Source organism: Flavobacterium xizangense (genome assembly GCF_054075145.1).
In genome coordinates, this window is record NZ_JBSIPG010000001.1 from 547,823 (window position 1) to 663,165 (window position 115,343).

The 115,343-nt window shown below is 33.3% G+C and carries 97 protein-coding genes and 1 tRNA gene (1 of these 98 cut by a window edge); 51 read left to right on the forward strand and 47 right to left on the reverse strand.

Annotated features, from left to right (window positions below):
* From ACWA1B_RS02295 to ACWA1B_RS02320, 6 genes are all read right to left on the reverse strand, one after another.
* Positions 1–7,752 (reverse strand): beta strand repeat-containing protein (locus ACWA1B_RS02295; RefSeq protein WP_456904290.1); only part of this gene is annotated, 7,752 nt, incomplete at its 3' end.
* Between the two features lie 129 nt (positions 7,753–7,881).
* Positions 7,882–12,528 (reverse strand): PorP/SprF family type IX secretion system membrane protein, encoded by a 4,647-nt coding sequence (locus tag ACWA1B_RS02300; protein ID WP_456904291.1) that lies wholly within the window; start codon positions 12,526–12,528, stop codon positions 7,882–7,884.
* A gap of 1 nt (position 12,529) precedes the next feature.
* Complete coding sequence (gene sprC, locus ACWA1B_RS02305; protein ID WP_456904292.1) at positions 12,530–13,993, reverse strand: gliding motility protein SprC; 1,464 nt, start codon at positions 13,991–13,993, stop codon at positions 12,530–12,532.
* On the reverse strand, positions 13,990–14,403 hold the full coding sequence (locus ACWA1B_RS02310) for a hypothetical protein (protein WP_456904293.1): 414 nt from the start codon (positions 14,401–14,403) through the stop codon (positions 13,990–13,992). Before ACWA1B_RS02310 ends, sprC begins: the two co-directional genes overlap by 4 nt.
* Before the next feature lie 98 nt (positions 14,404–14,501).
* On the reverse strand, positions 14,502–15,791 hold the full coding sequence (locus tag ACWA1B_RS02315; RefSeq protein WP_456904294.1) for a hypothetical protein: 1,290 nt from the start codon (positions 15,789–15,791) through the stop codon (positions 14,502–14,504).
* 188 nt (positions 15,792–15,979) lie between these two features.
* Positions 15,980–16,432, reverse strand: a complete 453-nt coding sequence (locus ACWA1B_RS02320; protein WP_026727351.1) for a hypothetical protein — start codon at positions 16,430–16,432, stop codon at positions 15,980–15,982.
* A 435-nt stretch (positions 16,433–16,867) separates the two neighbouring features.
* On the opposite strand from ACWA1B_RS02320, the gene ACWA1B_RS02325 reads away from it, so the two are divergent.
* The 4 genes from ACWA1B_RS02325 to recA all read left to right on the forward strand — a co-directional run bounded on the left by ACWA1B_RS02325 (position 16,868) and on the right by recA (position 20,122).
* Entirely contained in the window at positions 16,868–18,016 is a 1,149-nt protein-coding gene (locus ACWA1B_RS02325; RefSeq protein ID WP_456904295.1) for a DNA polymerase III subunit, read from the forward strand.
* 7 nt (positions 18,017–18,023) lie between these two features.
* Positions 18,024–18,407, forward strand: coding sequence for a DoxX family protein (locus ACWA1B_RS02330; protein ID WP_456904296.1), 384 nt, complete (start codon positions 18,024–18,026; stop codon positions 18,405–18,407).
* 34 nt (positions 18,408–18,441) lie between these two features.
* On the forward strand, positions 18,442–18,954 hold the full coding sequence (locus ACWA1B_RS02335; protein ID WP_035646756.1) for an acyl-CoA thioesterase: 513 nt from the start codon (positions 18,442–18,444) through the stop codon (positions 18,952–18,954).
* Between the two features lie 160 nt (positions 18,955–19,114).
* The gene (gene recA, locus ACWA1B_RS02340) at positions 19,115–20,122 is read left to right on the forward strand and encodes a recombinase RecA (protein ID WP_456904297.1); all 1,008 of its coding nucleotides are present in this window, start codon (positions 19,115–19,117) and stop codon (positions 20,120–20,122) included.
* Positions 20,123–20,683: 561 nt separating this feature from the next.
* Here the strand turns inward: recA and ACWA1B_RS02345 are convergent.
* Positions 20,684–21,439: a lysophospholipid acyltransferase family protein gene (locus ACWA1B_RS02345; protein WP_456904298.1), complete on the reverse strand. Its 756-nt coding sequence runs from the start codon at positions 21,437–21,439 to the stop codon at positions 20,684–20,686.
* A gap of 222 nt (positions 21,440–21,661) precedes the next feature.
* Between ACWA1B_RS02345 and trpS the strand changes: the two genes are divergently transcribed.
* The gene (trpS, locus tag ACWA1B_RS02350; protein WP_035646749.1) at positions 21,662–22,636 is read left to right on the forward strand and encodes a tryptophan--tRNA ligase; all 975 of its coding nucleotides are present in this window, start codon (positions 21,662–21,664) and stop codon (positions 22,634–22,636) included.
* Between the two features lie 68 nt (positions 22,637–22,704).
* Here trpS and ACWA1B_RS02355 read toward each other — a convergent pair whose 3' ends face one another.
* The 6 genes from ACWA1B_RS02355 to ACWA1B_RS02380 form a co-directional block, all read right to left on the reverse strand.
* Positions 22,705–23,562 (reverse strand): hypothetical protein, encoded by an 858-nt coding sequence (locus ACWA1B_RS02355; protein WP_456904299.1) that lies wholly within the window; start codon positions 23,560–23,562, stop codon positions 22,705–22,707.
* Positions 23,563–23,636: 74 nt separating this feature from the next.
* Entirely contained in the window at positions 23,637–24,737 is a 1,101-nt protein-coding gene (gene dprA / locus ACWA1B_RS02360; protein ID WP_456904300.1) for a DNA-processing protein DprA, read from the reverse strand.
* A gap of 282 nt (positions 24,738–25,019) precedes the next feature.
* Positions 25,020–25,655, reverse strand: coding sequence for a hypothetical protein (locus ACWA1B_RS02365; RefSeq protein ID WP_456904301.1), 636 nt, complete (start codon positions 25,653–25,655; stop codon positions 25,020–25,022).
* A gap of 224 nt (positions 25,656–25,879) precedes the next feature.
* The gene (locus tag ACWA1B_RS02370; RefSeq protein WP_456904302.1) at positions 25,880–26,491 is read right to left on the reverse strand and encodes a response regulator transcription factor; all 612 of its coding nucleotides are present in this window, start codon (positions 26,489–26,491) and stop codon (positions 25,880–25,882) included.
* Positions 26,488–28,248, reverse strand: a complete 1,761-nt coding sequence (locus ACWA1B_RS02375; protein WP_456904303.1) for a sensor histidine kinase — start codon at positions 28,246–28,248, stop codon at positions 26,488–26,490. The genes ACWA1B_RS02370 and ACWA1B_RS02375 overlap by 4 nt, the downstream gene beginning before the upstream one ends.
* A 25-nt stretch (positions 28,249–28,273) precedes the next feature.
* Positions 28,274–28,672: a hypothetical protein gene (locus ACWA1B_RS02380; RefSeq protein ID WP_456904304.1), complete on the reverse strand. Its 399-nt coding sequence runs from the start codon at positions 28,670–28,672 to the stop codon at positions 28,274–28,276.
* Positions 28,673–29,109: 437 nt separating this feature from the next.
* On the opposite strand from ACWA1B_RS02380, the gene ACWA1B_RS02385 reads away from it, so the two are divergent.
* On the forward strand, positions 29,110–30,075 hold the full coding sequence (locus tag ACWA1B_RS02385; protein ID WP_456904305.1) for an HU domain-containing protein: 966 nt from the start codon (positions 29,110–29,112) through the stop codon (positions 30,073–30,075).
* Positions 30,076–30,200: 125 nt separating this feature from the next.
* Positions 30,201–30,644: a hypothetical protein gene (locus tag ACWA1B_RS02390; protein WP_456904306.1), complete on the forward strand. Its 444-nt coding sequence runs from the start codon at positions 30,201–30,203 to the stop codon at positions 30,642–30,644.
* Between the two features lie 35 nt (positions 30,645–30,679).
* On the opposite strand, the gene ACWA1B_RS02395 is transcribed toward ACWA1B_RS02390, so the two are convergent.
* The 7 genes from ACWA1B_RS02395 to ACWA1B_RS02425 form a co-directional block, all read right to left on the reverse strand.
* The gene (locus ACWA1B_RS02395; RefSeq protein WP_456904307.1) at positions 30,680–31,441 is read right to left on the reverse strand and encodes a hypothetical protein; all 762 of its coding nucleotides are present in this window, start codon (positions 31,439–31,441) and stop codon (positions 30,680–30,682) included.
* Between the two features lie 207 nt (positions 31,442–31,648).
* Complete coding sequence (locus ACWA1B_RS02400) at positions 31,649–33,928, reverse strand: helix-turn-helix domain-containing protein (RefSeq protein WP_456904308.1); 2,280 nt, start codon at positions 33,926–33,928, stop codon at positions 31,649–31,651.
* A gap of 103 nt (positions 33,929–34,031) precedes the next feature.
* Positions 34,032–34,613: an OmpH/Skp family outer membrane protein gene (locus tag ACWA1B_RS02405; protein ID WP_035646720.1), complete on the reverse strand. Its 582-nt coding sequence runs from the start codon at positions 34,611–34,613 to the stop codon at positions 34,032–34,034.
* Between the two features lie 655 nt (positions 34,614–35,268).
* Positions 35,269–36,117 carry a class I SAM-dependent methyltransferase gene (locus ACWA1B_RS02410; protein ID WP_456904309.1) on the reverse strand — a complete coding sequence of 283 codons (849 nt, stop codon included), beginning with the start codon at positions 36,115–36,117 and terminating at the stop codon, positions 35,269–35,271.
* A gap of 294 nt (positions 36,118–36,411) precedes the next feature.
* A complete protein-coding gene (gene mnmG / locus ACWA1B_RS02415; RefSeq protein ID WP_456904310.1) occupies positions 36,412–38,283 on the reverse strand; it encodes a tRNA uridine-5-carboxymethylaminomethyl(34) synthesis enzyme MnmG in 1,872 nt (623 codons plus the stop codon).
* A 414-nt stretch (positions 38,284–38,697) separates the two neighbouring features.
* The gene (gene ybeY / locus ACWA1B_RS02420) at positions 38,698–39,117 is read right to left on the reverse strand and encodes an rRNA maturation RNase YbeY (protein ID WP_155104097.1); all 420 of its coding nucleotides are present in this window, start codon (positions 39,115–39,117) and stop codon (positions 38,698–38,700) included.
* The gene (locus ACWA1B_RS02425) at positions 39,114–42,449 is read right to left on the reverse strand and encodes a coiled-coil domain-containing protein (RefSeq protein ID WP_456904311.1); all 3,336 of its coding nucleotides are present in this window, start codon (positions 42,447–42,449) and stop codon (positions 39,114–39,116) included. Before ACWA1B_RS02425 ends, ybeY begins: the two co-directional genes overlap by 4 nt.
* Positions 42,450–42,668: 219 nt before the next feature.
* On the opposite strand from ACWA1B_RS02425, the gene gltX reads away from it, so the two are divergent.
* Complete coding sequence (gltX, locus tag ACWA1B_RS02430; RefSeq protein ID WP_456904312.1) at positions 42,669–44,174, forward strand: glutamate--tRNA ligase; 1,506 nt, start codon at positions 42,669–42,671, stop codon at positions 44,172–44,174.
* Between the two features lie 255 nt (positions 44,175–44,429).
* Complete coding sequence (locus ACWA1B_RS02435; RefSeq protein WP_456904313.1) at positions 44,430–45,416, forward strand: SPFH domain-containing protein; 987 nt, start codon at positions 44,430–44,432, stop codon at positions 45,414–45,416.
* A 25-nt stretch (positions 45,417–45,441) separates the two neighbouring features.
* Here the strand turns inward: ACWA1B_RS02435 and ACWA1B_RS02440 are convergent, their stop codons facing one another.
* The 5 genes from ACWA1B_RS02440 to ACWA1B_RS02460 form a co-directional block, all read right to left on the reverse strand.
* A complete protein-coding gene (locus tag ACWA1B_RS02440) occupies positions 45,442–45,696 on the reverse strand; it encodes a DUF6327 family protein (protein WP_456904314.1) in 255 nt (84 codons plus the stop codon).
* A 5-nt stretch (positions 45,697–45,701) separates the two neighbouring features.
* Positions 45,702–46,052 (reverse strand): competence protein, encoded by a 351-nt coding sequence (locus ACWA1B_RS02445; protein WP_456904315.1) that lies wholly within the window; start codon positions 46,050–46,052, stop codon positions 45,702–45,704.
* Between the two features lie 73 nt (positions 46,053–46,125).
* On the reverse strand, positions 46,126–46,452 hold the full coding sequence (locus tag ACWA1B_RS02450) for a YtxH domain-containing protein (protein WP_456904316.1): 327 nt from the start codon (positions 46,450–46,452) through the stop codon (positions 46,126–46,128).
* Between the two features lie 90 nt (positions 46,453–46,542).
* On the reverse strand, positions 46,543–47,022 hold the full coding sequence (locus ACWA1B_RS02455; RefSeq protein WP_456904317.1) for a hypothetical protein: 480 nt from the start codon (positions 47,020–47,022) through the stop codon (positions 46,543–46,545).
* A gap of 829 nt (positions 47,023–47,851) precedes the next feature.
* Positions 47,852–49,969, reverse strand: a complete 2,118-nt coding sequence (locus ACWA1B_RS02460) for a glutamine--tRNA ligase/YqeY domain fusion protein (RefSeq protein WP_456904318.1) — start codon at positions 49,967–49,969, stop codon at positions 47,852–47,854.
* Between the two features lie 107 nt (positions 49,970–50,076).
* Here ACWA1B_RS02460 and folB point away from each other — a divergent pair, with 107 nt between their 5' ends.
* Positions 50,077–50,436, forward strand: coding sequence for a dihydroneopterin aldolase (gene folB / locus ACWA1B_RS02465; protein WP_456904319.1), 360 nt, complete (start codon positions 50,077–50,079; stop codon positions 50,434–50,436).
* Between the two features lie 94 nt (positions 50,437–50,530).
* A tRNA-Cys gene (locus tag ACWA1B_RS02470) sits at positions 50,531–50,601 on the forward strand.
* A gap of 552 nt (positions 50,602–51,153) precedes the next feature.
* Here the strand turns inward: ACWA1B_RS02470 and ACWA1B_RS02475 are convergent.
* From ACWA1B_RS02475 to rnr, 3 genes are read right to left on the reverse strand one after another with little or no spacing between them, the layout of a single operon-like run.
* Complete coding sequence (locus ACWA1B_RS02475; protein WP_456904320.1) at positions 51,154–51,834, reverse strand: LysE family translocator; 681 nt, start codon at positions 51,832–51,834, stop codon at positions 51,154–51,156.
* A 6-nt stretch (positions 51,835–51,840) separates the two neighbouring features.
* On the reverse strand, positions 51,841–52,509 hold the full coding sequence (locus ACWA1B_RS02480) for a head GIN domain-containing protein (RefSeq protein ID WP_456904321.1): 669 nt from the start codon (positions 52,507–52,509) through the stop codon (positions 51,841–51,843).
* Positions 52,510–52,532: 23 nt separating this feature from the next.
* Entirely contained in the window at positions 52,533–54,713 is a 2,181-nt protein-coding gene (gene rnr, locus ACWA1B_RS02485) for a ribonuclease R (protein ID WP_456904322.1), read from the reverse strand.
* A gap of 109 nt (positions 54,714–54,822) precedes the next feature.
* Here rnr and ACWA1B_RS02490 point away from each other — a divergent pair, with 109 nt between their 5' ends.
* Together ACWA1B_RS02490 and rpiB are read left to right on the forward strand one after the other, a co-directional pair.
* A complete protein-coding gene (locus ACWA1B_RS02490) occupies positions 54,823–55,056 on the forward strand; it encodes a putative signal transducing protein (protein ID WP_026727317.1) in 234 nt (77 codons plus the stop codon).
* An 822-nt stretch (positions 55,057–55,878) separates the two neighbouring features.
* On the forward strand, positions 55,879–56,310 hold the full coding sequence (rpiB, locus tag ACWA1B_RS02495; RefSeq protein ID WP_456904323.1) for a ribose 5-phosphate isomerase B: 432 nt from the start codon (positions 55,879–55,881) through the stop codon (positions 56,308–56,310).
* Between the two features lie 152 nt (positions 56,311–56,462).
* Here rpiB and ACWA1B_RS02500 read toward each other — a convergent pair whose 3' ends face one another.
* Positions 56,463–56,738: a DUF1294 domain-containing protein gene (locus ACWA1B_RS02500; RefSeq protein ID WP_456904324.1), complete on the reverse strand. Its 276-nt coding sequence runs from the start codon at positions 56,736–56,738 to the stop codon at positions 56,463–56,465.
* Between the two features lie 110 nt (positions 56,739–56,848).
* On the opposite strand from ACWA1B_RS02500, the gene ACWA1B_RS02505 reads away from it, so the two are divergent.
* Positions 56,849–58,972 carry a Tex family protein gene (locus tag ACWA1B_RS02505; RefSeq protein WP_456904325.1) on the forward strand — a complete coding sequence of 708 codons (2,124 nt, stop codon included), beginning with the start codon at positions 56,849–56,851 and terminating at the stop codon, positions 58,970–58,972.
* Positions 58,973–59,056: 84 nt separating this feature from the next.
* Here ACWA1B_RS02505 and ACWA1B_RS02510 read toward each other — a convergent pair whose 3' ends face one another.
* The gene (locus ACWA1B_RS02510) at positions 59,057–59,233 is read right to left on the reverse strand and encodes a Sec-independent protein translocase subunit TatA/TatB (protein ID WP_456904326.1); all 177 of its coding nucleotides are present in this window, start codon (positions 59,231–59,233) and stop codon (positions 59,057–59,059) included.
* Between the two features lie 209 nt (positions 59,234–59,442).
* Between ACWA1B_RS02510 and ACWA1B_RS02515 the strand changes: the two genes are divergently transcribed.
* The 9 genes from ACWA1B_RS02515 (at position 59,443) to ACWA1B_RS02555 (ending at position 69,479) form a co-directional block, all read left to right on the forward strand.
* Positions 59,443–59,943: a peptidase gene (locus tag ACWA1B_RS02515; RefSeq protein WP_456904327.1), complete on the forward strand. Its 501-nt coding sequence runs from the start codon at positions 59,443–59,445 to the stop codon at positions 59,941–59,943.
* Between the two features lie 11 nt (positions 59,944–59,954).
* The gene (locus ACWA1B_RS02520; protein ID WP_456904328.1) at positions 59,955–61,439 is read left to right on the forward strand and encodes a GH3 auxin-responsive promoter family protein; all 1,485 of its coding nucleotides are present in this window, start codon (positions 59,955–59,957) and stop codon (positions 61,437–61,439) included.
* Between the two features lie 69 nt (positions 61,440–61,508).
* Positions 61,509–61,706 carry a hypothetical protein gene (locus ACWA1B_RS02525; RefSeq protein WP_456904329.1) on the forward strand — a complete coding sequence of 66 codons (198 nt, stop codon included), beginning with the start codon at positions 61,509–61,511 and terminating at the stop codon, positions 61,704–61,706.
* Between the two features lie 419 nt (positions 61,707–62,125).
* Positions 62,126–63,805 carry a DUF6909 family protein gene (locus ACWA1B_RS02530; RefSeq protein ID WP_456904330.1) on the forward strand — a complete coding sequence of 560 codons (1,680 nt, stop codon included), beginning with the start codon at positions 62,126–62,128 and terminating at the stop codon, positions 63,803–63,805.
* An 8-nt stretch (positions 63,806–63,813) separates the two neighbouring features.
* On the forward strand, positions 63,814–64,788 hold the full coding sequence (locus ACWA1B_RS02535; RefSeq protein ID WP_456904331.1) for a hypothetical protein: 975 nt from the start codon (positions 63,814–63,816) through the stop codon (positions 64,786–64,788).
* 5 nt (positions 64,789–64,793) lie between these two features.
* Complete coding sequence (locus ACWA1B_RS02540; RefSeq protein WP_456904332.1) at positions 64,794–66,098, forward strand: oligosaccharide flippase family protein; 1,305 nt, start codon at positions 64,794–64,796, stop codon at positions 66,096–66,098.
* 11 nt (positions 66,099–66,109) lie between these two features.
* Positions 66,110–67,129 (forward strand): glycosyltransferase family 2 protein, encoded by a 1,020-nt coding sequence (locus ACWA1B_RS02545; protein WP_456904333.1) that lies wholly within the window; start codon positions 66,110–66,112, stop codon positions 67,127–67,129.
* A gap of 9 nt (positions 67,130–67,138) precedes the next feature.
* Entirely contained in the window at positions 67,139–68,203 is a 1,065-nt protein-coding gene (locus ACWA1B_RS02550; protein WP_456904334.1) for a hypothetical protein, read from the forward strand.
* Between the two features lie 139 nt (positions 68,204–68,342).
* Positions 68,343–69,479, forward strand: a complete 1,137-nt coding sequence (locus ACWA1B_RS02555) for an O-antigen ligase family protein (protein ID WP_456904335.1) — start codon at positions 68,343–68,345, stop codon at positions 69,477–69,479.
* On the opposite strand, the gene ACWA1B_RS02560 is transcribed toward ACWA1B_RS02555, so the two are convergent.
* The gene (locus ACWA1B_RS02560; protein WP_456904336.1) at positions 69,448–70,524 is read right to left on the reverse strand and encodes a glycosyltransferase; all 1,077 of its coding nucleotides are present in this window, start codon (positions 70,522–70,524) and stop codon (positions 69,448–69,450) included. The genes ACWA1B_RS02555 and ACWA1B_RS02560 overlap by 32 nt on opposite strands.
* A 184-nt stretch (positions 70,525–70,708) precedes the next feature.
* Here ACWA1B_RS02560 and ACWA1B_RS02565 point away from each other — a divergent pair, with 184 nt between their 5' ends.
* Together ACWA1B_RS02565 and ACWA1B_RS02570 are read left to right on the forward strand one after the other, a co-directional pair.
* Complete coding sequence (locus ACWA1B_RS02565; protein ID WP_456904337.1) at positions 70,709–71,692, forward strand: UDP-glucuronic acid decarboxylase family protein; 984 nt, start codon at positions 70,709–70,711, stop codon at positions 71,690–71,692.
* A gap of 71 nt (positions 71,693–71,763) precedes the next feature.
* Complete coding sequence (locus tag ACWA1B_RS02570; protein ID WP_456904338.1) at positions 71,764–72,531, forward strand: glycosyltransferase family 2 protein; 768 nt, start codon at positions 71,764–71,766, stop codon at positions 72,529–72,531.
* Here the strand turns inward: ACWA1B_RS02570 and ACWA1B_RS02575 are convergent.
* The 3 genes from ACWA1B_RS02575 to ACWA1B_RS02585 are packed head-to-tail and all read right to left on the reverse strand — an operon-like array spanning position 72,528 to position 74,118.
* On the reverse strand, positions 72,528–72,596 hold the full coding sequence (locus ACWA1B_RS02575; RefSeq protein ID WP_456904854.1) for an ORF6N domain-containing protein: 69 nt from the start codon (positions 72,594–72,596) through the stop codon (positions 72,528–72,530). The two genes, ACWA1B_RS02570 and ACWA1B_RS02575, sit on opposite strands and share 4 nt — an antisense overlap.
* A gap of 4 nt (positions 72,597–72,600) precedes the next feature.
* Positions 72,601–72,765 (reverse strand): ORF6N domain-containing protein, encoded by a 165-nt coding sequence (locus tag ACWA1B_RS02580; protein ID WP_456904339.1) that lies wholly within the window; start codon positions 72,763–72,765, stop codon positions 72,601–72,603.
* Positions 72,766–72,807: 42 nt separating this feature from the next.
* The gene (locus ACWA1B_RS02585) at positions 72,808–74,118 is read right to left on the reverse strand and encodes a phenylacetate--CoA ligase family protein (RefSeq protein ID WP_456904340.1); all 1,311 of its coding nucleotides are present in this window, start codon (positions 74,116–74,118) and stop codon (positions 72,808–72,810) included.
* Between the two features lie 135 nt (positions 74,119–74,253).
* Between ACWA1B_RS02585 and purD the strand changes: the two genes are divergently transcribed.
* Complete coding sequence (gene purD, locus ACWA1B_RS02590) at positions 74,254–75,528, forward strand: phosphoribosylamine--glycine ligase (protein ID WP_456904341.1); 1,275 nt, start codon at positions 74,254–74,256, stop codon at positions 75,526–75,528.
* Between the two features lie 43 nt (positions 75,529–75,571).
* Here the strand turns inward: purD and ACWA1B_RS02595 are convergent, their stop codons facing one another.
* Positions 75,572–75,802, reverse strand: coding sequence for a DUF6341 family protein (locus ACWA1B_RS02595; RefSeq protein WP_031453858.1), 231 nt, complete (start codon positions 75,800–75,802; stop codon positions 75,572–75,574).
* A gap of 142 nt (positions 75,803–75,944) precedes the next feature.
* Here ACWA1B_RS02595 and ACWA1B_RS02600 point away from each other — a divergent pair, with 142 nt between their 5' ends.
* Entirely contained in the window at positions 75,945–76,874 is a 930-nt protein-coding gene (locus tag ACWA1B_RS02600; RefSeq protein WP_456904342.1) for a DUF6427 family protein, read from the forward strand.
* Here the strand turns inward: ACWA1B_RS02600 and upp are convergent.
* Complete coding sequence (upp, locus tag ACWA1B_RS02605) at positions 76,848–77,522, reverse strand: uracil phosphoribosyltransferase (RefSeq protein ID WP_456904343.1); 675 nt, start codon at positions 77,520–77,522, stop codon at positions 76,848–76,850. The two genes, ACWA1B_RS02600 and upp, sit on opposite strands and share 27 nt — an antisense overlap.
* 111 nt (positions 77,523–77,633) lie before the next feature.
* On the opposite strand from upp, the gene ACWA1B_RS02610 reads away from it, so the two are divergent.
* Together ACWA1B_RS02610 and ACWA1B_RS02615 are read left to right on the forward strand one after the other, a co-directional pair.
* Complete coding sequence (locus tag ACWA1B_RS02610) at positions 77,634–78,239, forward strand: DUF4254 domain-containing protein (RefSeq protein WP_456904344.1); 606 nt, start codon at positions 77,634–77,636, stop codon at positions 78,237–78,239.
* Between the two features lie 40 nt (positions 78,240–78,279).
* The gene (locus tag ACWA1B_RS02615; protein ID WP_456904345.1) at positions 78,280–79,287 is read left to right on the forward strand and encodes a glycosyltransferase family 9 protein; all 1,008 of its coding nucleotides are present in this window, start codon (positions 78,280–78,282) and stop codon (positions 79,285–79,287) included.
* Between the two features lie 86 nt (positions 79,288–79,373).
* Here the strand turns inward: ACWA1B_RS02615 and ACWA1B_RS02620 are convergent, their stop codons facing one another.
* Both ACWA1B_RS02620 and ACWA1B_RS02625 read right to left on the reverse strand, forming a co-directional pair.
* The gene (locus ACWA1B_RS02620) at positions 79,374–79,769 is read right to left on the reverse strand and encodes a hypothetical protein (RefSeq protein WP_456904346.1); all 396 of its coding nucleotides are present in this window, start codon (positions 79,767–79,769) and stop codon (positions 79,374–79,376) included.
* A gap of 289 nt (positions 79,770–80,058) precedes the next feature.
* Positions 80,059–81,111 carry a 2Fe-2S iron-sulfur cluster-binding protein gene (locus ACWA1B_RS02625; RefSeq protein WP_456904347.1) on the reverse strand — a complete coding sequence of 351 codons (1,053 nt, stop codon included), beginning with the start codon at positions 81,109–81,111 and terminating at the stop codon, positions 80,059–80,061.
* 126 nt (positions 81,112–81,237) lie between these two features.
* Between ACWA1B_RS02625 and ACWA1B_RS02630 the strand changes: the two genes are divergently transcribed.
* The 19 genes from ACWA1B_RS02630 (at position 81,238) to ACWA1B_RS02720 (ending at position 99,996) form a co-directional block, all read left to right on the forward strand.
* Positions 81,238–82,698 (forward strand): DUF5687 family protein, encoded by a 1,461-nt coding sequence (locus ACWA1B_RS02630; RefSeq protein ID WP_456904348.1) that lies wholly within the window; start codon positions 81,238–81,240, stop codon positions 82,696–82,698.
* Positions 82,699–82,753: 55 nt separating this feature from the next.
* Positions 82,754–83,449 carry an ABC transporter ATP-binding protein gene (locus ACWA1B_RS02635; protein WP_456904349.1) on the forward strand — a complete coding sequence of 232 codons (696 nt, stop codon included), beginning with the start codon at positions 82,754–82,756 and terminating at the stop codon, positions 83,447–83,449.
* A gap of 87 nt (positions 83,450–83,536) precedes the next feature.
* Entirely contained in the window at positions 83,537–86,146 is a 2,610-nt protein-coding gene (gene porW, locus ACWA1B_RS02640; protein WP_456904350.1) for a type IX secretion system periplasmic lipoprotein PorW/SprE, read from the forward strand.
* 4 nt (positions 86,147–86,150) lie between these two features.
* Positions 86,151–86,546, forward strand: a complete 396-nt coding sequence (locus ACWA1B_RS02645; RefSeq protein ID WP_035646629.1) for a bactofilin family protein — start codon at positions 86,151–86,153, stop codon at positions 86,544–86,546.
* Positions 86,527–86,748 carry an AtpZ/AtpI family protein gene (locus ACWA1B_RS02650; RefSeq protein WP_035646626.1) on the forward strand — a complete coding sequence of 74 codons (222 nt, stop codon included), beginning with the start codon at positions 86,527–86,529 and terminating at the stop codon, positions 86,746–86,748. The genes ACWA1B_RS02645 and ACWA1B_RS02650 overlap by 20 nt, the downstream gene beginning before the upstream one ends.
* Before the next feature lie 63 nt (positions 86,749–86,811).
* Positions 86,812–87,204, forward strand: coding sequence for a hypothetical protein (locus ACWA1B_RS02655; RefSeq protein ID WP_142449906.1), 393 nt, complete (start codon positions 86,812–86,814; stop codon positions 87,202–87,204).
* 118 nt (positions 87,205–87,322) lie between these two features.
* Positions 87,323–88,501 (forward strand): F0F1 ATP synthase subunit A, encoded by a 1,179-nt coding sequence (gene atpB, locus ACWA1B_RS02660; protein ID WP_426483406.1) that lies wholly within the window; start codon positions 87,323–87,325, stop codon positions 88,499–88,501.
* A gap of 33 nt (positions 88,502–88,534) precedes the next feature.
* Positions 88,535–88,735 (forward strand): ATP synthase F0 subunit C, encoded by a 201-nt coding sequence (atpE, locus tag ACWA1B_RS02665; protein WP_026727281.1) that lies wholly within the window; start codon positions 88,535–88,537, stop codon positions 88,733–88,735.
* Between the two features lie 88 nt (positions 88,736–88,823).
* Positions 88,824–89,324, forward strand: coding sequence for a F0F1 ATP synthase subunit B (locus ACWA1B_RS02670; RefSeq protein ID WP_026727280.1), 501 nt, complete (start codon positions 88,824–88,826; stop codon positions 89,322–89,324).
* A 4-nt stretch (positions 89,325–89,328) separates the two neighbouring features.
* On the forward strand, positions 89,329–89,862 hold the full coding sequence (gene atpH / locus ACWA1B_RS02675) for an ATP synthase F1 subunit delta (protein WP_426483405.1): 534 nt from the start codon (positions 89,329–89,331) through the stop codon (positions 89,860–89,862).
* A gap of 38 nt (positions 89,863–89,900) precedes the next feature.
* Positions 89,901–91,478, forward strand: coding sequence for a F0F1 ATP synthase subunit alpha (gene atpA, locus ACWA1B_RS02680; protein ID WP_035646617.1), 1,578 nt, complete (start codon positions 89,901–89,903; stop codon positions 91,476–91,478).
* Between the two features lie 83 nt (positions 91,479–91,561).
* Complete coding sequence (atpG, locus tag ACWA1B_RS02685; protein ID WP_035646614.1) at positions 91,562–92,422, forward strand: ATP synthase F1 subunit gamma; 861 nt, start codon at positions 91,562–91,564, stop codon at positions 92,420–92,422.
* 535 nt (positions 92,423–92,957) lie between these two features.
* Positions 92,958–93,404: a GNAT family N-acetyltransferase gene (locus tag ACWA1B_RS02690; RefSeq protein WP_456904351.1), complete on the forward strand. Its 447-nt coding sequence runs from the start codon at positions 92,958–92,960 to the stop codon at positions 93,402–93,404.
* 94 nt (positions 93,405–93,498) lie between these two features.
* On the forward strand, positions 93,499–94,959 hold the full coding sequence (locus ACWA1B_RS02695) for a lipopolysaccharide biosynthesis protein (RefSeq protein WP_456904856.1): 1,461 nt from the start codon (positions 93,499–93,501) through the stop codon (positions 94,957–94,959).
* A gap of 25 nt (positions 94,960–94,984) precedes the next feature.
* Positions 94,985–95,419: a dUTP diphosphatase gene (gene dut / locus ACWA1B_RS02700; protein WP_035646609.1), complete on the forward strand. Its 435-nt coding sequence runs from the start codon at positions 94,985–94,987 to the stop codon at positions 95,417–95,419.
* A gap of 93 nt (positions 95,420–95,512) precedes the next feature.
* Entirely contained in the window at positions 95,513–96,529 is a 1,017-nt protein-coding gene (locus ACWA1B_RS02705; protein ID WP_456904352.1) for a sugar nucleotidyltransferase, read from the forward strand.
* Positions 96,530–96,580: 51 nt separating this feature from the next.
* Complete coding sequence (locus tag ACWA1B_RS02710; RefSeq protein WP_456904353.1) at positions 96,581–97,930, forward strand: tetratricopeptide repeat protein; 1,350 nt, start codon at positions 96,581–96,583, stop codon at positions 97,928–97,930.
* 6 nt (positions 97,931–97,936) lie between these two features.
* Entirely contained in the window at positions 97,937–98,719 is a 783-nt protein-coding gene (locus ACWA1B_RS02715; RefSeq protein WP_456904354.1) for a lipoprotein insertase outer membrane protein LolB1, read from the forward strand.
* Positions 98,720–98,742: 23 nt separating this feature from the next.
* Complete coding sequence (locus tag ACWA1B_RS02720; RefSeq protein ID WP_456904355.1) at positions 98,743–99,996, forward strand: murein hydrolase activator EnvC family protein; 1,254 nt, start codon at positions 98,743–98,745, stop codon at positions 99,994–99,996.
* A gap of 46 nt (positions 99,997–100,042) precedes the next feature.
* Here ACWA1B_RS02720 and ACWA1B_RS02725 read toward each other — a convergent pair whose 3' ends face one another.
* Positions 100,043–100,462 carry a CBS domain-containing protein gene (locus ACWA1B_RS02725; RefSeq protein WP_456904356.1) on the reverse strand — a complete coding sequence of 140 codons (420 nt, stop codon included), beginning with the start codon at positions 100,460–100,462 and terminating at the stop codon, positions 100,043–100,045.
* Between the two features lie 229 nt (positions 100,463–100,691).
* Between ACWA1B_RS02725 and rbfA the strand changes: the two genes are divergently transcribed.
* The 3 genes from rbfA to ACWA1B_RS02740 all read left to right on the forward strand — a co-directional run bounded on the left by rbfA (position 100,692) and on the right by ACWA1B_RS02740 (position 103,881).
* Positions 100,692–101,084, forward strand: coding sequence for a 30S ribosome-binding factor RbfA (gene rbfA, locus ACWA1B_RS02730; RefSeq protein WP_035646598.1), 393 nt, complete (start codon positions 100,692–100,694; stop codon positions 101,082–101,084).
* A gap of 1 nt (position 101,085) precedes the next feature.
* On the forward strand, positions 101,086–102,285 hold the full coding sequence (locus tag ACWA1B_RS02735; RefSeq protein ID WP_456904357.1) for an ABC transporter permease: 1,200 nt from the start codon (positions 101,086–101,088) through the stop codon (positions 102,283–102,285).
* A gap of 168 nt (positions 102,286–102,453) precedes the next feature.
* On the forward strand, positions 102,454–103,881 hold the full coding sequence (locus ACWA1B_RS02740; RefSeq protein ID WP_456904358.1) for an MATE family efflux transporter: 1,428 nt from the start codon (positions 102,454–102,456) through the stop codon (positions 103,879–103,881).
* A 43-nt stretch (positions 103,882–103,924) separates the two neighbouring features.
* On the opposite strand, the gene dusB is transcribed toward ACWA1B_RS02740, so the two are convergent.
* The 8 genes from dusB to ACWA1B_RS02780 all read right to left on the reverse strand — a co-directional run.
* Positions 103,925–104,917 (reverse strand): tRNA dihydrouridine synthase DusB, encoded by a 993-nt coding sequence (gene dusB / locus ACWA1B_RS02745; protein ID WP_035646589.1) that lies wholly within the window; start codon positions 104,915–104,917, stop codon positions 103,925–103,927.
* A gap of 148 nt (positions 104,918–105,065) precedes the next feature.
* Positions 105,066–106,355 (reverse strand): flexirubin biosynthesis putative acyl-CoA ligase FlxY, encoded by a 1,290-nt coding sequence (locus ACWA1B_RS02750; RefSeq protein WP_456904359.1) that lies wholly within the window; start codon positions 106,353–106,355, stop codon positions 105,066–105,068.
* The gene (locus tag ACWA1B_RS02755) at positions 106,352–108,019 is read right to left on the reverse strand and encodes a C45 family autoproteolytic acyltransferase/hydolase (RefSeq protein ID WP_456904360.1); all 1,668 of its coding nucleotides are present in this window, start codon (positions 108,017–108,019) and stop codon (positions 106,352–106,354) included. The genes ACWA1B_RS02750 and ACWA1B_RS02755 overlap by 4 nt, the downstream gene beginning before the upstream one ends.
* A gap of 7 nt (positions 108,020–108,026) precedes the next feature.
* The gene (locus ACWA1B_RS02760) at positions 108,027–109,541 is read right to left on the reverse strand and encodes a phytoene desaturase family protein (RefSeq protein ID WP_456904361.1); all 1,515 of its coding nucleotides are present in this window, start codon (positions 109,539–109,541) and stop codon (positions 108,027–108,029) included.
* A gap of 1 nt (position 109,542) precedes the next feature.
* Positions 109,543–113,223 (reverse strand): 1-acyl-sn-glycerol-3-phosphate acyltransferase, encoded by a 3,681-nt coding sequence (locus tag ACWA1B_RS02765; RefSeq protein WP_456904362.1) that lies wholly within the window; start codon positions 113,221–113,223, stop codon positions 109,543–109,545.
* Positions 113,224–113,387: 164 nt separating this feature from the next.
* Positions 113,388–114,566: a DUF2062 domain-containing protein gene (locus tag ACWA1B_RS02770; RefSeq protein WP_456904363.1), complete on the reverse strand. Its 1,179-nt coding sequence runs from the start codon at positions 114,564–114,566 to the stop codon at positions 113,388–113,390.
* Positions 114,567–114,584: 18 nt separating this feature from the next.
* Positions 114,585–115,070, reverse strand: a complete 486-nt coding sequence (locus ACWA1B_RS02775; RefSeq protein WP_456904364.1) for a hypothetical protein — start codon at positions 115,068–115,070, stop codon at positions 114,585–114,587.
* A gap of 2 nt (positions 115,071–115,072) precedes the next feature.
* Positions 115,073–115,343: the 3' portion of a 3-hydroxyacyl-ACP dehydratase gene (locus ACWA1B_RS02780; RefSeq protein ID WP_456904365.1), read on the reverse strand. Its footprint extends 101 nt past the window's final position; only the last 271 of its 372 coding nucleotides appear in the window; its start codon lies beyond the right edge, outside the window — the gene reads right to left on this strand; the stop codon is at positions 115,073–115,075.

A 115,343-nucleotide genomic window follows, 5' to 3' on the forward strand; every position in this document is an offset into this window, starting at 1 on the left:
GCTGTATTGGTATGGCGCTGTGCCGACACCAGGAAGCGGCGTATTGATCGTCACCGAACCTGCGACTTTTGCATTGGTAGTGCTGCACGTGAAACCAACCGTAGAAGCCGAAATCGTCAATGCATTTGGCTCTAAAATAGTAACAGCAACACTTCCTACACATCCTTTAGAATCTTTTACATAGAAAGTATGAGACCCTTTTGTCAATCCAGTGAAAGTTGCTGTAGCTGAATAAACTCCAGCTAAAGCGTTGCTGTAAGTATAGCTTCCAGATCCGCCTGCGCCTGTCAATACAACTGATCCGTTGTTTGCTCCGAAACAAGTAATATTTACCTGCGACGCAGTAACCGTAGGGTTTGTGATCGGTGCTACTGTAGCAGAAACGATAACCTTACATGCTGTAGGGTTGTTTGAATCCGTAATTTCGAAATTATAAGTTCCCGCAGTCGAAGCTCCAGTAAACACAAACTGTGTTCCTGTAACCGGAATGCTTGACCCGTAGGTTCCTGTCCCTGGATCAACTTTATATGTATATGTAGATTTTCCGCCAGTAATGTCAACTGTAATCGCAGCATTTGGCGTAGCAGTACAATCTAATTGTTTGGTAACATTGGCAACTGCAGTCAATTGTGGATTAACGGTAATAGGCGCAGCCGAAGCCGTACATCCGTTTGCATCTTTAACCCAAACTGTATAAGTTCCCGCTGGAACATTGAAAACATTGTTTGTGCTGAAGCTGCCGTTTATGCCATTGATGCCGTAAACCAAACTTGCTGAAAGCGCCGGACTAGTCGAACTGCCTGTAGCTGTAATAGTGAAATTGCTTCCTGTTCCTGTACATTGGTTGCTCAATACCGCCGTAACTGACGGTGTAGGGTCTGTCGATAACGAAATCGGGAATGAATCCGTACAGCCGTTAGCATCTTTTACATAAACAGTCCAGCTCATGTTCGCCCCGCTGTTCGTATCAACCGTAAGCACATTGTTTGCTCCATAGTCAGCCGCAAGAGCAGCCGCAGCTCCCTGCTTAACCGCATAGCTGTAATTTGTCGTTCCGCCAGTTGCCGTTGCTGTAATAACTGCATTGTCATTATTACAGTTGATCTTTGTCGCCACCGCAGTAACATCCAATGCATTTGTCGGCTCATTTATTGTTATGCTTTCTGAACTTGTACAGTTTGTAGCATTGTCCTTTACCTCTACAGTATAAGTTCCCGCCGCAACATTGCTCAAGGTCAATGTATTTCCAGATTTTGTCAAAGTACCTGTACCAAGCACTCCTGCTGTCAATGTATAAGTATAATCTGTAGCAACTGCGTAACCAGAAACTGTAAATGTTCCGTTCCCTGTCGAAGTGCCCTTGCATTTTGCATCATTATTTTTTGTTCCAATAATTCCTATCGGAGTAACCGGATTTACCGTAACCGATTTGGTATCGTAGCATCCGTTTGCATCGGTAACCCTGAATGTATATGGAGTCGCGCTTGGTGCCAAGCCTGTAAAAATACCATTAGAGGCTCCCGTAGTATTGCTCGTTGCAGAAGCTGGAGCAATGATAGAATACGTCAGCGTTCCCACTCCTGTACCTGCAACTGTAGTCACCGTAACTGTGCTGGTACCTACCGTACAAGTTACAGCCGATGCCGCTGCAGTATTGATTTTCGGAGAATTCAGTTTATTCAATGTAACAGATCCATTTGCGATACAGCCATTTGCGTCTTTCACAGAATAGTTGATCGTCTGGTCGCTTCCGTTATCATTTACAGTCAAAGTCTGAACCGAACCGTAAGCCCCTCCGTTGAAGCTGTATTGGTATGGCGCTGTGCCGACACCAGGAAGCGGCGTATTGATCGTCACCGAACCTGCGACTTTTGCATTGGTAGTGCTGCACGTGAAACCAACCGTAGAAGCCGAAATCGTCAACGCATTTGGCTCTAAAATAGTAACAGCAACACTTCCTACACATCCTTTAGAATCTTTTACATAGAAAGTATAATTTCCAGCACCTAAACCTGTAAAGGTAGCGCTTGGTCCGAATCCTGTTGTAGCGTTATTGCTATAGCTAAATCCTCCTGAACCTCCATTACCTTTTATAGTAACTGATCCGTCAAGTTTTCCGTTACAGCTTACATTACTTTGTGTAACAATTGAAGCTGTTGGATTAGAAATTGATTGTATGGTTTCTGTTACTACAAACGTACATAAATTAGCATCGGTTACTTTGATATTGAATGTTCCAGCAACTGAAGTTGTGTAAACATTTGAAGCCATTGCAGTGTAGCTAGTTCCTCCGTTAGTCGAAACTGAATAAGTATATCCAGGTTTTCCTCCATTTGGAGAAACTGTAATTGTAGCATTCGGTGTAGCAGAACAATCCAATTCTTTGACAGCAGTTGTTGCTGTTAATTGTGGGTAAACTGTAATTGGAGTTGCTGAAGCTGTACATCCGTTTGCATCTTTAACCCAAACAGTATATGGAGTTGCACTTGCAACAACATCAAAGAAATTATCTGGTCCAAAAGAACCTGTAGGTCCATTGATTCCATAAGTCAAAGGAGTTATTAAATTCGTTCCACCTGGTGTTGCAGTAATTCTGAATTTATTTCCAGAACCTGTACATTGATTGTCTAAAGTTGCAGTAACCGTCGGAACAGCATCCATTAAAATAGATACATTTACCGTGTCAGGACATCCATTCACATCTTTTATATAAACTGTCCAATTACGATCATTGCCGTTGTTTGTATCAACAGTCATTGTTGGGCTTGATCCATAAGCACCAGCAGCTGGAGCCGTAGCTCCTTGTTTTACAACTGCATAAGAATAGTTTGGTGTTCCACCAGATCCTACTGCCGTAATTACAGATGTAAATTTGCTACAAGTGATGTTAGCTGCTGTTGCAGTTACATCAATTGCACTATTTGGCTGTGTTAAAGTTACTGTATAAGTAGCCTGACATTTTGTTGTTCTGTCTGTAGCAGTAATTGTATAAGAACCTGCTGGTAAAGCTGAACCTACTGCAATAGTTGTATTAGAAGCACCAACTAGATTATTAGCGCTTTGAATAGTATTACCTAAACCATCTGTAATAACATAATCAAATCTGCTTTTTACACCAGTAACCGTAAATTGAATTGTTCCTGTTCCTCCAAAACATTTAATAGTTGACATAACTGAACCACCAGCTACGATATCTGGTACACCTTTAACTGTATAAGATTTAGTAAATGAACAACCCGTTTTAATATCCGTAGCTTGGAAAACATAATTTCCTGGAGTTAATCCTTTAAATTCACCGTCAGAATTTGTTGCTGTATCATATCCGGCTGGACCAGAAATAATTTGATAACGAATAGGTGCTGATACACCGCCTTTTACTGCAGCGATATTAACGTGACCTCCTGCTGGTGTTGTAGAACAATCATAACCGTTATCTGTTATAGTAATATCTGTAATTTGGTCAAATGCTCCGATAGTAATACTTAAAGGACCAATTTGACAATTATTGCTGTCTTTAATATAAGCTGTTACTGTAGTACCTGGAGTCGTAGTTGAAAAGGTATTAGTAGTTGTAAAGCTTGTTGCATTATTAAAACTGTATTGATAAGTAGGTCCTGTTCCGCCAGATGCAGTTACAGTAACTACAGCAGGAACAGTTCCTGTTGAGCTACATTTAATATCTGTTGCAGAAATACTTCCAGTAAGAGCTGAACTTGGCTGATTAATAGTAACTGACCCACTCGCAAAACAGTCATTGCTGTCTTTTACCTGATAAGGATAAGTCCCAGCTGTAAGACCTGTATAAGTTGCAGTAGTACTAAAAGGCAAACCATTAAAACTATATTGGTACGAATTAGTTCCGCCTGAAGCTGATAATGTAACCGAACCAGTGTTTCCACCATAACATAAAACATGAACCGGTGCTGCAGCTGGTGTTATTGGCACTAGCGCATCTACCGTTCCGTCTTTTGTAGCAATACAGCCATTATCATCTTTTATATCAAATGTATAAGTTCCAGCATTAGGAGTATTGTAATTAAATACTGATGTAGTTATCGAACCGCTAGTAAATAAAAGTTGTCCTGTAGTTTTATTTGTTACTGTATAAGTAAATGGTGCAGTACCTCCGTTTATAGTTACCTCTATAGTGGCATCTTTTACAGTTTTACAACTTAAAGCAGTTCTAACAGCGGTTGTCGCAGAGATCTTAGGATCAACTTTCTGGCTTGCAGTTATTACACTACAACCATTTTTATCAATAATATTAAATGTATAGGTTCCAGTTGCAGTTGCAGTATAACTCAATGTACTTCCTGAAAATGGTTGTGCACCACTAAAGCTTCCTGTTTCGTAAGCAACTTGATATTGATACTCTCCTGTTCCTCCACTAACTTCAACTGTAATTGTAGAAGATGTATCAAAACACAAAGCTGCGGTTTTGACAATTTTTGCTGATATTTGTGGTGCAGCACCAATAACTATCTCTTGACTAATTGTATAAGGACATCCATTAAAATCATTTCCTGAAACAATATAGGTTCCTTCTGTTACATTTAAAGTTCCTCCATTTACAGGGAAATTTCTTACCGTACCATCCTCTTTTTTAGTAAGGATAAGTGTATAAGGTTGTGTTCCCCCAGTAGGAGTGACTGTAATCGTTGCAGGATTATTAACATCACAAGTAGCTGGTGTAGAACTAGCTACTAAATTAAATGCCACTGGCGAACCAACTGTAGGGCTAAGGCTCTTAGTACAAGCTTCACCCGTTTTTCTACGAACTTGAAGATCATACGTTTTTGCTACTAAACCACTAATTGTAAGTTCAGAAACACTAGAAGGAATCCAAGGTCCAGCTGCACCATTTAATGAATATTCATATTCAGTACCAAAGTTTTTAACTAATAATGTTATTGTTCCATCATTAGATCCTGGGCATTTTTCTTGTACAGTTCCTTTAATTTCAGCAGTAAATGCTTGATCATCAAAAACATCAAATTCTCTGAAAACATTATCATTACAAGATCTAGGTATTTGATAAACTGAAATATCATCTAAAGTTAAATCGTTACCTCCTGTAGCAATACTATATGATCTTACAACAAAATCCAAAGTAGTATAACCTCCTGGATTCAAGCTCATATTATAGTTTTCCCACTTGTTTGATTTTGGCACAATACCCGTTGCCTGAGATGCAACTAGTTTTTGTGTTGGCAATCCAAAATCAGCAATTAACTCGATGGTAATATCTGGATCGACATCTGGATAATTTTTACCTCCCTCAATTAAGTTTTCAACCCAAAATGAGACTTTCACGTCTTGATCTGGTATAACATCATAAATTGGCTTTCTATAAATAATTCCACCAACACCTGCTACACCACCAATATTGATAGCCAAAAATCTTCCTTGAGAATCAACCGGACCAGCCGCACTCGTATGATCTCTAATATCCAGCCAAGTTCCAAATCGTGGATTAATTCTGTTTGTTACAGCATACTCACCGTCATTAATATACTGATCCTTATTACAAGGGTAACTTGCTGGGTGCGTATTGGTTTGATCTTCAAAACAATAAGCCGTATTGATACCTGGAGAAGTTGTTGGGGTACCTCTTCCAAAATCTTCCGTTAATAAATTACTATAAGTTGATACCTGAGCTAAATTATATACTACTTCAATTTTATGGTGCCCCTTTTGAATGTTTGGAAAAACATTACGAGGGATATTAGTATTTTCAACACCATCAATTAGATAGGTAAAATTATAATTAGCACTTTGAGGACTCGTTGCTGTTGCTGTAACCGATGCTACACCATTACAATCATATACCGGATCTGGAATAGAAATTGTTGGCAAAGCTGGCTTTGGATCAATCGTTATGTTTGACATTGTATACGTACAATTTTTCGAATCTTTTATCGTCAAAGTATACGTTCCCGGTGCTCTCCACTGCTCATTTAACGAACCATAAAGATCTGTAGCCTGAGTTCCAAACCTATAAGTATACGGTGGCGTACCTCCTGTTGGATTTGTAATTCTTAATAGACCATAATTTTGGTTTGGCGCAGGACCACAACCTGATAATGCCGCAACCCCCGCAGAGGCACGCAATTGATCAGCAGCAGGCAAAATTGTAACCACATTGCTGTCTGTACACCAAGATGCTCTATTATTAAGTCTATAACTAACAGTAACCGTATGCGTTCCTGCAGAAAGACCGCTCCATGTTTTCGTACTTCCAGCCGTGCCTCCATCTATAGTATACTGAATTGTATAACCATTAGCATTAACAAGATTTACTGTAATGCTACCTGTTGTAGTAACACAATCAGGGTTTGTAGATGAAATTGTATAATTTGGTTTTGTAGTGGCACTTTTTGTAACCGAAGCATTAGCTGTACAACCATTATAATCTTCTACACGAATTGTATAAGTTCCCGGATTTGTGACTACAACAACATCAGAAGTATTAACAACATAATTAACCCCATTATCTGTACTTACATAATATTTGTAAGGTGCCGTACCGTTTGTTACATTTATTTTAATATTTGCTGTACTACATCCTGATGCAACAGTATCATCTGATAATGATACTGATAATGCTGCTGGTGGTGCAGTTATGGTTTGATTTGGTGAAGTTCTTAAAACCGTACAAGGAATACCGCTACCATCTTTACCATTGCCATCAAGCGCAACTCGAACTCTATAATCTGTCGCAGGATCCAAACCTGTAAAAGTATATTCCGGAGCCTCAATTGGTATAGTTGTAGTGATTACTGTATTCCCTTTTAAAAGTGTATAGATATATTTTAATCCAATATTTCCGGTACTAATTTTTATGCTTCCTTTGTCTCCTGAACATTTTGGGTTTGTTACTAATGGAGTATTACTGATAGCAACGGTTTTAATCGCAATTTTTCTAACATTAAAAACACATGTTCCTGTAACACCTCTTAATCTAATAAAAACATCATAATTACCAGCTGTGGTAATATTATCAAAAATACTACTATTCTGCCATCCTGACGTTGGTGTAGGAGTTGGGGTTGATGTTGTAGATGAAGTTGCAATTGCATATTCATAGTTAGAGTTAAAACCTCCGACAATTATTTTTCCTGCCATTGTACAGCTATTTCCTGTATAAATGTCGGCTTTTTTAATTCCGGTTGGATCTAAATCATTTGTATAAACATTGAAATAAAAAGTTGAAGTCGAAAGATCTGGATATGTTATTACCAATCTAAATTCTCCCGCAGTACCCGCTAAATAATCAGCTCCTGTTGCAACTTGCGTCCATCCACAAGAAGCAGTTTCATTCGCACAGTTCACATTTGCAAAAGCAGGACAACTAGCAGTAACATTAAGTTTTTGCCATGAAATACTTTTAACGGTTGACATATCAATACCGGTCTGAATATTTCTGGCATCATTAGAACCACAAATAAATAATTTTGGAAGTTCTTTACCATCATTAGGACAAATTGAAATTGTTCCCGCATATTGCCCTGACGCATATTTAAGCACAGGATTCGTAGTAATAGGGGCCGCTAATTTCTCAGTTTGCTTATCAGTGTTTAATTCAAAACTACTGTTATTTCCAAACTGATTATATGCCTTTAAGAAAATGTTCTCATGTGAATTTCCATAAGACTTTGAATTAAATGCTATTGAATTTTGCGCATTGATTGCAAAATTGAATAACATGGCCAAAACAAAAACTAGCGTTCTTAAAATAGTAGGTTTTCTCATAATCATTCTTTTGTTTCACTTTCATTTTATTTTCCAAGGGGCATCAGAAAATAAAATAATTAGTATTCTAAAACATTTTATTTTTAGTTGTAAGCCCTTAATCAATAGCTTACTTTATCCTTATTTCTATTAATTCTCCACTTTTACGATGGCCATTTTACCATTGTAAGGTTTATTCCCTTTTGCTTCTAATGCCTTAGTTGCTTCTTGTAAACCTTCATATTTCTCGTAATAAATGTAATATTTACTTGTTGCTATATTATAGAAGAAATTAATGTCTGAACGTCCCGCAGCAACTGCTTTGGTCAAGAATTCATCTCTCTTTTCAACACTGCTATGAACTGCAACAATCATATAATAACCACTGTCAGAATTTTTAATATTCTTGATGATCTGCATATTTGATTGGTCTTCACCAAAATCAAAATCACTTGCTGTTAAAGGCGTACTGCTAACTTTAGTAGTTTCCTTGATACGTTTAAGAGCTGCCAGATCCTGATTATATCTTCCTTGATCGTTTTCATAAGCTGCACGCTTAATTCTACGTTTTTTCTCGATTTCAGTTTCTGCTTTAATACGCTCTAAATTCGCAAGTAAAGCTGCACTATCCTCTTCCATTTTTAATTGCGCTGCTTTCAACTGATTTATCTTTTCTAGATAAGCTCTATTTAAAGCATCATTTTTATTCGGAACTTTTTTAAGTCTTTCGTTATATAAATTCGTCAATTTAGCAATCTCATCTTTTTGAATTCTGTTTGCCTCAGCAATATTTGTTTTCAAAGCTTCTAACTGACTGTTCTCTGCTGCAACACTCTTGAATGGTTTCGGTTCTTTGTAAATTCCTTTTTCACTTAAGTCATTTTCCTCTCTTAAATCATTCAGGTCTTTTTGTTTGTTTGCAACCGTAGCATTGAACTGAGCTAATAAATCACTTTGATTTTTACCAGAGGCATCTAGAGATTGCGTTAAATTATCAATAGCTTTTGCTGTTTCATCTTTTTGAGCTTCTGCCGCTTTTGCTGCTGCATCCGCCGCTTGTTTAGCTCTTAATTCTGCTTCCTCAGCTTGTTTTGCCTGTAACGCTTCTGCATCCGCTTTAGCTTTGGCATCAGCAGCAAGTTTAGCTTGTAATGCTTCTGCATCCGCTTTGGCTTTGGCATCAGCAGCAAGTTTAGCTTGTAATGCTTCTGCATCTGCTTTGGCTTTGGCATCGGCAGCAAGTTTTGCTTGTAATGCTTCTGCGTCGGCTTTTGCTTTAGCATCTGCAGCAAGTTTTAGTTTTAATGCTTCTGCATCAGCTTTTGCTTTTGCGTCAGCAGCTAATTTTGCCTGACGAGCTTCTTCATCTGCTTTAGCTTTTGCCTCAGCTGCTTGTTTTGCTTGTAATGCTTCTGCGTCAGCTTTTGCTTTTGCATCGGCAGCAAGTTTTATTTTTAATGCTTCTGCATCGGCTTTTGCTTTCGCATCTGCAGCTAATTTTGCCTGACGAGCTTCTTCATCTGCTTTAGCTTTTGCATCAGCTACTTGTTTTGCTTGTAAAGCTTCAGCATCGGCTTTTGCTTTCGCATCTGCAGCAAGTTTTGCCTGAAGTGCTTCCGCATCGGCTTTGGCTTTTGCATCGGCAGCTAATTTCGCTTGTAATGCCTCTGCGTCAGCTTTTGCTTTTGCATCAGCAGCTAGTTTTGCTTGTAAAGCTTCAGCATCGGCTTTTGCTTTTGCATCAGCAGCTAGTTTTACTTTCAATGCTTCAGCATCAGCTTTGGCTTTATTATCTGCTTCTAATTTTGCCAAACGAGCTTCTTCCGCTTCTTGTAATTTTTTTGCTTCTGCTTCCGCTTTTGCTTTTGCAGTTGCTTCAGCATCAGCTTTTACTTTTGCATCAGCAATCAATTTTGCTTGTAATGCTTCCATATCGGCTTTTGCTTTAGCATCAGCAGCAAGTTTCGCTTGTAATGCTTCTGCATCCGCTTTTGCTTTTGCATCAGCGGCTAATTTTGCCTGACGAGCTTCTTCTTCAACTTTTGCTTTCTCTTCAGCAGCTTGTTTTATCTTAAGTGCTTCAGCATCGGCTTTTGCTTTTGCATCGGCAACCAATTTAGCTTGTAATGCTTCTGCGTCAGCTTTTGCTTTTGCATCAGCAGCTAATTTTGCTTGACGAGCTTCTTCATCAGCTTTGGCTTTTGCATCTGCTTCTTGTTTCGCTTTAAGAGCTTCAGCATCCGCTTTTGCTTTCGCATCAGCAGCTAATTTCGCCTGACGAGCTTCTTCTGCTTCTTGTAATTTTTTTGCTTCAGCATCAGCTATTGCTTTTGCAGTAGCTTCTGCATCCGCTTTAACTCTTGCATCAGCAATTAATTTTGCTTGTAAAGCTTCCATATCTGCTTTCGCTTTTGCGTCAGCTTCAAGTTTTGCCTGAAGTGCTTCCGCATCTGCTTTTGCTTTCACATCGGCAGCAAGTTTTGCCTGAAGTGCTTCCGCATCGGCTTTTGCTTTTGCATCAGCAGCTAATTTTGCTTGTAATGCCTCTGCGTCAGCTTTTGCTTTCGCATCGGCAGCAAGTTTTGCCTGAAGTGCTTCCGCATCGGCTTTTGCTTTTGCATCGGCAGCTAATTTTGCTTGTAATGCCTCTGCGTCAGCTTTTGCTTTCGCATCGGCAGCTAATTTCGCTTGTCTTGCTTCCTCTTCTACTTTCGCTTTAGCATCAGCAGCTTGTTTTATTTTCAATGCTTCAGCATCGGCTTTCGCTTTTGCTTCTGCAGCAATTAATGCTTGTCTTGCCTCTGCATCTGCTTTTGCTTTTGCGTCAGCAGCTAATTTTTCTTTTAAGGCAGCATCTGCGGCGGCTTTTTCTTTCAATGCTGCGGCAGCTTTCGCTTTGTTTGCAGCATCAATTGCAGCTTTCGTTTTAGCTTCAGAAGCTGCTTTAGCTTTTGCTTCAGCCGCTAATCTAGCCTGATAAGCATCTGAATCTGCTTTTGCTTTTGCATCGGCAGCTAAAATTGATTGTAAATCTGCAGCTTCAGCTTTTGCTTTTGCATCTGCTTTTCTCTTCGCTTCAGCAGCATCCGCTTTTGCTTTTGCATCTGCAGCTAATTTAACTTTCAACGCTTCCGCATCTGCTTTTGCTTTTGCATCAGCTGCTAATTTTGCTTTTGCAGCAGTTTCAGCATCAGCTTTTGCTTTGTCCGCAGCTAATTCTGCTTGTGTTTTTTGAGGTGCTCCAGTTGCTTTAGCTTTTGCAGCTTCAGCATCCGCTTTGGCTTTCGCATCGGCAGCTAGTTTTAATTTCATTGCCTCTGCATCAGCTTTCGCTTTATCAGCAGCTAACTGTGCCGGTGTTTTTGCTGCTACTGCTGCTGGTTTGTTTGCAGCAGCTTGAGCTCTTGCTGCAGCGGCAGCATCTACTCTGGCTTTATTATCTGCAACCAATTTCAATCTACGTTCCTCTGCATCTGCTCTGGCTTTATCTGCTGCCAGTTGCGCTTGTGTTTTTTGTGTTGTAGCAACCGCTCTGTTTGCAGTTGCAGTTTGTGCTCTTGTTGCAGCTGCAGCATCCGCTTTAGCTTTTGCATCTGCAGCAAGTTTTATTTTCAATGCTTCTGCATCGGCTTTTGCTTTATTATCTGCTTCTAATTTTGCTTTAGCTGCAGCTTCGGCGTCAGCCTTCACTTTTTCAGCAGCAGCAAGTCTTGCTTGTTTCGCTTCTGCATCAGCAATTGCTTTTGCTTCAGCAGCTAATCTTGCTTTTTCAGCACCATCTACTCTTGTAACCGGAGCCGATGTTGTTTTTTTAGCCATTACCGGTTTTGGTTTTGAAGGATCAATAAGTGAACCTTCATCATCATCACCGTAATAGTAATTTCTGCTTTTGAATTTATAGGCAATTGCAAATTCGTGAGAACCTCCCAAATTTGTAAAATTGCCAAAACCTCTTTCATAATTGTATTCTATCGCAATACTAGGCGAAATATTTACACCTAAACCTGCCGAAACACCATATAAAGTATTGTATCCTGCTTGAGCCCAAACTCCTTGTGGAATCGTTAGCATGGCAAGTCCAGATAAAACTGTTTTATCTTTTTTAATCTCTGTCTTTACTATTCCAGAAAATCTACTTCTGTCGAAAAATCCGTAGCTGTCAATGTAACCTGTGTACATTGCATGCAATTCGATTGCTCTTTCCGGATCATCCTTTACCATTCCTGAACCAAAATTGTAAAGAACCAAATTGTTGATCGATAACCCAAAATCAAGAAATGCAGTACCATAATTAATACCCGGATTTACAGTAAGCAATGTATTTGACTGAATGTTATCAATTGGAAGATTTGGATCATTTGTAATAATTTTACCTTTGTTTAAACCACTTTGGTAAGCACCTACATTAAGTCCAAATGTCAAATTGCTATCTTCTTGCAAAACGATATTATGAGCAAAGTTGGCTACTCCTCCAAAGACTGTAAAAACACCATAATTTTGTTGAAATAATCCAAAAGCAAAAGCTTCATTCTCTCTAAAACGGCCAGAATAACCAAATAAATAAGTATTTGGTGCATCATCAAATGAAACCCATTGTCTTTTATTATAAAAGCTTACATAAGGATTTGATTCGCGTACAAAACTGAACGTTGGATTAATTATATATCTATTAAACTTTAAAGAATTTCTGATAGGTAAAGAAAACGAAACAACTCCATCCTCAGATTTGGTATCTTGAGCATAGAGTACATTTGATAAACCGTAAAATAAAGTTATGAATAGTAGGATTTTCTTCATCTTATTTTATCAGGGTTATTGATCCTTTTCTTTCACCTGTCGAAGATTGAATGACATAGTAATATACTGGATTTACATTTTTAATATCAATTGATCCAGACGGGGGCCAATCGCCTTGATAGTTGACAACATCAAGAACCATGTCTCCGTTTGAACTAATTATTTTAACACTAGTTTCTGGGTTTTTGTATTCACTAGGAATATCCCATACATCATACGGATAACTGCTCAAACTAATAATATTTGCAATTTTTTCTACGGTAGCACCCACATTACCATCGTAGGTAACCGTGAAAGGCAATTCTTGCTCAACGGTACATCCAGTTGCCTGGCTAACTTTTACTTTGTAATTCCCACGCGCTGTAACCAAATAAGTATTTGTATTAGCACCAGCAATAACATTATTTCCAAGGTACCATTGAAAAGTTGGATTAACAGCATTCGTAGTCACCGTAACGCTTAAAGTTTCGTTAGGGGCAATAACGTTCGTTGCCGGCACATTTAACGCCGCTGTAAAGCCATTTCCTTTTAAATCTATTGTTCCTGTAGCAGTACATCCACCAAAATCAACATCAACAGTATAAACTGCTGCTTCATTTGTAGTATAACTGCGATTTGTGGCTCCGGTAATTACGGTTCCGTTTTTTTTCCATTGGTACTTATTACCAGCTGTTGCTGTTAAAGTTGTACCTGTTCCGCTTGAGCAAAATGGATTACCTAAACTTGAGGCGATTGCTACTGAAGAACCTGAAGAGGAAGAGGTAACAATTACGTGATTAGAGCTAATATTTGTTTCACTACACAATCCGTAATCAATTTCACTGTAATATTCTCCAATTGAATTTACAACTAACGTGCTAGAGCTTTGTCCTGCAATAACCACATTATCCTTATACCATTTGTATTTCAAATTTGGATTTAGGACAGGTGAAGAACCCAGAACATCAGGAGTATCATTATCAACAGTTAATGTTATTGAACCACCTGAACAAATTACAGCAGAAGTACTCTTTTTATTGATTGAATATACAGATTGATAGCTTTTATAATATGCTGCAAAAGCTGTTTTGTCAAGTGAATTTTTAAATCTTGTACTGACTGCACCTGTAGAACTTTTCACTCTTATGCTGTAAACATCAGAGCCTTCAAGATTAGTAGGAACACCAAACTTAATAGTTTGTTGTGTTGCAGATATATTACTAACCTGAAGTAAAATGGTCGGTGTTGGAACTGAAAAACTGCCTGTTTTATCCGAAAGCTCTACCACAAACGTAGCGTCAGCAGGAAAATCAACATAAGTAAATGTTGCATAAAATTCGTTAAAATTTGGACCTGCACAAAGTTTTTCCAAGCCATCTAGTGGCTGAGGCACTATTGTCTGGGCATAGCTATTTGTTTTAGTACATAAAAAAATACTAAAAAAAAGAATAAATCGGATTACAGATAGCGTAGTTTTCTGAATCATATAGTTCTAGTTCTTGCTAAGTCTATATTTTCAAAAAACAAAATATCTATGAATGTTTCAGAAAAATCATATTTGTAGTTCTCAATAATGTCCTTCGCAAGAACAGAATAAGAAGCTGTAATTGATGTGTTTTCTTGGCATTCTGAAGTTTTCTGATTATTACAATCAGTAGCTATAGCAAAGCTATCCTTGGGGATGGATAGCTCCACTGCTAACTGATTAGAATTATCTAATTTGCTGATCACTGATGTATCAGCTTTTACTGTTTTTTGGTTGTTGTTACACGCCGCTACTATGCATTTAGCCTCATTAGAAATAGTGTTTTCTAACTTACTTTGTGCATTTATTGCTACTGCAGGCGAAACCAAAAATATAATATAAATAAAATATTTTTTTATAGATGGGGCCATTATGTTCTGATCTTTATTTGGTCACGAGACTGACAAAAATTGTGTCTGGGGACTTAATTAATAAAATTTACGCTCTTGAAATAAAAATCGAAACTTATCTATTTTCCGCTAGATGCTGTAATTTTTCCTAATTGCAATCTGAAATCCGGTTTTTTAGCATTGAAAATATCAATAAATGTTTCTTTGTTGTCGCTTTGTGAGTAAACATTAAAGAAGACACTGTTACCGTACCAGCTCTCTAAATCTTCGTTGTTAGAATTGTATTCTGTAAAGATGTTTCCGTTACATAAGTTGAAATACATTTCTTCAAATTTGATTTTTTTAAGGCTAGCCTCATTAATCTCAGTTTTGCTGTCTATTAGAACGGCCGGGTTAAATCCAGAGATCACACTACGCTTCATTTCAAGAGAAGCAGTTTCAGCAACATAAATTGCTTCTTTTACTAAACCTGCCTGAATATCAGCTTTAATGTTATCACTATCATTTAACATTGTAATATTTGTTGCAACAACAAGTGTTTGTTTTTTAGTAAAATCTGTTTCGCTTTTCTTTTCGAAAGATTTTACTTCCATACAACGAGATCCATCTTTGTTACTTGATAAATAAGATGATCTAACTGCCAATGAGTTAAATAAACGGCATTGAACACCTTGAGTAAATTTATAGTCGTCGTTGATTGATTTGTAAGAAACTAATTTAGTAGCGTTAACATCTCCTCCAAAGAAAGCAAATGAATCACCTCCCGAGTAGCTTACCATTACATTATCTAGTATTGTTTTAGCACCAACACCAGCAACAGTCAAACCATTGAAAGTATCTGCACCTTTAACTTTTTTTCCAGCAAATTCGATTCTAACAAATCTTAAAATACCTGAATTTCCGTTTACGTTGTCACCACCGTAAGTAGTAAGCGTAGGATCAAGATCTAAGTTATAAGAACCAACACCTCCAAATTTGTTGATTGGAGCATCACCAAGAATTACAATTCCACCCCAGTCTCCAGCTTTTTTCTGGCTGCGGTTTGAAGTAAACACGATTGGATCAGTCTCTAAACCATCTGCAACAAGTTGTGCACCTTTTGTAACTACCAATGTTCCTTTAGTTTCGAAATCACCAATAATTAAAGTTCCTGGTTCGATTGTTAATACTGCATTGTTCGTAACATAAACGTTGCCTTGCAAAACATATACATTCCTCTTCAGCAATTTAGTATTAACAGAAATGTTTCCTGCTAAAATTTGGTTTGCTTCTCCATACTCTACTTTGTTAGGCTTAAATTCGGTCCAGTTATTCAACCAATTGTTGTAGCCCATAATTCCTTTCTCTTGCTGAGCACTCATACTAGTAACTGTCAAAAGAACGCAGATCATTTGAGTAATTTTTTTCATGATAAGGGGGTATTAGGGTTAATAATAAATTTGGGTATGCGTAAATGAAAAAACTCATCTCGATTTTTCCGAAATAATCAGAACACATCGAGAACGAGTTATTTTTTATCGCTCTTTTAAAATGTTTTTCGAAAATCTAAATCATCTACGTAAACAAGTTAAAAAAGGTTTTAAAAATATTTTATTTATTACATTTCGTTCAAATCGTTGAACTCGTGTAATGATTTCAATGTGCTTTCGTAAAATAAAATTGCCGCAATCAAGTTTCCTTTATCTGAATAAGGCATCATTTTTCTTTGAAAATCTACTGTAGTATCCAAGAAAGTTGTAGTACCAACAGCTTGATTGTCTAATACTTTTTTGTGTTCACTATCGTCTGGAATACCTAAGTCAGCCATAGTAACACCTGGTTTAGTAACCAAAGCAATGTAAGGGAGAGTTTTCACTAAAACTTTAATACGCTCAATGTATAATTCCAAAAGTTCTCCTTTTTGCATACCACTCAATTCTTTTTGATCATGGTATTTTCTGATAAGAGCTGTTGTACTAATGATACTTCTTGGAGCATTTTTTGCCTGCGCTGAAACAGCTGCAGTTGTCAAGAAAAAAAGTGTACTTAATAAAATAATTTTCCCTTTCATAGATTCTATTTATAAATGGTTGTTGATGCAAACAAAAATATATAATTTAACTTAAATTGCAACTTTATTGATTTCTTTTTTCAAAAAAAATCCTTAAAAAAAACTTAAAAAGCAGCCGTATGTCGAGAAAATCTGCGTTTTAACGAGGGTTTTGTTAAAATTGTTAAAACCAAAACCGTAAGACATTACCTATAAAAAAACATTCGGTATTACCAATAAATAGCTAAAATTTTCGTACGTTTATCGTTTTAAACAAAAAAATATTAACAAAAAAGTCTTCATATCTACTCGCATGAAGTAATTTATTAACAAAATTAAGCTTATACATCTCCATTTTTTTTCAAAAAAAATATTCCGATTTTTTCAATTTTAAGACAACCCATAATCTTTTAATCTAAAGTTTTTGACTCCACCATTTTCTTCTATCTTTGCTTCATGCAATTTTCTCAAATTTTAGGTCAGGATTATATCAAAAGTCACTTGATAAAAAGTGCATCTTCAGGACGAATTCCGCATGCGCAATTGTTTATTGGGCCCGAAGGAAGCGGCACATTATCAACTGCTATAGCCTATGCGCAATATATTTTGTGCAACAATACAGGCAATGAAAATGAAAACGGAAACGAGTCCTGCAATTTAAAATTTCAAAATATCTCGCATCCCGATCTACATTTTATCTACCCAACTGTAACCACAGAAGATGTCAAAACCAAACCAAAAAGTTTAGACTTCATTCAGGATTGGAGAACATTTATTCAAGAAATGCCTTACGGAGGATTATTTGACTGGTATAAAATCTTGGGCGTTCAAAACAAACAAGGAGAAATCAGGGTTGAAGATGCACAGGAAGTTTTAAAATCGCTTTCGCTAAAATCCTACGAAGGCGGCTATAAAATCATGATTATCTGGATGGCCGATAAAATGAATATCGCAGCTTCGAATAAACTTTTAAAACTTCTGGAAGAACCTTCAGATAAAACCATTTTTATTCTGATTTCTGAAAATGAAGAAGATATTATTCAAACCATTCGCTCTCGTTGTCAGGTAATTCACTTTAATGGTCTTCCTGAAAAAATAATCGCCGACGCTTTAGTTTCCCGTGAAAATATTGATCAAAATTTAGCTAAAAAAATTGCGCATCAGGCACAGGGAAATTTCAACAAAGCGATGCATTTGCTAAAAGAAGATGATTCTGAATATCCATTCGAACAATGGTTTGTAAACTGGGTTCGTGCTGCATTTAGAGCCAAAGGAAATGCTGCAGCCATTCAGGATTTAATTTCCTGGAGTGAAGAAATTGCTGGACTTGGACGCGAAAGCCAGAAAAAATTCATTCAGTTTTGCATCGAAATGTTTCGTCAGGCATTAATGCTTAATTATCAGGCGCCAAGTTTAGTTTACATTGAACCGAAAGTCGACAAATTCAAACTCGAAAATTTTGCGCCATTTGTAAACGGAAATAACATTCATGAAATTTTCAAAGAGCTTTCAGATGCTATGTATCACATTGAAAGAAACGGAAATGCTAAAATAATTTTAACCGATTTATCAATCAAACTTACTCGTTTAATTCATAAAAAATAGTTTCAAAATGAATAATCCTGCCTCTATCTTAATTCTGGCTTTTTTAGCTTTAACATTCTTACAATCAGGATATGAAAAAATATTTTATTGGAAAAATAATGTAGAATGGCTCAAAGGCCATTTTGCCAACACACCGTTAAAAAATCAAGTGCCTCTTGCATTATTACATCTTTTAATTTTAGAACTAATTTCTGGAATTTTATCAGTCGTTGGAGCAATTCAGCTCTTATTAAACAGTGGCAGAGAATTTGGTTTTTACGGTGCAATTTTTTCTTGCATCAGTTTATTAATGATGCTTTTCGGGCAAAGATTAGCAAAAGATTACGATGGCGCGAGAACCATAGTAATCTATTTTATCCCAGCTGTAATGGCGGTTTACTGGCTGAACTAATCAGCTTTTTATTTATAATTTTTACAATAAAAAAATGAATCCAAAACACCCTTCAGAATCCATAACTATTTTAACCGATTTAGTTTTACCGAGCGAAACAAATCCTTTAAACAATCTTTTTGGCGGCGAATTATTAGCCCGAATGGACCGTGCCGCAAGTATTGCCGCACGCAGACATTCTCGCCGAATCGTGGTTACGGCTTCTGTAAATCACGTGGCATTCAACAGAGCTATCTCACTAGGAAGTGTTGTTACTGTTGAAGCAAAAGTTTCAAGATCTTTCAAAAGTTCAATGGAGGTTTTCATTGACGTTTGGGTAGAGGATCGCGAATCTGGAAGCAGAACAAAAGCCAATGAAGCAATTTACACTTTTGTTGCTGTTGATGACACCGGAAGACCTGTTGAAGTTCCTGCAATTATTCCGGAAACCGAACTTGAAATCCAACGTTTTGATGCTGCTCTACGTCGTAAACAGCTGAGTTTAGTGCTTGCAGGTAAAATGAAACCTTCTGATGCAACCGAATTAAAGGCATTATTTATAGAGTAAAATTGTAGCAATTTGTAACAATTTGTGGCAACCAAACTCCAAAAAAAAGAACTAGTTTTGCAATTTACAAGTCAGGCAAACAACAACAAGAAAGTTATTTCTTACTTTTGGTTTGTGTTTTAAATGCTAAAAAAATAACAATTAAGATAATTTAAAAGATATGAGTTCAGACAAAGAAGCCAAATTAAAAGCGTTACAATTAACGCTTGATAAACTTGACAAAACTTACGGAAAAGGAACCGTAATGAAAATGGGCGACAGAGCCATTGTGGAGGTAGAAACGATTTCTTCTGGCTCACTTGGAGTTGATTTAGCTCTTGGGGTAAATGGATACCCTAAAGGAAGAATCATTGAAATTTACGGACCAGAATCATCTGGTAAGACCACATTAACTTTACATGCAATTGCCGAAGCTCAAAAAGCTGGAGGAATTGCTGCTTTTATAGATGCTGAGCATGCTTTTGATAGAAATTATGCTGAGAAATTAGGAGTTGATATCGAAAATTTAATCATTTCGCAACCAGACAATGGGGAACAAGCTTTAGAAATTGCTGAAAACCTAATTCGTTCTGGAGCTATAGACATTGTTGTAATTGACTCTGTTGCTGCTTTGACTCCAAAAAGCGAAATTGAAGGTGAAATGGGAGATTCAAAAATGGGTCTTCATGCACGTTTGATGTCACAGGCTTTAAGAAAATTAACAGGAACAATTAGCAAAACAAATTGTACTGTTTTCTTTATCAACCAGCTGAGAGAGAAAATCGGTGTAATGTTTGGAAATCCAGAAACTACAACTGGTGGTAACGCATTAAAATTTTATGCTTCAGTACGTTTAGATATACGTCGTTCTTCACAAATTAAAGATGGAGAAAATGTAATTGGTAACAGAACTAAAGTTAAAATTGTTAAAAACAAAGTGGCTCCGCCATTTAAAACTGCCGAATTCGACATTATGTATGGAGAAGGAGTTTCAAAAACCGGAGAAATTCTTGATCTTGCAGTTGAATTTGATATTGTTAAAAAAGCGGGATCTTGGTTTAGCTATGGTGACACAAAATTAGGCCAGGGACGTGATGCGGTTAAAGCTTTAATTAAAGATAATCCAGAATTAGCTGATGAATTAGAAGCTAAAATTAAAGAACATATGAAAGAATTAGCAAACGCTTAAACCTTTCAAAATCTGTAAATTGCAGGTTTATATATTATAACCCAACAAGACAAAATCTTGTTGGGTTTTTTATTTTAAAAAAAAATCAAAAATCAACGCAACCATTTCGAAATTATATCATCTAGTAAATAGATATAAAATTTTAATTGGCATCGCCATAAGTGCCTTTTAAAAAATTTTAGAACGAATTTGGTTGATTTGTTTTTAATAAAAATCCGTCGGTTGGTTTGGTACTGGCGGGTTTTTATTCCTTTTACGAGAAAAATTTTCATATCTCACGCAACCTTTTTCATTTTTTGCTCTCTATAGTAATGTGACGTTAACTTGAGTTTTAACCAAACTCTTTATTATCAATCCTTAATGTTTTTAAATTATGAAAGAGAAAATAGAAGTGTTGTACAATAAAAACCGAAGAAAAACCAAATTGAAGTTTAAAAAAGTATTGCGATTTATTTCTGAAAAAATCATTCACAGATAAGATTTTGAATATAAATAAGGGGTTATTTTAGTTCAAAATAAAACCCGACATTCCTGATGCTTAAGGAATGTCGGGTTCTGTTTTTATCTTTTCGAATCCTTCTCTTTAAATGCTATTAATTCATTGTAAATCATCTGTCTTACTTTATCTCTGAGTTCTTTTCTATGCTCGCCTGTTACGCCTTTTGTTTCAACAAATGGAAGAATTTTTGCTCGCATTTTTCCTGGACTCCCGCTTAAAAAAGTATACGAGAAACGCTCTTTATTATCAGCAAAAACAATCGGTACGATTGGAATTTGATGCTCTATTGCCAATCGGAAAGCGCCGTCTTTAAATTCATCCAACAAAATACTTTCATCATCTGGAACACCACCTTCGGGAAAAATACAAATACTAAGTCCTTGATTAAGCCTGTTTTGAGCTCTTTTAAAAACCTCATTTTTACTTTTTGAAGAATTTCTGTCTACAAGAATGCAAGTTCTTTTATAGAAAAATCCAAACAACGGGATTTTTACCAACTCTTTCTTTCCCACAAAAACAAAAGGATTTTTAATAATCGCCAACATCAGCATGATATCTGTCATTGAGGTATGATTTGCGACAATCATATAGCTGGTATGTTTGATAAGTTTTTGCTCGCGTTTTACTTTGTAATAAAAACCCATCCCGAAAAGGATAAATTTAGCCCAAATGCGGGCCATTTTAAAAAAATAGGGGTAACCACGTTCTGAGATAATAGAAATCAGCAAAAACGGCAACATAATCAATATCGGAATGGCCATTAAAACATAAAACCAAATGCGCCAAAGAATCCAAAAAGTAATTTTTAATATTTTCATAACTTCAAAAGTAAGAAAACAGAAATGAATTATATAGAGATTTTTTACTATAACCTTTGCTTCCTTTTAACGCAAAGAGCGCAGACTTTTTTCGCAGAGAAAAACTCTGCGCTCTTTGCGTTAAAAAACACACAACAAACATTTAAAACGCTTCGTTAAATTCTTATCAACTTTGCCATTAGAAAAAACATCACGACATTTGCAATTCAGAAAAAATTGAGAATGGCAAAAATACTTACTGGTGTTCAGAGTACAGGAACACCGCATTTAGGAAACTTACTGGGAGCAATTATTCCGGCAATTGAATTATCGAATAATCCTGCAAATGAATCTTATTTGTTTATCGCTGATTTACATTCGATTACACAAATTAAAGACGGCAAAACATTAAGAGAAAATACATATAGCACAGCCGCAGCATGGCTTGCTTGCGGGCTTAATCCAGATAAGGTGACTTTTTACAGACAATCAGATGTGACTCAAACTGCTGAATTGACATGGTATTTAAGCTGTTTTTTTCCGTTTCAAAGATTGACTTTAGCACATTCTTTCAAAGATAAATCAGATCGTTTGGATGATGTAAATGCCGGATTATTTACTTATCCGATGTTGATGGCGGCTGATATTTTGTTATATGATGCTGAGTTCGTTCCGGTTGGAAAAGATCAACTTCAGCATTTAGAAATTACGCGTGATGTTGCATCGCGATTTAATCATCAAATGGGCGAAACTTTTGTAATTCCGGAAGCTAAAATTCAAGAAGACAGCATGTTGATTCCGGGAACAAACGGAGGAAAAATGAGTAAATCTGCTAATAACATTATCAATATTTTCCTGGATGATAAAACGCTTCGCAAACAAGTAATGAGCATCGAAACCGATAGCACACCTCTTGAAGCACCAAAAAATCCTGATACCTGCAATGCTTTTGCGATTTACTCTTTATTAGCAAATGAAACTCAGATTGCCGAAATGAGAGCCAATTATTTAGGCGGAAATTACGGTTACGGACACGCAAAACAAGCTCTTTTTGAATTGATTACCGAAAAATTTAAAACAGAAAGAGAAAAATATAATTATTACATCAACAATCTTGAAGAAGTTGATGCACTTCTTAAAAAAGGCGCTGCAAAAGCTTCGGTAGTTGCAGATGGCGTTTTAGAAAAAGTTCGCAACGTTTTGGGATTTGAAAAATAAAGCCAAAATTAAAAAGCCTAATAGATTTAGTTTCTATTAGGCTTTTTTTCTTATTAATATTATGTTTATTAAGCTCTTCCAAGTCTAGCTATCAACAGAATTACTCTAATAATTACAATTACAATCACGACAATTGACCAACCAGAAAAGCCTGATGAACTGCTGGCATTGTCTACTCTTTCCTGTGCTGCATCAAGCTGATTTTTGTTTTTTCTGAATAAATTATTCAGATCAGAATCAACCGCATTATAGTTTATTAAAGAAGAAATCATTGGGTTTAACAATTCATGTCTAACAACTGAATTACTGTGCAAATTGTAGACTTTGTTATAAACCGCTCTGATTTTTTCATCTTTTTCAGCAGATCTGAAATGAGAGACCAAAACATAAAAACTTCGATATTTTAAAAACTCAACTGTCTCACTTATAGCAGCTGGCTGTAAATTTCCATTAACAGTTTGAATTGCATAATCTAGTTTTTCAGATACTTTATTGCTTAATTTATCAAGCGAACTTTCAGGCAAATATTCCTTAACTTCAAATAAATCATCAATATTATCAAATCTGTTATTTGATATATAATACTCTAAAATCGCATCTAGATCTTTAGATAAAAATTTATCGATAAAAACTCTAACATCCTCTTTACTAGAAGAAATCGGGTGATCTGTAATAAAGCGGTTTCGCGAATAATTCTTTTTAGAAAAAAAGTTATATAATATTCTGTTATTGCTAATAAACAACAACTGATTGGCATAATTCTCAACTGCTAAAACCAAATTGCTACCTAAATCAGGCTGCACATTTGTATTTCCAGATCGCTCAATTTCAAACTGTCTTCTCGCTTTTTCAATATCTTCAGCGCTGAAAGATTGGATGTTTGCTTTGTAAATTCCTGCATTTTCAAATAATTCAATTATGTTCATTTTAACTTTAGTTTTTTGGTTAAACAAATATATTCTTTATATCATTTAATCCAAGTTTCTGTGTTAAAAAACTCTTAAATTGCTTCGAACATTTTGCCGGGCAAAGGTCTAATTAGCCCTTTAAGTTCCATGTTTAAAAGAATTCCAGATATTTTGAAAATTGGAAAATCGCATTCTAGAGCAATGATATCTAATAACTCTTTTCCGTTTTTAATCAAGAAATTATAGATGCATTCTTCATCTGGATTTAACTCCACAAAAAGCTGTCTTTGAATGGTTTTGGGCTTATTTTCAAGATCCCAGTTTAGTACGTAAATCAAATCGGCTGCACTGGTTAAAACATTTGCTTTTTGCGTTTTAATAAGATTATTGCAACCTTGGCTATATCGGTCTGTAACACGGCCTGGAACGGCAAAAACTTCCCGATTATAATCATTAGCTAAATTGGCTGTAATTAATGAGCCTCCTTTATCTGCCGATTCAATCACGATCGTAGCTTCGGTCATACCTGCAACAATACGATTTCTACGTACAAATTTCTCTTTATCAGGATTAGAAGAACTCCAGAATTCAGTAATAAATCCACCATTTTCTTCCATTTTAGCAATGTATTTTTTGTGCGTTTTTGGATAAATCTGATTCAAACCGTGGGCTAAAACTCCAATAGTCTGCAAATTATTTTCCATTGCCAATTGATGTGAGACAATATCTACACCATACGCAAATCCGCTAACAATCACGGGATCAAGCGGAACAAGGTCTTCAATTAATTTTTTACAAAAATCAATTCCGTATGATGTTACTTGCCTGGTTCCCACGATACTGATTACTTTTTTATTTTTCAAATCTATATTGCCAGAAGTAAAAAGCAAGACTGGAGAATCGATACAATGTTTTAGGCGATCTGGATAATTTTCATCTTGAAAATAAGAGACATTTATTTGGTCTGCGTGAATAAATTCAAGTTCCTTGCTCGCCTTTTCAAAAATCGATTTATCCTTCAAGTTTTTAAGCAGGATAGAACCTACTCCGTCTATAGCAGCAATTTGTATGGCTTTTGTTTTAAAAACAGCTTCGGCACTACCGCAATGCGTCAACAACTTCTTAGCCATAATATCACCAACTCCATCAACTTTAAGTAACGCTAATAAATAAAATAAATCTTGATCTGACATGGATATTGAATGCATTAAATGGCGGTGAAAACATAGGTTTTTAAAACAAATCTTGGATTTATTTCAAAAGTTGCAAAGATACAAAATATAAGTAAATTCATTCAAAAATATATTCGTGATGATTCTATTTAGCTTTCAAATACTTGATAAAAAACAATTTAAGTACCAATTTTTAAGAATTGTAATCTATATATTTGCTTTGCGTAGTAAGCAAAGAAAAAACGGATTTCAAATAATTGAATCCGTTTTTCTACCAAAAGTCTCACATGTAATTAATTTATTCTAAAATGTTGCACACACTTCGTGATTTGCACTTAAAACTCCATAATAAGCCATTCCTCTCGCACAAACTTTATTAACTGCTACTAAATTTATAACAATAACAACTTGAAATGGCCCAATATAGCTATTAAAAACTTCAATACTACCCCCTTCAACAATTGTCACTTTTACAGGGATATTTTCAGTTATTTTGATCCCAAAAATTTCAGCTTTTATTTGAACTATTCCCTTAAAAACACCTTTTGAATAATTACAATCTTTTAGTTTTAAAGAAAATGAAAAGCTTTTGTCAGTATCATTACTAATTTCAGAAATTGAAATAGGGCTAATTTGCAGGTCTAACGTTGAAAAATCTTTTTCTACTTTCCACATTAAAATAGAGGAGCTATCTTCAAATCCACAATCATCTGACTTTTCCCCTTTCCCAGGCAGAAGAAGAAATTTTGGTTTATCTAATTTCATACAAGTACCAATTGTTTTTAACCCAACTATTTTTACAAGTGATAATCCGTCTCCAAATTGCTTTAAGGATGGCAAATTTTCTTTTTCTAAATTTAGGTTATGAACAGAATATGGTTCTCCAAATACTTTTACTGTGAAATTCTCTTTAATTTGTTCAATAATAAATTTTTCCATTTGTTTAATTATTTAATGTTTCCTACTCCTATGGCTTTTCGGTATCGCCCCGTTTATTTGAGTGGTTTCTAGCCTCCACTTTTATTTTCTATAACTTTAACTGGTTGATTATTAAACCAAAATTCTAAATTATAAGACAAAAAAAAATCCCTACAAATAGGGATTTTTTGATTAAAATTTATTTCAATTAATTTATATCAGGCATTAAGTCTGCTATGAGGAAATTAAAAATCGTATTTCCGTTCTACAGCAAAACGAATTAAATCGGTTTTGCCATAGATATTCATTTTTTTGAGGATATTTTTACGGTGGGTATCTACGGTGCTTTTACTTATAAAAAGTTCTTCAGCGATTTCGTTGGATGTTTTTCCTTCTCCAATAAGTCTTAAAATCGCCTTCTCTCTAGCGCTTAAAAGAATGTTTTCTTTCGTTAATTCATCTTTTACAATAATTGCGTCGTCAAAAAAAGTTTCGTTGCTTACAACGGCTCTAATCGCTTGGATTAATTTTTTAAGTGGGGAATTTTTCATAATATATCCTGAGGCTCCTGCTTCTTTCATTTGCTGAACAGCTTCGGACTGATCAAACATGCTAAAAGCAATAATTTTGATCTCAGGAAATTCACGCTTAATTATTCTAGTAGCACTAATTCCGTCACATTTTGGCATTCGGATATCTGTAATTACAATCTGAGGTCTTTTATTTCGAACCAATTGTATTAATTCATCTCCATCATTGGCTTCACCAACAACGGTAATATCCTCTTCAAATTCTAAAGAAAGTTTAATACCGTCTATAAGCGACTGATGGTCTTCGGAAATAATTATTGTGATCATAATGGCAAATCTATAATGATGGAAGTTCCTTTAGTTAAAATTGAATCGATTGTAAATGTTCCGCCCATCTGTTCTACTTTTTTCTCCATGTTTTTAAGGCCTATACCGGATTTCCCGACAATCGTTTTCGGATTGAAACCTTTGCCATTATCTTCAATAATGACATTAATTTCCTTTGCTGATCCTTGTGTTAGATAAATATTTACTTCTGTTGCTTCAGAATGTTTTATAATGTTTGTACACAGTTCCTGAATCATTCGAAATAAGGCAACTTCTATCGTATTTTCTAATCTTTCTGTAAGTTCAAACGGAATAACATTAATAGTTAAGTGTTCTAAGACACTCATTTTCTCAGCCATTTTATTAACTGCAACCAATAATCCTTCACTGCCTATAACTCCCAGATTTTTGAGATGTGCAATATTTCGAACCTTTTGATAAGCCTCTTCTAATAACACATCGGTTTTGTCATAAAGTTTATTTTCCTGTAGGTTTTCAACTTCACTTTGACGCTTCAGATTTTGGAAATTTAACTTTAATGTAGTCAGGATACTGCCCAAATCATCATGCAATTCGTTGGCTATATTTTGACGTTCTTTTTCCTGACTTTCGAGCATTAAATCAATATCATTAAGCTCTTGGTCTCTGAGTATTTTTTCGGTTTTTTGTATTTCAATTAGTTTCTCTTGTTCTGCAATTTTTTTCTTTTTAGTGATGTTTTTATATCCTAAAATACTAATTAACAAAACAATAATTAAAATACTCGCTATCAGATATAAAATTACATTGTTTACTCTAATGTCTGTTTTTAACTGAAGATTTTCAAGTTCTTTTTCCTTGGTTTTGTATTTGGTATCAAAATTATTAATGGCAATATTTTGCTGCTCTGTATTTAAAGAATCATGATATTTATTTGAGATTTCTAAGTGATATAATGCTTTATTAAGATCATTGGCGTCTTTGTAATTCAAATAAAGAAATTTATTAATGTTTTCCTTGTTAACTTTAACATATTCAATCAGCTTTATTTTATCTGCCTGATGTAATAAATCAATTGCTTTTTGGTACTGACGAAGCTGAGAATAATTTGATGCCTGATTCATCAAGTTATAACAAATGTAGTTGGGATTTGGTCTTTTTTCCTGATGCAAAAGCAAATTATCTTTGCGCAGATAATACAAACTGGAATCTGGTTTGTATAAAACATCACTAAAAAGCACAGCCAGATTATTATATATTTTACTCTCAAGCTTTTTGTCCTTTACTTTTTTGTTTAAACTTATTGCTTTTCTAAAGTAAGACAGGCTCTCCTGGGCTTCTTTGCTGTTTATTTTTAAAGAGGCTAATTGAACATAGCCTTTTAGAATTTTAGAATCATCTTTGGTCGAAAAAGCATAATCCATATATTCTTTGAGATAGAATTGATGTTTTTGAGTATTATCTTTGTAACTAACTAGCAATGAGGCAATGTTGAGATTTATTTCCATAGCTTTCTCGACACTATTTGCGTTCAAATATTGTTTTTTCGCCATTAGATAATTTTCAATGGCTTTTACATCGTTGTTTTGTTTACTATAACTTTTCGCTGTCAAAAAATAATAATATCCTAAATCTTCTGGTAAAAAAGCTGCGGTATTTATCACCAAAAGTTCCTTTAATGCTTCTTTTGAATTCCCTTTTTCAATAGATTTTTCGATGGAACTCAAAACTTTATTTTGCCCCATACAAATGTTCACTGTACAAAGTAAAGTGAGCATAAAGCAAAAAGTTATGTATAATCGATTATTCACTATCTTCTTCACCTTCACGGATTGTACCCCTTCCTGTTGAATCTGGAGTAACTATAGGGTCTTTAAATACATCTTCAAATATTTTTTCAGGCGTTTTTCTCAATTCATCATTTTCATGATGAAAAGCAACTTTAATTTTTTTAGAAAAATCCAACGATAAAAAATCATTAGAATTTAAATCAATAACAAACGCTTCAAAATTTCCATTTGCTACTAATTTTACCCCAAATGAATCTTTAAAATGAATTACAATTCTGTTTTCATGCGGACTTGAAATATTGTAAGTTTTATGTATAAAATAAACATTGTCTTTTTGAGGTTTAGGGATTGCTACAGCTATAACTGCTTTCTTACCTTCAAATATAGTACCTCGTACATCGTAATCTTTCATGGTTTATGTTTTTAAGTTTATAATAATCAAATCTATAGTAATTATAAAAGAAAAAAAATACCTATAAATAGGTATTTATAAAATGATCCAAAACCTAAAATCGCTTTAATTTTAAGATAATCAATTGGTTAATTTTTGCATCTTTTAGATTCCTAACTTCATCTACCTTCTTTAAAGCTAATAAATAAAACATGTTTACAATTTGGTATTGTCCAAAAAATATTATGTAAAATAGAAACAAAAATTAAAAGAATTCTAGGCTAAAAAAAGCGTAATTTCTTAATAAAAATCAAAAATTAAGCATCAACGAAAATACAAATTTTAATAAGATTTTAATTAAAAATCTGAAAATCAAATGTCTAAAAAAAAATCAAAATTGTTAATAAAAATTGTGAATAAAATTTTGATAACTATATTCGTTCCATAACTTTGTTACTATGAAAATCGAAACTTACATAGGACAGTTATTGTATCGTTATCAGTGTGTAACGGTTCCAGGATTTGGTGCTTTTTTAACCGAAATTCAATCAGCACAGCTGAATGAAAACACGAATTCGTTTTATCCTCCTAAGAAATTGATCTCTTTTAACAGTCATTTGAAAAACAATGACGGTTTGCTTGCAAATCATATTGCAAATGCTGAAAAAACATCTTATGGTTTTGCCGTAAGCGCAATAGCATTTGAAGTTTTGAACTGGAAAAAAACGCTTGAAGAAGATGGCACAATTAGCTTAAAAAACATTGGTGAAATTCGTTTGAATTCTGAGAAAAACATTATTTTCACTCCAAATGACCAAACCAACTATTTAGCAAGTTCTTTTGGATTAAGCCCTTTTGTTTCTCCTCTAATTAAAAAAGAAGTTTTAGAAAGAAAAATAGACGAAGTTTCACAAAAAGAAACCATAGCTCTTTATGAGGATGAAGAAACTAGATCTTCAAATCCTTTCTTGAAATATGCTGCTATTTTTGTATTGGGACTAGGAATTACAGGAAGCATTGGATATCCCTTATACCAAAATCAAATTGACTCAAAGACTTTAGTGGTTGAAAGCGCTGTTCAGAAAAAAGTTGAAAACAAAATTCAGGAGGCTACATTCTTCATTCAGAATCCATTGCCAGCAGTGACACTTTCTGTTGACTCAGCAAAGGTTGAATCTCCAGAAACTAAATTAATGCCTTATCACATTATGGCAGGAGCATTCAGAAGTGAAGCAAATGCTAAAAAAGCTTATGATCAATTAATAAAAGATGGTTATCAGGCGCGTATGCTCGGCGAAAACAAACATGGCCTATTCCCTGTTTTATATGGAAGTTACGCCACTATGGCCGAAGCTACCAAAGCACAAAAAGAAATTCAAAAAGGCGAAAATCCAGATGCCTGGATATTAGTCGAAAACTTATAAAACTTAAAAATCCGATTCAATTGAATCGGATTTTTTTTGGCTTATTCTGTTGTTTTAAAACTCTCAGCCGATAGTCCGTCTTTTTTTCATCTCATAATTTAGCTTGTCACTAAATTTAGAAAAAGATGAAAAAATTTAAACTCATAGCATTTACAATTCTTCTGATGAACAGCTCTTATTTCTTTGCACAAGAGACGAATATGTATGAAAAAACACAGGAAGTAGAGCAACGAAAATTTGAAAACGATTTTAGAAATACTTGCTCTCAAAATCACAAAGCACTAGATGAAAAAATTACAGAATTAAAAAGCAAATTAAAAGAGGTTGAGTTAAAAAAGAAAAATCTGGTTAAATCTGAAGATAATTTGAAATCAACAACAGTAAAAATCGAAAAACTTCAAGAAGCAAATCGAAAATTAGAAAGTAAAATTACCACCAACAACATCTCTGAAGAAGAAACGCAGAAAATGCGCATCAAAACAAAAGAAAACGAGGTTACTATTCAAAAACTAAAATTAACGCAAATAACACAGCAAAAAGAGCTCGAAAAAGCCATACTGGCATTATAAACAAAAAGCCTATTCACTTTGAATAGGCTTTTTGTTTATCGTGAAACAATTTTAGCATCTTGAAGAAGTATTTTTTTGCTGCCTTGATATATCGTAAATCGGGCCGGAGGCGAATTTTTTTCGCCCAAAATTATAATTGCACATTCGTAAGTATACTTGTCATTTGCAAATTCATATTGATGATTGCCACCAATACCTTCGACAATAAGTTTACCCTTATAAAGAATCATATCAGGCTTTTCGCTCATCTTTTTTCCAATTGCCCATGATGCAAAACGATAGTTATTTTTACCCAGATCATCAATTCTGATGATAAATTTAGCCGTTTCTAAAATGCATATTGGAGTCTGGAAATAAGCAATACTTGTATCTAAATCACTTTTCTGCTCGGCAATAAGTTTTTTTCTGAGATCAATTTCAAATTTCGACAAATAATTAACTGCTGCCAGACGTCCGTCTACATCGAGCCAAATACTTCCCTTATCAAGCATTATGCCGCGCAAACCCATATCGTACCAATTTTTTTCAGGATTCGATTTTATGATTTCATTTTTAAAATTAGCATCAAAAACTTCATCATATCGCTTTATAAAATCTGTTTTATCGATTATATCCGGTATTGGATATTCCCTGTTCAATGGGTAAACAACTTGATCCGCCAATGCTTCTTTTTTGTTGTCTTTTATGTTTTCAATAAAACGCTGTGCAAATATCTGGTACTCTGAACTTGCTTTTTGGGCAGATGCATAATTACAGATTAGAATCGATAGAATTACAAATAAATAGCTTCTTTTCATCTTAAAAAAAAATTTAATTAAAAACTAACTATCACAAAAACAATCAAATATAATCAAATTAAATTTAGTTCTTATTGAGGTTTAAAACCATTGCTAATTTGTTTATCGTGGAACACTTCTCTAGGTGTAAATCTTAAGAATTGCTTTTATTTTAAATTCTATTTTACATAATGTTTTTTGTGGAAATTCAAAATTTCTCTATTGAAATCAGTTTATACTGGCTTTGAACATTTTAAGTTCATCCCAAGTAAATTCATCACCATATTTTTCTTTTAGCGGCGCTAAAGATTCTTCCTGATAAAACTCAAAAGCATCCCTAAGCGCCAAAATTTTATCATCTGGAAGAACATCAACAATATCAACTTTTTTCGCCTGAATCAGTTTTATCAAATGGGTTTCGACCGTTTGTACTGTCAATTTTCTGATGCGTGCAATATCTTCTACAGATTTTTTCTCAATCCAGAGCTCGTACGTTTCTTCAACGGTTGTCTTTTTTACAACTTTTTCAGTTGATTTATCTGCTTTTTTATAAGAATAACGTGTAACGGGCTCATCAACCTGAAACATGTCTGTATTTGCTATTTTAAAATCTTCTCTGATTTTCGAAATTTTATCCGTTTTATAATTCTTAATCACCGGAGAAGTCAAACTTTCTTTGCTGATTGTTTCACGGGAAACCACAATTTCAAGAAGCAATTTTGCTTTCATTAAACGCAAAACCGCTTTAGTTTGTAAATCGTCCAAAACAGACAATTCTTCATAAAATTCCTTTACTTTTTTAAATTTCTGAATTTCGGCCATTTTACTCAAAAGATCCGTAACCAATTTATCCATCGGTTTAAAAAAGTAATTGTATGCCGCTTCTACTCTTTCTTTCACAAAAACTAAATCAACAGTTTCGCTACTGAAAATTTTATTAAGTTGATTAATGAATTTCTGCGAAGGATCGATAAGCGCTTCGATCGAATCCAAACGCTTATGCGCCCATACCGAATGCTTCGATTTTTCTGATCCTGTCGAATTTTCATTATAACTGAAACGATGATTACGCCATTCTTGCGCCAAATCTGTCCAGTTAAAACTGTTAATCAAATAGTTATGAATAAAATTTTTGGTTTCAAAATGCAGTGAATTTTTCAAATCATCTTCAGTCGCTTTGTTTAAAGCATAATCCATAACATCCTGATCGTTCGAAAGACCATTCATCTGCATCGGCGAAAGCAGAATAAGCCCGTTTAAGGAAGTTAAACGCGAAAGTGCAACATATGCCTGTCCAGGCAGGAAAACTTGCGATACATCAAGCGCAGCCTTCTCAAAAGTTAATCCCTGACTTTTGTGAACCGTAATTGCCCAAGCTAATTTTAACGGATAATGCGCAAACGTTCCTAAAACCTCTTCTTCGATCTCTTTGGTGAGTTCATTTACTTTGTAACGAATGTTTTTCCACTCGTATTTTTCGACTTCAATTGTTTTGTTTTCTTCTGGAAAATGAACAAAAATTTCTTCTGGAGAAAGCGATTTTATTACGCCCATTTTTCCGTTGAAATATCGCTTTTCAAAAGATAAATCATTCTTTACGAACATAACCTGAGCGCCTACCTTCAACTTCAAATTTTCTTCAACAGGGAAAATTTTTTCTGGAAAATCGTGAACTACAAATGGCTGATACGAAAATTCATTTCCAGGCAAATCATTGATTGCCTGTTCATTGATTGCATCAGCTTTTGCATTATGTGTGGTTAAAGTTATATAACCCGGATTCATTTTTAAATCGAAATCGGGTTTGACATATTGATTTAAAACCTCAATATCTTCTTTTGTAATTTGATTGTTTCTAAGATTATTCAAAACCGAAATAAAAACATCGTCACTCTGACGGTAAATCTTAGATAATTCAATATATATCGGCGGATTCTGCTGAATTACATGCGAATGAAAAAAGAATTTTCCCTTATAATAATTACGCAATGTACGCCATTCTTCATCCCGAATTACGGGCGGAAGTTGTAATAAATCTCCAATAAAAAGCACTTGAACACCGCCAAAAGCGCGCGTATTTTTTCGAACTGTCTGCATCATAAAATCGATAGCATCTAGCAAATCAGCGCGAAGCATACTGACTTCATCAATAATCAGCAACTCCATATTTCGGATCACATTACGCTTGACATTGTTCATTTTGAAATGTCTTCGCAACGATTCTTTATTCTCAAATTTCACTGTTTCTGTAAACTGAGAACTCTCCTCATAAGTCGGAATAAAAGCAGAAAAAGGCAGTTGAAACATCGAATGAATCGTAACGCCACCTGCATTTAAAGCTGCGATACCTGTTGGTGCTACAACTACAGTATTTTTATGAGTTGTGGCAATGATTTCACGCAATAAAGTAGTTTTTCCTGTACCAGCTTTACCAGTAAGAAATATTGATTTTTGCGTTTGATTTATGAATTGTAAGGTGTAAGCTGCGGCTTCTGAAACATTTTGCATTAAGCGGGTATTAAACGTCAAAAATATCGCATTTTTATAAAAGAAAAAAACCTAAATCAATTACTGATTTAGGTTTTTCATAAAATTTAGTTAGTTTGGTAGTTTATTTTTTTGCCTCTTCACCATCTTTTGCAGCAGCTTTTCCATCTGTTTTTGGAGTCGCTTTGTACTTCTCATTCAATTCTTTAATGATATCTTTTGTAATATCAAATTTATCTTCTGCATATAAAATTGATGCAGCATCACCTGTACCATAAATGTATGCGTAACCGTTCTTTTTACCGTAATCTTTGATGAATTTTTTAACACCGCTGATTAAAGAATCCATTTCTACACCGCTTTCTTGCTGTAATTGCTGTGATAAAGCTTGTTGAGCATAACCCAATTGTTGCTCTCTTTTTTGCAATTCAGCTCCTCTTTGTTGTGCCCATTGCTGGCCATTTGCCTGCGCCTGACTTTGAAAATTAGCAGCGTCTTGTTTAAAACGAGTAATTTCAGCCTGTAGTTGTCTCCCTTTTTCTTCTGCCTGAGCTTTGTATTTAGCTTCCAGGTCTTTTGCTTCAGTGTATTCTTTCATTAAAACTGAAGTATCTACGTAAGCTGTTTTTACTTCCTTAACTTCCGCTGTTTTATTACAAGAAACAGCCAAAATTGAAAGTCCGATAATTACTAATGCTTTTTTCATTTCTAAATTTCTATTTTTTTTATTGGTATGAAAGACAAAAATATAAAAAAATAAATAGCACCAACATAAAGTTTAAAAAATGCTAAAAATTTATGATATTAGTTTTCTTTATGGCATAAAAGGGTTTCATAAAATATCATTATTAAAAGTGACTTCCATAACTTTTATTTAAGATACACTCTCAAAAAAGACAGTGCAAGCATCAATTTACCTATAAAAACGCCTTAAATACGCTTATTTTAAGTTTTGCTTCTTTTTTAAGCGTATAATCGATCTCTAAACTTTTTCTAATTCTCTGTTTCTAAAAATTGATGAAAAAATGTTTATTTTAAAATTTTGTTTTTTAAAAAAATTGCAACGAATTTTTTTTGAAACTTTTTTTGATTTTCATTTTTTTTTAAAATCCGAAAGCAAAAAAATATTCGAAATTTTTGCCTGATTAAATCCAAAATTTGAAATCGAAAAAAACAAGAAAAAATTCCAAAAACTGGAGTGATTTTAAGGTATTAGTTTTCTTTATGGACAAAAAAAAAGCTATAAAATATCACTATTAAAAGTGACTTTCATAGCTTTTATTAGAGCTGTTTTCTCAAAAAAGACGACACAAACCCTCGTCTATATCAAGAAAATGTCTTAAACGCGCTTATTTGTCGTTTTAGCTGTTTTTTAGGATGTAAATGTGCGATGAATACTCTTTTGTTGAAGATGCTTTTAAATTTGATCGCAAACCGACAAAAAATGCTTTTATAAAATTCATTTTTCCGGTTTTGTATTTTTCAGAAAGAAGACTCACATAAAATGAATCAAATTTCATTGGAAGTACTTTTTCTAATTTCATGTCGACTTTTTCAAAAAGCATTTTGATCGCTTTTTTAGAAAAATGCCAAAAGTGAATTGGTACATCAAAAGCTGCCCAAAATTCTCCGTAATGTTTTGCGTCGAATGATTTGAAATTTGGAACCGCAACAATTAATGTTCCAGTTGGTTTTAATAAACGTTTCAATTCCTGAATTTGAAGTTCTAAATTTGGAACGTGTTCCAAAACGTGCCACATGGTAATTACATCAAAAGAATTATTTTCTAATTCGCTCATTTCTTCAACAAACGAAATTCCTTTTTGCTTCGCAATATTTTTTGCACGATCGCTCGGTTCAACTCCAATTACATTCCAACCGTCATTTTTTGCTGTCAATAAAAAATCTCCTGTTCCGGCTCCAATGTCTAAAATTTTTCCTTTTTGAGATTGTTCTGAATTAATCAAATTTAGTTTATTTTTTAAAGCGATGCTTTTTACAAAATGATATGCTTTTTCAAAAACAGAACGTTTGTTATCTGTATGTGAAATATAATCTTCGCTTTCGTAATATCTTCCTAAATTTTCTAAATCTGGTTGCGGAAATGTAATCAGCATATCCAAATTTTCATCATGATACAATTCGAAAATTTCTTTTGAAACAGAATGGTCTTTTACTGTGAGAAAATGTTTTTTATTTAAAACGTCCATTTTAAGTTAATAGTTTTTTTTAATAGAATTCGGGTTTGGATTTATGTTAAGTTGAACCAAAGTTCATCTAAACATAAATTTTGTTTTTTATTTAAAAATCGTAAAAATTCATTATTATTCATTTTTACGATTATTACTATTTTTATTTTATTTGAAAACAATTCAACGTTATACTTTTTAAAAAGTTTCACGTGGAACAATTTTCAGTTAGCAGTCACAGTTTTCAGTCACAGTTTTCAGTCGCAGTTTTCAGTTAGCAGTTTCTGAAAACTGAAAACTGCGACTGAAAACTTTCTATCTTCCCATATAAATCAAAAGCACGGAAATATCACTTGGTGAAACTCCACTGATTCTTGAAGCTTGAGAAATTGTCACAGGACGAATTTTGCTCAATTTTTGTTTCGCCTCAATCGACATGGATTTGATTTTGTTGTAATCGAAATTCTCCGGAATTTTTACTTCTTCTAAACGATTTAGTTTATCAGCATTATTTCTTTCCTTTTCAATGTAACCAGAATATTTAACTTGGATTACTGCTTGTTCAACAATTTCTTGATCTAAATCATTTTCTTTTATATATCTATCCACTTTTTCAAATTTCAACATATCCTCCAATTCGATTTGCGGACGAGAAAAAACTTTAAACATTTTATCTCCTTGAGAAATTGGTGCCGATTCCTTCGCTTCCAAAATTGGATTTGTCTCAGCAACCGTTACACTAGTTTCTCTAAAAAAGGAAACCATCTTTTCAGACTCATTCAATTTGTGTTCCATTCTTCGCATTCTTGCTTCTGATGCCAAACCAATTTCGAATGACATTGGCGTCAATCTGAAATCGGCATTATCTTGTCGCAACAATGTTCTATATTCTGCTCTTGATGTAAACATACGATATGGTTCTTCCGTTCCTTTAGTAATCAAGTCGTCGATTAAAACTCCAATATACGCTTCATCACGTTTCAAAATTAACGGTGCTTTTTCATGCACTTTTAAATGCGCATTTATTCCAGCCATCAAACCTTGCGAAGCTGCTTCTTCATATCCTGTCGTTCCATTAATTTGTCCAGCAAAATACAAACCTTCAACTAACTTTGTTTCCAAAGTATGTTTCAATTGTGTCGGCGGGAAATAATCATATTCGATTGCGTAACCTGGCCGAAAAAATTTTACATTCTCAAAACCGGCAACTGTACGCAAAGCTTTAAATTGAATATCTTCTGGAAGCGAAGTTGAAAATCCGTTAACGTAAACTTCACAAGTATTCCATCCTTCTGGTTCGACAAAAAGTTGGTGGCGTTCTTTATCTGCAAAACGATTAATCTTGTCTTCGATCGACGGACAATATCTTGGACCTATACTTTTTATTCTTCCGTTGAACATTGGCGAACGATCAAAACCAGATCTCAAAATATCATGAACATCCAATGACGTGTATGTCATATGACAAGATCTTTGATGCGTTAACGGAACCGTCAAATCCGAATAAGAAAACTTATCTGGTTTTGCATCTCCTTTTTCTTCGTTCATTTTCGAATAATCCAAAGAACGTCCATCAACTCGTGGTGGCGTTCCTGTTTTCATTCTTCCTGCTTCAAATCCAGCTTTCACTAAATCTTCAGTAATTCCGGTTGCGGCACTTTCACCTGCTCTTCCTCCACCGAATTGTTTTTCTCCGATATGAATCAATCCATTCAAAAAAGTTCCGTTTGTCAAGACAACCGATTTGGAACGAATTTCAATTCCAAGCGAAGTTCTAATTCCCTTTATCTTTCCATTCTCGATAATCAGACCTTTTACCATTTCTTGGTAAAAATCCAAATTTGGAGTTCCCTCCAACATCATCCTCCATTCTTCTGCAAAACGCATTCTGTCACTTTGAACTCTCGGCGACCACATTGCAGGCCCTTTCGATTTATTCAACATCTTAAACTGAATTGCAGTTCGATCTGAAACGATTCCGGAGTAACCTCCAAGTGCATCGATCTCACGAACAATTTGTCCTTTTGCAATTCCTCCCATCGCAGGATTGCAAGACATCTGAGCTATGTTCTGCAAACTCATTGTAACCAATAAGGTTTTGGATCCTAAATTTGCGGCCGCTGCCGCGGCTTCAGATCCTGCATGACCAGCACCAACTACAATAACATCGTATTCTTCTAAAAACATTTTGTTTTATTATTCTCTGGAAACCGTCTAAGGCGGTTCTCAGAATTAACTTTATTTATCTTTTGTTCCACGTGGAACGGTTTTGTTTTGGTTCCAGATTTCACGTTTCACGTTTCACGTTTTAAAACAAACTTAAAAGTTCCACGTGGAACACTTGCTGATTTATTTTCAAAACCTTAAAACCAAATACACAATGTTTCACGTGAAACATTTTAATTATTCTATCTTTTTAAGATTCAACTTCATGTGTTCCACGTGAAACAACTTACTAAATTTAAATCCTTCGTTGCGTTCCAAGTGAAACGACATCTTGGAATAAAAACTAAAAAAATGTTTCACGTGGAACATAAAATCTTTACTCAAAAAAAACATGTTCCACGTGAAACACGTTTAAATATTTATTTAGATGTTTAATTACTGTTCCACGTGAAACATCGCAATCTTCTCATCTTCTTTTGAACGCATCAACTCTGCATCTGCATCGCTTTTGTCTTTGTATCCACAGTAGTGTAATATACCGTGAGCAAGTACACGTTTCAATTCTTCTTCGAAAGAAACATTAAAATCTTTTGCGTTGTCTTCTACTCTTTCTACAGAAACAAAAATATCTCCGTTCAATTCGTTGCCAACAGTATAATCAAAACTGATAATATCTGTTAGTGTATCGTGGTTTAAATACTCTACATTTATTTTATGCAAGTATTCATCATCACAAAAAATATAATTTATTTCTCCCTCATTCTTCTTTTCAGAAACAATAACTGCGCTCAACCAATCTGTAAAAGCTTGTTCGTTATCTAAAGAAAATTCGGTTTCGTAATTAAAGTTTATCATTTTGTATTAAAATATTCTTGAACCTTTTGATTAAAATTCGAGCGCAAAGGTAGCGATTGTCTATTTAAAATTTCTACACTATTTAAATAATCAATTAATGAGCTTGGTAAAGCATTTGAACGATTAAGAAATTCTGTCTTATTTGTTTCAGATTGACGCTTCGTATCTTGACCTTGTTGCTGAACTGCATTGTTTAATTTTAGCAATTCTTGCTGAATGTTTAAAATTCTTTGCAGGTTTTCATTCTTGAATCCTTTATTTAAAATTTGTTTTTCTGAAGCTTTCATTTGTTCGATTGCAGATCTTCCTTGTGCGTCTAAACCTTTTTTAGCTAATTCATTTTGCAATGCTTCACGCAGTTTAACTTGTTCTTTATAAATCTCCATTATCTTTTCAGCATCACCTTCTCCATCTTCGCCTTCATTTCCATCTTTTCCTTTTCCTCCTTCTTTCCCGCCTTGACCATTTTTACCCTGTCCATTCTTTCCGTCTTTTCCGTTTCCATCTTTCCCTTGCTGACCATCTTGACTTGGCTTGCTTTCTCCACTTTTTCCTTGTTGGCCACTTCCTTGCTTATCACCGGGCTTCATTCCCTCCTTCATTTTATCAGCCAGACCTTTTTGTTTTTGAATAATATCTGGTAATTGCATTCCTTGTCCATCACCTGGTTTTGGTTTTCCTGCTCCAGGATTCGCCATTGACATTTGCATATTATTTAAAAGATCACTTAAAAAGTCAGCCAATTTGTTTGCAGATGAAACAGCGTATTGCTGATGTGAAACTCCTTTTGGGATTTGAACATCGGTTAAAACTTCAATCGCTTTATCCATATTATATTGTACGTTTCCAATTTCTTTAGTTACATCTTCTGCAATTTTTGGATTTCTAAGAGACATTGCAAACAAACTATCATCGACATGACGGAACTGTTGTTTTAAATTCTGCTGAATTTTTATGTTCTTCGTATACGCAGAAGAACCTAATTTCATCGATTTAAATTGTTTCATCACATCTTCCTGAGATAATGAAAAAGCTAAAAGGTTATCCAGAATCTGACGAAGCATTGCAACATCTTCTTGCAATTGTTCCTGATCGCCGGCTTCCATATTAGATTCCATTTGTTGTGCCATGCTCTTCATTTTCTTAGAAGCACTTTTTTGTTTTGGCTTAGCCGAAGAAGTATTCTTTTTACTCAATTCTTCAGAAGCTTTATTCAAATCATTCTCAACATCTTTTTCTTTTGAAGCATCTTTCGGAATATCCAAAGGAGATTTTAAAGTGTTGTTTTCCTCTTTTAAATCTTTAAGATCTTCCTGAATTTTATCAAATGTTTTATTGATTTCGTCTTGCTTCTCTTTTGTATTTTCTTTGTCTTTATCTGATAACTGTTCTTGTTGTTCTGACAGTTTGTTTAATTTTTCAGCAACTTGACCTGCTTTCTTTTCTACATAAAAACGTTTCGTTAATTCAACTAATTGTTCTAAATTACGAGATTGGTTTTTACTGATTTGTTTGAATTTTTCCATCTTATCAAACAACTCATCGCTGTTTAATTTATCATTTAAATTCTTTAATTCATCTAATAACTTCTGATTCTTTTCTAAATCCTTTTCTGCATTGTCTAAACGCTTTTGCAAATCTTCGGCAGTTTTATCCTTTTTCTCAGCGCTATATTTATCTAAATTCTTATTCATTTTTTCAGTAAACTGTTTCATCAATTCGTCTTGTTGTTTCTGACGTTTGATAAAATCATTTACTTTTTGCTGGTCTTTAAATTCTAAATTGTCTTTTTCTTTTCCGGTATTTTTCAATTTATCTATTTCAGAAAATTGCTTTTCCTGATTCTTTAATGACTTTGACAAACTATTAATATTCGCATTTTGCTGTTGCAATTCTGCATCATGAATTTCATCTGTTGTAGCAACTCGATCTGAAAATGTAGAAGACTTAGTACTCTTAAATCCGTGTGGTGCATCGTTATCAAAAACCTCAAAATAATATTCATACGATACTCCTTCTTCTACCGGAAGATTACTCGGAAAGTTAAAAACAAACTGATCGAATACTGCTTGCTTAACAGGAATCGTTCCGCGCTTTACAGTTTGTATTTTGTTTTTTTCATAATAAACAACTTGTAATTTTGATAAACCGTAATCATCTCCTAACCTTCCAAGAACATAATTCTTATCTAATTTCAAACTATCCGGAGCAGGCGAAACTGATATTGTTGGATGCTGATCTTTGATAACCGACAGTTGATAATCTAATTTTTCGTAGTTCTTAACTTTATTATTTGAAGTTAAAATTTGGTATTCTGTATTTTGATTAATGCTTTTTGATAACTTAAATTCATCTTCTATTTTATTAAATTTAGATGCTGAGTTCTCATCTTTCCAAACAATTTCCTGAGTTGACTTTGTAGACATTTTCCATGTTACAGATGTACCTTCAGGCACGATTGCATTTCCTGTTCCCTGAATAGTTTCTGATTTCTTTTTTAAGTAAGATGGAAAATTCAAAACCATTTCGAAGTTGGCAATTGATGGAACTGTAATAACTTTTAATTCATATTCGTTTGATGAAACTGAATTTCCTTCGAAAGAAAACTGAACATCTGAAGTTGGTTTTTCAATCTTGAATTCGAACTTTCCCGTTTGAGAAGATTCCATAAAATAGCTTTCGTTACCAATATGTATCATCACATTTTCTGGAACAACCTTCCCTTCAGTTTCAACTTTTACAATAAAATCTTTGTTTTGTTCTGTCTGTAAATTGTCATTTAAAACCACAAATTTGAAAGGTGCCGGTGGTAAAAACGAAGCATTAAAATGCACTACTCTATTAAAACTTTGAGAAATAATATTGCTGTTTCCAGAAACAAAAAAGACTGCAAACAATAAAACCGGAATCAAAGCTAATGGCAAATACTTTTTATTTGATTTATAATTGATGGCATTTCCAAACGGAATTGGTTGCAATGAATTTGCTTTTTGTTCGATTGAAGCCAACATTAATTCTGAACTTTCAGCCGAATTTTCGTTTGAAGAAAGCTGCAAAAAGTTCGTTAGCTTATCACTTACTTCTGTAAAATGATTTCCAATGATAGCCGAAGCCTGATTATAATCTATTCCTTTTTGAAGTTTGAACAACTTGAAAATTGGAAATAAGATAAAACGAAACAACAGAAAAACTTCCACTGCAATAAATAACCAAAATAAAAGTGTTCTTCCTAATGGTTTCAGCCAAAGAAAATATTCAACAAAAAGGGTAAAAAGGAAATACAAAAGTCCTAAACCAATAAAAAGAAGCCCTCCTTTTATCAATTCATTCATATAATATTTCTTTATAAATCCCTCTAACTTCTGATATATTGCAGATGATGTTTTCAAAATAAAATCTCTTTTAATTATAACCTATAAAAGTAGTAATTTTAATTAGATAATGATCAATGAGAAAATTAGTCAATTAAGCTACAAACAAGACATTATCTAATTAAACTCATTTTCTAATTCTCTAATTAGAATCGTATCTTTGCACAAAATTATAAACAAATGTCAAAGCAAGTTCGAGTGCGTTTTGCACCAAGTCCAACTGGACCATTACATATTGGCGGAGTTCGTACTGCCCTATTTAATTATTTATTTGCAAAAAAACATAACGGTGTTTTTTATCTGAGAATTGAGGATACAGATCAGACTCGTTTTGTTCCAGGTGCCGAAGCTTATATTATGGAAGCGCTTGAATGGTTAGGCATTTCTCCTGAAGAAACGGTTGGAAAAAATGAAAAATTTGGTCCGTACAGACAAAGTGATCGCAAAGATTTATACCAAAAATATGCAGATCAACTGATCAATTCGGGCTGGGCTTATTATGCTTTTGATACTCCGGAAGCTCTTGATGCTTTAAGAAAAGAACAAGAAGCGGAAGGAAAAACATTTATTTACAATCATACTATTCGTGAAAAACTAGATACATCTTTAGTAATTTCTGCTGATGAAGTTTCAAAAAGAATTGCAAATGGAGAGCATTATGTGATTCGTTTTAAAACTCCGGTTGATGAAACTTTACATTTAAAAGATATCATTCGTGGTGATGTTAAGTTTGAAACTAGTTTACTTGATGACAAAGTTCTTTTCAAAAGTGACGGAATGCCAACGTATCATTTAGCCAATATTGTTGATGATCATTTGATGGAAACTTCACACGTAATTCGTGGTGAAGAATGGTTACCATCGATGCCACTACACGTTTTATTATACAGAGCTTTTGGTTGGGATGCTCCAGAATTTGCACATTTACCTTTGATTTTGAAACCAATTGGAAACGGAAAATTATCTAAAAGAGATGGTGATAAATTAGGATTTCCAGTGTTTCCTCTTGAATGGAAAACTGAAGAAGGCATTTCATCTGGTTACAGAGAGAAAGGATTTTTCCCGGAAGCGGTTGTAAACTTCCTTGCTCTTTTAGGTTGGAATGATGGAACAGACAAAGAATTATTTTCTTTAGAAGAATTAGTAGAAGCTTTTGACTTAAACCGAGTTCATAAAGCCGGAGCAAAATTTGATCCGGAGAAAAACAAATGGTTCAATCACCAATATTTAATCAAACAAAATGATGCTGATCTAGCGAACGACTTCTCTCCTATTTTGGTTGAAAAAGGTGTAGATGTTTCTAAATATGACGTTACGAGAATCGTTTCATTGATTAAAGAAAGAGCAAATTTCGTTTCAGATTTCTGGGATTTAACTGATTTCTTTTTCCAGGCACCAACATCTTATGATGAAAAAGCAAGCAAAAACTGGAAGGAAGAAACTCCATCTTTAATGCAGGAATTGATTTCAACTCTTGAATATATTGATGGTTTTGATTCTGCAAATATCGAAGCAATCGTAAAAGATTGGTTAACAAAAAACGAAATTGGAATGGGTAAAGTCATGCAGCCTTTCCGTTTGAGTTTGGTTGGAGCTCTTAAAGGTCCTCACCTATTTGACATAGTTGAAATCATCGGGAAAGAAGAAACTATTTCGAGAATTCAGAAAGCAATAGCAACTTTATAAAAAAATTACCATTAAGATATTAAGTTAATTAAGCTTTACTTAATGGAAAAAAATATAATATTTTAAGTTCATAAAGCCAAATTTAATTCGCTTGACAAAGCTTGAACTTAATTAACTTAATATCTCAATAGTAAAAAAAGCAAACGCTAAGAAACATCTAATAAATGTTCTTAGCGTTTTTTTAATGTTTTAAAATTTTCTTTTAGAAGAATTTTCGTAATTTACCAAGATCAAAAATCTAAATTAATTATCACCATGGGTACAGCATTTATTATTTTAATAGTCTTCGGAGTATTTATTTTCTTATCATCTTTCTTCACTGTAAAACAACAAACTAGTGTTATCGTAGAACGCTTTGGAAAATTTACAAGTGTTAGAAATTCGGGTTTACAATTAAAAATTCCAATAATTGATAGAATTGCAGGTCGCGTAAATCTGAAAATTCAACAATTAGATGTTCTTATTGAAACACAAACTAAAGACAATGTCTTTATCAAAATGAAAGTTTCTGTTCAATTTAAAGTAATACAGGAACATGTATATGAAGCTTTTTACAAACTAGAATATCCTCATGATCAAATTACTGCTTATGTATTTGACGTTGTTCGTGCCGAAGTTCCTAAATTAATTCTGGACGATGTGTTTGTTCGTAAAGATGATATTGCAATTGCAGTAAAACGAGAATTGAATGAAGCGATGACAACTTACGGTTATGACATCATCAATACACTTGTAACAGATATTGATCCTGATATCCAGGTAAAAAATGCAATGAACAGAATCAATGCGGCCGAAAGAGAAAAAACAGCAGCAATGTTTGAATCTGAAGCACAGCGAATTAGAATTGTAGCCAAAGCAAAAGCTGAAGCCGAAAGCAAAAAACTTCAAGGTCAAGGTATTGCCGATCAGCGTAGAGAAATTGCACGTGGATTAGTAGAAAGTGTTGAAGTTTTAAACAATGTTGGAATCAATTCACAGGAAGCATCTGCATTGATCGTAATTACACAACATTATGACACTCTACAAGCTATTGGAGCTGATACCAACTCTAATTTGATATTATTACCAAACTCTCCACAAGCAGCAAGTGATATGTTAAATAGTATGGTAACTAGTTTTTCAGCTTCAAATATAATTGGAGAAGAAATGAAAAGACAACCGAGAAAAGTTAAAAAAACAAACAACTCTGATATAAACTATAATCCGTCAGATACTTCAGAGCCAACAGAAACAGCTCAATAAATAATATTAAAATAAAAAAAGAGGCTTAATTGCCTCTTTTTTTATTCATAAACCAATTGATAACAAAAGGTATAATAGACTGTAAAATTTTCGGATACGAATTTTTAAAGTAATCTGTGTAAGAAGAAACAAAACCATTTACAATTTTATGCGGTGTTATGCTCTCTTTTGTTTTTTGAATACTTAAAACTAATTTCTGATAATTAATCTCTTTTTCTAATTTCAAAATTTCCAGATCTCTGTCAAGTTCTGCATATGATGAGTATTTTTTCTTTTCCATAATTCTTAATCATTAAAAAAGATTTCTGAAAATTTCTCCAAAATTGGTCCTTCCACAAACTTATCTTTTATAAAGAAAAGTAAAATTGTAAAAAACAAATAGATTCCTCCTACTGTCAAAAATCCCAAAGCATTACTTTCAAATAAACTACCAAAAGCATACGCCGCAGCAAAAGATCCAAAAATTAAAACCATTGTGAAACAAACCAAAATCAAAGTAAACTTAAAAATTAAAGTAGTTGATTTCATTGCCACTTTAAAACCCCAAAGTTTATAATAAGCCAAATGACTTTCAATATATTCCTTTGCCTGATCCTGAATATTTTCAGTATTTTCTTTTAATTCTTCAAAAGCCATAATTCTGATTTTAAATAAAAAAACACATTACTTTTGATCAAATATAAACAAGTAATGTGTTTTTAGAATGATATTATTTTTGAAGTTTAGCGTTCTGTGCTTTTAAATCAGCCAATTTAGATTCTAAAAAAGAAATTACTTCTTCTGTTTTGTAACTCATATTTGAAAGCAATTCTTCATAAGTCCCATCCATGTTTTCTTTTGCATGTTTGAATTTCTCACGTAGAACTTCAGAGCTTGCTGAAAGAGTATCCTGCAAATTATGTTTTGCATCATCCAAACCTTCTTTCAATTTTGCACGAGTTTTAGATCCTTTATCTGGAGCAAATAAAATTCCGATTGCCGCACCAGCAGCAGCAGCAGCTAAAATTGCGGCTGCAGTATTTAAGTTCTTTGACATAATATTAAAATTTAAATGATTAATAAAGGTAACCTTTTTTAAAATATAAATAACTGAATAAACGTTATTTACAAAAAATTAACAATAAAATTAATACATATAAGCTACAGCTTCATATTTGCCATCTGCTTTTTGAATAATGCTTACAAATGGATATCCAATTGAAGCAGATTTAGTTTTTATTCTCATAGCAGTTTGGTTTTCATTTGCAATTGGCGGTTCACCTTTTGTCCTCGTCGAAACTCCAGAAAAATTAGCAGCTTGCTTTAATCCTATTGTTTTTTCCTGAGGCAAAACAGTTACCATTTTGTAATCATCTTTTGAATCAACAACTATTTTATCAGAAATTTTTTGAGTTTGATTGGTTTGTTTATTTGTGATTTTCGCAACTGCATATTTACTGATCTTGACCTCTTCCGCACTTCCGTTCAATGAATAATAAATTAAACCATTTTCATTTTTAATGAAATTAACATCAAGTTGTTCACCATTGTGTTTAGTAATTTGATGTGTTTGAGAAATTGCAACATTTGCAAATAAGATTGCTAGCGTAAAATATAAAATTTTCATGATTATTAGATTTAAATTAAAAATGATCAGATTTGAAATTTAAAAACTAAAGCTTCACACAAATTCAATGTTATGGAATTTTGTACATTATGAAATAATTTGAAAAATATCTTTTACGCGAAATATTATCAAAATTACATCACAATAAAAATGAGAACATAAAATTGTCTTTTCAAGAAATCATTATTGAAAATCTACTGCAATAAAAATTCAAAATTTTTAAAACCAGCAAATTTCAGTTTCGTTTCTCTAACGGCAAATTTTAATTTTTATAAAAATCATCTCTGATTTTTACTATTGAGTTAAAAATAGCAACTTTATAAACAATTGTATGTTAACAACCCGTTAAACTGACAAAAATGATATTAAAAACTTAAATTAAAGCCAAAAATAAACAATAATTTAAAAAACGAGTTATCTATCCAACCTTTAAAAATAATCGCTTAAAATCAATTTATGAAGGCTGATTTTAATCTAAATAAATTATTAAAATATATTTTTTAATAGTTTTTATAAATAATAATAAAAATTAATTAAACATATATTTATATAGAAATAATTAATATTAATGAAAACGATGCATTTTCATTTTTTAATCTTAAAAATCTGGAAAAATGGGTCAAAAAAGGTAAAACTTAAAATAAAGAGTTTTAAAAAAATATTTCTAAAAAAAGGATTCAAGAGATGGACAAAATTAAAAAATGTCTTAAAATTAATTTATGAAAGTCAATTTTAATCTATAAAAATTATTAAATTTTAAATTTCAATAGTTAATCTATATAATAAAAAAAAGCGCTTATAAAAGCGCTTTTAATAAATTTAGTTGATATTATTTCTTCACCATCTCAGAAAGAATTTCTATTTCTCTTTCCGAAGCATTTTTTGGTGGATTTGAATTTAATTTCAAAATTTCGTCTGAAAACTGATTTCTCAAATTTTCATTTTCAATATCCCTTAAATTTAAAAGTGCTTTTGATCTCACATAAGTTGATTCACTTTTTAAAGACATTGAATATAATTTTTTAATATCATCTTCTTCAAAATCTGTAGATTTCCAATTCGAATACTTCAAAATAAACTGAGAAAACAACAATGAAGCCTTATTATTGTTGATATTCTTCTTCAAAGAATTCTGTAAAAGTGAAAAACTAGAAATATTTTTGATGTTTTCCCCTATTGCACTTTCAATTGCAATTCTTTCTGGTTTGGTTTCAACTTTAAAATATTTATTGATTTCTTTTAAAGAATTATTGATACTATTTTCTTCTTTTTTTCCTTTTTCTTCCCAGGCATCTTTCAATCCAACCGTTTTGTTAAATACTAATTTTGAAGGAGTTGAGTCTTTATCAACAGTAAAATATCCTAGACGTTGAAACTGAAATTTATCTTCATTTTGCGCTGTTGCTAAACTTGGTTCAACAAATCCAGTCACAATTTCCAATGAATTTGGATTCACAAAATCTAAGAAATTTTTCTCTTTATAACTGTCCGGAGCTTCATCTGTAAACAATCGATCATACAAACGCACTTCTGCTTCCAAAGCATGTTTGATAGAAACCCAGTGTAATGTTCCAGACACTTTTCTTTGGCTTGCTTCTGTCCCACTTCCACTCAAAGAATCAGTATCATATGTCACATGAATTTCTGTAATATTTCCTTGAGCATCTTTTATAACCGATTCACCTTTAATGATATAAGCATTTTTAAGACGAACTTCTTTTCCTAGAGTTAAACGAAAATATTTTGCTGGAGCATCTTCCAAAAAGTCCTCTCTTTCAATGTATAATTCACGAGAAAATGGCACTTTTCTGAAACCAGCATTTTCATCTTCTTGATTATTTTCTGCTTCTAACCACTCTTCTTTTTCTTCAGGATAATTTGTAATTACCAATTTTACAGGATCTAAAACAGCCATTACACGAGGTGCAATTTTGTTTAAATCTTCACGAATACAGAATTCTAAAACCGATACATTGATTAAATTATCACGTTTTGCGATACCAATTGTATTGGCAAAATTACGTAAAGAAGCTGCTGTATAACCACGTCTTCTTAATCCGGAAATGGTAGACATTCTTGGATCATCCCAACCGTTAACATGCTTTTCTTTAACTAGTTGCTGTAATTTTCTTTTACTAACAACAGTATGTGATAAGTTACGTCTTGCAAATTCTCTTTGTTTTGGACGCAGCTTATTATCATCAAAAATCTGATCTAAAAACCAATCGTATAATTCGCGGTGAGGCAAGAATTCAAGTGTACAAAATGAGTGAGAAATCTGCTCTAAATAATCACTTTGTCCATGTGCCCAATCGTACATTGGGTAAATTTTCCAATCATCTCCAGTTCTATGGTGATGCTTATGCAAAATTCTGTACATGATAGGATCACGCATCAACATGTTTGTTGATTTCATGTCAATTTTTGCACGAAGAATATGTGTACCGGCCTCAAATTCACCGTTTTTCATTCTTTCGAATAAATCTAAATTTTCTTCAACAGAACGATTTCTGTATGGACTGTCTGTTCCTAAAGTTGTTGGAGTTCCTTTCTGGATAGCCATTTCTTCAGAAGATTGACTATCAACATAAGCTTTATCTTTTTTAATTAATAAAACCGCCCAATCATATAATTGTTGAAAATAATCTGATGCATAACGCTCTTCGGCCCAGGTATATCCTAACCATTCCACATCTTTTTTAATGGCGTCAACAAATTCCTGCTCTTCTTTTTCAGGATTCGTATCGTCAAAACGTAAATTTACAGGAGACTGATAATCAATTCCTAAACCAAAATTTAATGCAATAGAACTTGCGTGACCAATATGTAAATAGCCATTTGGTTCTGGTGGAAAACGAAAATGAAGTTTAGTTTGTGAAAGACCTGATTTTAAATCTTCCTCTATGATTTGTTCAATAAAATTGAGTGATTTCTCTTCTGATGCCATTATTTTATAGTAATTTTAGCAAAGATAAAAAAAAGGTTTCAGGTTTCAGGTTTAAAGTTATCTAACTGGCATAAAACCTGAAACTTTAAACGTGAAATAATACAAAAATGGGAGTTATAAAATTAAAAAACATTCGCACTTTTTCTTACCACGGATGTTTAATTGAAGAAGGAAAAATTGGATCTGATTATATTGTGGATCTAAAAATTAAAACAAATCTTCAGAAATCAGCCGAAACAGACCATCTTTTAGACACGGTTGATTACGTTCATTTGAACAAAATTGTGACGGAAGAAATGGCAATTCGTTCACATTTATTGGAACATGTGGCCAAAAGAATCAATATTCGTGTACTTGCAGAGATAGAAACAGTAGAAAAAACAACAGTTTGGGTTTCAAAAGTAAATCCACCTATTGGCGGTGATGTTGAATCAGTTACCATAAAAATGACGGAAATTAGAAAGTAATTATTTTATTTAAAATCGTATTTTTTCAAAATAGTTTATACGAAACTTTTGAAATTTAAAGATTTTAGTTACTTTTGCCATCCGTTCAAGCAATGGCGTCGTGGCCGAGCGGCTAGGCTGGGCTCTGCAAAAGCTCCTACTCCGGTTCGAATCCGGACGATGCCTCTAAAACCTTCAAGGAAACTTGGAGGTTTTTTTTTATGGTTAATTTTTAAGAAAAATTAATTAAAGATATCGGTTCGAATCCGGACGATTCATCTAAAACCTTCAAAGCAATTTGAAGGTTTTTTTTATGTTTAATTTTTAGAAAAAATTAATTAAAAATATATCGGTTCGAATCCAGACTATGACTCAAAACCTTCAAAGCAATTTGGAGGTTTTTATATGTTTAATTTTTAGAAAAAATGAGATAAAGATTTACGTTCGAATCCGGACGATTCATCTAAAACTTCAAAGCAATTTGAAGTTTTTTTATGTTTAATTTTCAGAAAAAATGAGATAAAGATTTACGTTCGAATTCGGACGATTCTCAAAAATAGATAGAAAACTGTTTCTCTTTTTTTACTTCATATTTTTCACAATATTATCATTTCGAGGTTAGAGAAATGACAAACTATACGTAAATAACTTTGCAAAAATTTGAAAACCAATAATTATAAACAAAAAAAAACCTCTGAAATTCAGAGGCTTAATTTTATAATTTTAAGTTAGTAACAACTACTTCTTCTCTATTCTTTCAAAAGCGTTTTTAACCATTTCTTTTTCTTTTGGAAACCAACCTTGAATTACTAAAGCAAATCCGAAAACCATTAAAACAATACTAATTCCTTTTTTGATTTTAAGAATGTTAGTCGGAGTCATTTTTGATTTTAACTGTTTGGCTAATAAAATTTTACCACAATCAATTAATAAATAAGTGATAATCACAGCAGTAAAAAAAGTCATCATTCTTGACGTTTGCATGTCTAATTTTGGTCCTACAGAAATAATTACCGCAAGCCAAAAACCAAGAACACCAATGTTGATAACATTGAGTAAAAAGCCTTTTACAAACAAACTCCCGTAATTTCTTTTCAATATATCACGATCAATTTCTTCATCATTGATTTTTTCCTCTTTTTTCAATTTAACGAAAGAAATTACACCATAGGCAAGCATTATTATACCTCCAAAAATAAATAGTGCTGGATCATCTTTTAAACTGGAAATCAGTCTATAACTTCCTAAATAAGCAATAGCTATAAAAAAAACATCACCTAAAACAACTCCAAAATCAAAAGCTATAGCCGCTCTAAATCCTTTTGTAATGCTGGTTTCTAATAAAACAAAAAATACCGGACCTACCATAAAGCTCAGAACAAGTCCCCATGGCAGTCCAGCCAGAATATCATTTATCATCAAAAATTATTTTACTTCTTCAATTTTACCACCAAAAACTGTTTTTTGGTTTATTTGTCTTGGTTTTCCATAAATGTAAATAGAGCCTCCTGCGCTTACTTTTGCGTCAACAAGGGTTGATGCATTCACATCAGCTTTTCCTCCAGCAGAAACGCTTACAGTGGTTTGAGAGGTAACTAATTTACTTGCCAGCAGATATCCTCCTGCTCCTAAACTTGCAACCTGATTTTCTGCTTTTCCTGTCAAAGTAATTGAACCTCCTGAAACTGAGCTCACTTTTAACTTATCAACATTCAAATCAACATTAATGATGCCACCTTCCTGAGCACTTACTTTAAACGAAGTTGCTTTGATGGCTTCACTACTTTTTACTTCTGCTCCTTCGTTTACATCTATAAGTTCTATGTGTTTGTAATATAACGTAATATCGAGATCATTTCCAGATAAAAGTTTTGGAAAAGGCATTCTTAATTTCAAAATTCCGTTTTTATTTACGGCTTCAACTTCAGCTTCTCTTGCTCCTTTTATAACAATTTTATTTTCAGATGACTGAACTAATTTTACACTTAACTTATCAAATACTTTAACAGTATCAAAATCCCCTAAGTCTTTAGTAACCTGACCAAAAGACATTTGAACAAATAAAATTACTGCTCCAATAATTAGCTTTTTCATACTTTTATTTTTTAAATTAATACTTATTCGGCTCTTCGTAAAAAATGAAAATCCAGTTGTTTTTTAACTAAATCGGCATTTTTTACTTTAACATAAATCTCGTCCCCTAATTGCAAAATACTGTTTGAAGTTGCTCCAACCAATGCATATTGTTTTTCATCGAAAGTATAGTAATCATCTTTTATTTCTCTGATTCTCACCATTCCTTCGCATTTATTCGAAACGATTTCAACATAAATTCCCCATTCTGTAACACCAGAAATAACTCCCAAGAATTCTTCATCCTGATGATCCTGCATGTATTTAACCTGCATGTATTTGATACTGTCACGTTCAGCATTAGTGGCTAAACTTTCCATATTTGAACAATGGAGACATTTTGTTTCGTATGTTTCTTCATCTACAGAAGCTCCTCCATCCAGATAATATTGCAGCAATCTGTGTACCATAACGTCTGGATAACGACGAATTGGCGATGTAAAATGGCTGTAATAATCAAAAGCTAAACCATAATGACCAATATTTTCTGTCGAATATTTGGCTTTACTCATACTTCTAATCGCAAGAGTATCAATTAAGTTTTGCTCTTTTTTTCCATTTACTTCTTCCATCAAGGCATTCAATGATTTTGAAATATCGCCTTTATTACGGAAATCTATTTTATACCCAAATTTAGCAATTACTGTTGCCATTGCAATTAATTTGTCTTCATTTGGTTCATCGTGAATCCTGTAAACAAATGTTTTCTTTTGTTTTCCAATGTATTCTGCTACTTTTCTATTCGCCAAAAGCATGAATTCTTCAATCAAATGATTCGCATCTTTTGATATTTTGAAATACACTCCTTCTGGTTCTCCTTCTGCATCTAAGTTGAATTTCACTTCTACTTTATCAAAAGAAATAGCACCATTCTGCATTCTTTTCTTTCTTAAAATCTTCGCTAATTCATCTAATTTTAAAGTTGCTTCAACAATTTCATCAGAAACTACATAAGATTCTCCAGTAATAGAAATATCAACCGGAATTGTATTGTCTTTTGTTTCAATGATATATTGTGCTTCTTCGTAAGCAAAACGCTGATCGGAATAAATTACTGTTCTTCCAAACCATTGGTTAATAACTTGCGAAGTTGGCGAAACTTCAAATACTGCAGAGAATGTATATTTCTCTTCATTTGGACGAAGTGAACAGGCAAAATTAGACAAAACTTCCGGAAGCATTGGCACTACTCTATCAACCAAATACACCGAAGTTGCTCGTTGATACGCTTCATCATCCAGGATTGTTCCTTCTTCCAAATAATACGAAACATCGGCAATGTGAATTCCGATTTCGAAGTTTCCGTTTTCTAACTTTTTGAAAGACAAGGCATCATCAAAATCTTTTGCATCTTTTGGATCAATCGTAAACGTAAGCGTATCACGCATATCACGACGTTTTGCAATTTCAGATTCCTGAATTGAAGTATCTAGTTTTTGTGCAAAAACCTCTACTTCTACCGGAAAATCGGCTGGTAAACCGTATTCTGCTAAAATAGCATGAATTTCTGTATTGTGTTCTCCTGGTTTTCCTAAAACTCTGATAACAGATCCAAAAGGACTGTCAGCTCTTTTTGGCCAGTCTTCAATCTTAACTAAAACAACATCACCATTTTCTGCTTCACCCATTTTATCTTTTGGAATAAAAATATCGGTATACATTTTTGGATTTGCAGTCGAAACAAAAGCAAAATTGGGCTGAATATCAATAACTCCAACAAATTCTGTTTTATCTCTTTCAAGAACTTCAATTACTTCACCTTCTGGTCTTTTTCCTTTTCTTCGGTTATAAACGTAAACTTTAACTTTGTCTTTATCTAATGCTCGATTTAAATTATTTGTCGGGATAAAAACATCTTCTGCAAAATCAGGACAAATAAAATATGCCGTTTTTCTGCTCGTCATATCTATTGTTCCTTCATAATAATCCTGACTAATTGCTTTGATTAAATATTTGCCAGGTTCAGTTTCAACAATTTTCTTTTGAGCTGCAAGAATTTTCAAATCTTTAATAATCTGATTTCTGCTATTGGTATCATCAAGTTCAAGCTTTGCAGCTATTTGTTTATAATTGAATGGTTTATTAGCACTTTGCGATAAAATTTTTACTATCTTACTAGAGAAATCTTTCTCTTTTTTTATCGGCTTTCTAATTTTCTTACTCATATATCTTTTCTTATAAGGTTTAAAATTACAAATAAGATATCACAATATAGATTTTAACAATTAGAATTATTAAAAATATAACTTTTCGTACATTTACAAAAAGACCTTTATGGAAAGCTTTAAAACCATCGCCATATTCAATTATCAGCACGAAACTGTGGTTCTGAAACACTTACTTGAACAGGAAGAAATTCCATATTTTTTCGAAAATGAAATGACGCTTTCAGTCGCTCCAATGTACTCTGCAGCGCTGGGAGGCATTCGCCTGAAAGTTCATCCGGACGATTTCGAACAAGTTCAGGAAATTCTGGACAATCTCAACAATCCTCTGAAAATCGTCTGAAACAAAATTCAAAACAAACTCAAATCAAGGTAAAATTCAATCAAAAAAAATTTTTTTTCCTTTTCAACTTTTTTAGTTTTCAACATATATTAAATACAACAAAAAAGATTTTTAAAAATTTAAAAAAAATTTATGGTTATTATAGCTTGTTAATATGTCGAATAAATTTTTTTTTGAAGTCATTGAAATCTCGTTTTACTTATTTATTCTGAGTTATCAACATAGTTATATTTAGTTAAATGATTAATTTATAAGACTTTTTGTATTTTAATTAACAACGGTTGACAACCAAAAATGAATTCATTTTGTAGATAAGTTCATATGTTGATTTCTGTTGAAAATGGCATTTTTGATATTGATAACTTTTCCAAAAATTCAAGAAACTTTTCTTGCATATTTCATTCCAGTTTTGGATTAGGTTTTTTTTCGACACAACCAAAAAAAACTTCTAATTTTCTTTTCGAACTTATTAACATTTTCTGTTAACTTAAAGTTAATTGAATATCAAGCAATTACAAACTCCTATTAACACCTCAAAATTTTAACAAATATTCTATTTATTCTTCATTGATTTTGAGGTACTTATATAGTTATCAAAATTGTTAATAACTGATAATGTTTTGACTGCAAGATAGTTGTAAAATAAAGGTTTTACTAACTCCGACCACTAGCGTATTACGAATTTATTTTAATTATAAGAAAGATGTTTATTGTGAGGTTTAAAGTAACGATATAAAAGAAATTCGTGAAAATTGGTGAAATTCGTGGCAACCGTTTATTAATTAAGTAAATTTGCATAACACAACTTAATAGTATAGAAAAATGAAAATTTCAATAGGAAACGATCACGCAGGTCCAGAATATAAAAAAGCAATTGTTGAAATGCTGAAAGCAAGAGGGTATGAAGTAACTAATTATGGTACAGATACTGATGCTTCTGTAGATTATCCAGATTTTGGGCATCCCGTTGCAAATGATGTATCTGAAGGAAAAGCTGATTTTGGAATCGTAATCTGCGGAAGCGGAAACGGAATCGCAATGACTGTTAATAAACATCCGAAAGTAAGAGCTGGCTTATGTTGGACTAAAGAAATAGCGTATTTAACGCGTTTACATAATGATGCAAATATTGTGAGTATCCCGGCACGTTTTACTTCTATTCATCAAGCTGTTGAAATCGTTGAAACTTTCCTTGATACAGCTTTCGAAGGCGGAAGACATCAAAATAGAGTGAATAAAATCGCTTGTGTATAAAAAGTAAAAAAAAAAATCGGTGCTTCGCACCATATATAAACACACCGGGCGGATTTTTTAATTTGTCCGGTTTTTTATTTAAGTATTTATAATTCAGTGTTTTAAATTGCTTTAAAGATGCTTTTTTTTTGAGTTATCAACAATGTTAATATCTATATTTTGTTAGTTAAATAGAGATAAATTAAAATAGCCTGAATTAAAAATATAAAAGAGAATTTGACAATAAATGAAGTTTTACTCGTTTTATGTCTGAAAATGAACATTGCTGTTAATAAACCAGGAGTTCCTCCTATTAATTGTAGAAAGAATAGCGTGTTTTCCGGTATTCTTCGTTTATTTTTTCGAGCTTGATGTTTATCGTAACCAGCAAGAATAAAAACGATGATATTTATAAATAAAAAATAGAGTAAAAAAATTTCCATTCGCATAATATTAAAAACAAAGATATTATTTTAGCCGAACGGTTAGTGATTTTTCTTGTATATTTTAACAAGTAAATTATACTAATTTATAATTAAGAATTTATTTCATTAAAAGTATGACTAATATTCAATTCATTGCCAAGTCTGTTCAGGCGCCCGCAGTAAGTATTCAAAACACAGTAAAATTATTAGAGGAAGATTGTACGATTCCATTTATTTCGCGCTACCGAAAAGACAGTACAGGAAATCTTGATGAAACTGTAATTGAGCTGATTGCAAAATTGCAAAAAGATTATGATACACTTGTAAAACGTAAAGAAGCAGTTCTGAAATCTATTGAAGAGCAAAAAGCGCTTACGCCAGAATTGAAGAAAAAAATTGAAGATAGTTTTGATTTACAGGAAATCGAAGATTTTTACCTTCCATACAAAAAGAAGAAAAAAACAAAGGCTGATGTTGCCCGCGAATTTGGTTTAGAACCTTTGGCAAAATTGATTATGTCTGAAAGTGATGTTGATATTGATTTTCTTTCTACACAATATATTAATGAAAATGTTATTAATGAAGAAGCAGCTATTCAAGGTGCAAGAGATATTGTAGCTGAATGGATTAACGAAAATATTTACGTTCGTAAACAGCTTCGAAGATTATTTCAGCGAAAAGCGACCATTGCTACAAAAGTGGTGAAAAAGAAAGCCGAAGAAGAAGGAGCACAAAAATTCAGCCAATATTTTGATTGGGAAGAACCGTTGACAAAAGCGCCGGCTCACCGTTTATTGGCAATGCTTCGTGCAGAAAATGAAGGTTTTATCAAAATGAAAATTGATGTTGATATCGATGATGCGTATGACGTAATTGATGAAATCATCATTAAAAAACAAAATAATACGACAGCTCATTTGCAATTAGCAATTGAGGATAGTTATAAACGTTTATTGAATCCGGCAATAGGAAATGAAACGTTGCAGGAAGCAAAGGCAAAAGCCGATGCCAATTCAATTCAGGTTTTTGCTAACAATTTAGGACAGTTATTATTGGCTCCGCCTTTGGGAGAAAAACGAATTCTGGCAATTGATCCAGGCTTTAGAAGCGGTTGTAAAGTAGTTTGTTTGGACGAAAAAGGTGATTTATTATACAACGAAACGATTTATCCGCACGCACCTCAAAATGAGGAATCAATGGCGATTAAAAAAATCCGTTCGATGGTAAATGCGTATCAAATTGATGCCATTTCAATTGGAAACGGAACAGCTTCTCGGGAAACGGAATTTTTTATAAAAAAAATCGCCTTCGACAAACCGGTGCAGGTTTTTATTGTTTCTGAGGCTGGAGCTTCGGTTTATTCGGCATCAAAAATTGCGAGAGAAGAATTTCCAAATTATGATGTAACGGTTCGTGGTTCGGTATCTATCGGAAGACGACTATCAGATCCTTTGGCCGAATTGGTAAAAATCGATCCAAAAGCAATTGGAGTTGGACAATATCAACATGATGTTGATCAGACAAAATTAAAAGAAGAATTAGATAATACTGTAATTCGTTGCGTAAACTCGGTTGGAATTAATATCAACACAGCAAGTAAACATTTACTAAGTTATGTGAGTGGAATAGGAGAGAAGCTGGCCGAAAACATCGTACAATATCGTTCTGAAAACGGACCTTTTGAAGATAGAAAGCAACTGAAAAAAGTGCCTCGTTTAGGCGATAAAGCTTATCAACAAGGAGCGGCATTTATTAGAATTACAAATGCTAAAAATCCGCTTGATAATTCGGCAGTACATCCAGAAGCTTATCCCGTTGTTGAAAAGATGGCAAAAGATTTGAATATTTCTCTCAATGATTTGATTGCAAACAAAGAGAAAACAGCCCTTATTAAGCCCGAAAAGTATATAACACCTGAAATTGGTTTACTGACATTGAAAGACATCATAAAAGAGCTTGAAAAGCCTGGATTAGATCCAAGAAAATCGGCTAAGGTTTTTGAATTTGATGCAAACGTAAAATCGATTAAAGATGTAAAAATCGGAATGATTTTGCCAGGAATTGTTAATAACATCACCAACTTTGGTTGTTTTGTTGATATCGGAATTAAAGAAAGTGGTTTGGTTCACATTTCTCAGTTAAAAGCCGGATTTGTGAGTGATGTAAACGAAGTGGTAAAATTACATCAGCATGTTGATGTAAAAGTGACTGAGGTCGATGAAGATAGAAAGAGAATTCAGTTAACAATGGTTTTGTAAAATTCCAAATAAGAGAGATAACAAAAAAAATCCCAGACTACAATTTGTAATCTGGGATTTTAAATTTTTAAAAAGTTGTAAATATTATTTTACTTCTTCGTCTTGCTTTTTAGCTGCAGGTTGATCGTCTTTAGCAGCGTTTTTGAATTCTTTGATTCCGCTTCCTAAACCTTTCATTAATTCTGGAATTTTTTTACCTCCAAAAAGTAATATCACAATACCTACTATAACAAGGATTTCTGTAAGACCTAATCTTCCCATGATTGTATATTTAATGCCGAAGCAAATTTATTTTCGTTTTCACCGCAAAGGTATATAGAATATACGAACAACAAGAGTTTTTGGATTAAAATATTTGTTTCTTACAGCGTTAAATATTTTATAAAATAATAAAATTGCTTTATTTGACGTTTTTTCTTCACTATCATCAATACTATTAATTGCTATATTTGCTCATATAATCATCCGAAATGACGAAGAAAAAATTTGATTTCAGAAAAAAATTATTCATCAAAAACCGATTGGTAATTTTGAACGAAAATACTTTTGAAGAGATTTTTTCATTTCGGCTAACGTTAATGAATGTCTTTGTAACATTTACTTTAGGAGGGATATTTTTAATTTTAGTAACCACATTTATTATTGCTTTTACACCTTTGCGCGAGTTTATTCCAGGGTATTCTTCAACTGAATTAAAAAGAAATGCTACCAAATTGGCTATAAAGTCTGATTCTTTGGAAACTGCTTTAAAGAAAAATGAAGCCTATTTACAAGGTGTTCAGAAAGTTTTGAGAGGTGAATTGGATTATGCAAAATTCAATAAAGATTCCATTTTGGCGGAAGTTGACGATCCAGGTGAACTCAATATGAAAACTTCTGAAGAGGAAATTAAACTTAGAGAAGAAGTTGCCAAAATAGAGAAAGAATCAGGCGAGAATAAAACTCAGAAAAAGAAAAGCGACAAAAAATAATACCATATCAAATGTCAATTAAATCGATAGCAGCAAAAATTTTTGCGCGAAAAATATACAATCAAACACAAGCTTGGTCCAATAAACCAGTTGTAACACAATTGGAAGTTTTTAAAAGTTTGATTCAAAACGCCAAAGAAACTAAATTTGGTAAAGATCATGATTTTGGAAATATAAAAACGATTGAAGATTTTCAAAAAAAAGTTCCGATTCGGGATTATGAAGACTTGAAAACCTATATTGAAAAAGTCAAAATTGGTGAAGCAGATATCCTTTGGAAAGGAAAACCGATTTATTTTGCCAAAACTTCCGGAACAACTTCTGGCGCAAAATATATTCCGCTTACGAAAGAATCAATGCCTTTTCACGTTGAAGCGGCGCGAAATGCGATTCTGCATTATATTCACGAAACCGGAAATGCCGATTTTGTTGATGGAAAAATGATTTTTTTGCAAGGAAGCCCAATTTTAACTGAAAAACATGGAATTAAATTTGGAAGACTTTCTGGAATCGTCGCACATTTTGTTCCGAAATATTTGCAGAAAAACCGAATGCCATCTTGGGAAACCAATTGTATTGATGATTGGGAAACCAAAGTAAACGCTATTGTCGATGAAACGATCAAAGAAGACATGTCGGTTATTTCAGGAATTCCGTCTTGGGTGCAAATGTATTTTGAGCGTTTACAGCAAAAAAGCGGTGGAAAAAAAATCAGTGAGATTTTCAAAAACTTTAATTTGTTCATTTACGGAGGTGTGAATTATGAACCGTATCGTGCCAAATTTGAGCAAATGATTGGCAAAAAAGTAGACAGCATTGAGCTGTTTCCGGCTTCTGAAGGATTTTTTGCTTATCAGGATTCACAAAAGGAAAAGGGAATGCTTTTGCTGTTGAATTCTGGAATTTTCTACGAATTCATTAAAGCCGATGAATTCTTTACCGAAAATCCAAAACGTTATACAATTGGCGAAGTTGAATTGGGCGTGAATTATGCTCTAATTGTTTCTACAAATGCTGGACTTTGGGGTTATAATATTGGCGATACTATTCAGTTTACATCTTTAGCGCCTTATCGTGTCATAGTTTCAGGGCGCATCAAACATTATATTTCGGCTTTTGGTGAACACGTTATAGCCAATGAAGTCGAAAATGCCATGAAAGAAGCCACCGCCGGAACAAATATCGTAATTAACGAATTTACCGTTGCTCCTCAAATTACGCCGTCAAACGGATTGCCGTATCATGAATGGTTAATAGAATTTGAAAGAGAACCGGAAAACATTGAAACTTTCGCGGAAGCGATTGACGATTCAATGCGAAAACAAAATATTTATTACGATGATTTAATTACCGGAAATGTTTTACAGAAAGTAGTTATAACCAAAGTTTCAAAAAATGGATTTCAGGAGTATATGAAATCGCAAGGAAAATTAGGCGGACAGAATAAAATTCCGAGATTGTCGAATGATAGAAAGATTGCGGATAATTTAAAGTAGGAAAATATTTATATTTTTAAGTTAATGCTTTTTTTAGTGAATAAAAAAAGATAGAAGCATTAAGTTATTATGAATAAAGAAAAATTTCAAAATAAATATCGCATTTCTTCAATAAGAGCGCAATGGTGGGATTATGGTTGGAACGCTGCTTATTTTATCACAATTTGTACACAAGACAGAGAACATTATTTTGGAGAAATTCAAAATAATAAAATGATTTTGTCAGAGGTCGGTATTATTGCGGTATCAAATCCCAATACACCATAAAAACGTTGAACTGGGGGATTTTGTGGTCATGCCAAATCATATTCACGGGATTTTAATTATTGATAGCGTACAGACAGGGCATGCCCCGTCTCAACACGCCCTGTCTCCACGATTTCAAAATATTGAAAAAAACACCATTTCGTCAATTGTTGGATCCTATAAATCTGCCGTCACCAAACATGCCAATAGATTAGGATATCCACATTAGTGGCAAAAATTATTTTACGACAATATCATTAGAAGCAATAATGATTATCAAAGAATTTCCGATTACATTGTTTCAATTCCGGAAAATTGGGCAAAGGATAAATTTAAAGCAGAAGATAAATCAAAATCAATATGATTTAAAAAAAAATTATATTGTAGATACAAGGCATGCCTTGTATTTCCCTACATTTGAGTTTACAAAATAAAATAGCATGAAAGAAACCAAACATATATCAAGATCAAGAGCTCAGGAATCATCTGCAGCGATAGAAAAAATGTACATTACAATGCGTCATTTATTCAACCGAGGTTTTTATAAACCAATGGGAGTTTCTGGCGATAGTTTAAGAGAATCATTATTGGCTTTACGTCCGGAAATCTACGGAAATATTGCCGAAGAAAAAGTAGAATTAAACGGACTTTTGTATGTTATAGAACGTCTTCCAATAGGAATAGAGCAGTGCAGATTCATCAATTTAACTTCAGACGAAGGCTATTCGAAATCGCATTTTCAGCCCATTGTTCCTCCAAAAAGAAGAAGAAATTGTTATAGAATCGACGAAGAACAAATGAACGTCGAAATCACGCGCGGACGTTCAGATATTTATGATATTCTGACGCATTTGACTTTTATTTTCATCGAATCTCATAAAATTAAAAACAGAGTTTTAATTGACGACGGTGGTGAAGTCTCTCGTGACTGGCTAAAATTAGAACAAGCCGTTACGCAGACAAAAAAGCTTTCGCAGATTGAAAAAGAAAAAGCAATTTCGCACGTTGCCAATATTTTAGCCAGAACTTTTGAGGAAGTTTTGGATATTTATGATGCTTTCGGTTCAGAAAATGCGCCGGATCGTTTCTTGCACGTCATTTATTGGTTAGGAAAGTTAGCAATCGAGGAAATTGTTGAAAACAACAAACGAACAATTACGTTCAGTCCCGTTTTGCGTGAACGTTTAGGACATCATATTCACGGAGAAATCTGGGCAACAAACATCAAGGAAGTTTTAAAAGCAAATGACCTTTTAAAACGCCCAATTCACGTTATCAGTGCCAATATGCACAGTGTGATGAACTCGATTTTTGCAACGCCATTATTAACTTCAAAATACAAGGGCAAAGCCGATTTCTTTATTTATGAAGAATTGAGCAGTTCAGGTTCGAAAGAAATTAGAGGCCAGGTTGAAGAATTGGCTCTTAAAAACGGAATGATATCTTTACCAGATTGTTCAGGAACAAATATCGACGTTCAGATTTTTGATACAGCCAAAATTGATTGGTCAAAAACAGCATTTTCAAACGCAAATGTGGGCGAGGAAAAGCCAGTAATTATTGTAATGGACTATGCCTTTGGCGAGCAGGCTTATGAAACCATCGATGAGCTTTTAAAACCATTTAAAAAAGAGACTTTGCTGAATGTAAAATCGGTTTCGATTATGGGTAAAGCCGGAATTCTGGAAGGCGGAAAAGGCGATATTATGATTCCGACAGCACATATCAATGAAGGAACGGCGGATAATTATTTCTTCGAAAATGAATTAACTGGTGATATGTTCAGAGGAAATGATATCGATGTTTATGAAGGCGCAATGGTTACCGTTCTTGGAACTTCATTGCAAAACAGAGATTTATTGAAATTTTTCCACGAATCGACGTGGGGCGTAATTGGTCTGGAAATGGAAGGTTCTTATTACCAAAAAGCCATTCAATCAGCATCTAAAATCAGAAAAAGCGTGCCGCATGATATTAAAGTGCGTTATGCTTATTATGCATCAGATAATCCTTTGGAAACAGGAAGTACATTGGCTTCAGGCGGATTGGGAACAACCGGTGTAAAACCAACGTATTTAATTACCATTAAAATTTTGGAACAAATTTTCAACGTAAAATAAAGTTATACATGAGTACGAACGTACCCCAAAATACAGATCAGGAAATAGATATTTTTCAGCTTTCAAAAAACATTAGAGGTTTTTTTGATCGTGTTAGCAGATCAATTTTTAGAACGATTCAGTTTTTTATCCGAAATTGGATCACAATTGTGATTTTGATTGTACTTGGAGTTGCTCTTGGATTTTATTTAGATTCGAATAAAAAAACATTTAAGAATGAGGTTGTTGTTGCACCAAATTTTGAAAGTGTCGATTATTTGTATGCCAAAATTGATTTGATTCAGGCTAAAATTGTTACAGGCGATGTTGATTTTTTATCGCAGATGGGAATTTCTGATCGAAATGCAATCAGAAAAATTGAAATAAAGCCTGTTGCCGATGTTTATAAATTTATTGAAGATAAGGAACAAAATCTGGAACTTATTAAATTAATGGCTGAGGTTGGCGATGTAAAAAAGGTTTTAGAAGACAATGTAACCAGCAAAAATTATACATATCATACGATTACTTTTGTTTCAAACAAAGAAATAAGCGAAAAAGAAGTGGTTGAACCGTTGTTGAAATACCTAAACAATTCCACTTATTTTGACGCGATTCAAAAAATTGGATATAAAAACCTTGAAAAAGAAATTGCGCAAAATGATACTATAATTGCGCAAATAGATCAGGTTTTAAAAGGCCTTTCGAGTACGTCAAAAAGTGACAAAGTGGTTTATTATAATGAAAATCTGCAATTGAATGACATTCTTAAAACCAAACAAAAACTGATTCTTGAACAAGGAAAAAACAGATTCAAATTAATCACTTTTGATAAAACAATTAAAGAAATCAACTCGACGCTGAATATCAACGAAAATAAAATAGTGAATGGAAATCTAAAAGTGATTCTTCCGTTTGTCTTTATTTTTGTTTTTACTCTCGTAAGTCTGTTTTTGAATTTTTATCGTAAACAGCTTGCGCTCTCAAAGGAAAATCAACTTTAAAAAAATTGAAAAGCAACGCTATATTAAAAAGGATTTCGAAAAATCTGTTTTTAAAACAAGTTTTCAGCACTTTATCGCTACGTGTTTTTGGAGCATTATTGCTATTTGGATTTACTGTTTTCCTTACTAAAACCTATAGTCCAAAATTAGTTGGACAGTACGATTTTGTCCGTTCATTTTTATTATCTATCGGGAGTATTTGTTTGCTTGGCTTTGATCAGTCGATATTGTATTTTAAAGGAAAATTAGCAAGTCAAAATGCACTAGAGGAATTAAAAAGGATATATGCCAAAATGGTCGGAATGCTTTTTTGCACTTCGTTGCTGGTTTTGCTCATTATTGCGCTTATCAGCAAAGAAACGATTAACAATTATTTTGCTGATTCTGATGTATACTGGATACTTTTAAAAGCGGCGGCAACGTTGTTTTTCTCTGGAATTTCTACCTTAAATACAGAAGTTTTCAGAGCTTTAGATAAATTATATGTGGCCGAATTATTTCGGAATATTATCAAATATGTTCCATTGATTATCGGTTCTGTTATTTTGTTTTATTGGCACGAAGAAGAATATTTGGTTGATGTTTTTCTTCTTGGATTTGTTTTTCTTGCGGTTCTGAGTTCGCTTTTTGTTTTGATGTATTTTAGAAAAACCGAATATCTGAAAACCGCCGAAAAAATTTCGCATAAAGAAGTGTTTTTAAAATCATATCCAATTGCCATCAGCGCAATGGCGTTGTTTTTATTGATGTGTTTTGATATCATGTTTTTAAAGAAATATCGAAACGATGAAACCGTTGCTTTTTATTCGGTTGGAGTTAAAATAATGACGATTATTTCAATAATAATCGTTTCGATAAATATTACGGTTTCAGCCAAAATTGCAGAATACTTTTCGGGCCATAAAATGACAGAATTAAAAGCCGTTTCAAGAAATAGCGCTCGAATAATTTTCGGAATAACGCTTCCGGTTATCTTGCTGATTAGTTATTTTTCAAAATCTATTTTATCTATTTTTGGACATCAATATGTTGTGGCTCAGGAAGCATTTTTAATTTTGATTATTGGTCAGGGAATTTGTTCGGCATTTGGAACAGCCTCTGTTTATTTGAATATGACCGGAAGACAGCAGATTTTTCAGGTTATTTTAATGATTGCGGTTATAATTAATTTTACTTTAAACCGATTTTTAATTCCGATTTACGGAATGACTGGCGCCGCGATTGCCTTTGTTTCGAGTTCCTTTTTCTGGAATTTTGTTTCGGCAATCGTTATTTATCGAAAAGATAAAATAAAAGTGTTTCTGCATTAAAAAATTGTGCTATGAACATCCAGAAAGAGACTTTGCTTTTCAGCATTATTATTCCTGTTTATAACGTTGAGGATTATTTACCACAATGTTTAGAAAGTATTTTGTGCCAAAGTTTTTCTGACTTTGAACTAATTTTAATCAATGACGGATCAACAGATTCTTCGCCGGAAATCTGTCAGCAATACAAACAAAAATTTCCTCAGATAACGCTTATCAACAAAAAAAATGGTGGTTTGTCTGATGCCAGAAATGCGGGATTATTAGCAGCAAAAGGAGATTATATTATTTTTACCGACAGCGATGATTATTGGCAGGGAAAACAGGTTTTGGAAGATTTAAGTAATTTAATTTCGAAAACAAATCCGGATATTATTATTCACGAAGAAAGTCGTTTTTTTTCAAAAAATGATGTGCACTGCAAATACAATCAGCGATTTATAAAAAATAAAAGCGGGAAATTTGAAGATGAGGTTTTAAATCTGGTTTACTACGATTTGTACGTTGCTTCGGCTTGGGATAAAGTAATTAAAAGAGAAATTTTAATCGAAAATAAATTATTTTTTCCTGTCGGAAGAAAATCAGAAGATATAGAATGGTGCGGAAAATTGATGCATTATATAAAGACGTTCAGTATTTATTCGAAATCATTTTATGTGTACCGTCAGGCGCGCGAGGGTTCAATAACAACAACGGTAAGTGCGAAACATATTCAAGACGTTTATGAAATGGTAAAAGAGGGTTTGAGTGCGCAAAAAACACTGTCAGAAACTCTAAAAAAAGCAATCGAAAATTATTGGGCCTGCAATTATGTGGTAATTCTAAAGGATTTTTATGTTTTGGCGCCTGAAACACAAAAGCAGATTTGGCACGATTTAATTTCTTGGAAATATCTTCTTAAAAAAGGGCGCAATGTAAAAGTAGACAAAGTGATGAAATTCTATAAATTTTTGTCTTTCAAAACATTGATTTTCTTTTTGAATGGGTACCGATTAAAAAGAAGCCTCAATAAAAAACGTAGAGCGTCAAAGTAAACTAGAAATATGCAATTATTGATCAAAAAAAGTACAGCGGCATTTTTGCTGATTGCTTCAGCTAATTTAGTTGTGGCATTTCTGGCTTATTTTGTTTTGCCACCCAAATTTTTCTATGATTCTGCCATTTTAATTTATGATAAATACAATGAAATAGGGTATTTTGGGAGCTATCCGCTTACTATTTTATTCTATAAAATAATAGGTTTCAGGCATCTTCCTTTTCCAATAATTGCATTAATTCAATATCCAATACTCATTTATGTTTTATACAAAATTGGAATTCCCAATAATTTTGAAAAACTGAATATCAAGAATATTTTAGTTTATCTCGGCTTATTTATGATAGCGATTTTCATATCGATGCCATCAAAAGAATTTATTACCTATTTGTTTATTGCGGTAATTGTTTTGTTATGTCAAAATGAGCGTTTTTCGTTTCCAAAAACCATTTTTATAGCATTAGTGCTCTTAATTGTTTTTGGAGCTTTATACCGACCTTATTTTGCTTTAATTCCCGTTGTTGGCGGCGGAATGTATTTGGTGAGTTTCATTAATTTTAAAAATAAAACCATAAGTACCATTTTTTATGGATTGTTGATTGCTGTTTTTCTGTCTTTGAGTTATGGAATTTTAAAAGGAAAGTATTTTTCTGAAATCAGCAGGGAAGTGGTGAACAGTACTCGAATGGTTTCCGCAGATGCCAATTCGATGATTACATCACCTGTAAAAACAGATACCTGGTATGGAGAAGCTATCGGAATTTTTTACGGTTTTTTTACAGTAAATCTTCCCGTAAACGGTTTAAAACATATTCTTTCACCTCAAATTATTGTTTTTGTAATTTGGCAACTTTTGGTATTTTACATTTTATTAGTCCGTTTTTCCAGATGTTTAAAAGAAAGAAAAAAATACCGTTATGAGCTTTTGATTATGTTCATTTTGTTTTCTTTTTTTATTCTCCAAGGTGTTTTTGAACCTGATTTAGGTTCGGCTGTCCGACATAAAATTGGGATTTTTCCTTTAATCTATTTTGCATTATATTATGAACATTTCCGAAAAGAACTTCAATAAAATAGTTCACATTTTTTTGTGTGTAATGGCCATTGCGATGATTTTCAGAAAACCGTGTTCATTGCTGATTATTTTGTTTGCGGCGTTTAATTTGGTGTTTTTCAAAAAACTGAAATACTCTAAAAAACAGCTCATTTTAATGGCCTGTATTGCTTCGCCAATTTTATTGGAATTATTACTTTTTTGGAACAATGACTCTTTTGCCCAAGGATTAAAGGCGATTGAAAAAAGAACATCGTTATTGATTTTTCCTTTGTTTATTATTGGAAATTACCAGCGCGTCAATTTTCTTAAAATAGTTCGGACTTATGTTATTGGAACAATCGTAATTATGTTTTTTTTCTTAATCCGTTTTGTGATTCTGTTTCCAGATTTGGTGGAGAAATATCTTAACCGAATTGATTTATGGGAAATGGGTTATCAATTTGCAAACAGTATCGGAATTCATGCGCCGGCTTTGAATATGCATTTGGCTTTTGTGTCGGTTTGTGCGTTGTATTTTGTTTTTGAAAGTTTTAAAAATCAGGAGAAAATGATATTTAAAATCAGTACTCTATTCGTTTTTTTATCTTCTTTTTTCTTCGTGCTTTTAGTAAATACTAGAATGGCGTTGATAAATGTTTTAATAGGATTTCTGATTGTTTTCTTTTATGAAATCCGATCAAAATTCAATTTGAAAAAGATTGCTTTAACTGGAGTTACAGTTTTTATTTTGTTGGGCGGAATTCTGTTTTTGTTCGTTCAGAAGAATCCTTATATGAGAGAAAAATATTCATCGGTAACGTTTGCCTATATGGATAAAGTGGGAAAATTAGATGAAATAGAGCATCCCGAAATAAAGGTTTTTAATTCATTGGTAACAAGGATTTCTATCTGGAAATCGGCTTGGGAATTGTCTGTAAAAAACCTTCCTTTTGGAGTTGGATCTTCAGATGGAAAACCTGAATTAAATAAATATTATAAAACAACGAATCAGCAATTTTTAGCCAAATATGAATTTCCGACGCACAACCAGTTTTTGGATTTTTTATTGAAATTTGGAATTCTCGGACCGCTTGTTGTGATGCTTTATATTTTTACGATTGGTTATTTGGGATATGATTTGAAAAATGCGATTATACTTTCGTTTTTTCTGATTTTTTTCACTTCAAATCTAACCGATGATTTTTTGCTCCGCTTTGACGGAATTGCCTTCAGCGGACTTTGGGCATCAATTTTTGCGAGTTATTGGCTTCAGCAGAAATTTACTCTTGATAAAGCGCCAGTAGCTGTTTAAAATTTTGATTTTTGTTGAATAAATCGTGACATCTTGCCAAAGCATTTTCGCCAAATTCTGCTCTGGTTTCAGGATTTTTTAAAGTTTCAAAGAAGCCATCCAATTCTGAAATATCAGTAAAAAGAAATCCGGTTTTGTTGTGCAGAATAGCATCTTTATTGCCAATTATATTAGTGGCTATAACCGGCTTTTGCAATGCCATAGCCTCAAGAACAGCAATTGGCAATCCTTCCCAAAGAGAAGTCTGCATATAAATATCTATATTGTTCAATTCTTTTAAAACCGTTTTTCGATCTAGAATCCAGCCTGTAATTCTGATGTTTGGAGCTGTAATTAAATGCCTTAATTCGCCGTCGCCAATCCACACAAAATTAAAATCAGGGAATTTTAAAGCAATTTGATTGAACATTTCAGGATTTCTGGCTGCTGTAATTCGGGCCATAATTCCAATTGTTAATTTCTCGTTTTGATGCGGTTTGTAATGTTCCTGTACACTAGCGATGTCAATTCCATTTCGGACTAATTTTGCGGGACCTAATTTTTGAGCGATTTTTTGTTCTGTATCACCGCAAGCTACAATTGTTCCGCCAAAGAAACGCTGAAAATTCTTTTCAATTGTCCAATAAATCGTTCGGAAAGTACTTGAAATATCGGTTCTTAAAAACGAATATCCGTGAGGCGTATAATAGAGTTTCTTTTTTTTAAATAAGAAAAAATACGCAACGCGTCCTAAAACACCCGCTTTTGACGAATGAAGATGGATGATATCCGGATTGATTTTTTTTAGTTCTTTAGTTAAGTTGTAAGCTGATTTTAAATCCTGAAATGGAGAAAGCTCCCGAACCATATTAACTTGGATCAGTTTAACGCCATCTGAGAATTCAGACTTGATTTTTTGAGCATCAATTTCTTTTCGATTACCGCTATAAATAATAGTGGTTTCTATTTTTTGGTTAATTTCATCATCTCCAAAGAAAGTCGATAAATCTCTAAAATAGGTATAAACGCCGCCGCCCAGCGCCTCAATTACATGTACAACTTTCAAAATAGTGGTTTTATTTGCGGGTAAAAATAGATAAATGAGTTTAATAATTATCTGAAATCACAAAACTTCTTTTTAAGATATAGATTCAAGTGTAATTTGAAAGGAGAGATATTTTAGTACATTTGTGCGTCTATTTAGGATTTTGTTGCCAAATGAAATCTGAAAATGTTCAATTAAATCAACTATGAAAAGAATACTTATTACCGGAGCAGCAGGATTTTTAGGATCGCATTTGTGTGATCGATTCATTAGAGAAGGTTATTTTGTTATTGGAATGGATAACCTGATTACTGGAGATCTTAAAAATATTGAGCATTTATTCAAGCTGGAAAACTTCGAATTTTATCATCATGATATTACAAAGTTTGTTCACATTCCGGGAGAGTTAGATTATATATTGCATTTTGCTTCACCCGCAAGCCCGATAGATTATTTAAAAATCCCGATTCAGACGTTAAAAGTTGGATCTTTGGGAACACACAACTTATTAGGCTTAGCGAGAGTTAAAAAAGCCAGAATTTTGATTGCATCGACTTCTGAAGTTTATGGAGATCCGCTGGTTCATCCTCAAACAGAAGAATATTATGGAAACGTCAATACAATTGGTCCACGTGGCGTTTATGATGAAGCAAAACGTTTTCAGGAATCAATTACGATGGCGTATCATACTTTTCATGGTGTAGAAACCAGAATCGTGCGTATTTTTAATACTTACGGTCCAAGAATGCGATTGAACGACGGTCGCGTAATTCCGGCTTTTATTGGACAAGCTTTGCGCGGAGAAGATTTAACGATTTTTGGAGACGGAATGCAGACACGCTCTTTCTGTTACGTTGATGATCAGGTTGAAGGTATTTTCAGATTATTGCATTCAGATTATGTTTATCCGGTAAACATTGGAAATCCGGACGAAATCACGATCAAAGATTTTGCAGAAGAAATTATAAAATTGACAGGAACAAACCAGAAAGTGGTTTATCATCCATTGCCAATAAACGACCCTTTACAGCGTCAGCCAGATACTACAAAAGCAAAAGAATTACTGGGTTGGGAAGCAAAAGTTAGCCGTGCAGAAGGAATGAAAATTACTTACGATTATTTTAAATCATTGTCTGCAGAAGAACTTTCAAAAGAAGAACATAAAGACTTTTCAAGCTATATAAAATAATACTTCACACAGCTCGAATTTAATTGAATTCGGGCTGTTTTTTAATTAAACTCCAAAAACAACCAGGATCAATGAGCGAATTAGTTTCTATTATTGTACCAACATATAATACTGAAAAGTTCATTCGATTAACCATTGAATCAGTTCAAAATCAAACCTATAAAAACTGGGAAATGATTTTGGCAGATGATGCATCAACGGATAAGACGGTTGCAATTATTGAAGAATTTGCTCAAAAAGACAGTCGAATAAAACTCTTTAAATCACTAGAAAATCGCGGAAATGGTTTTGCCCGAAACAACGCTTTAGAAAAAGCAACAGGAAAATATATTGCCTATTTAGACGCCGATGATTTATGGTTTCCGGAGAAATTAGAAAAACAAATTGAGTTTTTAAAAACGAATAACCAGTACTTTACGTTTAGTTTTTATGATTCAATTGATGAAGAAGGAAATGATTTAAACAGAAGAGTTGAATCACCAAATCCGTTGACTTATAACGAATTATTTTTCTGCAACTATGTAGGTAATTTGACAGCAATTTATGATGCAGATTATTTTGGAAAAATCATTCTGGAAACGTCGCAAAAACGTCAGGATTGGAGAATTTGGTTAACGATTTTAAAACAAATTAAAATAGCCAAACCAGTTCCAGAACCTTTAGCGTTTTACAGAATTAGAAAAGATTCTGTTTCTTCTTCAAAATTCAAATTGATTAAACACAACTTTGGTGTTTACAAGGAATTCCACGGATATAATCTTGTTTATTCTGTTTTATTGATGATTAGGTTTTTGTTTACTCAATTGATAATTAAACCAAAGTATATTAAGAATGTTTAATGTTTTTTTAAGGTCGCAAATTGCGACCTTAAAGAATTATATTCATTTTCAGTAAGTTGAAACATGAAATCAATCGGAAAACGCGATAAATTTCTTTTTTACCTGCTCATTTAATCTTTTAGTTTCAACTTCATAAAGAGAAGCTAAATCATAGTCAAGCATCACCTTTTGACCACGGATAAAGAATATTTTATTAGAAATTGTTTCTTCAGAAAGTAAAGATTGATCTTCCATAAGTTTTTAATTGAGAAAACAAATGTAAGATTTTATTTATATTTATAAATAAGATTTGAACTGTTTTAGTTTCCCACGATTGGTTCTTTCTAAAACAGTTTTTCTTGTAAAACTGAAGTTTAAATTGGGTTCTAAATACAAATCGATCGCTTCTTTTATTTTTTGAATTTGTTCTGAAACTAATTCTTTTTCAGCGACATATTCAATTTCAAAAGTATCCAATTTGATTTGTTTGATGATAAATTCTTTTACGTTTCCATCGTCTTCAATGATGCTTTTGGTTACATAATAGAACGTCAAACCTGGCGATTTTTTTCCGCTTGGGAGAATTGCAACGTCGTTGGTTCTTCCAATTAATTTTTTAAGAATTGGTTTTTGCGGAGTGCTTTTTTCATCCAGAATTCCAATGTCGCCAATTTCATATCTGATAAATGGATTTGCTTTATTGAAAAGCGAAGTAATCACAATTTTACCTTCTTTTCCGTAAGGAAGGACTTTATTATTTTCATCTAAAATCTCGACAAAAAGCGTCTCCGAATTTACCTGCCATTCTCCTTGCGGATTTTCGAAAGCAATTAAATCTAATTCAGATGCGCCGTATTCACTAATAATCGGAATGCCGAATTGTTTTTCAAGTAGTTTTTTATCTGTTTCAAAAAGCATTTCCGAAGTAACAAAACAAGCTTTTAGAGTTGGACAAATTTCTTTTAAAATGATATTTTTCTGTTCTAAAAATTTAGCAAACAAAACAATCGAACTCGTATATCCGTTGATGTAATCGAATTTTTTCGTTTTGAATTTCTTCAGAAATTTTTCAAGAATTTCATCAGATAAATCAAAAACAGGAAATCGAAAACGATGCGTTAAAAAATCTTTGAAACGTTCTTTTTGGTATCCAATAAAATCCATCGGAATTCCGTAAAAACGTGCCTGATAGGAATGATTAAAATTAATCCCAAACCAGCCAAAACGCATACTATTTGATGCCCAGGTTAAGGCATGCGAATATTTATCTTTAGCAAAAACAAAAGGAGTTCCACTTGATCCAGAGGTCTTGTTGAGGTAAACGTCTTTTTTAGAATAACTTTTTGAAAGCCTTTCTTCGAGAGGTTTTTGAAGATTTTGCTTGTTTAAAATTGGAAGATTTTCCCAATTTTCAGCAGTTGCATTTCCGGCCAATTCTTTGTAAAAAGAGTTGTTGTTAATATGAAAATCAACAATTTCTGCTTTTTTGTTTTCAAGAAAAACCACATATTCTTCTTCGGAAAAATGAACAATTTTGCCCAATTCGGCTTTGGCTTTCTTTATAGGAAAACCATTTAATTTGAGCGAAAGATCAAAAAGGCGAATCATTTTTCAGAATAATTTTCGTCAAAAATAGCGTTTACGAATTACTAACCGAGCAGAACCAACAATTTTTTGAAGATTTAATTATTTTTTACGTGCAAAAGCAAGTATTTTTGCACCACAACTAAATACAACAACACCATGACAATTTTATTATTGGGATCAGGCGGAAGAGAGCATGCATTTGCGTGGAAAATGACTCAGAGTCCGCTTTGCGAAAAACTTTTTGTAGTACCTGGAAATGCAGGAACTGCTGCAATTGCAGAAAATGTAGCAATATCTGCGACAGATTTTGAAGCCGTAAAAGCTTTAGTACTTAAAGAAAATATAAGCTTAGTAGTCGTAGGACCTGAAGATCCGTTGGTAAAAGGTATTTACGATTATTTTAAAAACGACGAAAGTTTAAAACATATTCCAGTTATTGGGCCATCAAAATTGGGAGCACAATTAGAAGGAAGTAAGGAATTTGCAAAAGAATTCTTGATGAAACATAACATTCCAACAGCAGCTTATGATAGTTTCACAGTTGAAACAGTTGAAAAAGGATGTGAGTTTTTAGAAACTTTACAGCCACCATACGTTTTAAAAGCAGACGGTTTAGCAGCAGGGAAAGGTGTTTTGATTATTCAGGATCTTGAAGAAGCAAAAACGGAATTAAGAAACATGCTGGTTCATGCAAAATTCGGAACAGCAAGTGCAAAAGTTGTTATCGAGGAATTTTTGGACGGAATCGAATTAAGCTGTTTCGTTTTGACTGACGGAAAAAACTATAAAATTCTTCCAACTGCAAAAGATTATAAACGTATTGGTGAAGGCGATACAGGTTTAAACACAGGCGGAATGGGAGCGGTTTCTCCAGTTCCTTACGTAGATGCTGTTTTGATGGAAAAAATCGAAACTCGTATTGTAAAGCCAACAATTGAAGGTTTCCAAAAAGATGGAATCGAATATAAAGGATTTGTGTTCATCGGTTTAATCAATGTGAAAAACGAACCAATTGTTATTGAATACAATGTGAGAATGGGAGATCCTGAAACTGAAGTTGTGGTTCCAAGATTGAAATCAGATTTAGTTGAATTGTTTTTATCTGTCGCAGATCAAAAATTGGGAGACTTTAATTTAGAAGTTGATCCAAGAAGCGCAACAACTGTAATGGTTGTTTCTGGAGGATATCCTGAGGATTTCGAAAAAGGAAAAGTAATTTCTGGATTAGAAAATGTTACTGATTCGATAGTTTTTCATGCAGGAACAAAATTAGATGGCGAAAATGTCGTTACTAATGGAGGACGTGTAATTGCTGTGACTTCTTATGGAGACAATTTCCAGGAGGCCATAAAAAAATCTTACCAAAACATAGATAAACTAAGCTTTGATAAGATGTATTTTAGGAAAGATATCGGCTTCGATTTAATTTAAAAAATAAATTCACCAGCCCTTTTTAATTAAAGGGTTTGGTTTATTATTTTAAAAATGAATGAGCTGTCGTATCTTGGTTTTCTGTACCAGCGTCATCAAAAATGCGTAATTGTTTAATCCAATAAACGATTGCACATGAACAGATGATCATGAAAATCCAGTTAATAGTGTTTGCACCAAACCATGTAATTAATTCCAATCGACGTAAAAAGTCAAGAGGAGCAAACAAAATGTTAACGAATAAGTATTGTATTCCTTCAAAAAAAGCTGTCATAATTTTTTAAAATTATATGTTATTTATTGTTGTGTAATGCTTTGAAGATAAAATTTAATTAATCAAATCTTTTTTCAACTTGTTCGGTTTTTCATTTTAAACAAGTATTATCTTTACAATCACAAAAGTATAAAATATCCTTATGATAACAAGTGTTTTTAAAAAATCTACACCATTAAATTATTCTTTGGTCGTAATTTTAATACTGGTTTTCTTTTTTCTGTTTCAAATTCAGGATCCGTCTTGGATTACTAATTATTTTTTGGGATTCCAAAAAGTAAGTTTGCTGTGCTTTGTTTTAGCTTCTTTTTTCCTGATTAATTTTATTGCAAAAAAGAACGGACTCAGCAAAGACAACGGATACGCGATTTTTTTCTACTTGTTGTTTATCTTATTTTTTCCGACGATATTTAACGATTCGAATGTTATTTATGCCAATTTTTTTCTGCTTCTGGCACTTCGAAGATTAATTTCGTTGCAGTCTTTAAAAGCTTCTAAAGAAAAAATATTTGATGCTTCTTTTTGGATTTTAATAGCATCCTTATTTCAATTTTGGTGTATTCTTTTCCTGATTTTAGTTTTTATATCCATTATTTTTCACGTCTCTCGCGATTATAGAAACTGGGTTTTGCCTTTTGTGGCATTTTTAGCAGTTTCAATAATCTTTTTAATGGTATCACTTTTATTCCATTTTGATGCCGTTGCATTTGTTGAAAAAAGAGCTGTAATCGATTTAAGTATCGACTATTTTAAAAACAATTACGAAAATGGAGCATTGTCAATTTATGTTGCGGTAGCTTTATTTTTTGTGGTTTCAATGTTGATGACTTTATCAAACAGACCTCAGATTGTACATACTTCGTATAAAAAAATTGTCGCCTGTTTTTTTATAGCCGCTTTTGTTTTTATTCTTTCACCTAACAAAAGCAATGATTTATTGTTGTTTAGCATTACGCCTTTAACCCTTATGGCATCGAGCCATGTAGAATATATGCAGCAAAAATTAAACAACGAAATTGTATTTTATGTGCTTATTTGCTGTAGTTTATTTACCTTTTTCTCTCAGTTGTAATTTGCTTCCATAAGCAAGATCTCCAGCATCCCCAAGTCCGGGAACAATGTAGTTTTTCTCATTTAGTTTCTCATCAAGAGCAGCAACCCATAAATGGCAATTGTCAGGAAGATTTTTTTCTAAGTGTGCAACACCTTCCGGAGCAGCGATAACGACTACAATATGAAACTCGGCAGGAGTGGCATTTTGCATTAGTTTTTCATGAACTGCAACGATTGATTGTCCTGTTGCGAGCATTGGATCAAGTAATAAAACAGTTTTATTGTTGAGGTTTGAAATCGCTTGATATTCAACTAAAATTTCAAATTCATCATCATTATTTGGATGAAACCTGCAGGCCGAAACGAAGCTGTTTTCGGCATGATCAAAATAATTTAAAAAGCCATTATGGAGGGGTAATCCAGCTCTTAAAATCGGACATAAAACAATATCAGATGCAATTTCGGTTGTTTTTTTAGTGCCTAACGGTGTTTGAATATCAACGTTTTTGTATGGTAAAGTTTTGCTCAGTTCATACGCCATAATTTCGCCAATTCGCTCAATATTTCTTCGAAAACGCATGCTGTCGTTCTGAACATTTACATTTCTGATTTGGCCTAAAAAATGATTCAGTACGCTGTTATTTTCAGATATATAATGAATTTTCATATGTAATTTTTAAAATTATTGATTGTTTCTAAGGCAAAAATGAAAAAATAATAGTTTTTTTCACACTATAAAAGTATAAAAAGTATCTTTGTGTCTCTAATAATTAAAGACATGTTTTCAAAATTAGCATATTCTGTTTTCGAACAAAGTATCAAAGATTATCACCAATTTGATAATGTTGATCAGCCCATTAACAATCCTTATCCAAAGGATAAATTTGAGCATTTATTATATTTAAAAAATTGGATTGATACTGTTCAATGGCATTTTGAGGATATCATTCGTGACCCGCAAATTGACCCAGTTGCAGCATTGACTTTGAAAAGAAGAATCGACGCTTCAAATCAAGAAAGAACGGATATGGTTGAATATATCGACAGCTACTTTTTGCAAAAATACAGTTCTGTAAAAGCTAAAGACGGTGCTAAAATCAATTCTGAAAGTCCTGCTTGGGCCTTTGACAGATTGTCTATTTTGGCTTTAAAAATTTATCATATGCATGAAGAAGCTAATCGTGCAGAGGCTTCACAAGAACATAGAGATAAATGTCAGGAAAAATTAAACATTCTTTTAGAACAAAGAACAGATTTATCTACAGCAATTGAAGAATTATTGACCGATATCGAAAATGGCGATAAATTCATGAAAGTGTACAAACAAATGAAAATGTACAACGACGATGATTTGAATCCTGTTTTATATCAAAATAAAAAATAATTTGGCCGACTTGTCTACCAAAATTAAACACATAGCCGTCATGAGACTATCCGCAATGGGAGATGTCGCCATGACGGTTCCTGTTTTACGTGCTTTTGTAAAACAATATCCAGACGTAAAACTGACAGTTATTTCCCGTCCTTTTTTTAAACCTTTTTTTGAAGGAATCACCAATCTTGAATTTTTTGCTTTTGATGAAAAAGAAAGACATAAAGGTTTTCCTGGGCTTTTGAGATTATTTGGAGATTTGAAAAAATTGCAAATTGATGCTTTTGCAGATCTTCATAATGTTTTAAGATCTAAAGTTGTGAGTTTGCTTTTCGCTTTAAGCGGAAAAAAAAGAGCAACTGTTGATAAAGGCCGAGAAGGAAAGAAAGAATTAACGCGCGCCGAAAATAAGGTTTTCAAACAATTGCCAAGTATGTTTGAAAGACATGCAAAAGTGTTTGAAGAATTAGGTTTTCCTGTAGATTTATCAAATCCAGAGTTTCCTAAAAAAGCCATTTTAAGTGCAGAAATTACTGATTTAGTTGGAGAGAATTATCAAAAATTAATTGGGATTGCGCCTTTTGCACAATATGATTCTAAGGTTTATCCTTTAGATTTAATGAAAGAAGTAATTGCAAAATTGGCAGAAAATAAAGACCAAACCATTTTGCTATTTGGAGGCGGTAAAAAAGAAATCGAAATTTTAGATTCGCTTTCTGAGCCTTTTAAAAATGTAATAAATGTTGCCGGGAAAATTAAATTTCAGCAGGAATTAAAGTTAATCAGCAATCTTGATGTCATGCTTTCAATGGATTCTGGAAATGCACATATTGCTGCAATGTTGGGCGTAAAAGTAATTACACTTTGGGGTGCAACACATCCATATGCTGGATTTTTGCCATTTAATCAGAGTTTGGAAAACGCTTTAACATCAGATAGAAATAAATATCCAAAACTACCAACATCTGTTTATGGAAATAAAATTGTTGAAGGTTATGAAGATGCGATGCGAACGATTTCTCCAAAGAAAATATTTAATGCTATTCAGTCTCAGTTATAGTAGAAGTTCCAATAAATAGAAAATCCAAATTCCAACTTTATAATTGGAATTTGGATTTTTTTATTTTGATAAAGGTTATGGATGTCTTATAAATTCAGAAAAAGATAACCCATTGCTTTCTTTTTCTTTCTGTCAACTACAATTTCAACAAAACGGTTTTCTTGCTCAGTAACAAGTAAAACGTGTTCCAAATTGTTAGTCGAATTTCTATAAACTTTATGAATTAATTCTGATTCTTTAATTTTATTCGATAAAATCTTGGCAGCTTTTAGTTCACTTACATACGGCCAAATATTAAAAAAGTTATCATTTTCGACTGATATTTCTTTCATTTCCTCAAGCATTGAAGGATATTTTTCTTTTGAAAGAAGTTTTGGAGCTTTTCTATTTCTTCTTTTTTTAATTACAAAGTAAACTACAATAAATGATGTTATTACAAAAAGTAGTACAAAAGTCAAACGGAGGTAGTGATGCATTTCCATGATATAGAATTTTTTAAAAACGTGTTGACAATTAGATATAGCCTTAGAAAATCTATCTTTAAGGTAAAGAAGGGTTTATTAGGTTCAAGCGCACTACTAATATAGTAAATTTTCAGGACATTTTCTTAAAAATATTTAAATAAGCATGGTGTTTTTTATGTATTGTTTAAAATCGTTTTTAAATAGGAATCGCTATTTTAAATTCTGATAAAAGAAAGAACGGCAAAAAAAAATCCAAATTCCTGTAGTAAATTGGAATTTGGATTTTTTTTATTGGAATTTTAAATATTTATACGTCGTCGTAATCAATATAAATAGTATCTGATGTTGGGTGCGCCTGGCAAGTTAAAATTAAACCTTCTGCGATTTCACCATCTGTTAAAATTGAATTTTTTGTCATTTCAGCAGTACCAGCAGTCACACGTCCTAAACAGCTGCTGCAAATACCACCCTGGCAAGAATAAGGAGCGTCAACACCTTGTTTTAAAGCAGCGTCAAGAATGGTTTGTTTTTTAGACATTTCGAAAGTAACTTCTTCATCGTCAACTAAAACTGTAATTTTAGTATGACCTTCCTGAGAACCCTGAATTGCATGCTCTTCAGAAGAAGATGTAAAAAGTTCAAACTTAATTGCCGAATCTTTTACATTCTTTTCTTTTAAAATATCTGAAACAGTATTAATCATTTCTTCCGGTCCGCATAAGAAAAACTTGTCAAACTGAAGTTCTTTGTGTTTGTTGTTCAATACAAAATTTACAGCAGATTTGTCAATTCTTCCAAATAAAGCATTTTCGGCTTTAGCCTGACTAAATACATAATGTACGAAAAAACGCCCTACATATTGCAATTGTAAATCATGCAGTTCTTGATGAAAAATAGTTGCTTCAGGAGTTTTGTTTCCGTAAACCAATACAAATGAACTTTTTGGTTCGCTTTTTAAAACTGATTTTATGATAGAAAGAACTGGAGTAATTCCGCTTCCTGCAGCAAACGCCGCGTAATTTTTTTGTCTGTCAGCTTCTGGTTCAAAAGTAAATTTACCTTCAGGATGTCCTACTTCAAGAACATCGCCAGCTTTAAGCTTTGTGTTGGCAAACTGAGAGAAAAGACCATTTTTTACTGCTTTAACTGCAATTCGCAATTCGCCGCTTTCTGGCGCAGAGCAAATAGAATAAGCACGTCTTATTTCTTGATTATCAAGTGTTAATTTTAAATTTATGTATTGTCCGGCTATAAATTTATAGTCTGATTTTAGTTCTTCAGGAACATTAAAAAGTACCGAAACAGCTTCTGCAGTTTCACGTTTTACCTCTTTAATTATAAGTTTTAAGAATGAAGGCATGATTTATTTTTTTTGCAAAAGTAGCAAACACTAAGTAATTGACACTTACTAAAATAATTTTTTTAACTTTTTTTGTAACGTTTTCCTACATTTGGTCTCTTACTGAAAAACTAAAACTGAATAACCATGATTAAAAAGTTTATTTATCTCGAATGGAAAGCCTTTGTAAGATCAGCTTCATTTGGAGCAAATCTGGCCATGAAAATTTTAATTGGGTTTTTGATGGTTTACTTTTCGGTAATTTTTATTGCAATGGGAGTAGGCGCATTTTATGTACTTAAAAAAATGAATTTCGAACCGTTAGTAACCATCAATAAATTCTTGATTTATTATTTTTTGCTTGATCTTGTCGTTCGTTTGTTAATGCAGGCGATTCCGGTTCTTAATATCAAACCATTATTGGTTTTGCCTTTTAACAAACCAACCATTGTTCATTTTTCTTTAGGCAAAACGGCATTGTCTTTTTTCAATTGGGTTCATGCGCTTTTTTTTGTGCCTTTTTCAGTTGTACTTATTATTGAAGGATATGATATTTTAGGAATTCTATTTTGGCTTCTGGCAATTTTCTCATTAATCTATATCAACAATTTTTTAAATATTATTTTAAGCAATATCGATAAATTATTTGTTATTTTTATTGGGGTTGCTTTGGTTTTTGGAGCAGCACAATATTATAAACTGTTTGATATTACCATTTTCACAACTCCTTTTTTTCAGGGACTTTATACCATAAAAGGTTTGTTTTTGATTCCAATTTTGTTATTAGCAGGATTGTATGCATTTACATTTAAATATTTCAAAAACAATTTATATTTAGATGCCGGACTTTCTAAGAAAGAAGACATAGCGACGACTGAAAATCTTTCCTGGCTAAATCAATTTGGAACTTTGGGAACTTTTTTGAAAAATGACATTAAATTGATTAAAAGAAACAAGAGGTCAAAAACGACTATTATCATGAGTTTCTTCTTTTTGTTTTACGGATTGATCTTTTTTGGCAATACACACCAGCCCGCGGTTATGTATATTTTTGCGGGAATATTTGTTTCAGGCGGATTTTTATTTGTCTTTGGACAGTTTGTACCAAGTTGGGACAGTTCGTATTATCAATTGATGATGACACAAAATATTCCGTATCGCGGTTATATTACTTCAAAATGGTGGTTAATTGTTATTGCCACTTTTGTATCGACAATTTTGGCTTCATTTTACCTTTTTTACGGATGGCAGGTTTATTTGACTATTGTGGTTGGCGCCATTTATAATATTGGAGTAAATTCTCATTTGGTTCTTTTGGGAGGAGCATTTACAAAAACCCCAATTGATTTGAGTAACGCTGGCGGTGCTTTTGGAGATAAAAAAGCATTTAATGTAAATGCAATGTTATTGACTTTGCCAAAATTATTATTGCCTTTGGGACTTTATGGAATCGGACTTTATCTCGGAGATAAAACACTTGGGTTAATGCTGGTTGCAGGAGCCGGAGTTTTAGGATTTGTATTTAGAAATAAAGTCTTTTCAATAATTGAAAAAAGATACAAAGTCGAAAAATACAGTACAATAAGTGCCTATAAACAAAAGAGTTAATTAGAGAATTTGCCAATTTGATAATGAGATAATTAATCTAAAATCTAAAATTATTATGATACAAGTAAATCAACTTTCAAAAAAATATAACAATACTACAGTTTTAAATATCAATAATCTTGAAATTCCAAAAGGTCAAAGTTTTGGACTTGTGGGAAATAATGGTGCAGGAAAAACCACTTTTTTCAGTCTACTTTTGGATCTTATTCAGCCTTCAACTGGAAATATAAAAAGCAATGATATTCAGGTCAATACTAGTGAAAACTGGAAATCTTTTACGGGTTCATTTTTAGACGAAAGTTTCCTTATTGGCTATTTGACACCAGAGGAATATTTTTATTTTATTGGTGATTTGCGTCATCAGAATAAAGCGGATATCGATGCACTTTTGAAAAAACATGAAGAATTTTTCAATGGAGAAATTTTAAACAACAAAAAATACCTTCGCGATTTATCAAAAGGAAATCAGAAAAAAGTAGGCATTATTGCAACACTTATTGGAAATCCAGAAGTTGTAATTTTAGACGAACCTTTTGCAAATTTAGATCCAACTACAGTCAGTCGTTTGAAGAAAATTATTAAAGAATTAGCTGAAGATCCGAATGTTACCGTTTTGGTTTCAAGCCATGATTTGCAACACACTGTTGAAGTTTGTGACCGAATTGTTGCCCTTAATAAAGGTGAAATTGTAAAAGATATTCAAACCTCAGAAGAAACCTTACAAGAACTCGAATCGTTTTTTGCAGTTTAAGTTTCTATATTTCAAAAAGAAGCGTATTTTTACAAGTCATATACTAAAAGTGCTTTTTATAAGTTTATGCTTTAAAAATTAGTTCTATTGAAAAAGAATACTCTTAAATATTGTTTTTTTATTGCTTTTTTATTCTTTTTGATAGCCTGTTCTACCAAGAATAATACTTTCGTGAACAGAAATTCGCACGCTCTAAGTACAAAATATAACATTTTGTATAATGGAGGAATTGGTCTTGATAAAGGATTAAAATCAATTCAGAACAATAATCAGGATAATTTTTGGAAAATACTTCCAATTGAAAAAATGCAGTTTGATGAAAATTTTTCGGAAGGAGAAAAAACAAAGAATCCCGATTTTGAACTAGCAGAAACGAAAGCGACAAAAGCCATTCAGAAACACTCCATGAATATTGGAGGAAGAGAAAAAAATTATCAGATTGATGAAGCGTATCTAATGCTGGGGAAAGCAAGATATTATGATCAGCGTTTTATTCCTGCATTAGAAGCTTTCAATTATATTCTTTACAAATATCCAAACAGCAGTAATATTTATACGGCAAAAATTTGGCGTGAAAAAACAAATATGCGTCTCGGAAACGATGCTATTGTTATTAAAAACATCAATCTTTTATTAAAGAAAACAGATTTAGACAAACAGACTTTTTCCGATGCAAATGCATTATTGGCCGAAGCTTTTTTAAATACAGAAGAAAAAGACAGCGCTGTTGCCAAATTGAAAATCGCAGAAAATTTTACCAGAATAAACGAAGACAGAGCGCGTTACCGTTTTATTCTTGGACAATTATATCAGGAAGCCGGAAAAAGAGATAGTGCCATTTACTTTTATAACGGTGTGATCGATATGAACCGAAAAGCAGACCGTAAATACATGATGCATGCTTATGCGAAGAAAGCACAGATGTTCGATTATGAAAAAGACGATCATAATTTGTTTGTTGAAGCCTATAATAAATTAGTTGAAGATCGAGAAAACAGACCATATTATGACATTCTTTTTTATGAAATGGGTGTTTTTTTCGATAAAAATAATGAGCAAAAAGAGGCATTGGAATTCTATAACCATTCATTGGCCAGAAAATCTAAAGATCCTTATTTAGTTGCCTCTACCTATCGAAACATTGGAAATATGTATTTTAGAAATACAGATTATACAATGGCGGCTAAATACTATGATAGTACTTTGGTAAAATTAAACCCAAAAACGAGAGAGTTTGCCTTAATTGAAAAAAACAGAAAAAATCTTGATAACGTAATTAAATACGAAGGAATTGCAAAACGCAACGACAGTATTATCAAGGTTTACAATTTACCAGCCGAAGAACGAAAAACATACTTTGAAATTTACATCGCAGAACTTAAAAAGAATGACGATGCTAAAAGATTGGCTGAAGAAAAAGAAAAAGAAAAATTGGCAAACGTTCAGCGTAATAACGATGCAAATACTATTTCTTCGGCAATCAATCCACAACAACCTAATAAAACAGATTTGGTTTCGGGAGCATTTAATCCGCCATCTGGAAATGATGTTTCAAGCACTTTTTATTTTTATAACCCAACAACGGTTGCCTATGGAAAACTGCAATTTAGAAAACAGTGGGGAAATCGTGTTATAGGCGGAAATTGGAGATTAGCTTCATCAAAATCAATTGTTAATACGGCTTTAAAAGATTCACTAACTATCAATCAGGATTCTATAAATGCCTTGCAGCAGGCAATTCCGGAAAAATATACGACGGCATTTTATGAAAATCAAATTCCGACAAGTCCGACAGTTATGGACAGTATCGGAAAAGAACGAAACTTTGCGTATTATCAATTGGGGCTTATTTATAAAGAAAAGTTCAAAGAATACAAATTAGCCAGCGATAAGCTTGAGCAATTATTGCAAAATAATCCGGAAGAAAAACTGATTTTACCATCGATGTATAATTTGTATAAAATTTATCAAATCACAAATCCGGCAAGGGCAGAAAGAATAAAGTCTGATATAATAGGTAATTATCCAACTTCAAGATATGCACAGATTTTAAATAACGTAAATTCAGATGATTTAGTTTCTGCCGACAAAGAATATAAAAAATGGTTTAAATTATATGAAGAGGAGCAGTTTATAGAGGTTTTAAATAACATCGATAATCTGATCAATCAATATGCTGGTGAAGATATTGTTTCTAAATTTGAATTGCTGAAAGCAAATACTTTAGGAAAAGTAGAAGGTTTGGCCGCTTATAAAAAAGGATTGGAAACAGTTGCAGATAATTATCCAAATAGTGAAGAAGGAAAAAGTGCCAGAGAGATTTTGGAAAAGCAAATTCCGGATTTAGAAAAACTCGATTTCACGGCAGTTGACGGTAAAAATTGGAAAATTTTATATCCAGTTTCTAATAATGATGCTAAAACGGTTAAAAAAATTGAGGAGGCAATTAAAGTATACATGTTGGTTGAAAATTACGAAAGACTAACAACTTCATTTGACAAATACAATAAAACCGAAAGTTTTGTAGTTATTCATGGTTTAAAATCAGAGGCATATGCCAAAGATGTTTCAGGAGTTTTGAGAGAGGATAAAAAATATAAAATCTCGAATATGCCAATTATTATTTCAAGTGATAATTATAAGGTAGTTCAAATCAAAAAAAATCTTGAAACGTATTTAGCCCCAAAAACCCCATAAAACCATGTTTGAAAAAGTCAAAAAAGTCAGTACAGAGAATTTAGGAAAAACCAACAGAATTGTAGAAGGAACGTCTATTGTTGGTGATATTGTTTCAAAAGCTGATTTTAGACTCGACGGCGAACTTATTGGAAATTTTACTTCGCAAGGAAAACTTGTCATTGGTGCATCAGGAATTGTGAAAGGAGAAATTATCTGTCACAATGCTGATATTGAAGGAGAATTTCAAGGAAAACTAAAAGTTTTAGAAGTCCTTAATATTAAAGGAACGGCACGTATTCATGGAGAAATCGCCGTTGGAAAATTATCCATTGAACCAGGAGCAGACTTTACCGCTTCTTGTACCATGTTAAATTCCAATCAGGTAATACTATTAGAAGATGGAAAAGGAACCGAATAATAATAGGAGAAATAAATGGCTTGCATTAATTAATATTCCATTTCAAATGGGAGTCATTATTTTTTTGTTTTCTTATTTCGGAACCTGGCTTGATGAAAACCATCCGAGCCCAAAAGTTTATTATAATACGATTTTTGTCATGGCCGGTGTAGGCCTTGCATTATATAACGTTATCCGCCAAGTTAACGACATTAATAAATAAAGTAATTTTTTCATTTATAGCAGCTTTAGATAAAAGTTGCATCTTTGCAAAAAATTACCTGAAATGTCATTAAAAAATTACAAACCTGTTTTTCATTTATTTTGTTTTGCTGTTGTTGCCTGTATAGTGCATATAGCCGCTTTCTTTTTGCTGGAAATTAATTTTCAAAAGTTTCATTACAGTATAGAATTACTGTATTTAATTTTCTTCGGATTATCAGCTTTGCTATACCTTATATTATTAAAGGTAAAAAATAAGAATTTTGAAATCGTAGGGATGGTTTTCTTATTCGGAACTTTTACTCAAATGTTGTTGGGATATTTAATTTTGCAGCCAATTTTAGAAAACAAAACTGAAACGGTCAATGTTGAAAAAGTCAGTTTTTTTATAACATTTATTTTGTTTTTGTTATTTCAGACGCTTTTAACTGTCCGATTATTAAATGAAAAGCGTTAAAATCGCGAATATGTAAAACAAGGTTCAAAAATAATTTTTCATATCCTTTTGAATATTAATAAAAAATGTACCTTTGCACCAAATTTTAGAAACGTAAAAAAATAAGATTTTCCACGATATGGTGATTTCAAACAAACCACTCAGCTTTATTCTAGCAGCTTTTGTAGCTTCTCTACCAATTATGGGTTTTGCAAACTCAGAGAATGATTCAACGCATGTACAAACTGAAACGGCTCACGAAGAGAAAGTAATTTCACATGATGCTCCAGCGGAAGGAGAGCACGCAGTTGCTCTTGACCCAAAAGCAAAAGTAGATGCTTTCATTGATCACCACTTACAAGATTCTCACGATTTTGTTTTCTTCCAAGATGAAAAAGAAAACAAACACTTTGGTTTTCCATTACCAGTTATACTTATTGACGGAGGTTTAAAAGTTTTCTCTTCTTCAAAATTTCATTTCGGTGAAACAGTTGCAGAAGTTGATGGAAACTTCTACAAATTAGTTCATGGTAAAATTTATAAAACAGATGCAGCCGGAACAATTACTTTTAATGAGCACGGTCATCCAGAAAACGAAAAACCTTTAGATTTTTCTATGACAAAGAATGTTGTTTCAATGCTTTTTGTTGCAGTGCTATTATTCTTAATGTTTACTGGTTTAGCAAAATCATATAAAAAAGGACCAATCCCAACAGGATTTGGAAGAGTTTTAGAGCCTCTTATAATTTTCATTAGAGATGAAATCGCAGTTCCTAACATTGGAGAGAAAAAATACCGTAAATATATGGGTTACCTATTAACTGTATTTTTCTTTGTATGGGTTTTAAACTTATTAGGAATGACTCCGCTAGGAATTAACGTTACAGGAAATATTGCTATTACAGTTTGTTTAGCAGCTTTTACTTTTATCATTACACAATTCAGTGCAAACAAAGATTATTGGGGACACATCTTCTGGATGCCAGGAGTACCAGTTCCAATGAAAATTATCTTAGCACCAATTGAGGTTTTAGGAACATTAACAAAACCATTCGCATTATTAATTCGTTTGTACGCAAACATTACTGCTGGTCACGTAGTAATTATGAGTTTGATCGGAATGATTTTCGTTGGAAAAAATTTAGCAGCTGATTTGCCAATCTCTTTAGGATTAACATTATTTATCTCTGTTATTGAAGTTTTAGTTGCATTTTTACAAGCATTTATTTTTACAATGTTGTCATCATTATTTATTGGTATGGCGGTTCAGGATCATGACCACGCTCACCACCATGAAGATGAAACAGCAATTATTTAATTTAGAAGTTTAATTTTATATATATAAATAGTTATGGGAACAATTCCAACTTTAGTAGGTGCTGGTTTAGTAGTAATCGGTGCAGGTTTAGGTTTAGGTAAAATCGGTGGATCTGCTATGGACGCTATTGCTCGTCAGCCAGAAGCTGCTGGTAAAATTCAAACTGCGATGATTATTATCGCGGCTTTATTAGAAGGTTTAGCATTTGCTGCTTTGATCTTAGGAAAAAACTAATAAAGAAAAAAAATAACAACATCTTTAACGGTTGGTTAAAGGTGTTGTTACTTTAAAAAAGAAATTAAATATTTAATATAGTTATAAAATGGATAAGTTAATTAACGATTTTTCATTCGGATTATTCTTCTGGCAAGCTTTAATCTTGTTAGTATTGATTTTACTTTTAGTGAAATTTGCATGGAAACCAATTATGGAATCTATTACTGCAAGAGAAGAAGGTATTAAAAACGCATTGCTTTCTGCTGAAAACGCAAAGAGAGAAATGGAAAACTTACAAGCTGACAATCAAAGAATTTTGAATGAAGCTCGTGCAGAACGTGACGCGATGTTGAAAGAAGCTCGCGAAATGAAAGAGAAAATGATAGCTGATTCTAAAAACGAAGCACAAGAGGCAGGTCAAAAAATGATCGAGCAAGCTAAAGCTGCTATCGAAAGTGAAAAAAATGCTGCAATGGCTGAATTGAAATCTCAAGTTTCAACTTTATCATTAAGCATCGCTGAAAAATTATTGAAAGAGGAATTATCTAACAAAGAATCTCAAACTAAATTAGTTGAGAAAATGTTAGGTGACGTAAAGTTAAACTAAGACTATGGCAGGTACAAGAGCAGCAATTCGTTATGCAAAAGCAATTCTGGACTTAGCAAACTCTAAAGGTGTTGCCGAAGCTGTAAATAACGATATGAAATCAATTGCAAATGCAATTGAGACAAATACAGAATTGAGTACGTTTATTTTAAACCCAACTACAAAAGTTGAAGTTAAAGAAAGTGCTCTTTTAGAAGTTTTTGCAAATGTAAACGGTGTAACTAAAGGTTTATTCCATTTATTATTTGAAAACAAAAGATTTGAAATTCTAGGTGCAATTGCATCAGAATTCAATAAATTATTTGATGAGAGTAATGGTGTTGAAGTAGCAAAAGTTACTACAGCAATTCCTATGGATGCTGCTTTAGAAGCTAAAGTTTTAGCTAAAGTTGCAACTTTATCAGATAAAAAAATTACAATTGAAAATATAGTAGATCCTTCAATTATTGGTGGATTTATTTTGAGAATAGGCGATAATCAATACAATGCCTCTGTTGCAAACAGATTACAAGTATTAAAAAGAGAGTTAAGTAATTAGTTTTATTACACATAAAAGTGTCTAAATTATAAATTAAGATGGCGGAAATCAAACCTGCTGAAATTTCAGCAATATTAAGAAAGCAAGTAGAAGGTTTTGAATCTGGTGCTACGCTAGAGGAAGTAGGAACAGTACTTCAAGTTGGAGATGGTATTGCTCGTGTTTACGGGCTATCTAATGTTCAATATGGTGAGTTAGTAGAATTTGATAACGGTATGGAAGGTATCGTATTGAATCTTGAAGAGGATAATGTTGGTGTGGTACTTTTAGGACCATCAACAGGAATTAAAGAAGGATCTACTGCAAAAAGAACTCAACGTATTGCTTCTCTTAAAGTAGGTGAGCAAATGGTAGGACGTGTTGTTAACACTCTTGGTTTTCCAATTGATGGAAAAGGACCAATCGGTGGAGATTTATACGAAATGCCATTAGAAAGAAAAGCGCCAGGAGTTATTTTCCGTCAGCCAGTAACTGAACCATTACAAACAGGAGTAAAAGCAGTTGATGCTATGATCCCAGTTGGACGTGGTCAGCGTGAGCTTGTTATCGGTGACCGTCAAACAGGTAAATCAACTGTTTGTATCGATACAATCTTGAACCAAAAAGAATTTTATGATGCAGGAAAACCTGTATTCTGTATATATGTTGCAATTGGACAAAAAGCTTCAACTGTAGCAGGAATCGCTAAAATGTTAGAAGAAAAAGGAGCAATGGCTTATACAGTTATTGTTGCAGCTAATGCTTCTGACCCAGCTCCAATGCAAGTTTATGCTCCATTCGCTGGTGCTGCAATTGGAGAATACTTTAGAGATTCAGGTCGTCCAGCACTTATCGTGTATGATGATTTATCTAAACAAGCTGTTGCTTACCGTGAGGTTTCTCTTTTATTAAGAAGACCACCGGGACGTGAGGCTTACCCTGGAGACGTTTTCTACTTACACTCTCGTTTATTAGAGCGCGCTTGTAAAGTAATCGCAGATGATGGTATCGCTAAAAACATGAACGATTTACCAGATTCTATTAAGTCTATCGTAAAAGGTGGTGGTTCATTGACTGCTTTACCAATTATCGAAACTCAAGCTGGTGACGTTTCTGCATATATCCCAACAAACGTAATCTCTATTACAGATGGTCAGATTTTCCTTGACGGAGATTTGTTCAACTCTGGGGTTCGTCCTGCGATCAACGTAGGTATCTCTGTATCTCGTGTTGGAGGTAATGCTCAAATTAAATCAATGAAAAAAGTTTCTGGAACTTTAAAATTAGACCAAGCTCAATTCCGTGAATTAGAAGCTTTCGCTAAATTTGGTTCTGACTTGGATTCTGTTACTTTAAACGTAATTGAAAAAGGAAAAAGAAACGTTGAAATCTTAAAACAAGGTTTAAATGATCCTTATCCTGTTGAAAACCAAGTTGCAATTATTTACGCTGGATCTAAAAACTTATTGAAAAACGTTCCTGTAAATAAAGTTAAAGAATTTGAAGCTGATTTCTTGTCTTACTTAAACAGTAAACATAAAGATACGCTTAACGCGTTGAAAGCTGGTAAATTTGACGATAACATTACAGATGTTATTGAAAAAGCAGCAAAAGAAGTTTCAGCAAAATATAACTAATAAGACAATTAGAAAATTAGATAATTGAAATGAATTTTTCAATTATCTAATTGACTAATTATCAAATTTTCTAATTAGAAAAAATGGCAAATTTAAAGGAAATCCGTAATAGAATTACTTCCGTTTCATCGACGATGCAGATTACATCGGCTATGAAAATGGTTTCTGCAGCAAAGCTTAAGAAAGCACAAGATGCAATCACTGCAATGCGACCTTATGCCGAGAAATTAACAGAGTTGCTACAAAATCTTTCTGCTACACTTGATGGTGAAGTTGGAGGAGATTATACAACTCAGCGTGAAGTAAAAAAAGTATTACTTGTAGCTATAACTTCTAACAGAGGTTTATGTGGTGCATTTAATTCGAATGTAATTAAGGAGATTAAAAACCGTACTGATTTTTATGCAGGAAAGCAAGTAGATGTTTTTGCCATTGGTAAAAAGGGAGGCGACGCTTTAGTTAAGACGCATAAAATTCACGGACATCATAATGCAATTTTTGATCATTTAACTTTTGAAAATGTTGCTGGAATTGCAGACAATTTGACTCAAAAATTCTTATCTGGGGAATATGACAGAATCGAATTAATCTATAATCAGTTTAAAAATGCTGCAACACAAATTGTTCAGACTGAGCAATTTTTACCGTTAGCTCCAATTAAATCTGATACAGCAGCTTCTACAGGAGATTATATTTTCGAGCCTTCAAAAGAAGAAATTGTATTGACTTTGATTCCAAAATCGTTAAAAACACAATTATATAAAGGTATTCGCGATTCATTTGCTTCAGAACACGGAGCGCGTATGACAGCTATGCACAAAGCAACTGACAACGCAACGGAATTAAGAAACCAGTTGAAATTGACTTATAACAAAGCACGTCAGGCTGCTATTACAAACGAAATCTTAGAGATTGTTGGTGGAGCAGAAGCGTTGAACGGATAATAGATATCTAAAAATAAAAAAGAGCCAGCAAATATTTTGCTGGCTCTTTTTTTGTGCAAAAAAGAAGCCGATACCCCCAAACATCGACTTTAACTCTTTTATAGAGAAATTGATTTTTTTTGTCTGTTATAAAATGGTGATTCTCAAATTACCCAAAAAATGAGAATCAATACCATTTTATAAAATTATTGCACAGATTTATCACCTCTGTTTTGCTTTGTCTTTTATGGGAACAAACTAGCTTTATCAATCCCAATGCTCTGTTTTTTTAAGGGTTACATTTCAGCAGAATCAATCCCTAGTGCTTTGTCTTTTGCGGGAACAAACTAGCTTTATCCGTCCCGATGCTTTGCTTTTTTAAAGGGTTGTATTTTAGCTTTCCTCATTCCCTATGTTACAAAGTTAATACAGAAGCAATTGGAAAAACTTATATAATTTTTTTTCAATTTTACAGATTTCACATATAGAGTTGCTTCACAATTATATAGAAGGCGTGAGAAAAATTGAGTAATTTTGAGCTTTATCTTTTAGTAAAATGGAATTTCAAATACGAGAACTTACTACAATCGACGAAATGCTGGCACAAATCGATACCATGCGATTTCTTTATCCTAAAATTTCAATTGAGAAATATGAATCGTTTCTTTTAGAAATGGTGCCTCACAATTATATTCAGATAGGCGTTTTTGATAATGATGTTTGTTTAGGAATTACCGGATGCTGGTCGGCAACAAAACTTTGGACGGGAAAATATCTTGAGATCGATAATTTTGTTGTCAATCCAGAGCACAGGTCAAAAGGAATTGGAAAATTGTTGACGGATTATATCGATAAAAAAGCAACAGACTTAGGATGTAGTAGTATTGTTTTAGACGCTTTTACCGGAAATTTTGGTGCGCATCGTTTTTATTACAATCAAGGTTATGGTCCAAAAGGATTTCATTTTGTGAAAGTTTTGGATGAGAATAAACTGACTCAATAAAAAAACCTACAACTTTTTTTATTGAACCTGCAAAATCATTAATAAACCAAAGAATTGGTTATTTTTGTTTTACGAACTTTATTATAAAATTATTTTGGGATTATATAAAAATCTATTCAAACAAACTGCGATTTACGGACTAGCAACGGTTTTACCGAGGATGCTTAGTTTCTTATTGGTCAGATTATATACAGGTATTTTACCAACTGCAGAATATGGCGAAGTTTCGATTGTTTTGTCTTGGATGGTTTTCTTTAATGTTGTTCTTTCTTATGGTATGGAAACTGCATTTTTTAGATTCTACAGTGCCGAAGAAGATAAAAAAAATGTAATCGCAACTTCTACAATTTCAATTTTCTGGTCGTCAATTGGGTTTTTATTTGCCGCCTTAATTTTTAGAAATACACTTGCAAGTTGGGCTGAAGTTGATGCTCAATATGTTACTTATTCAGTTTGGATTTTAGTTCTGGACGCTCTGGTTTTAGTGCCTTTTTCTAAACTAAGAGCCAATCAGCGCCCTATGGTTTATGCGGCAATTAAGATTGGAAATGTTGTAATTAATTTATTGCTGAATATTTTCTTTTTGATGTATTTGCCAAAACTTGCAGCTTCGAATCCTAATTCGGTTTGGGATAATTTATATATTGAGAATTTTCAGATTGCTTATATTTTCATTGCAAATCTTTTGGCAAGTTTAGCTACTTTTATTGTGCTTTCGCCAAATTATCTTTCGCTTGGACGAAAATTCGATGCGGAACTTTGGAAAAGAATGATGAAATACGGACTTCCAATTTTGGTTGCCGGACTGGCTTTTGCTGTAAATGAACATTTTGATAAAATTCTTTTGGGATATTTACTTCCTGAAAATTTAGCAAAATCTGAAGTTGGTGCTTATTCAGCCTGTTACAAATTAGGTTTGTTTATGGTTTTATTTGCAACGGCTTTCAGATTAGGAATCGAGCCTTTCTTTTTTAGCCATGCAAAAAATGAAAATGCTCCGCAGACTTATGCTGTAATCACGAAATACTTTGTGATTTTAGGATCATTAATTTTATTGGGTGTTATTGTTTTTGCCGATGTTTTAAAATTTTTATTGTTAGATAACAAATCGTATTGGGAAGCCATGAAAGTAGTGCCGTTGATTATTTTGGCCAATTTCTTTTTAGGTATTTACAATAACTTATCGGTTTGGTACAAGCTGACAGACAAAACAAAAATTGGCGCTTACATTTCTATTGTTGGTGCTATCGTTACGTTGGTTTTAAATTATCTTTTAATACCAAAATACAGCTATTATGGTTCTGCAATTGCGACTATTTCTGCCTATGGAAGCATGATGCTTATTTCTTATTTACTTGGAAATAAATATTATCCAATTCCTTATGATATGAACAAAATTGGCGCTTATTTAGGCGTTTCAATAGTATTCTCAATAATTTCATTTTACGGATTCAGAGAGAAATATTATGTTGGAATTCCACTCCTTTTAATTTTTATGTATATGGTTTATCATTATGAAAAAGACACCATAAAAGGAATACTAAAGAAAAAATAAGTCCGTTTAAAATTTTAAATTGCAAATGAAAATACAAATCATAAATAAATCACAGCACGACTTGCCAAACTACGAAACAATTGCTTCGGCAGGAATGGATCTTCGTGCCAATTTAACAGAATCGATTACGTTAAAACCTTTAGAAAGAACTATTGTAAAAACAGGACTTTTTATTGAATTGCCAATTGGTTATGAAGCGCAGGTTAGACCAAGAAGCGGACTTGCAGCAAAAAAAGGTGTAACAGTTTTGAATTCTCCAGGAACAGTAGATGCCGATTATAGAGGTGAAATAGGAGTGATTTTAGTGAACTTATCAAATGAAGAATTCGTAGTTGAAAATGGAGAACGAATCGCACAATTGATAATTGCAAAACACGAAAGAGCAGAGTGGATTGAAGTGGAAGAACTTTCGGAAACTTCAAGAGGAGCTGGCGGTTTTGGAAGTACTGGAGTGAAATAAGTTTTCAGTCTCAGCTTTCAGTTTGCAATATCCAAAAAATAAGAACCAACTCAGGAAGATTTTTCAATCTTCCCCTAAAAAATAAATACAAAAATGAAAATAATCGTTCCAATGGCGGGCCGTGGCTCAAGACTTAGACCGCATACCTTAACAGTTCCAAAACCATTAATTCCTGTTGCAGGAAAATCTATAGTTCATCGTTTGGTTGAAGATATTGCCAAAATATTAAAAGAACCAATCGAAGAAGTAGCTTTTATTTTGGGTGATGAAGCTTTTTTTGGTGAAGATGTCGTAACAAGTTTACAGGATTTGGCTAAAGGCCTTGGAGCAAAAGCATCTATTTATCGTCAGGACTTGCCTTTAGGGACAGGTCACGCCATTATGTGTGCCAAAGAATCTCTTTCTGGGCCTACAGTTATTGCTTACGCAGATACTTTGATCAGAGCAGATTTTGAATTAGATCCTGAGGCCGATGCTGTAATCTGGGTAAAGCAAGTTGATCAGCCGGAAGCTTTTGGGGTTGTAAAATTGAATCAGAACAATGAAATTATCGAATTGGTAGAAAAACCAAAAGAGTTTGTAAGTGATTTAGCCGTTATCGGAATTTACTATTTCAAAGAAGTTGGCGATTTGAAAAAAGAACTTCAAGGCGTTTTGGATAATAACATTCAAAATGGTGGCGAGTATCAAATCAACGACGGAATTAAAGCTATGATGGCTAACGGAAAAGTTTTCAAAACCGGAAGTGTTGATGAATGGATGGACTGCGGAAACAAAGATGTAACGGTTGAAACAAATAGCAGAATGTTAGGATTTTTGCACAACGACGGCGAGCATTTGGTAGATTACAATGTGACGTTAGAAAACGCAACAATTATTCCGCCATGTTATATTGGTGAAAATGTAGTACTGAAAAACACAACAGTAGGACCAAATGTTTCAGTTGGAAAAGGATGCCGAATTACAGACAGTTCTATTAAAAATAGCTTAATACAAACTTATTCTCAAATAAAAAACGCTAACTTAGACAATGCGATGATTGGAAATCACGTTAGTTATGATGGAAAGTTTACTAGTATTAGTATTGGAGATTACTCAGTTTTAGAATAAAAAAGAGTTTTTCAGAAGATTCTTTTTGGTTTAAAATAAATTATAAAAAGAATGAAAAAAGGCGTTTGGATAATTTTATTTTTCGTTTTGCTTGGCAATTCAAACTCGGTTTTAGCTCAGACTGAACCGGAAGATATTGCTATGGCCCCAGACGAATATCAAGATGCTTTTTACGAATCTTTGAAACAAAAAGGAATTGAAAATTATGATAAAGCCATAGTATCATTAGAAAAATGTATAAAACTAAAACCTAATGATGCTGTTGCTTATTTTGAATTGGGAAAAAATTACTTTGCTTTAAAAGACTATCAAAATGCAAATACGGCTTTTGAGAAAGCAACGCAGTTAAATCCTAAAAACAAGTGGTATTGGCTTGGAATTTATGATGTAAGTTATGAAACCAAGAATTATCCACTGGCGATAGAAACGATTCAGAAAATTATCGTTTTTGATGAAGAATACAAAGATGATTTGATTTCATTATATATGATTACAAATCAATTTGATAAAGCGCTTGTAGCGATAAACGAAATGAACGATAAATTCGGAAAATCGGAAGATCGCGATCGTTATAAAATGCAGATTCTTTCACAAGGAAAATATCAAAATGCTGAAATTTCGAATTTGATCGATCAGATAAAAAAGAATCCAAAAGAAGAATCGAATTATCTGAATCTTATCATCTTATATTCAAAATCAGATGATAATGACAAGGCTTTAGAAGTTGCTACAAAATTGGCAAAAGAAGTTCCAAATTCGGAATGGGCGCAGGTTAGTTTGTTCAAAACATATTTAGATGCAAACCAGGCTGATAAAGCAATTAAGGCTATGAATATTATTTTGGCAAGTTCAAAAATTGATTCAAAAATCAAACACAGAACTTTGAATGAATTTTTGATTTATACCAATAAAAATCCGCAATATGCTCCAGATTTAGAAAGAGCAATTTCTTATTTTGATAACGATCCAAATGTAGACGTTGCCAAAGAAATTGGGAAATTTTATCATAGCAAAGGCCAGTTTGAAAATGCAATTAAATATTATGAAAAAGATCTAAAAGCAAATTCAGAAACAGATCGTGAAACCAATTTGCTTTTGCTTGAAGCCTATACACAGGCAAAACAATTTGAACCGATGACCAAAAGAGCCATGAATATGATTGAAGTTTACCCAAGTCAGCCACAATTTTATTATTATGCGGGGCTGGGAAACAATCAGTTAAAACAATTTAAGAATGCAAAAACCGTTTTAGAAATGGGGCTTGATTATGTTGTTGATGATAAAAAATTGGAATCAAATTTTAATATTCAGTTGGGAGAAGCTTATAATGGATTGGGAGATGCCAAGAAAAAAGAGGAATACTTTTTGAAGGCTAATGAGTTATTAAAACAAAAGAAATAGAAAAAGATGAAAAAATATATAGCAATTGTGTTGCTGTCGGTATTTATGATTTCATGTAAATCAAAAGCCGTGGCAGTGCAAAACAATAATGGTAAGACAGAAGAAGCGCCAAAAGAAGATAAAAAAGCAATTGAAAAACATTATAATAATAAGTTAGATTTCTCAACTTTAAGCATAAAAGCAAGTGCAAAATATGAAGATGACAAACAAAGTCAAAATGTTACGGCTGATATAAAAATTGAAAAAGACAAACAGATTTTAATAAGTGTTCGTTTCCTCGGAATCACAATGGCAAAAGCTTTGATTACCCCAACGACAGTTAGCTATTACGAAAAAATAAAAGGCACTTATTACGAAGGTGATTTTACGAGTTTAAGCAAATGGCTGGGAACAGAGCTGGACTATAGCAAAGTTCAGAATTTATTGGTTGGAGAAGCCTTAGACGATTTAAGAAAAGGGAAATATACACAGACAATCGTTGAAAATCTTTTTCGTTTAGAAGATGAAAAAGAAGAAAAAGTAAAAAAGATATTTTATTTAGATTCGGAAAAATATTTAATTCAGAAAGAAGAAATTTCACAAGCTTCAGAAAACGTACAGCTTGAAATTATTTATTCTGACAGTAAAACCTTTAATCAGGGAACACTTCCAACGACTATTGAAATTAATGCAGTGCAACCAAAAGGGAAAACAAATATTAATTTAAATTATAATAATATTTCATTTAATGAAGAACTTTCTTTTCCATATAGTGTTCCAAGTGGGTATAAAAAAGTTATAATTAAGTAAATTTGCAAAAAGAAAACAGAAACATGCCAAAATTTCTCCTCAGCCTAATTTTTATTTGTGCCACAACTTTTATGTGGGCACAGGATTCGCAGCAAGAAAAACTTGAACAGCGTAAAGCACAAATTCAGCAGGAAATTAGAGATAATGAAAAAATGCTGCAGTCTGTAAAGAAACAAGAAAAATCGGCAGTAAATATATATTTAATTCAGGCGAATAAAATTAAGCTGAAAGAAAAACTGATTAACACCACTGCAAAACAGGAAAGGGTTTTGAGTAATAATATGTATATTAATCAGGTTCAGGTTAATAAATTGAAAAAAGAATTGACAGTTTTGAAAGCAGACTATTCAAAAATGATTTTAAAATCATACAAAAGTAGATCTGAGCAAAGTAGGGCAATGTTTATTTTATCTTCAGAAAGCTTTTTGCAGGCTTATAAAAGAGCACAATATTTAAAACAATATACGAATTACAGAAAAAATCAAGGTTTAGAAATTCAGTCTAAAACGGCGCAATTAGTTGATTTTAATGCAAAACTAGACGGTCAGAGGCAGGTTAAGAAAAAGATTATTGCTGAAAACCAAAAAGAAAAAGTAAGCTTAGAAGTTGAAAAGAAAGAACAGCAAAAACTAGTAAATGCTCTTAAAAAGGATAAAAACAAAATCATTGCCGATACTAGAAATAAACAAGCAGAAGCAAAAAGAATCGACAGGCAAATTGATCGTTTGATTCGTGAAGCAATTGCTGAAGCAAATAGAAAAGCAGCTCTGGAACGAGCTAAAGATAATCCTGGATCTACAGCTTCTACAGCGCCAGTTTCTTCTTCAAAAATTGCTTTGACACCAGAAGGAAAAATATTAGCTGCTGATTTTAAAGCTAACAGAGGAAAATTGCCATGGCCAGTTGAAAAAGGATTTGTTTCATTAGGTTATGGAGATCAGCCACACCCACTGCATCCGTCGATTACAGTTCATAACTCGGGAGTTGAGATTACGACAGAACAAGGCGCAACAGCCCGTGCGGTTTTTGAAGGGGAGGTTTCGAGCGTAATTGTTTTATCACCAATCAACAGAGCAGTTATGATTCAGCACGGAGATTACTTTACGGTGTATCAAAATTTAAGTTCAGTATCAGTTGCAAAAGGTGATAAAGTAAATACTAAGCAAAGTATTGGAAAAGTAAGAACCAGCGGAGATACAGGAAAAACAACGATTAAGTTTTTGATACTTCAAAATACAACAAATATGAATCCGGAAGGATGGTTACAAAACAGATAAAAAAAGGGAGCTATTGAGCTCCCTTTTTTATTAAGTTTAAGTTTTATTAATCGTATTGTTCAAGTAAATATTTAATGACATCAGTTGTAGTCACGATTCCTTTAAGTTCGTCATGATCAACAACAGGTAATGCATGAAAATCTTCTTTAGCAAAAATTTCAGCTAAATCTTTAATAACCATGTCAGATGAAACTGTCCTCGGTTTTGAAGTCATAACCTGAGAAATATTCAGCATATCAAGTATAGCTTCATCGGCACCTTCTTGGCCTTCAAACAAAGCGCCAAAAGTTAACCGGTTGATGTCGGTTCGGCTAATAATACCCACCACTTCTTTTCCTTTGACAATTGGAATGTGGCGGATCGTATTTTTCTTTAATTTTTCAACTACGGTTTTCAAATCATCTTTTTCATTTGCAGTCACCACTGTTTTTGTCATAATGTGACTTATTGGTTCTCTCTTTTTCATGATAAATAAGTTGTAATGTTTCCATCAAAGGTCGCAAAAGAATACTATAAAAAACATGATTTTTATCAGGTATACTATTTGAAAATAAGGCAGTTAAGTGTTTTTTGCTTTCTAAATGTAAAACAACAAAAATGAAAAAATGACAATAAAATAACGTTTCATTTGAAAAATCAATCTATATCTTGAGCTGAAGTTAACTGATTGAATTTAAAAATAGTATTTTTGCAGTATGGAAACAAATAGACAGAAAAAAATAGGCGGTGTCATCCAGAAAGATCTGGTCGATATTTTGCAAGGTGAAGTGCGAAAAAATGGAATTACCAATTTAGTAATTTCGGTATCCAAAGTTAGTGTTACTACAGATTTATCTGTGGCAACGGTATATTTAAGCATTTTCCCTCAGGAGAAAGCCAAAGAAACTTTAGAAGGAATTAAATCGAATACAACTTTAATTAAACACGATTTATCACAGCGTGTGCGTTTGCAATTGCGCCGTGTGCCAAACTTGGTGTTTTTTATCGATGACTCATTAGATTATATTGAAAAAATCGACAATGCTTTAGCAGGAAAAGAAAACCCAATTGAAAACCGTGATCTTTTAGAAAAAAGAAGAAAATCATAAATTGAATTTCCCCCTTTACATAGCCAAACGTTACATTTTTAGCCGAAGCAAAAATAACGCTATCAATATCATTAATCGTATTGCGAGCTTAGGAATTGTTGCCGGTACAATGGCTTTGTTTGTGGTTTTATCTGTTTTTAGCGGATTAAAAGTTTTTAGTTTGTCGTTCACAAACGAAATTGATCCCGATTTAAAAATGACAAGTACCTATGGAAAATCATTTTTGATTACACCAGAACAGGAAAGTCAAATAAAGAAAATTGATGGTGTCGTTTCATACACCAAAATTATCGAAGAACGCGTTTTGTTTTTGTTTAAAGACAAGCAGAAAGTTACTTATTTAAAAGGAGTTGATCGTAATTATCCAGTGGTCAACGATATCAAAAAAAAGCTTTTCACCGGACAATGGTTAAAACCAGATACGTATCAGGTTGTAATAGGTTATGGTATTTCGCGTGACTTTTCGTTAGGAGTTTTAGATTTCGAAAATCCGTTGCAGATTTTTGCGCCAAAACCAGGAAAAGGAGCAATTGAAAATCCGGATGATGCTTTTACAAAAACAGATGTTCTTCCGGTGGGGATTTACTCCATCAGCGAAGATTTAGATTCGAAATATGTGTTTGCCGATTTAGGTTTGGCACAGGAATTACTGGAATATAAAACCAATCAGATTTCGGGACTTGAATTTAATTTGGAAGAAAATGCAAATGAAAGTGCCATCAGATCGCAGCTGGAAAATATTTTTAAGAATAAAGTAACGCTCAGAAATAGAGCACAGCTAAATGAATCTTTGTATAGAATGTTAAATACCGAGAACATAGCGGTATATCTGATTTTTACATTGGTTATCATTGTAGCACTTTTTAATTTGATTGGTGCTTTGATTATGATGATTTTAGAGAAAAAAGGAAATCTAAAAACCCTTTTTAATCTAGGAACAGAAATTAGTCATTTGCGAAAAATATTCCTTCTTCAAGGTACTTTGTTAAGTGTTTTCGGTGGCATAATCGGACTTATATTAGGTGTTATTTTAGTGTTATTGCAACAGAAATATGAGCTGATTATGATTACGCCAACTTTGGCATTTCCGGTTGTTTTTACAATTGAAAATATTCTGATTGTGTTAGGGACCATTATTTCTTTAGGTTTTCTGGCTTCTTTAATTGCTTGCAGCCGTGTAAGTAAAAAGCTTTTAGATTAATATTTCGGGCTAAAAAATATTTCCTATATTTATCGTCTCAAAAAATTACTGCATATGATTGTTTCTGCCTAATCCTATTTTATTTTTTAGAATAATTAGGATACTTACGTTTTTTTCGAGTTCAGATTAGTACATCTGAACTAATTTTTTCATTTATCCTAACTTATCATGACAGAAACTACAATACAGAAAAGCTTCTTTTCTAAAATTTTTACCACTTTAAAACAAGCCTTAAAAGGCGACGAATCATTTGATTATACTTCAGGAAGTATTAAAAAAGCTGTAATTCTATTAGCCATTCCGATGGTTTTGGAAATGATGATGGAATCGGTTTTTGCTTTAGTCGATTTATATTTTGTAGGGCATTTGAAACATAGCAGTTTTGCGATTCAGACTGTGGGGTTGACAGAATCTGTTTTAACAATTATTTACTCGCTAGCAATAGGAATGAGTATGGCTGCCACTGCTGTAGTGGCAAGGCGAATTGGAGAAAAAGATCCAATTGCAGCTGCCAAAGCAGGAATGCAAGCTATTATTGTGGCATTTGCAATAAACAGTGTAATGAGTGTTTTGGGAATTATTTATGCCAAAGATATACTGTTACTCATGGGAGCATCTGCCAAAGCGGCGGAACATGGTTTTAGATTTACCCAAATCATGATTGGATCCAGTTTATGCATTATGCTTTTATTTCTGATAAACGGAATTTTTCGCGGTGCAGGAAATGCCGCAATTGCAATGAAAAGCCTTTGGATTGCCAACATTTGTAATATTATTTTATGTCCAATTTTAATTAACGGTTTTGGACCAATTCCGGCGTTTGGATTAGTTGGTGCTGCCTTGGCGACAACTTTTGGAAGAAGCATAGGTGTTTTATACCAATTATATCATTTGTTTTCTGGAAAAGGAATTTTAAAAATCAAAATTCTATATTTTGTTCCTGATTTCACACAAATAAAAGCTTTAGTAAAAATCGCAGCTCCGGGAATTTTGCAGTTTGTAATCGCTTCCTGCAGTTGGATTTTCTTGGCACAATTAGTAGCAACAACAGGTGGCGATCATGGTTCTGCAGGTTATCAAACGGCGCTAAGAATCATGATGTTTTTCATACTTCCGGCATGGGGATTGAGTAATGCTGCAGCGACTTTGGTTGGACAAAATTTAGGTGCGAAACAAATCGAACGTGCCGAAAAATCAGTCTATACAACTGCACGATATAATGTAATTTTTATGGCTTCAATTATGATTATTACGTTGGTTTTTGGACAATATATTATTTCGTTTTTTACGAATGACAATCAGGTAAAAACTATTGCGCTTGAAGCTTTACAAATAATGAGCATCGGATTTATTTTCTACGGAATCGGGATGGTTTTGATCAATACTTTCAATGGAGCGGGAGATACCTGGACGCCAACGGGAATTAATTTTTTCGGGTTTTGGTTGTTCCAAATTCCGCTGGCGTTTGTATTGGCAAAACATTTTAATATGGGGCCAACAGGAGTTTTTATTGCTATTCCGGTCGCTGAAACAGCAATTACTTTGACGGGAATCTTTTTCTATAAAAGAGGAAAGTGGAAACGTGTTCAAGTATAATAAACAAAAAGGCCTTCAATTTTGAAGGCCTTTTTTATAGTTTTTAAACAAATTCATATCCTGCATAAACCTGTTCAATTTCTTTCATAATGGCGAATAAATCTTCAGGTGCATCAGTTGTAACTAATTTTTGTTTGAATTCTTTGAAAGAATGAATTCCTTTGAAATAGTTCGTGTAATGACGACGCATTTCTACAATTCCTAAACGTTCGCCTTTCCAATCCATTGACCATTGCAAATGATTTCTGGCAGCTTCAACACGATCAATAACCGTTGGAGCAGGTAAGTGTTCACCAGTTTTGAAATAATGCTTGATTTCGTTAAAAATCCACGGATAACCTATAGCAGCCCGACCTATCATGATGCCGTCAATCCCGTATTCATTTTTATATTTTAATGCTTTTTCTGGACTGTCGATATCGCCATTTCCAAAAATAGGCATTGTAATTCTCGGGTTGTTTTTTACGCGTGCAATATGCGACCAGTCTGAATGACCTTTATACATTTGTGCGCGGGTTCTGGCGTGAATTGTCAAAGCCTGAACTCCAATATCTTGAAGTCTTTCAGCCACTTCATCAATATTAATAGAATTGTCGTCCCAACCTAAACGCGTTTTCACCGTAACGGGTAAATCAGTTCCTTTGATAACCGCTTTGGTCAAACGAACCATCAAATCAACATCTTTTAGAACTCCTGCACCGGCACCACGGCAAACTACTTTTTTTACTGGACATCCAAAGTTAATATCCACTAAATCTGGTTTTACTGTAGAAACAATTTTAGAGGACATTTCCATCGCTTCTTCATCACCACCAAAAATCTGAATTCCAACCGGACGTTCGTAATCAAAAATATCCAACTTCATTCGACTTTTTATAGCATCACGAATCAATCCCTCAGATGAAATAAATTCAGAATACATCATGTCAGCACCATGCGTTTTGCATAATCTGCGAAACGGCGGATCGCTCACATCTTCCATCGGAGCAAGTAGTAAAGGAAATTCGGGTAATTCTATGTTGCCAATCTTGACCATCTTCATAATTTTTTGCAAAATTACAACATTTTAGTCGAATTTCTGCAATTCGAGTGACAAAGGCTCAAAGTAACAAAGGGACAAAGTTTTTTTATAGTGCTGATTAACAGCCTTTGAACCTTTGTCCCTTTGTTACTTTGTCTCTATATTAAGACCTGTAGTCGAAAAACCGAATTGGTTTTCTACTCATTGGATTAAAAACCAAAGGATTCAAAACTTCTTTTGAAACGAATTCTATTTTTGGAGTTACTCTTAATTTGGCTCTGAAATGATCTTTTATTTCTTGTAAAAACTCTGGTGTTTGGTTTTTAGCGGCAATTTTAATCAGAATTTCATCTGTGCCTAAATCGTTTGTGGAGATTTCGATTAAATGATTTTCGATAGTATCAAAACTGCTCAAAACATCATTCATCGCTGGTGGATAAAGTGTTGTACCTTTATATTTGATCATTTGTTTTTTACGGCCAACAACTGGACCAACACGTAATGTATTTCGTCCGCAAGCGCAAGGTCCGTCGTGAAGCTGCACAATATCTCCAGTTTTAAAACGCAATAATGGCATCGCTTCAATTCCTAAAGTGGTGAAGGTTAGCTCGCCGGTTTCGCCATTTTTCACCGGAATATTATTTTCGTCTAGCACTTCAACAATAATCAATTCCGGATGATGATGACCGCCTTTTCCATGTTCACATTCTGTAAAAGCCGTGCTCATTTCGGTTGAAGCATAAGTCGAAAACAGCTTAATATTCCATTTGTCCGTAATTTTTTTGGATAAAATATTCATTGAAAAATCCTGTTCTCTCAAAGATTCTCCAATACAGATGGCACCTTTTATGCTCGAATTATTATAATCGATTCCGTGCATTTCGGCGTATTCGATTAATTTCAAAAGGAAAGAAGGAACCGTAATCAAATAACTCGGATTGTATTTTAAAATCGAATCCCATTGCATTTCGGGAATTCCGGCACCAACACGGATCACGCCAACTTTCAATTGTCGCAAACCAAGAAAATAAGCCAATCCGGCCATAAATTTTCTATCAATTGTCGTCATTAATTGCACGACATCGCCTTCAGCAATTCCAGCGCAGGCGAAAGAAATTGCTTCATTATAAGCCAATCGGTCTAAGTCAGAATCAGTTAAACCAAAAGTTACAGGATCACCCAAAGTTCCTGAGGTCGAGGCATAATCAATGATTTTATGTTGCGGAACACACAAAAAATCATCATTATATTGTTGTAAATCTTCTTTTGTAGTAACAGGCAAAAACTGTAAATCTTCTAAAGTTTTTACTTTCGAAATATCAATATTTTGTCCGGCAAAAAGTCTTTTGTAAAAAGGAGAATTCTCGCTGATGTAAGCTAAAAGTTCGATTAATTTTTGTTCCTGAAAAACTTTAATTTCGTCTAAAGAATTTTTTTCTATTGCTGGAATCATTGTAGTTTTCTTTTGAGTTTTTTTAAATATTTTTCAATTTTTGCTTTTTCAGGAGCGGTCGTAATTTCTTTCGTGAGTGCCTTTTCAAAATTAATTTGAGCAGCGCGAAATTGTTTTTTTTGATAAAAGTACAACCCTGCTTTGTAATATACAACCCAATAATCAGGGTTTAGCGATTGATAATGCTGAATAAATTCGGCCGAGATTGTTTCTTTATTTTTCAGATACAAATCCATTTGGTGATTTTCGGCTTTAAACTTTTTAAAGTTCTGAAAAGCTTCGGTTTTTATAAAAGGATCTTTGGCAATATTTAGATTTTCCTGCTCAAAAGAAATTGTGGTATTTGTTTTTTTTCCGTTAAAAATCGAATCCAGATTGTAACAAACAAATTCACCCAATTGAAACGGATTTGCCGAAACCCAAACCAATTTTTCTTTCGGTTTAAAAATAATTCCGTGATGCGCCAATAATTGATTCAGCGCTTTTTCATTGCCAAAACCAAGCGGAATATCATTCAAACCATTTTTGTTTCTAAGAATTTCAGAAGCAATTTCTGGATTTATTTTTTTGTTTTCAGAAAGAAGTTCCTCCATTCTTTCAAAGCGATATTCCGAATGACTGTCTGCAATTTGACCTAAATTTCGTTTTTCATTTTTAAAAGCGTCACTCTGAAAATGATTCGAACAAATTAACTGATTGCTGTTTGGAACTTCATACACGTCCATTTTTTTTGGAGAAACTTCAATTAAAACCGCTTTATTATCCTGAGCACTTCCAACCATAATGGATTCAGAAACAAAAACCGATCGTTTTTTTGCAATGGCAATTGCTTCGTCAATATTTTGTGCGTGCTGTAAAATTTCGCGAGTTAAAATTGAAATGGGTGTTTTTGCAGTCAGTGGGATTTCTGATTTTGCCGCATTTATCGTAACCGTCAAACCTTGCTGATTCATGCCAGAAACTGCGCCGATCATTCCAGGCCAAGAAACCATCATAAAATTATGTCCTTGTTGGGGTTTTATAAACGCAATGATTTTATTTTCCGCGAAAGCGTCATTTACATAAAAATCAAAATTTCGTCCGAGAATTAAATTTCCATTTTCCGATTTTTCGCCCCAGGCAGCAAATGACGAACAGCCAACCAAAGCCAAATCCTGCAACGCGTGGCCAATATCGTGCGCCGCATGTAAGTACAAACTGCGCTGATATTGTGGTGCGATGTTGTCAAATTCATGCGAAGTATATTTCGAAATACCGAAAATTTCCGTTTGATATTCTTCGGGAACATTGGCATATAATTTCCGATTGTACCATTTTAAGAAATGGCGCAACATCTTCTGTTCGAATTTCGACGGAACTAAATCTTTTATTTTAGAGAAAAATATTTGCTGTTGTTTTTGCAAAAGTGAATCAGACAAAGCGCCGGTATTGAGCCCAATTTCTAATGGATCGCCTTCAACATATAATTCCCAGAGTCCTTGTTTGTTTTTTAAAAGCGAATTATTTCCAGCTATAAAAATGCTATCAGAAAGTTTAGTAACAACAGGTTTTGTGGTATTAAATTTTGAAATATCAGGCTGATGATTTTTTGATTTTGCCGTGCCGCAAGAAACCAGAATTCCTAAAAAACCAACGCAGAAAAGATATATGATTCGGTTTTTCATAATTCAATTATTCTGCCTGATTAATTTTGGTAATCAAATATTCTTTTCCCAAGATTTCGGAACAAGTCACAACAGCGCCAATTGTCACGCCCAAAACGCCATGCATATTGATGCTTTGACCGGTAAGATATAAATTATCTATTTTGGTTTTTGACGGAATAAGTGTTTTCATTGGATTATTAGAATCTTTCACATAACCATACATATTTCCGTTATCACCGCCAATATAATCGCGATAGGAAAGTGGACTTGAAGTGTGAATCGATTTAATACAATCTCTGATTCCAGGAAATTTTATTTCGATTTCATTCAAAAATTTAGCTGCTTTTCGGGCTTTGAATTCTTCATAACTTTCGCCACGGTCGTTTTTTTCTGCAGTTGTATTGAATGTTTCGGCCCAAGGCAAAACATCGTCAAATTTCATGTAGGTTATAAAAGTCATTCCGTCAGCCCAGATTTCCTCTTCTTTAGAAGCGTTCATAGAAGCCATATAGGTTTTTGGCCAGGAATTTTCGTCGTATTCGTGTGCCGTCCAGACTTCGTTGCTGTTTTTAAAATGATAATAATTATGGTTGATGTATTTGAAAGTTTCCGGTTTAAAAACCAGATACAAACTGAAAGCAGAAAGTACACCTTCAAGACTTTGAATTCGGTTGAAAAATGGTTTTCTGAAGTTTTGTTCACCGGCCATTTTCAAAGTCGTTTTGGGTTCGATATTCGAAATAAAATAAGTTCCGGAAACTTGAGTTCCATCTTTCATTTCAACCGAATTCACTTTATGGTTTTCGACATGAAAACGCGTAACTTCTTTGTGTTTGTAAAATTCACCACCGTATTTTTTTAATTGTTTTAAAAGCTGTTTTGTAATCTGGCTTCCGCCGTTGATACAGCGCCACGAACTTTGAATATAAGAATTCACAATTAAGGCATGAACGTAAAAAGGCGATTTATCCGGAATGCCTGCGTATAGAAAATTAGAACCAGCCAAAACGGCTTTCAGCTTTTCATTTTCAGTAAACGAATCGATAGTTTCTTTCGCGTTGAGCGTTAAAATTTCGGGATCATATTTTCCTTCCCATTCTAAATTATAGAGCGGAAAAGAGTCACAAATGGTTTGTAAATTTTGGCAGTAATTCTCAATATTTGTTTTTTCTTCCGGGAAATATTTTGTCAGTTGCGCAACAAAATTTTCATATCCCTGCGCATGCGGATATTCGGTTTTATCATCTTCAAAAGAAATAATATCGAAAGCATTTTGATCTAATTGCTTCAGATTTAATTTATCGATAATTCCCAGATATTTAAAATATTGATGCAGATTTTGGCCTTCGCCTAAACCTCCAATATAATGAATTCCGGTATCAAAAATCGTTTTATCGCGAACAAAAGTTTGAAGATTTCCACCGTACTGATTGTTTTTTTCGAGCACACAAACACTGTAGCCTTCCTTAGCCAGAATTATGGAAGCCACCAAGCCACCCAAACCGCTGCCGACGATAACTACATCGTAATGCTCTTTCATTTTATTTTTTCTTAAAAATAATAAGTTCGTTTTCTTCTAAAACACAATCAAAACCAAATTTAAGCATAGTGTTTTTTAAACCCGGACAATCCATTAAAATTATGCACGACGTGAGAACTATTAATTTCTGAATTTCATTTTCTGAATTTTCATCTGAAATTAAAAGCGCATCATAATTATTTTCAGACAGCGTTTCTAAATTTTCGAGATACGATATTTTTCTCTTATTAACGATATAATTAGTTTTGGCAACGTCGCGTTTTTCTTCATCAACAATGTACGAATGAATTTTTCGCTGCGGTTCCTGCAATGTCAATAAAACGTCTAATTGCCCGTAATCATTTGCTAAATGCAATATTTTGGCTTTCGCCGATAATTGTTTTCCAAGAAGAAAATAAGTTTCAAGATGATTTTTCAAATCTTTTTTGATGCTGTTTACAACTTCAATTTCTTTGTAATCGTAACTGTGAAGCAGCATTGCTTTAAAATAATCAGCGTGTTCTAATTCCTGACGAATTTTACGATATTCTGCTTTAAAGAAAGTACTGATTTGTTTCGTTCGTTCGGCATAATTTTTTCCGAATGAAATATTTTCCGGCGTAATTCTTTCTAAAATCGTAACCGTTAATTTTCCGTTATGAATAACAAAATCGCCTTTCGGAATTAATTCAGAAGCCCCATGAATAACGACAGGAATTATATCCAGATTGAATTGTTCAGCAAGAAAAAATGCACCTTTATGGAATCGTTTTACAACATTATTTTCTGAGCGTGTTCCTTCCGGAAAAACCATCAAAGAGTAACCTTCCTCAACTTTCTTACGCAAATGTTCAACACCGTTTTCCAAACCTTCTGAAACAGGATAAAATCCAGCTTTTCTAACGACGCCGCCAAAAATAGGCGAGTTGTAAACCCAGTCGCTTACCAGAAAAATAATTTTTGGGCTCAGCATTCCGACAGATAAAATGTCTAGAAATGAAGAATGATTGGCAATTATTATGGCTGGTTTTTCGAAATTTTCATTGAAATCATTAACGATTTTTTTTCGGATAAACGGATTCGAATACAATACCGATTTCATGAATTTTGAAACCACATATCGAAAAGCTTTCATTTTCGTTTTTGCACTCAATGGCAAAATTGGCATTAGCGTAAAACTGAAAATCGACATTACAATTCCACCCAAACCATAATAAGTAAACGAAATAATTCCGTGGATAAAAGTTCGTAAATGAAATGGTGGATTTCCATTTTTTGAACGATTCGATATAAAAAGTTTAAAAAGAATCGGGTAGAAGATAAAGGTGATAATCAGCGCTGCAAAAACCCCAATCAAAGAAACCGATGAAATTGAAGTCAATGCCGGATGTTTGGCAAAAATCATGGCGCCAATTCCTAAAATTGTTGTAATGACCGCCAGAATTATAGAGGTTCTGTAAATTGCTATTTCGTTCTTTCCGGTTGTATATTCTTTTTGAAGCGCGCTTGTCATGAAAATACTAAAATCGACACCATGACCAAAAATCAAGGTGCAGACAATCATGCTGAAAATATTCATTTGAATGCCAAAAATGCCCATAATTCCGGCTGTTACAATTCCGGTCAACGCAATTGGAATACAGCTTACAATGACTAATTCGATTCTTCGGAAAAAGAAAAACAGAATTAAAATCACAGCCACAAAGGAATAATTGACAAGCGAATTAAAATCGGTTTTCAAAGTGCTGAAAAACGTTTCGTTCATTTGCTGGCGGTCGATGGCAATTAAATTATTTTTGGCTGAAGCCGATTTTACAAATGCATCGCGCTGTTCTGGCGAAACTTTTACTAAAGTCGAAATCGTGTAAAAACCATTTTTTTCGGTTACAAATTCTTTTAATTGAAGCGCCTGAATTTTCAAATAATCATTAGAAGAAATTGGTTTGAAATCAAAATTCAAATGATCAAAAAAAGCGGAATAAGTAGTTGGCTTAAAGCCGAGTTTTGAACCTTCGGAAATTAACTGCGATTGTAAAAGTTGTTTTTTATTGGTGTCCCAAAACAAATTCCATTTTTCAATTTTCTGAATTTGTTCTTTATGCGAAAGCATAATTCCGCCAACAGAACTGAAATTAAGAATTTTGTTTTGCTGTTTTTCTTTGGATAAATCAGTAAAAAGTTTGCTGTTGGTTTGCAAAACTTCGTCCATGCTTTTTCCGTACGAAGCCACATAAATGGTTTTTGAAGTTAAGCTCGTGCTTTCTTCGAGTTGTTTTTCAGCTGCTTTGATTTCTTTCGGAACAAAATTTAATTGCGATAAATCGTTATTGAAACCAACATTATTATAAGTAAAACAGCAAATAATCGTAATTAAAACGCAAAATCCAATTAGGAATTTATTGTTGTGAAATGAAAAATGCGCCATTTTATCAATGACATTTTTCTTGTGTTCTGCCGGATTTTCTTTTGGTTTATACAAATGCGGAACAATCAAAAGCGAGAAAAATGCAGACGCCATCACAATAACTGCAGCGAAAATTCCGAGATCATTTAAGGCATCAGATTTTACAAAAAGAAGACATAAAAACGCAACCGCTGTAGTCGAACTGCTCATGATTACAGGCATTGTAATGTCTTTGTACAACGTTTTCACATCGCTGTTGTGTTTGTAATGTGTGAGAATGTGAATCGAATAATCAATCGTAATTCCGAGTAAAATGGAACCAATTCCGAGAGAAATTGCTGAAATCTGTTCTTTCACAAAATATAAAAACGCAACGGCGAATAATGCTCCGAAAACCGTTGGAAGAAAAATAATCAGCGGAATCAATATTTTTCGGTAGAATAAAATCAGAATCAGCATTAACGTAAACATCGCAATTGATGTCGTCAAGACAATATCACTTTTGATTTGATTGGCATTGGCAACAGCAATTAAAGCCGAACCAAAATAACTGATCGAAGTTTTGCCTTTGTATTTCTGATTTAAATTTTCCTGAATTGATTTTAGCTTTGCAGCAAAAACGGTATTTTTTTCGGTTTCGCTTGACGGAAGATTTGAAGTTATAAAAAGCAAAAGTTTCTTTTTGTCTTTCGTCATAACAAAACCATTGTCGAGCGTAAAATCGTCACCAATATTTAATTGCTGTAATTTTTTTAAGGCAATAAACGAAATCCCAAGCGGATCTTGCAGAATAAAATCTTTGGTAATAAATCCCGAAGGAGAAATAATCGATTTGTAATTTCCCTGAACGGTTGCTGCAATACTGTCTTTTTTCAATTTATTTTGAATCGCCGCATAATCTTTATTTTCCAGAAAAAGCGGGAGATTATTGTAAACAAAATCGATGGTTTCCTGAATATTTTCTTCGTCAATTTTTCCCTGAATTCCGGTGACATAAGGTTTACAGGATTTTGAAACACTGTCTGAAAAAGCAGTTGCCATTTCTTTTAAATCTTCTGCAGAACCGTTTTTTTCGAGTTTGAAAATGACAGTAATTTTATCGGCAAAATTTAACTGTTTTAAGACTTTTGCTGTGACGTCGGCTTTGTCATTGGCGGGAATTAATTTGGTAATATCTTCTTCAAATTTGATTTGAGAAGCAAAAAAACCGAAAATAAAAAGCATCAAAAAAGCCAATAAAACCGAGAGCGATTTTCTTCGGTTAACAAATAAATGAATGGCGTAAAAGTATTGATGCATGGTTATTTTTTTATATTTTTTTGCCACAGATTAAAAGATTAGCTTTAGTTTGTCACCCTGAGCGAAGTCGAAGGGCGTTCCAATTGGACGTGGGCTTCAACTTCGCTCAGCCTGACAAACTGGATGTTAAAATCATTTTAATCCTTTAAATCTGTAGCAAAAATTTATTTATTATGTTTCTTGCTAAAAGTCGTTAAAAGCAAATAACTTATTAGACCAACTGATAGCGCGGAAACGGATGCTAAAATAAGACTTCCTACGATATATTGTGTAGCATTTTTTTGAATATCGTCGACCGTAATCGAACTGTCTAAAACTAAAGGAGCGTCACTCGACACAAAAATGCTTCCAACTTGAAGCGAAGCGTAAATAATAAAAGGAATAAAAGGCGGGAAACTCACATTTGAAGTCAAATAAGCAATGACTTTGTTTAGCCTGAAAATGGCAGCAAAAGTAAAAAGTAAAATGGTTTGAAAACCCCAAAAAGGCGAAAACCCAATAAAAATGCCCAGCGCGATTGCGGCCGATTTTTTGAAATTAGAATCGTTGCTTTCTAGAATATCTTCAAGAAAGAATTTTTTAAATCCTTTTTTTTTTGCTCTTCTAAAAAAATCTCTCGGTTTGATATACAACAAAGCATTCGTAACCAAAACCGTATTTAAAATACTAATTCGGGTAAAATCACGAAACGGACGAAAATGCGAAACGCGTTCTGCGGGATCGTACAAAACCTGAATCGGAATGTTTTTTACCACAATTCCTTTCCACGCCGCACGCACAATAACTTCAATTTCAAACTCAAATTTATTGGTATAAAACTGTTTCGGAAGTAATTGCAGCGGATATAATCTGAAGCCAGATTGTGTATCATCAAGTTTGATTCCGGTTTCGAACTTAAACCAAAAATTTGAAAATTTGTTTCCGAAACTGCTTTTCTTCGGAACATTTTCCTGCGTCATATTTCGGCTTCCAATCAAAAGTGCATTTGGTTCTTTTTGAATTGCTGAAATAAAACTCGGAATGTCAGATGCAAAATGCTGCCCGTCAGAATCGATTGTGATGGCGTATTCAAATTTCATCTCGATTGCTTTTCTGAAACCATTTCTTAGCGCACGACCTTTTCCTATATTTTTAGGATGATGAATTTGCGTAAGCTCGGAATATTGTTTTAAAATTTCAGAAGTAGAATCTGTAGAACCGTCGTTGACAATAATAATATTTGTAGTGAAATCTAAAATAGAATCCAGCACTTTTTTTAGCGTTTTCTGATTATTGTACGTTGGGACAATAACACAAAAAGAAGTGGTATTTAATAAATCGTGCTGATGTAAATTAGGTTCCATGGAAAATGATGCTTTCGCTTACTTCACAAATTGTTTCTCCTTTTCAGAAAAACTTTTTGATTGTAAAATAAAGTCTTTTAGATATTCTTTTAAAGCACCGCTTTGATCAGCATAGTGCTCGGTTAGATATTTTTTGTCTTCTTTTATATTCTTTTTATACCCCGTAATTCCTGGAACATTTTCCTGAATGCTCAAGCGAATCATTCTGATTTCGATATTATTAGGCTCGCTTTTTATAGTTGATTCAAGCAATTTTGCACCTTCTTTAAAACGGTCAATTTTATCTTTTAATTTCTTTTTAAAATTAGAATCCAAAAGAATAGAAGCTGCTTTGTAAGCAACTAAAGTTTTATTACCTTCTTCAGAAATGTCAGCTAGTTTTTCTGAAAATTCTTTTGCATTACTTTCCGATTTAGTAACAGTTGTGTACATTTTTCTTATGGACGCCAAATCTGGAGTGCCCACAAAATTTACCCATAAAAGCAATGTCAATAGCAGTTTCATAATTACATTTTTTTGTACACATTGCTTAATTTCAAGGCAACTGTGTCATTAAAATAAGTTGTGTTTTTTACTTTAACCAAATTATCTTCGGTTGTTGTAATGTCAAGCTCTAAGCGTAACTCGGGGTTAACTTCCGGATTAATGAGTGCCATAAATTTTACATTGGCAAGTGTTTGAATCATTAAAGTTTCCTCAGTAATTTTCTCTGTCAATTCTTTAATAATTTGTATCATACAAACACCCGGCATAATTGGGTTTCCAGGAAAATGACCT

Excerpts from the sequence above, each read along its gene's own strand:
- ACWA1B_RS02300 (WP_456904291.1), bottom strand. The coding sequence starts at position 12,528 with ATGAAGAAAATCCTACTATTCATAACTTTATTTTACGGTTTATCAAAT.
- sprC (WP_456904292.1), bottom strand. The coding sequence starts at position 13,993 with ATGATTCAGAAAACTACGCTATCTGTAATCCGATTTATTCTTTTTTTT.
- ACWA1B_RS02310 (WP_456904293.1), bottom strand. The coding sequence starts at position 14,403 with ATGGCCCCATCTATAAAAAAATATTTTATTTATATTATATTTTTGGTT.
- ACWA1B_RS02315 (WP_456904294.1), bottom strand. The coding sequence starts at position 15,791 with ATGAAAAAAATTACTCAAATGATCTGCGTTCTTTTGACAGTTACTAGT.
- ACWA1B_RS02320 (WP_026727351.1), bottom strand. The coding sequence starts at position 16,432 with ATGAAAGGGAAAATTATTTTATTAAGTACACTTTTTTTCTTGACAACT.
- ACWA1B_RS02325 (WP_456904295.1), top strand. The coding sequence starts at position 16,868 with ATGCAATTTTCTCAAATTTTAGGTCAGGATTATATCAAAAGTCACTTG.
- ACWA1B_RS02330 (WP_456904296.1), top strand. The coding sequence starts at position 18,024 with ATGAATAATCCTGCCTCTATCTTAATTCTGGCTTTTTTAGCTTTAACA.
- ACWA1B_RS02335 (WP_035646756.1), top strand. The coding sequence starts at position 18,442 with ATGAATCCAAAACACCCTTCAGAATCCATAACTATTTTAACCGATTTA.
- recA (WP_456904297.1), top strand. The coding sequence starts at position 19,115 with ATGAGTTCAGACAAAGAAGCCAAATTAAAAGCGTTACAATTAACGCTT.
- ACWA1B_RS02345 (WP_456904298.1), bottom strand. The coding sequence starts at position 21,439 with ATGAAAATATTAAAAATTACTTTTTGGATTCTTTGGCGCATTTGGTTT.
- trpS (WP_035646749.1), top strand. The coding sequence starts at position 21,662 with ATGGCAAAAATACTTACTGGTGTTCAGAGTACAGGAACACCGCATTTA.
- ACWA1B_RS02355 (WP_456904299.1), bottom strand. The coding sequence starts at position 23,562 with ATGAACATAATTGAATTATTTGAAAATGCAGGAATTTACAAAGCAAAC.
- dprA (WP_456904300.1), bottom strand. The coding sequence starts at position 24,737 with ATGTCAGATCAAGATTTATTTTATTTATTAGCGTTACTTAAAGTTGAT.
- ACWA1B_RS02365 (WP_456904301.1), bottom strand. The coding sequence starts at position 25,655 with ATGGAAAAATTTATTATTGAACAAATTAAAGAGAATTTCACAGTAAAA.
- ACWA1B_RS02370 (WP_456904302.1), bottom strand. The coding sequence starts at position 26,491 with ATGATCACAATAATTATTTCCGAAGACCATCAGTCGCTTATAGACGGT.
- ACWA1B_RS02375 (WP_456904303.1), bottom strand. The coding sequence starts at position 28,248 with ATGCTCACTTTACTTTGTACAGTGAACATTTGTATGGGGCAAAATAAA.
- ACWA1B_RS02380 (WP_456904304.1), bottom strand. The coding sequence starts at position 28,672 with ATGAAAGATTACGATGTACGAGGTACTATATTTGAAGGTAAGAAAGCA.
- ACWA1B_RS02385 (WP_456904305.1), top strand. The coding sequence starts at position 29,110 with ATGAAAATCGAAACTTACATAGGACAGTTATTGTATCGTTATCAGTGT.
- ACWA1B_RS02390 (WP_456904306.1), top strand. The coding sequence starts at position 30,201 with ATGAAAAAATTTAAACTCATAGCATTTACAATTCTTCTGATGAACAGC.
- ACWA1B_RS02395 (WP_456904307.1), bottom strand. The coding sequence starts at position 31,441 with ATGAAAAGAAGCTATTTATTTGTAATTCTATCGATTCTAATCTGTAAT.
- ACWA1B_RS02400 (WP_456904308.1), bottom strand. The coding sequence starts at position 33,928 with ATGCAAAATGTTTCAGAAGCCGCAGCTTACACCTTACAATTCATAAAT.
- ACWA1B_RS02405 (WP_035646720.1), bottom strand. The coding sequence starts at position 34,613 with ATGAAAAAAGCATTAGTAATTATCGGACTTTCAATTTTGGCTGTTTCT.
- ACWA1B_RS02410 (WP_456904309.1), bottom strand. The coding sequence starts at position 36,117 with ATGGACGTTTTAAATAAAAAACATTTTCTCACAGTAAAAGACCATTCT.
- mnmG (WP_456904310.1), bottom strand. The coding sequence starts at position 38,283 with ATGTTTTTAGAAGAATACGATGTTATTGTAGTTGGTGCTGGTCATGCA.
- ybeY (WP_155104097.1), bottom strand. The coding sequence starts at position 39,117 with ATGATAAACTTTAATTACGAAACCGAATTTTCTTTAGATAACGAACAA.
- ACWA1B_RS02425 (WP_456904311.1), bottom strand. The coding sequence starts at position 42,449 with ATGAATGAATTGATAAAAGGAGGGCTTCTTTTTATTGGTTTAGGACTT.
- gltX (WP_456904312.1), top strand. The coding sequence starts at position 42,669 with ATGTCAAAGCAAGTTCGAGTGCGTTTTGCACCAAGTCCAACTGGACCA.
- ACWA1B_RS02435 (WP_456904313.1), top strand. The coding sequence starts at position 44,430 with ATGGGTACAGCATTTATTATTTTAATAGTCTTCGGAGTATTTATTTTC.
- ACWA1B_RS02440 (WP_456904314.1), bottom strand. The coding sequence starts at position 45,696 with ATGGAAAAGAAAAAATACTCATCATATGCAGAACTTGACAGAGATCTG.
- ACWA1B_RS02445 (WP_456904315.1), bottom strand. The coding sequence starts at position 46,052 with ATGGCTTTTGAAGAATTAAAAGAAAATACTGAAAATATTCAGGATCAG.
- ACWA1B_RS02450 (WP_456904316.1), bottom strand. The coding sequence starts at position 46,452 with ATGTCAAAGAACTTAAATACTGCAGCCGCAATTTTAGCTGCTGCTGCT.
- ACWA1B_RS02455 (WP_456904317.1), bottom strand. The coding sequence starts at position 47,022 with ATGAAAATTTTATATTTTACGCTAGCAATCTTATTTGCAAATGTTGCA.
- ACWA1B_RS02460 (WP_456904318.1), bottom strand. The coding sequence starts at position 49,969 with ATGGCATCAGAAGAGAAATCACTCAATTTTATTGAACAAATCATAGAG.
- folB (WP_456904319.1), top strand. The coding sequence starts at position 50,077 with ATGGGAGTTATAAAATTAAAAAACATTCGCACTTTTTCTTACCACGGA.
- ACWA1B_RS02475 (WP_456904320.1), bottom strand. The coding sequence starts at position 51,834 with ATGATAAATGATATTCTGGCTGGACTGCCATGGGGACTTGTTCTGAGC.
- ACWA1B_RS02480 (WP_456904321.1), bottom strand. The coding sequence starts at position 52,509 with ATGAAAAAGCTAATTATTGGAGCAGTAATTTTATTTGTTCAAATGTCT.
- rnr (WP_456904322.1), bottom strand. The coding sequence starts at position 54,713 with ATGAGTAAGAAAATTAGAAAGCCGATAAAAAAAGAGAAAGATTTCTCT.
- ACWA1B_RS02490 (WP_026727317.1), top strand. The coding sequence starts at position 54,823 with ATGGAAAGCTTTAAAACCATCGCCATATTCAATTATCAGCACGAAACT.
- rpiB (WP_456904323.1), top strand. The coding sequence starts at position 55,879 with ATGAAAATTTCAATAGGAAACGATCACGCAGGTCCAGAATATAAAAAA.
- ACWA1B_RS02500 (WP_456904324.1), bottom strand. The coding sequence starts at position 56,738 with ATGCGAATGGAAATTTTTTTACTCTATTTTTTATTTATAAATATCATC.
- ACWA1B_RS02505 (WP_456904325.1), top strand. The coding sequence starts at position 56,849 with ATGACTAATATTCAATTCATTGCCAAGTCTGTTCAGGCGCCCGCAGTA.
- ACWA1B_RS02510 (WP_456904326.1), bottom strand. The coding sequence starts at position 59,233 with ATGGGAAGATTAGGTCTTACAGAAATCCTTGTTATAGTAGGTATTGTG.
- ACWA1B_RS02515 (WP_456904327.1), top strand. The coding sequence starts at position 59,443 with ATGACGAAGAAAAAATTTGATTTCAGAAAAAAATTATTCATCAAAAAC.
- ACWA1B_RS02520 (WP_456904328.1), top strand. The coding sequence starts at position 59,955 with ATGTCAATTAAATCGATAGCAGCAAAAATTTTTGCGCGAAAAATATAC.
- ACWA1B_RS02525 (WP_456904329.1), top strand. The coding sequence starts at position 61,509 with ATGAATAAAGAAAAATTTCAAAATAAATATCGCATTTCTTCAATAAGA.
- ACWA1B_RS02530 (WP_456904330.1), top strand. The coding sequence starts at position 62,126 with ATGAAAGAAACCAAACATATATCAAGATCAAGAGCTCAGGAATCATCT.
- ACWA1B_RS02535 (WP_456904331.1), top strand. The coding sequence starts at position 63,814 with ATGAGTACGAACGTACCCCAAAATACAGATCAGGAAATAGATATTTTT.
- ACWA1B_RS02545 (WP_456904333.1), top strand. The coding sequence starts at position 66,110 with ATGAACATCCAGAAAGAGACTTTGCTTTTCAGCATTATTATTCCTGTT.
- ACWA1B_RS02550 (WP_456904334.1), top strand. The coding sequence starts at position 67,139 with ATGCAATTATTGATCAAAAAAAGTACAGCGGCATTTTTGCTGATTGCT.
- ACWA1B_RS02555 (WP_456904335.1), top strand. The coding sequence starts at position 68,343 with ATGGCCTGTATTGCTTCGCCAATTTTATTGGAATTATTACTTTTTTGG.
- ACWA1B_RS02565 (WP_456904337.1), top strand. The coding sequence starts at position 70,709 with ATGAAAAGAATACTTATTACCGGAGCAGCAGGATTTTTAGGATCGCAT.
- ACWA1B_RS02570 (WP_456904338.1), top strand. The coding sequence starts at position 71,764 with ATGAGCGAATTAGTTTCTATTATTGTACCAACATATAATACTGAAAAG.
- ACWA1B_RS02580 (WP_456904339.1), bottom strand. The coding sequence starts at position 72,765 with ATGGAAGATCAATCTTTACTTTCTGAAGAAACAATTTCTAATAAAATA.
- ACWA1B_RS02585 (WP_456904340.1), bottom strand. The coding sequence starts at position 74,118 with ATGATTCGCCTTTTTGATCTTTCGCTCAAATTAAATGGTTTTCCTATA.
- purD (WP_456904341.1), top strand. The coding sequence starts at position 74,254 with ATGACAATTTTATTATTGGGATCAGGCGGAAGAGAGCATGCATTTGCG.
- ACWA1B_RS02595 (WP_031453858.1), bottom strand. The coding sequence starts at position 75,802 with ATGACAGCTTTTTTTGAAGGAATACAATACTTATTCGTTAACATTTTG.
- ACWA1B_RS02600 (WP_456904342.1), top strand. The coding sequence starts at position 75,945 with ATGATAACAAGTGTTTTTAAAAAATCTACACCATTAAATTATTCTTTG.
- upp (WP_456904343.1), bottom strand. The coding sequence starts at position 77,522 with ATGAAAATTCATTATATATCTGAAAATAACAGCGTACTGAATCATTTT.
- ACWA1B_RS02610 (WP_456904344.1), top strand. The coding sequence starts at position 77,634 with ATGTTTTCAAAATTAGCATATTCTGTTTTCGAACAAAGTATCAAAGAT.
- ACWA1B_RS02615 (WP_456904345.1), top strand. The coding sequence starts at position 78,280 with ATGAGACTATCCGCAATGGGAGATGTCGCCATGACGGTTCCTGTTTTA.
- ACWA1B_RS02620 (WP_456904346.1), bottom strand. The coding sequence starts at position 79,769 with ATGGAAATGCATCACTACCTCCGTTTGACTTTTGTACTACTTTTTGTA.
- ACWA1B_RS02625 (WP_456904347.1), bottom strand. The coding sequence starts at position 81,111 with ATGCCTTCATTCTTAAAACTTATAATTAAAGAGGTAAAACGTGAAACT.
- ACWA1B_RS02630 (WP_456904348.1), top strand. The coding sequence starts at position 81,238 with ATGATTAAAAAGTTTATTTATCTCGAATGGAAAGCCTTTGTAAGATCA.
- ACWA1B_RS02635 (WP_456904349.1), top strand. The coding sequence starts at position 82,754 with ATGATACAAGTAAATCAACTTTCAAAAAAATATAACAATACTACAGTT.
- ACWA1B_RS02645 (WP_035646629.1), top strand. The coding sequence starts at position 86,151 with ATGTTTGAAAAAGTCAAAAAAGTCAGTACAGAGAATTTAGGAAAAACC.
- ACWA1B_RS02650 (WP_035646626.1), top strand. The coding sequence starts at position 86,527 with ATGGAAAAGGAACCGAATAATAATAGGAGAAATAAATGGCTTGCATTA.
- ACWA1B_RS02655 (WP_142449906.1), top strand. The coding sequence starts at position 86,812 with ATGTCATTAAAAAATTACAAACCTGTTTTTCATTTATTTTGTTTTGCT.
- atpB (WP_426483406.1), top strand. The coding sequence starts at position 87,323 with ATGGTGATTTCAAACAAACCACTCAGCTTTATTCTAGCAGCTTTTGTA.
- atpE (WP_026727281.1), top strand. The coding sequence starts at position 88,535 with ATGGGAACAATTCCAACTTTAGTAGGTGCTGGTTTAGTAGTAATCGGT.
- ACWA1B_RS02670 (WP_026727280.1), top strand. The coding sequence starts at position 88,824 with ATGGATAAGTTAATTAACGATTTTTCATTCGGATTATTCTTCTGGCAA.
- atpH (WP_426483405.1), top strand. The coding sequence starts at position 89,329 with ATGGCAGGTACAAGAGCAGCAATTCGTTATGCAAAAGCAATTCTGGAC.
- atpA (WP_035646617.1), top strand. The coding sequence starts at position 89,901 with ATGGCGGAAATCAAACCTGCTGAAATTTCAGCAATATTAAGAAAGCAA.
- atpG (WP_035646614.1), top strand. The coding sequence starts at position 91,562 with ATGGCAAATTTAAAGGAAATCCGTAATAGAATTACTTCCGTTTCATCG.
- ACWA1B_RS02690 (WP_456904351.1), top strand. The coding sequence starts at position 92,958 with ATGGAATTTCAAATACGAGAACTTACTACAATCGACGAAATGCTGGCA.
- dut (WP_035646609.1), top strand. The coding sequence starts at position 94,985 with ATGAAAATACAAATCATAAATAAATCACAGCACGACTTGCCAAACTAC.
- ACWA1B_RS02705 (WP_456904352.1), top strand. The coding sequence starts at position 95,513 with ATGAAAATAATCGTTCCAATGGCGGGCCGTGGCTCAAGACTTAGACCG.
- ACWA1B_RS02710 (WP_456904353.1), top strand. The coding sequence starts at position 96,581 with ATGAAAAAAGGCGTTTGGATAATTTTATTTTTCGTTTTGCTTGGCAAT.
- ACWA1B_RS02715 (WP_456904354.1), top strand. The coding sequence starts at position 97,937 with ATGAAAAAATATATAGCAATTGTGTTGCTGTCGGTATTTATGATTTCA.
- ACWA1B_RS02720 (WP_456904355.1), top strand. The coding sequence starts at position 98,743 with ATGCCAAAATTTCTCCTCAGCCTAATTTTTATTTGTGCCACAACTTTT.
- ACWA1B_RS02725 (WP_456904356.1), bottom strand. The coding sequence starts at position 100,462 with ATGAAAAAGAGAGAACCAATAAGTCACATTATGACAAAAACAGTGGTG.
- rbfA (WP_035646598.1), top strand. The coding sequence starts at position 100,692 with ATGGAAACAAATAGACAGAAAAAAATAGGCGGTGTCATCCAGAAAGAT.
- ACWA1B_RS02740 (WP_456904358.1), top strand. The coding sequence starts at position 102,454 with ATGACAGAAACTACAATACAGAAAAGCTTCTTTTCTAAAATTTTTACC.
- dusB (WP_035646589.1), bottom strand. The coding sequence starts at position 104,917 with ATGGTCAAGATTGGCAACATAGAATTACCCGAATTTCCTTTACTACTT.
- ACWA1B_RS02750 (WP_456904359.1), bottom strand. The coding sequence starts at position 106,355 with ATGATTCCAGCAATAGAAAAAAATTCTTTAGACGAAATTAAAGTTTTT.
- ACWA1B_RS02755 (WP_456904360.1), bottom strand. The coding sequence starts at position 108,019 with ATGAAAAACCGAATCATATATCTTTTCTGCGTTGGTTTTTTAGGAATT.
- ACWA1B_RS02760 (WP_456904361.1), bottom strand. The coding sequence starts at position 109,541 with ATGAAAGAGCATTACGATGTAGTTATCGTCGGCAGCGGTTTGGGTGGC.
- ACWA1B_RS02765 (WP_456904362.1), bottom strand. The coding sequence starts at position 113,223 with ATGCATCAATACTTTTACGCCATTCATTTATTTGTTAACCGAAGAAAA.
- ACWA1B_RS02770 (WP_456904363.1), bottom strand. The coding sequence starts at position 114,566 with ATGGAACCTAATTTACATCAGCACGATTTATTAAATACCACTTCTTTT.
- ACWA1B_RS02775 (WP_456904364.1), bottom strand. The coding sequence starts at position 115,070 with ATGAAACTGCTATTGACATTGCTTTTATGGGTAAATTTTGTGGGCACT.